99 protein-coding genes and 1 tRNA gene (1 of these 100 running past the window's edge) are annotated in these 115,343 nt (G+C 60.7%); 58 read left to right on the forward strand and 42 right to left on the reverse strand.

The genetic code is table 11. The annotated features are described in order from the left end of the window. Window positions 1-183: 183 nt before the first annotated feature. The 21 genes from NKI21_RS16975 (at window position 184) to NKI21_RS17075 (ending at window position 25,393) form a co-directional block, all read left to right on the forward strand. Window positions 184-1,014: a glycosyltransferase family 2 protein gene (locus NKI21_RS16975; RefSeq protein ID WP_164892844.1), complete on the forward strand. Its 831-nt coding sequence runs from the start codon at window positions 184-186 to the stop codon at window positions 1,012-1,014. Further along, entirely contained in the window at window positions 1,011-2,279 is a 1,269-nt protein-coding gene (locus tag NKI21_RS16980; protein WP_128302896.1) for a polysaccharide biosynthesis protein, read from the forward strand. Before NKI21_RS16975 ends, NKI21_RS16980 begins: the two co-directional genes overlap by 4 nt. Further along, the gene (locus NKI21_RS16985; protein ID WP_352441361.1) at window positions 2,272-3,048 is read left to right on the forward strand and encodes a class I SAM-dependent methyltransferase; all 777 of its coding nucleotides are present in this window, start codon (window positions 2,272-2,274) and stop codon (window positions 3,046-3,048) included. Before NKI21_RS16980 ends, NKI21_RS16985 begins: the two co-directional genes overlap by 8 nt. 5 nt (window positions 3,049-3,053) lie before the next feature. Further along, window positions 3,054-3,863, forward strand: coding sequence for a class I SAM-dependent methyltransferase (locus NKI21_RS16990; RefSeq protein ID WP_128302898.1), 810 nt, complete (start codon window positions 3,054-3,056; stop codon window positions 3,861-3,863). After that, window positions 3,841-4,998, forward strand: coding sequence for a glycosyltransferase (locus NKI21_RS16995; RefSeq protein ID WP_352441360.1), 1,158 nt, complete (start codon window positions 3,841-3,843; stop codon window positions 4,996-4,998). Before NKI21_RS16990 ends, NKI21_RS16995 begins: the two co-directional genes overlap by 23 nt. Then, the gene (locus NKI21_RS17000) at window positions 4,995-6,137 is read left to right on the forward strand and encodes a glycosyltransferase family 4 protein (protein ID WP_352441359.1); all 1,143 of its coding nucleotides are present in this window, start codon (window positions 4,995-4,997) and stop codon (window positions 6,135-6,137) included. The genes NKI21_RS16995 and NKI21_RS17000 overlap by 4 nt, the downstream gene beginning before the upstream one ends. A gap of 57 nt (window positions 6,138-6,194) precedes the next feature. Further along, window positions 6,195-6,629: a hypothetical protein gene (locus NKI21_RS17005; protein ID WP_127295725.1), complete on the forward strand. Its 435-nt coding sequence runs from the start codon at window positions 6,195-6,197 to the stop codon at window positions 6,627-6,629. A gap of 152 nt (window positions 6,630-6,781) precedes the next feature. Continuing rightward, window positions 6,782-7,840, forward strand: a complete 1,059-nt coding sequence (locus NKI21_RS17010; protein ID WP_352441358.1) for a Fic family protein — start codon at window positions 6,782-6,784, stop codon at window positions 7,838-7,840. A 656-nt stretch (window positions 7,841-8,496) separates the two neighbouring features. Then, window positions 8,497-8,823 (forward strand): hypothetical protein, encoded by a 327-nt coding sequence (locus NKI21_RS17015; protein WP_352441357.1) that lies wholly within the window; start codon window positions 8,497-8,499, stop codon window positions 8,821-8,823. Between the two features lie 333 nt (window positions 8,824-9,156). Continuing rightward, entirely contained in the window at window positions 9,157-9,477 is a 321-nt protein-coding gene (locus NKI21_RS17020; protein WP_352441356.1) for a hypothetical protein, read from the forward strand. Window positions 9,478-9,598: 121 nt separating this feature from the next. Continuing rightward, entirely contained in the window at window positions 9,599-10,408 is an 810-nt protein-coding gene (locus NKI21_RS17025) for a tyrosine-protein phosphatase (RefSeq protein ID WP_352441355.1), read from the forward strand. Next, window positions 10,408-11,190: a polysaccharide biosynthesis/export family protein gene (locus NKI21_RS17030; RefSeq protein ID WP_031212196.1), complete on the forward strand. Its 783-nt coding sequence runs from the start codon at window positions 10,408-10,410 to the stop codon at window positions 11,188-11,190. The genes NKI21_RS17025 and NKI21_RS17030 overlap by 1 nt, the downstream gene beginning before the upstream one ends. Before the next feature lie 29 nt (window positions 11,191-11,219). Beyond that, complete coding sequence (locus NKI21_RS17035; protein ID WP_352866461.1) at window positions 11,220-13,598, forward strand: GumC family protein; 2,379 nt, start codon at window positions 11,220-11,222, stop codon at window positions 13,596-13,598. Then, window positions 13,486-14,745 carry a tetratricopeptide repeat protein gene (locus tag NKI21_RS17040; RefSeq protein WP_352441353.1) on the forward strand — a complete coding sequence of 420 codons (1,260 nt, stop codon included), beginning with the start codon at window positions 13,486-13,488 and terminating at the stop codon, window positions 14,743-14,745. The genes NKI21_RS17035 and NKI21_RS17040 overlap by 113 nt, the downstream gene beginning before the upstream one ends. Further along, a complete protein-coding gene (locus tag NKI21_RS17045) occupies window positions 14,742-16,073 on the forward strand; it encodes an O-antigen ligase family protein (protein ID WP_352441352.1) in 1,332 nt (443 codons plus the stop codon). The genes NKI21_RS17040 and NKI21_RS17045 overlap by 4 nt, the downstream gene beginning before the upstream one ends. A 144-nt stretch (window positions 16,074-16,217) precedes the next feature. Continuing rightward, window positions 16,218-17,099 carry a glucose-1-phosphate thymidylyltransferase RfbA gene (gene rfbA / locus NKI21_RS17050; protein ID WP_023808535.1) on the forward strand — a complete coding sequence of 294 codons (882 nt, stop codon included), beginning with the start codon at window positions 16,218-16,220 and terminating at the stop codon, window positions 17,097-17,099. Between the two features lie 3 nt (window positions 17,100-17,102). Then, on the forward strand, window positions 17,103-17,654 hold the full coding sequence (rfbC, locus tag NKI21_RS17055) for a dTDP-4-dehydrorhamnose 3,5-epimerase (protein ID WP_023808534.1): 552 nt from the start codon (window positions 17,103-17,105) through the stop codon (window positions 17,652-17,654). A gap of 22 nt (window positions 17,655-17,676) precedes the next feature. After that, the gene (gene rfbB / locus NKI21_RS17060) at window positions 17,677-18,747 is read left to right on the forward strand and encodes a dTDP-glucose 4,6-dehydratase (protein WP_352441351.1); all 1,071 of its coding nucleotides are present in this window, start codon (window positions 17,677-17,679) and stop codon (window positions 18,745-18,747) included. Further along, on the forward strand, window positions 18,744-19,646 hold the full coding sequence (gene rfbD, locus NKI21_RS17065; RefSeq protein WP_352441350.1) for a dTDP-4-dehydrorhamnose reductase: 903 nt from the start codon (window positions 18,744-18,746) through the stop codon (window positions 19,644-19,646). Before rfbB ends, rfbD begins: the two co-directional genes overlap by 4 nt. After that, on the forward strand, window positions 19,643-24,226 hold the full coding sequence (locus NKI21_RS17070) for a glycoside hydrolase family 99-like domain-containing protein (RefSeq protein ID WP_352441349.1): 4,584 nt from the start codon (window positions 19,643-19,645) through the stop codon (window positions 24,224-24,226). The genes rfbD and NKI21_RS17070 overlap by 4 nt, the downstream gene beginning before the upstream one ends. Before the next feature lie 54 nt (window positions 24,227-24,280). Next, the gene (locus NKI21_RS17075; protein ID WP_352441348.1) at window positions 24,281-25,393 is read left to right on the forward strand and encodes a polysaccharide pyruvyl transferase family protein; all 1,113 of its coding nucleotides are present in this window, start codon (window positions 24,281-24,283) and stop codon (window positions 25,391-25,393) included. Between the two features lie 182 nt (window positions 25,394-25,575). Here the strand turns inward: NKI21_RS17075 and NKI21_RS17080 are convergent, their stop codons facing one another. The 9 genes from NKI21_RS17080 to NKI21_RS17120 form a co-directional block, all read right to left on the reverse strand. After that, the gene (locus tag NKI21_RS17080; RefSeq protein ID WP_352866465.1) at window positions 25,576-26,433 is read right to left on the reverse strand and encodes a class I SAM-dependent methyltransferase; all 858 of its coding nucleotides are present in this window, start codon (window positions 26,431-26,433) and stop codon (window positions 25,576-25,578) included. A 247-nt stretch (window positions 26,434-26,680) separates the two neighbouring features. Continuing rightward, a complete protein-coding gene (locus tag NKI21_RS17085) occupies window positions 26,681-27,823 on the reverse strand; it encodes an acyltransferase family protein (RefSeq protein WP_352441346.1) in 1,143 nt (380 codons plus the stop codon). Window positions 27,824-27,879: 56 nt separating this feature from the next. Further along, entirely contained in the window at window positions 27,880-29,391 is a 1,512-nt protein-coding gene (locus tag NKI21_RS17090) for a glucosyltransferase domain-containing protein (protein WP_352866467.1), read from the reverse strand. Further along, a complete protein-coding gene (locus tag NKI21_RS17095) occupies window positions 29,385-29,765 on the reverse strand; it encodes a GtrA family protein (protein ID WP_164748973.1) in 381 nt (126 codons plus the stop codon). The genes NKI21_RS17090 and NKI21_RS17095 overlap by 7 nt, the downstream gene beginning before the upstream one ends. Then, window positions 29,755-30,705 carry a WxcM-like domain-containing protein gene (locus NKI21_RS17100; protein WP_352441344.1) on the reverse strand — a complete coding sequence of 317 codons (951 nt, stop codon included), beginning with the start codon at window positions 30,703-30,705 and terminating at the stop codon, window positions 29,755-29,757. Before NKI21_RS17100 ends, NKI21_RS17095 begins: the two co-directional genes overlap by 11 nt. Then, the gene (locus NKI21_RS17105) at window positions 30,702-31,640 is read right to left on the reverse strand and encodes a glycosyltransferase family 2 protein (RefSeq protein ID WP_206517162.1); all 939 of its coding nucleotides are present in this window, start codon (window positions 31,638-31,640) and stop codon (window positions 30,702-30,704) included. The genes NKI21_RS17100 and NKI21_RS17105 overlap by 4 nt, the downstream gene beginning before the upstream one ends. Continuing rightward, window positions 31,637-32,737, reverse strand: coding sequence for a DegT/DnrJ/EryC1/StrS family aminotransferase (locus NKI21_RS17110; RefSeq protein WP_164748809.1), 1,101 nt, complete (start codon window positions 32,735-32,737; stop codon window positions 31,637-31,639). The genes NKI21_RS17105 and NKI21_RS17110 overlap by 4 nt, the downstream gene beginning before the upstream one ends. 157 nt (window positions 32,738-32,894) lie before the next feature. After that, window positions 32,895-33,635 carry an ABC transporter ATP-binding protein gene (locus NKI21_RS17115; protein WP_352441343.1) on the reverse strand — a complete coding sequence of 247 codons (741 nt, stop codon included), beginning with the start codon at window positions 33,633-33,635 and terminating at the stop codon, window positions 32,895-32,897. A gap of 7 nt (window positions 33,636-33,642) precedes the next feature. Beyond that, complete coding sequence (locus tag NKI21_RS17120; RefSeq protein WP_245273030.1) at window positions 33,643-34,530, reverse strand: ABC transporter permease; 888 nt, start codon at window positions 34,528-34,530, stop codon at window positions 33,643-33,645. A 357-nt stretch (window positions 34,531-34,887) separates the two neighbouring features. Between NKI21_RS17120 and NKI21_RS17125 the strand changes: the two genes are divergently transcribed. The 3 genes from NKI21_RS17125 (at window position 34,888) to NKI21_RS17135 (ending at window position 38,453) form a co-directional block, all read left to right on the forward strand. Continuing rightward, window positions 34,888-36,822, forward strand: coding sequence for an SDR family NAD(P)-dependent oxidoreductase (locus NKI21_RS17125; protein WP_352795232.1), 1,935 nt, complete (start codon window positions 34,888-34,890; stop codon window positions 36,820-36,822). A gap of 33 nt (window positions 36,823-36,855) precedes the next feature. Then, window positions 36,856-37,791 carry a glycosyltransferase family 2 protein gene (locus NKI21_RS17130; protein WP_352441341.1) on the forward strand — a complete coding sequence of 312 codons (936 nt, stop codon included), beginning with the start codon at window positions 36,856-36,858 and terminating at the stop codon, window positions 37,789-37,791. 122 nt (window positions 37,792-37,913) lie between these two features. Next, window positions 37,914-38,453 (forward strand): sugar transferase, encoded by a 540-nt coding sequence (locus NKI21_RS17135; protein WP_352441340.1) that lies wholly within the window; start codon window positions 37,914-37,916, stop codon window positions 38,451-38,453. A 49-nt stretch (window positions 38,454-38,502) separates the two neighbouring features. Here NKI21_RS17135 and NKI21_RS17140 read toward each other — a convergent pair whose 3' ends face one another. Both NKI21_RS17140 and NKI21_RS17145 read right to left on the reverse strand, forming a co-directional pair. Beyond that, the gene (locus NKI21_RS17140) at window positions 38,503-39,450 is read right to left on the reverse strand and encodes an NAD-dependent epimerase/dehydratase family protein (protein WP_352441339.1); all 948 of its coding nucleotides are present in this window, start codon (window positions 39,448-39,450) and stop codon (window positions 38,503-38,505) included. Further along, entirely contained in the window at window positions 39,447-40,763 is a 1,317-nt protein-coding gene (locus tag NKI21_RS17145) for an O-antigen ligase family protein (protein ID WP_352441338.1), read from the reverse strand. Before NKI21_RS17145 ends, NKI21_RS17140 begins: the two co-directional genes overlap by 4 nt. A 488-nt stretch (window positions 40,764-41,251) precedes the next feature. Here NKI21_RS17145 and cysD point away from each other — a divergent pair, with 488 nt between their 5' ends. From cysD to cysQ, 3 genes are read left to right on the forward strand one after another with little or no spacing between them, the layout of a single operon-like run. Continuing rightward, on the forward strand, window positions 41,252-42,157 hold the full coding sequence (gene cysD / locus NKI21_RS17150; RefSeq protein ID WP_023808519.1) for a sulfate adenylyltransferase subunit CysD: 906 nt from the start codon (window positions 41,252-41,254) through the stop codon (window positions 42,155-42,157). Between the two features lie 2 nt (window positions 42,158-42,159). Further along, window positions 42,160-44,097 carry a sulfate adenylyltransferase subunit CysN gene (gene cysN, locus NKI21_RS17155; protein ID WP_352441337.1) on the forward strand — a complete coding sequence of 646 codons (1,938 nt, stop codon included), beginning with the start codon at window positions 42,160-42,162 and terminating at the stop codon, window positions 44,095-44,097. A gap of 10 nt (window positions 44,098-44,107) precedes the next feature. After that, on the forward strand, window positions 44,108-44,896 hold the full coding sequence (gene cysQ / locus NKI21_RS17160; protein ID WP_352441367.1) for a 3'(2'),5'-bisphosphate nucleotidase CysQ: 789 nt from the start codon (window positions 44,108-44,110) through the stop codon (window positions 44,894-44,896). 15 nt (window positions 44,897-44,911) lie between these two features. Here cysQ and NKI21_RS17165 read toward each other — a convergent pair whose 3' ends face one another. The 4 genes from NKI21_RS17165 to NKI21_RS17180 all read right to left on the reverse strand — a co-directional run bounded on the left by NKI21_RS17165 (window position 44,912) and on the right by NKI21_RS17180 (window position 48,895). Continuing rightward, on the reverse strand, window positions 44,912-46,054 hold the full coding sequence (locus NKI21_RS17165; protein ID WP_352441336.1) for a DegT/DnrJ/EryC1/StrS family aminotransferase: 1,143 nt from the start codon (window positions 46,052-46,054) through the stop codon (window positions 44,912-44,914). Window positions 46,055-46,302: 248 nt separating this feature from the next. Beyond that, window positions 46,303-47,226, reverse strand: coding sequence for a carbohydrate kinase family protein (locus NKI21_RS17170; RefSeq protein WP_023808514.1), 924 nt, complete (start codon window positions 47,224-47,226; stop codon window positions 46,303-46,305). Next, window positions 47,223-47,669: an RbsD/FucU family protein gene (locus NKI21_RS17175; RefSeq protein ID WP_023808513.1), complete on the reverse strand. Its 447-nt coding sequence runs from the start codon at window positions 47,667-47,669 to the stop codon at window positions 47,223-47,225. Before NKI21_RS17175 ends, NKI21_RS17170 begins: the two co-directional genes overlap by 4 nt. Beyond that, entirely contained in the window at window positions 47,669-48,895 is a 1,227-nt protein-coding gene (locus tag NKI21_RS17180; protein WP_352441335.1) for an ROK family transcriptional regulator, read from the reverse strand. The genes NKI21_RS17175 and NKI21_RS17180 overlap by 1 nt, the downstream gene beginning before the upstream one ends. Window positions 48,896-49,161: 266 nt before the next feature. Between NKI21_RS17180 and NKI21_RS17185 the strand changes: the two genes are divergently transcribed. The 10 genes from NKI21_RS17185 to bglA all read left to right on the forward strand — a co-directional run bounded on the left by NKI21_RS17185 (window position 49,162) and on the right by bglA (window position 65,431). Continuing rightward, on the forward strand, window positions 49,162-50,139 hold the full coding sequence (locus NKI21_RS17185) for a sugar ABC transporter substrate-binding protein (protein WP_502895823.1): 978 nt from the start codon (window positions 49,162-49,164) through the stop codon (window positions 50,137-50,139). Window positions 50,140-50,298: 159 nt separating this feature from the next. Beyond that, window positions 50,299-51,360: an ABC transporter permease gene (locus tag NKI21_RS17190; RefSeq protein WP_127295669.1), complete on the forward strand. Its 1,062-nt coding sequence runs from the start codon at window positions 50,299-50,301 to the stop codon at window positions 51,358-51,360. Next, complete coding sequence (locus NKI21_RS17195) at window positions 51,336-52,145, forward strand: ATP-binding cassette domain-containing protein (protein WP_352866474.1); 810 nt, start codon at window positions 51,336-51,338, stop codon at window positions 52,143-52,145. Before NKI21_RS17190 ends, NKI21_RS17195 begins: the two co-directional genes overlap by 25 nt. 235 nt (window positions 52,146-52,380) lie before the next feature. Continuing rightward, complete coding sequence (locus tag NKI21_RS17200; protein WP_352609893.1) at window positions 52,381-54,849, forward strand: glycogen/starch/alpha-glucan phosphorylase; 2,469 nt, start codon at window positions 52,381-52,383, stop codon at window positions 54,847-54,849. A gap of 106 nt (window positions 54,850-54,955) precedes the next feature. Beyond that, window positions 54,956-57,169: a 1,4-alpha-glucan branching protein GlgB gene (gene glgB, locus NKI21_RS17205; protein WP_352441331.1), complete on the forward strand. Its 2,214-nt coding sequence runs from the start codon at window positions 54,956-54,958 to the stop codon at window positions 57,167-57,169. A gap of 35 nt (window positions 57,170-57,204) precedes the next feature. Continuing rightward, a complete protein-coding gene (glgC, locus tag NKI21_RS17210; protein WP_023808506.1) occupies window positions 57,205-58,470 on the forward strand; it encodes a glucose-1-phosphate adenylyltransferase in 1,266 nt (421 codons plus the stop codon). 3 nt (window positions 58,471-58,473) lie between these two features. After that, the gene (gene glgA / locus NKI21_RS17215; protein WP_352441330.1) at window positions 58,474-59,919 is read left to right on the forward strand and encodes a glycogen synthase GlgA; all 1,446 of its coding nucleotides are present in this window, start codon (window positions 58,474-58,476) and stop codon (window positions 59,917-59,919) included. A 3-nt stretch (window positions 59,920-59,922) separates the two neighbouring features. After that, the gene (locus tag NKI21_RS17220) at window positions 59,923-61,551 is read left to right on the forward strand and encodes an alpha-D-glucose phosphate-specific phosphoglucomutase (protein ID WP_352866477.1); all 1,629 of its coding nucleotides are present in this window, start codon (window positions 59,923-59,925) and stop codon (window positions 61,549-61,551) included. A gap of 255 nt (window positions 61,552-61,806) precedes the next feature. Further along, the gene (gene glgX / locus NKI21_RS17225) at window positions 61,807-63,822 is read left to right on the forward strand and encodes a glycogen debranching protein GlgX (RefSeq protein ID WP_352461321.1); all 2,016 of its coding nucleotides are present in this window, start codon (window positions 61,807-61,809) and stop codon (window positions 63,820-63,822) included. Beyond that, entirely contained in the window at window positions 63,809-65,431 is a 1,623-nt protein-coding gene (bglA, locus tag NKI21_RS17230; RefSeq protein ID WP_352441327.1) for a beta-galactosidase BglA, read from the forward strand. Before glgX ends, bglA begins: the two co-directional genes overlap by 14 nt. A gap of 11 nt (window positions 65,432-65,442) precedes the next feature. Here bglA and NKI21_RS17235 read toward each other — a convergent pair whose 3' ends face one another. Both NKI21_RS17235 and NKI21_RS17240 read right to left on the reverse strand, forming a co-directional pair. Then, window positions 65,443-67,224 (reverse strand): TadG family pilus assembly protein, encoded by a 1,782-nt coding sequence (locus NKI21_RS17235; protein WP_352441326.1) that lies wholly within the window; start codon window positions 67,222-67,224, stop codon window positions 65,443-65,445. After that, window positions 67,225-67,680 carry a TadE/TadG family type IV pilus assembly protein gene (locus NKI21_RS17240; protein ID WP_164780233.1) on the reverse strand — a complete coding sequence of 152 codons (456 nt, stop codon included), beginning with the start codon at window positions 67,678-67,680 and terminating at the stop codon, window positions 67,225-67,227. A 367-nt stretch (window positions 67,681-68,047) separates the two neighbouring features. Between NKI21_RS17240 and NKI21_RS17245 the strand changes: the two genes are divergently transcribed. From NKI21_RS17245 to NKI21_RS17260, 4 genes are all read left to right on the forward strand, one after another. Continuing rightward, complete coding sequence (locus NKI21_RS17245; protein WP_023808499.1) at window positions 68,048-69,640, forward strand: peptide ABC transporter substrate-binding protein; 1,593 nt, start codon at window positions 68,048-68,050, stop codon at window positions 69,638-69,640. A 164-nt stretch (window positions 69,641-69,804) separates the two neighbouring features. Further along, entirely contained in the window at window positions 69,805-70,728 is a 924-nt protein-coding gene (locus NKI21_RS17250) for an ABC transporter permease subunit (protein ID WP_027035849.1), read from the forward strand. Then, complete coding sequence (locus NKI21_RS17255) at window positions 70,721-71,845, forward strand: ABC transporter permease (RefSeq protein WP_352441325.1); 1,125 nt, start codon at window positions 70,721-70,723, stop codon at window positions 71,843-71,845. The genes NKI21_RS17250 and NKI21_RS17255 overlap by 8 nt, the downstream gene beginning before the upstream one ends. 16 nt (window positions 71,846-71,861) lie before the next feature. Further along, window positions 71,862-73,481, forward strand: a complete 1,620-nt coding sequence (locus tag NKI21_RS17260) for an ABC transporter ATP-binding protein (RefSeq protein ID WP_023808496.1) — start codon at window positions 71,862-71,864, stop codon at window positions 73,479-73,481. Window positions 73,482-73,514: 33 nt separating this feature from the next. Here the strand turns inward: NKI21_RS17260 and NKI21_RS17265 are convergent, their stop codons facing one another. The 3 genes from NKI21_RS17265 to NKI21_RS17275 form a co-directional block, all read right to left on the reverse strand. Beyond that, the gene (locus tag NKI21_RS17265) at window positions 73,515-73,859 is read right to left on the reverse strand and encodes a hypothetical protein (protein ID WP_023808495.1); all 345 of its coding nucleotides are present in this window, start codon (window positions 73,857-73,859) and stop codon (window positions 73,515-73,517) included. A 223-nt stretch (window positions 73,860-74,082) separates the two neighbouring features. Then, window positions 74,083-74,523: a hypothetical protein gene (locus tag NKI21_RS17270; protein ID WP_023808494.1), complete on the reverse strand. Its 441-nt coding sequence runs from the start codon at window positions 74,521-74,523 to the stop codon at window positions 74,083-74,085. Between the two features lie 6 nt (window positions 74,524-74,529). Next, window positions 74,530-74,745 carry a hypothetical protein gene (locus tag NKI21_RS17275; protein ID WP_127295641.1) on the reverse strand — a complete coding sequence of 72 codons (216 nt, stop codon included), beginning with the start codon at window positions 74,743-74,745 and terminating at the stop codon, window positions 74,530-74,532. 183 nt (window positions 74,746-74,928) lie between these two features. On the opposite strand from NKI21_RS17275, the gene NKI21_RS17280 reads away from it, so the two are divergent. Next, window positions 74,929-75,390, forward strand: coding sequence for a hypothetical protein (locus tag NKI21_RS17280; protein WP_352441324.1), 462 nt, complete (start codon window positions 74,929-74,931; stop codon window positions 75,388-75,390). Window positions 75,391-75,832: 442 nt separating this feature from the next. On the opposite strand, the gene NKI21_RS17285 is transcribed toward NKI21_RS17280, so the two are convergent. Then, window positions 75,833-75,909, reverse strand: a tRNA-Pro gene (locus NKI21_RS17285). A 200-nt stretch (window positions 75,910-76,109) separates the two neighbouring features. Here NKI21_RS17285 and NKI21_RS17290 point away from each other — a divergent pair. Beyond that, a complete protein-coding gene (locus NKI21_RS17290) occupies window positions 76,110-77,630 on the forward strand; it encodes a phosphomannomutase/phosphoglucomutase (protein WP_352441323.1) in 1,521 nt (506 codons plus the stop codon). An 11-nt stretch (window positions 77,631-77,641) separates the two neighbouring features. Then, window positions 77,642-79,879, forward strand: a complete 2,238-nt coding sequence (locus tag NKI21_RS17295) for a mannose-1-phosphate guanylyltransferase/mannose-6-phosphate isomerase (protein ID WP_352441322.1) — start codon at window positions 77,642-77,644, stop codon at window positions 79,877-79,879. A 23-nt stretch (window positions 79,880-79,902) separates the two neighbouring features. Here the strand turns inward: NKI21_RS17295 and betB are convergent, their stop codons facing one another. The 5 genes from betB to betI are packed head-to-tail and all read right to left on the reverse strand — an operon-like array spanning window position 79,903 to window position 86,170. Then, window positions 79,903-81,366, reverse strand: a complete 1,464-nt coding sequence (betB, locus tag NKI21_RS17300; RefSeq protein ID WP_352441321.1) for a betaine-aldehyde dehydrogenase — start codon at window positions 81,364-81,366, stop codon at window positions 79,903-79,905. A gap of 45 nt (window positions 81,367-81,411) precedes the next feature. Beyond that, entirely contained in the window at window positions 81,412-83,064 is a 1,653-nt protein-coding gene (gene betA / locus NKI21_RS17305) for a choline dehydrogenase (RefSeq protein ID WP_352441320.1), read from the reverse strand. Next, a complete protein-coding gene (locus NKI21_RS17310; RefSeq protein WP_352441319.1) occupies window positions 83,057-84,058 on the reverse strand; it encodes a threonine/serine dehydratase family protein in 1,002 nt (333 codons plus the stop codon). The genes betA and NKI21_RS17310 overlap by 8 nt, the downstream gene beginning before the upstream one ends. Beyond that, window positions 84,058-85,584, reverse strand: a complete 1,527-nt coding sequence (gene betC / locus NKI21_RS17315) for a choline-sulfatase (RefSeq protein WP_352441318.1) — start codon at window positions 85,582-85,584, stop codon at window positions 84,058-84,060. The genes NKI21_RS17310 and betC overlap by 1 nt, the downstream gene beginning before the upstream one ends. Continuing rightward, window positions 85,574-86,170 carry a choline-binding transcriptional repressor BetI gene (gene betI / locus NKI21_RS17320; protein ID WP_352441317.1) on the reverse strand — a complete coding sequence of 199 codons (597 nt, stop codon included), beginning with the start codon at window positions 86,168-86,170 and terminating at the stop codon, window positions 85,574-85,576. Before betI ends, betC begins: the two co-directional genes overlap by 11 nt. Window positions 86,171-86,370: 200 nt before the next feature. On the opposite strand from betI, the gene NKI21_RS17325 reads away from it, so the two are divergent. Then, the gene (locus tag NKI21_RS17325; RefSeq protein ID WP_127292472.1) at window positions 86,371-87,537 is read left to right on the forward strand and encodes an acetyl-CoA acetyltransferase; all 1,167 of its coding nucleotides are present in this window, start codon (window positions 86,371-86,373) and stop codon (window positions 87,535-87,537) included. Between the two features lie 25 nt (window positions 87,538-87,562). Then, window positions 87,563-88,567 carry an asparaginase gene (locus NKI21_RS17330; protein WP_352866486.1) on the forward strand — a complete coding sequence of 335 codons (1,005 nt, stop codon included), beginning with the start codon at window positions 87,563-87,565 and terminating at the stop codon, window positions 88,565-88,567. On the opposite strand, the gene NKI21_RS17335 is transcribed toward NKI21_RS17330, so the two are convergent. Further along, on the reverse strand, window positions 88,560-89,936 hold the full coding sequence (locus tag NKI21_RS17335) for a TIGR03808 family TAT-translocated repetitive protein (protein ID WP_352441315.1): 1,377 nt from the start codon (window positions 89,934-89,936) through the stop codon (window positions 88,560-88,562). The two genes, NKI21_RS17330 and NKI21_RS17335, sit on opposite strands and share 8 nt — an antisense overlap. A gap of 121 nt (window positions 89,937-90,057) precedes the next feature. Here NKI21_RS17335 and greA point away from each other — a divergent pair, with 121 nt between their 5' ends. Further along, window positions 90,058-90,531, forward strand: a complete 474-nt coding sequence (greA, locus tag NKI21_RS17340) for a transcription elongation factor GreA (protein ID WP_352441314.1) — start codon at window positions 90,058-90,060, stop codon at window positions 90,529-90,531. Here the strand turns inward: greA and NKI21_RS17345 are convergent. From NKI21_RS17345 to NKI21_RS17360, 4 genes are all read right to left on the reverse strand, one after another. After that, on the reverse strand, window positions 90,528-90,914 hold the full coding sequence (locus tag NKI21_RS17345) for a type II toxin-antitoxin system death-on-curing family toxin (protein WP_352441313.1): 387 nt from the start codon (window positions 90,912-90,914) through the stop codon (window positions 90,528-90,530). The genes greA and NKI21_RS17345 overlap by 4 nt on opposite strands. After that, a complete protein-coding gene (locus NKI21_RS17350; RefSeq protein WP_023760503.1) occupies window positions 90,911-91,141 on the reverse strand; it encodes an AbrB/MazE/SpoVT family DNA-binding domain-containing protein in 231 nt (76 codons plus the stop codon). The genes NKI21_RS17345 and NKI21_RS17350 overlap by 4 nt, the downstream gene beginning before the upstream one ends. Before the next feature lie 70 nt (window positions 91,142-91,211). Then, on the reverse strand, window positions 91,212-93,329 hold the full coding sequence (scpA, locus tag NKI21_RS17355; protein WP_352441312.1) for a methylmalonyl-CoA mutase: 2,118 nt from the start codon (window positions 93,327-93,329) through the stop codon (window positions 91,212-91,214). Beyond that, window positions 93,326-94,768 (reverse strand): methylmalonyl-CoA mutase subunit beta, encoded by a 1,443-nt coding sequence (locus NKI21_RS17360; RefSeq protein WP_352441311.1) that lies wholly within the window; start codon window positions 94,766-94,768, stop codon window positions 93,326-93,328. The genes scpA and NKI21_RS17360 overlap by 4 nt, the downstream gene beginning before the upstream one ends. 347 nt (window positions 94,769-95,115) lie before the next feature. Here NKI21_RS17360 and NKI21_RS17365 point away from each other — a divergent pair, with 347 nt between their 5' ends. Continuing rightward, a complete protein-coding gene (locus NKI21_RS17365) occupies window positions 95,116-96,663 on the forward strand; it encodes a helicase HerA-like C-terminal domain-containing protein (RefSeq protein ID WP_023812775.1) in 1,548 nt (515 codons plus the stop codon). Between the two features lie 142 nt (window positions 96,664-96,805). Here the strand turns inward: NKI21_RS17365 and NKI21_RS17370 are convergent, their stop codons facing one another. The 4 genes from NKI21_RS17370 to NKI21_RS17385 all read right to left on the reverse strand — a co-directional run bounded on the left by NKI21_RS17370 (window position 96,806) and on the right by NKI21_RS17385 (window position 100,876). After that, the gene (locus NKI21_RS17370; RefSeq protein WP_023812776.1) at window positions 96,806-97,855 is read right to left on the reverse strand and encodes a class I SAM-dependent methyltransferase; all 1,050 of its coding nucleotides are present in this window, start codon (window positions 97,853-97,855) and stop codon (window positions 96,806-96,808) included. Window positions 97,856-98,013: 158 nt separating this feature from the next. Then, window positions 98,014-99,096: an alpha/beta fold hydrolase gene (locus NKI21_RS17375; protein ID WP_352441365.1), complete on the reverse strand. Its 1,083-nt coding sequence runs from the start codon at window positions 99,094-99,096 to the stop codon at window positions 98,014-98,016. A gap of 121 nt (window positions 99,097-99,217) precedes the next feature. Beyond that, window positions 99,218-100,042 (reverse strand): L,D-transpeptidase, encoded by an 825-nt coding sequence (locus NKI21_RS17380; protein ID WP_023812778.1) that lies wholly within the window; start codon window positions 100,040-100,042, stop codon window positions 99,218-99,220. 171 nt (window positions 100,043-100,213) lie between these two features. Continuing rightward, complete coding sequence (locus tag NKI21_RS17385) at window positions 100,214-100,876, reverse strand: haloacid dehalogenase type II (RefSeq protein WP_023812779.1); 663 nt, start codon at window positions 100,874-100,876, stop codon at window positions 100,214-100,216. Between the two features lie 157 nt (window positions 100,877-101,033). Here NKI21_RS17385 and NKI21_RS17390 point away from each other — a divergent pair, with 157 nt between their 5' ends. From NKI21_RS17390 to NKI21_RS17405, 4 genes are all read left to right on the forward strand, one after another. Next, window positions 101,034-101,912, forward strand: coding sequence for a branched-chain amino acid aminotransferase (locus NKI21_RS17390; RefSeq protein ID WP_023812780.1), 879 nt, complete (start codon window positions 101,034-101,036; stop codon window positions 101,910-101,912). A 106-nt stretch (window positions 101,913-102,018) separates the two neighbouring features. Next, a complete protein-coding gene (locus NKI21_RS17395) occupies window positions 102,019-102,615 on the forward strand; it encodes a superoxide dismutase (protein ID WP_023812781.1) in 597 nt (198 codons plus the stop codon). 326 nt (window positions 102,616-102,941) lie between these two features. Further along, a complete protein-coding gene (locus tag NKI21_RS17400; RefSeq protein WP_023812782.1) occupies window positions 102,942-103,379 on the forward strand; it encodes a c-type cytochrome in 438 nt (145 codons plus the stop codon). Window positions 103,380-103,388: 9 nt separating this feature from the next. Beyond that, entirely contained in the window at window positions 103,389-104,339 is a 951-nt protein-coding gene (locus tag NKI21_RS17405) for a cytochrome c (protein WP_352441310.1), read from the forward strand. On the opposite strand, the gene NKI21_RS17410 is transcribed toward NKI21_RS17405, so the two are convergent. From NKI21_RS17410 to NKI21_RS17420, 3 genes are all read right to left on the reverse strand, one after another. After that, window positions 104,336-104,743 (reverse strand): SET domain-containing protein, encoded by a 408-nt coding sequence (locus tag NKI21_RS17410; RefSeq protein WP_023812784.1) that lies wholly within the window; start codon window positions 104,741-104,743, stop codon window positions 104,336-104,338. The two genes, NKI21_RS17405 and NKI21_RS17410, sit on opposite strands and share 4 nt — an antisense overlap. 156 nt (window positions 104,744-104,899) lie before the next feature. Next, entirely contained in the window at window positions 104,900-105,526 is a 627-nt protein-coding gene (locus tag NKI21_RS17415) for a LysE family translocator (RefSeq protein ID WP_352441309.1), read from the reverse strand. Continuing rightward, on the reverse strand, window positions 105,523-107,646 hold the full coding sequence (locus NKI21_RS17420; protein ID WP_352441308.1) for a S9 family peptidase: 2,124 nt from the start codon (window positions 107,644-107,646) through the stop codon (window positions 105,523-105,525). Before NKI21_RS17420 ends, NKI21_RS17415 begins: the two co-directional genes overlap by 4 nt. 164 nt (window positions 107,647-107,810) lie before the next feature. On the opposite strand from NKI21_RS17420, the gene NKI21_RS17425 reads away from it, so the two are divergent. After that, window positions 107,811-108,179: an SH3 domain-containing protein gene (locus NKI21_RS17425; protein ID WP_352441307.1), complete on the forward strand. Its 369-nt coding sequence runs from the start codon at window positions 107,811-107,813 to the stop codon at window positions 108,177-108,179. Between the two features lie 441 nt (window positions 108,180-108,620). Then, window positions 108,621-109,046 (forward strand): Ros/MucR family transcriptional regulator, encoded by a 426-nt coding sequence (locus tag NKI21_RS17430; RefSeq protein ID WP_013532660.1) that lies wholly within the window; start codon window positions 108,621-108,623, stop codon window positions 109,044-109,046. A gap of 141 nt (window positions 109,047-109,187) precedes the next feature. Here NKI21_RS17430 and NKI21_RS17435 read toward each other — a convergent pair whose 3' ends face one another. Both NKI21_RS17435 and NKI21_RS17440 read right to left on the reverse strand, forming a co-directional pair. Further along, window positions 109,188-109,616: a SufE family protein gene (locus NKI21_RS17435; RefSeq protein WP_127292519.1), complete on the reverse strand. Its 429-nt coding sequence runs from the start codon at window positions 109,614-109,616 to the stop codon at window positions 109,188-109,190. A gap of 100 nt (window positions 109,617-109,716) precedes the next feature. Next, complete coding sequence (locus NKI21_RS17440; protein WP_023812789.1) at window positions 109,717-110,070, reverse strand: DUF5330 domain-containing protein; 354 nt, start codon at window positions 110,068-110,070, stop codon at window positions 109,717-109,719. Between the two features lie 537 nt (window positions 110,071-110,607). Here NKI21_RS17440 and NKI21_RS17445 point away from each other — a divergent pair. The 3 genes from NKI21_RS17445 to NKI21_RS17455 all read left to right on the forward strand — a co-directional run bounded on the left by NKI21_RS17445 (window position 110,608) and on the right by NKI21_RS17455 (window position 113,686). Next, a complete protein-coding gene (locus NKI21_RS17445; RefSeq protein WP_352774664.1) occupies window positions 110,608-112,338 on the forward strand; it encodes an ATP-binding protein in 1,731 nt (576 codons plus the stop codon). Continuing rightward, entirely contained in the window at window positions 112,313-113,110 is a 798-nt protein-coding gene (locus NKI21_RS17450) for a peptidoglycan-binding domain-containing protein (RefSeq protein WP_023812791.1), read from the forward strand. The genes NKI21_RS17445 and NKI21_RS17450 overlap by 26 nt, the downstream gene beginning before the upstream one ends. Before the next feature lie 228 nt (window positions 113,111-113,338). Further along, on the forward strand, window positions 113,339-113,686 hold the full coding sequence (locus tag NKI21_RS17455) for a DUF1491 family protein (protein ID WP_352866493.1): 348 nt from the start codon (window positions 113,339-113,341) through the stop codon (window positions 113,684-113,686). Here the strand turns inward: NKI21_RS17455 and NKI21_RS17460 are convergent. Next, window positions 113,664-114,701 carry a hypothetical protein gene (locus tag NKI21_RS17460; protein WP_352866496.1) on the reverse strand — a complete coding sequence of 346 codons (1,038 nt, stop codon included), beginning with the start codon at window positions 114,699-114,701 and terminating at the stop codon, window positions 113,664-113,666. The two genes, NKI21_RS17455 and NKI21_RS17460, sit on opposite strands and share 23 nt — an antisense overlap. Before the next feature lie 188 nt (window positions 114,702-114,889). On the opposite strand from NKI21_RS17460, the gene NKI21_RS17465 reads away from it, so the two are divergent. After that, complete coding sequence (locus NKI21_RS17465; RefSeq protein ID WP_128302987.1) at window positions 114,890-115,078, forward strand: hypothetical protein; 189 nt, start codon at window positions 114,890-114,892, stop codon at window positions 115,076-115,078. Here the strand turns inward: NKI21_RS17465 and NKI21_RS17470 are convergent. After that, window positions 115,075-115,343, reverse strand: partial view of a DUF1254 domain-containing protein gene (locus NKI21_RS17470; RefSeq protein ID WP_128302988.1) — the 3' portion only. The gene runs 301 nt beyond the window's last position; 269 of the gene's 570 nt are visible here — the last part of the coding sequence; its start codon lies beyond the right edge, outside the window; the stop codon is at window positions 115,075-115,077. The two genes, NKI21_RS17465 and NKI21_RS17470, sit on opposite strands and share 4 nt — an antisense overlap.

Genomic DNA, 115,343 nt, shown 5'->3' on the forward strand with positions numbered 1-115,343 from the left:
CGGTCGGCTACCGCCCGACGACGACAGTGACCGAAGGGGTGGGGCGGTTCGTCGAGTGGTATCAGGCGTATTTCGGGCGGGGATAAGGCTCGGCGTTTCCCGGCTGATCCGCGCTGTTCCATGATCACGTAACCAGGAGCAGATGGAATCGATACGGCTCGCAAACAGGCAGTCTGCAATCCATTGCAGTCCCAGGCGCTATTGAGCGTCTGCATCCCCACGTTCAATCGGCGGGATCGCGTTGCGGCGCTGGTTCAGCAACTGTTGCGTACGGACTGCCCATTGCAGATATGCGTCCATGTCGACGGTTCGACCGACGGAACGAACGAAGCGCTTGCGGAAATCGCATCTCGCGATGCCAGTTTGGTGGTCACCACCGGCCCGAATGACGGCAGAGGCCGCGCGATGTTTTCGGCGATTGCTTCCGCCACTGGCGACTATTGCATGGTCTTCGATGATGACGACGATCTCTTCACCGATCGCTTGCCGGAAGTCTGTGAGCACCTCTCGCAGAGAAGTGTCGATGAGAAGATTGCGGGTTTTGTGTTCTCGATGGCTCTTGGCCACCCAGAGAGGGCAGCAGAGCCGTTTCCGTCGGAACGGACAAACCTGATAAAGATGCGGGCCGACGAACGGGTGGTCGGCGACAAGAAGGAGGTCATCAAAACTCCTTTGCTTAAACGGGTTGCCGTGCCCCCAGCGGGGCGGTTCCGCCGTGTTCCAACATCTCTTCTCTGGTCCAGATTGGCGATCGAATACGACGTTATCTGTGTCAATGTCGAGATTGGACGGAAACGATATTTGCCGGAGGGGATGACGGCAAGGATTCGGCTTCTTCAGCGGCAAAATGCATACCCGATGTTGTTGCTGAACTTGAACTACATCAAGGCGTTCTGGCTAGGACGATATCGGTCGGTTCGGTTCCTGGGCAAGGCGGTTCTTGCCTGTTTGAGCTTTGGTGCCTTGAGTTTCCCGTTCTTGCTCAAGAGGTCATTCGTGCGGGTGACTTCATGAAAGAAGCCAGCCTGTGGAAGTTGGTGGAAGCCATCGTAATACGAATTGTTCCTGGTCTTCTGAACATAGCGACGTTGCTGTACATCGGCAGCCATCTGGAGACTGGACAGTACGGTATTTTCAGCACGACGATTGCAACAGTTTCATTTATTTCGACACTTGTTTTTGGAGTCGCGACCTATTCGATAATGCCGGTTTCCGCAAAAATGCATGCCGCGGGAATGGGTAGAGAGTACGTATCGTCCATCTTGACCGTGCTGGCAGTTGTGGCGTTGTTTGTCGTCCTGTCTGGACTGGCACTGACGTGGCTGGGATTTGGCAATGCCGTTGCCGCGACCATCATCGTTTCTTTCGGCTTGCACACCGCACTTCAAGAGATTTTGAGGTCACAACTGCGCTTGTGGGCGTACGGTTGGTCGGCGATTGGCCAGGCCGTCGCATACCAGGCAGGAGCCATAGTCCTGCTTGTCGGAGATGCGAAAGTAGGCTCGGCTCTTGCAGCCTTTTCGCTCAGCTATTTCGTCGGAGCGCTGATTTCATTTGCCTTGCTGGGACCTAGGAATCTGAGACGGCCTGGCTTTTCCTATCTTGCCGGGTCTCTGGTCACTGGCTGGGGATTTGTGTTGAGCAATCTGGCCGAGAGCGGCGTGTTTGTCGGCATCCGATACATAGTTTTGTTGCTTGGCTCCGAGACCCATCTCGGTGTCTTCTCGTTTTGTGTCGATCTTTCACAACGGTCCGTCGGCTTCTTCATGAATGCGGCCAGCTTCGTTTTCGTGCCAAGGGCGTTTCTCAGCGCCGCAAATGGAAACGTCAGGGAGTTTCGGCGCGGACTGTTCGAGGGAGCGGCCATCGCACTCATTTTTGCGACCGCGGCGGCGGCCGGAATAGTTGGCCTGTTTTTCTCGGGCCATGCCTCCGGATGGCTGGGGAAGTCTTTTGACCCTGTGGTGTTCGGGATCGTTTCTTGTGCTGTTCTGGTCAACAGGACGAAAAAGGTGATCATCGATCCGTTTGCGCTTCGGTCGAGCAAAGCGATGACGTTGACCTATTCCTACGCGATAGGGGCGTTGGCTTGCTGTTGTCTGGCGGCATTGGGCCTTTGGTGGCGGGTGCCGCTTGGCAGTGAAATGGCGTTTTTGTTCGGATATGTCGTTGCCGCTGCCTGTTCCTTTTTCGCATTGAGGAATGTGATTGCAGACCAAGGGCCTGATGCGAAACAGCGCACTGTTTTGGTGGTCGGGCCGGATGCCAGAAATGAATGAGAAGAAAGCACTCTACGACGAGGAAAACAGGCGCATCGTCCATGTCGGCACGGTGGCTGATGACGACTATTGGGATTCTCACTGGGCCGAAGGGATTGTCTTGAGGCCGGATCGCTTTGTCGTTGAAACCACCAGGCGATACCTGACCGGATCGGCCAAGATCCTGGACGCTGGATGTGGCTTGGCCAATACGGTCCATGGCCTCCACCAGGCAGGCTTTTCCGCCTACGGGATCGACTTCGCGCAGAAGACCGTGGGGATGGTGAACCGTGCCGCGCCCCATTTGCAAGTGACCGTGGGGGATGTTCGAGCAACGGGCTTCGCGGACGAATTCTTCGATGGGGTGTGGTCTCTGGGGGTGATCGAGCACTTCTTCGACGGTTACGATGAGATCGCATTGGAGATGAGGCGCATCATCCGGTCAGGAGGAGTTGCCTTCGTGACAGTGCCGAGCATTTCTCCTCTCCGACGGCTGAAGATCAGAATGGGTCTCTATCCCAGGTTTTCAGGTGAACAGGCCGGATTTTACCAGTTCGTTCTTGAGCCGTCTTCGATTGTTTCCAGTTTCGAACAGCACGGCTTCAAGCTTCTGGGATCACAGCCAAGGGGAGGCTTCAAGGGGCTGAAGGACGAGACATTTTTCTCCAAGCCGATGCAGGCCTGGTACGACAGCAAGAATGGAATCCTGAGAGGTTTGCGTGCTGCCGCGGACCGGTTGCTCGGCCCATTTTCGCATCATACGCGGCTCTACGTCTTCCACAGGATATAGCGCGGATGTCAAATCCGAGTGGGCGCAGATCGCCAGACGAAACCGGTGGTGAAGCAGTGTCGATATTGCGAAAGTTTGTTCGCGCGAATGTGGCCATTTCCGAGCTCCTGGACAGTGCTCTGCCGCGGCGCCTTCGCATCGACGGCAACCGGACCTTTGCGACGGAGATAGCACCTCCCTTACTTACCTCAAACGCACGGGTTTACGATCTTGGCGGGGGTGCCAGGCCGTTCGTCAGTCTTTCGGAGAAGCGGCGCCTGGGGCTTTTTGTCGTTGGGCTCGACCTCGACGCGGAAGAGTTGTCGAAAGCGCCACGCGGAATATACGACGAGGAGATTGAAGCGGACCTTACCTCGTTTAGGGGGAGGGGCGATGCTGACGTCGTCATTTGCCAGGCAACGCTCGAGCACGTCCGTGATGGCGAGGGTGCCCTGCGCGGCATTGCCAGTTGCGTGAAGCCGGGAGGCATGGTTGCCATTTTCTCGCCCTCGCGCAACGCCGTTTTTGCCAGATTGAATCGGGTCCTGCCGGAGGGGATGAAGCGACGGCTGCTTTTTGCGATCTATCCTGAAAAGGGCATGGGTCATGACGGGTTTCCGGCCTTCTACGACAAGTGCTTGCCCAGTGACGTCGAGACAATCGCAAAACGGAACGACCTGGAACTTGTCGAGCGCCGTCTGTTCTGGAAAAGCTCCTACTTCTATTTTTTCGTGCCGGCCTTTCTTGCCTGGCGCATCTGGTTAGGCGTTTCGGCCCTGTTTCTCCGCAAGGATGCCGCGGAAACCTACGCCTATGTCTTTCGGCGAAAACAGTGAGTTCCCGCGGCTCATGAAAAGGAAGCTCGCGCTGATCGCCATTCCGCTCGACAGAAGAGGCGGTGCCGAAACCATCCTGAAACTTGTTGCGCGCGCACTCGCGAGGCGACCCGACTGGGACGTCGAAATCGGTTTCTTGGGTAGCCAGGCGGCGGGCGAGGCCGCTGGATCACACCAGGACGGAATTCGGTGCAGCTACGGCTTTGGCGGCGGCAAGGCCATGAGCGAGTTTTTGCTCGCCCCGCGGCTGCTCCGGCGTCGGTACGATTTGGTGTTCTCGAGTCACGCACGGGTAAACTCGTTTCTGGCTGCCGCCCGAAGCATTGGACTTCTCCGCAGCCATAGGCTGGTCGCCCGCGAGTCCACGGTACTTCTGGATCGCTTCAAGGGTCCTCGCGCGCTCGCTTACAAGGCGCTCTACGCTGCCTATGGCAGCCAAGACATGATAGTCGCGCAAACGAGCTATATGAATGAACGCCTGCGTGACGTATTGCCCCGGCGAGCAATCGCCAAGCTGTGTACTTTGCCCAACCCGGTCGACGAAGATCTCATCGTCAAAATGTCCATGCAGGCATTGTCCGGGCACGACGCCGAGATACTTTCCCGCCGTCCGCAGATAGTCTGGTGCGGCCGGCTGATCGATGTGAAGCGTCCGACGATCGCGGTTGATGTGCTGGCCGAAGTCAGACGAAGGACCGGCGAGGATTATGAGCTGACCATGGTTGGCTCTGGCCCCATGGAAGCGGAGTTGAGAGCCCGCGCCGGCAAGCTTGATCTGGCCTCGCGACTAAATCTGCTCGGCCAGAGAGACAACCCGTTTCCGCTGTTTCGCGCTGCGCGTGCCGGCTTGCTTACGTCGGCGACGGAGGGATTTCCCAACGTCCTTCTGGAAATGATGGCTTGCCGGATTCCCGGCATCGTCACCACCCCCTGTGCGGGAGATCTGGACATGCTGTCGGGCCTGGAGATTTCAGCCGGCTTTGGCGCGTCGGAAATTGCGGAAGCACTGCTGAAGGTCATTCAAGTCGGTGATCGGTCGGCCTTGTACGGAAAGACCTTGTCGGAAAGATCGCCGGATCGGTTTGCGGATATGCTGTTGAGAGCGCCGTCGTCATATCCGGGTGGGCAGAGATGACGGCCGTTGCTCGCAACAAGATAGTCGTCTCGATAAACACATCCTGGAATGTCGTCAATTTCCGCAAGGGACTGATCGAGGCGCTGCGGAGCCGTGGCTATGACGTGGTCGTCGTCGCGCCGAGAGACGAGTATTCTCCGCTGATTGGGGCCATGGGCTGCCGCTATGTCGAACTCGACATGGACAATTCCGGCACGTCACCGTTGCGGGATTTGGTCCTTCTGTGGCGCTACTGGCGTCTCTTGCGGCGCGAGAGACCGCTGGCGTTTGTCGGCTTCACGATCAAGCCCAATGTGTTCGGCTCCATCGCGGCCAATCTGAACGGCATTCCCGTCATCAACAACATTTCGGGATTGGGGACGGCGTTCGTCCGCGGTGGTCTGCTGCTCAGGATTGCCAAGGCCTTGTACCGGGTGGCATTGGCCCGTTCCAAAATGGTTTTCTTCCAGAATGACGATGACCGGATGCTGTTCGTCGACGAACGTCTGGTTCGCAAGGATCGAACCGCGCTTTTGCCTGGCTCCGGGATCGACCTCGTGCGTTTTGCCCCGTTGTCCGAAGCGCGCACCGGGTCTGGCGCCATCGTCTTTCTTCTCGTGGCCCGGCTTCTCTGGGACAAGGGTGTCGGCGAGTTCATCACGGCGGCCCGTCGGGTTTGCCGTGATGTGCCCGGAGTGCGTTTCCAGCTACTCGGCTTTCTTGATGTCGAAAACCGGACCGCGGTCAGCCGCGAGCACGTGGAAAAATGGGTTGGCGAGGGATTGGTCGAATATCTCGGCTCCACCGACGATGTGCGGCCTTTCATGCGTGCCGCCGATTGTGTCGTGCTGCCCTCTTACAGGGAGGGAACGCCGCGCTCGCTGCTCGAGGCGGCTGCGATGGGCAAGCCGCTGATCGCAACCGACGTGCCAGGATGCAGGGAAGTGGTGGACCACTCCGTCAATGGCTTCCTATGCAAGGTGAGGGACCCTGATGACCTTGCGAGCAAGATGGTCGAGTTTGCGCGGCTGGACGGCTCGTCCAGGGACAGGATGGGGGCACAGAGCAGAAACAAGGTCGAGCGGCAGTTTTCGGAAACGATCGTCATCGAGAAGTACATGCAGCAGATAGAAAGACTGAGCGCCCTTGCGACGAAATGAGCGGACCGGCCGCACAGGGTCGGATGGAGGATGGTTTTGTCAGTCAGGAGCATAGCGTTGCTTGCCGTCGTGGCTGTTTTGTTTGGTGTTGGCTTTCTGGGCATCATCGTGATGCAGAGGGGCGGCCCGTCCCCCGCGAAGCCGGTAGCCGAGCTCAAGCCGTTTGACGGCAAGCTCGCAATCCCATCGGTCGATGATCTACGCGTCGGCGGTCGCAAGATCCTGCTGTGCGGAGCGGCGTTTTCCAGGCCTCAGGCTATGCGCCTCCTGGTGACGGAAGCGGCGCGCCGAGACTACCAGGGGCTCGTCCTGGCCTGCAAACCTGTCGGTGCCGGAACACCTTGCGACGGCAAGATCGCCTCCAGGGTTGGCGATACCCTTGTTGTGCAGTGCTTGACGGCCGAGGGCGAAGATTTGGCCACCATACTTACGCAGGGCGGAATTCTCTGCGGCCAGCCGGTTCAGGCCGGCGCAACGTACAAACCTTGCTGAGCAGGTCGCCAGTAAAGACCGGAGCCTCTTGCGGCGAAGTGAGTGGGTCTTGTTCTCAAGCTGGCCGGCTGCCCGTATTTGGGTATTTATGGGTCCTTTCTTGGGTATGTCGGTTCTTGAATTTTCGGGTATTTGTGGGTATATTTGTGGGTATGACCCTGAAGATCGACTCTCTGCAAATTACCACCGAAATCCTTGCCCTGGTCTCGGAGATCGACGAATTCAAAGGGGCTTGGCGAGCGATGGGCGCGCTCGCTCCGGAGCGCCTATCGGCTCTGCGCCGCGTTGCGACCATCGAGAGCATCGGCTCTTCTACCCGTATCGAAGGAAGCAGGCTTACTGACGGCGAAGTGGAGCGGCTGCTCGCCAACCTCGACATCAAATTCTTTGAGTCCCGAGACGAGCAGGAAGTCGCCGGATATGCGCAGGTCATGGGAATGATCTTCGCACATTTCGATGCGATTGATCTGACCGAAAACCACCTGACACAATTACACCGTGACCTGCTGGCGTTCAGCAACAAGGATGAACGCCATCGCGGTGCATATAAGACACTTGCCAATAATGTCAGTGCGTTCGATGCCGACGGAAAAGAGATCGGCGTCATCTTCGAAACGGCGACGCCTTTTGATACGCCGAAGCGGATGAAAGAGCTCGTCGAGTGGACACGCGACACACTCAACGAGCAAAGCCTTCACCCTCTGCTCGTCGTCGCAATCTTCACGGTGGTGTTTCTGGAGATACACCCATTCCAGGACGGGAATGGACGGCTGTCGCGCGTTCTGACGACGCTCCTGCTGATGCGCAGCGGATATGCGTATGTGCCTTACTCTTCCCTCGAAAGCGTGATTGAGAACAGCAAGGAAGGCTACTATCTGGCGCTACGCCAGACCCAGAAGACGATCCGCAGCCCGAACCCCAATTGGCAGCCATGGGCTGTGTATTTCCTACGCGCTCTGCAGCAGCAAAAGCGGAGGTTGGAGAAAAAAATCGAGCGGGAGCGCCTTGTGCTCGGCACGTTGCCCGAACTCTCGCTGCAAATCGTTGAGGCCATCAATGAGCGTGGGCGCATAACCATCAGCGAGATCGTCAACTTGACAGGTGCAAACCGAAATACCGTCAAAAAACACTTGGCCATTCTGGTCGAAGCGAACCATCTGGCCCAACATGGAACCGGCAAGGGAACGTGGTACGGCCAAAATAGGCGGTAAAGGCTCCAAGTCTGAGGCACGTCGACTTGGTGAATTGGATCGAGGTGGGGGCATGGAGCCAGATCTCCATGGCCGAGAGATGAGGAATGGGTAGCCGAGCCGGCCGTCTACCCCCGTTGGCCGCGATTGGTATCGAGCCGATCTCGAATTACATGCTGTCAGCAGGAATATCTACACCGAAAATGTATCTATAATTCAATATATTAGCTTGGGTGTCGGAAGGTTTGGCGCGCTCAGCTTGGTCAAATCTTATCGAGCCAGTCACCACAGAAAGGAGACGTCAAATTTTTGCCCGATAATAAGAAACCTGTGAAAGTTAGTCGAAAACTATTAATGCGATTTGGCTAAAGTACTGTGCTCGGACAGACACGCATCAGCTTAAATCGCTTCGCGCGCGCGAAACAGGTTGGAATTGTGGCCAAAAACTGGTACGCGCTGATGCACTGCCTTTGACTGGGTGCGTCTGAAGTGGTGCAGCAAGAAGGGATCGAAGACTGATGAACCTTGTGGTTAAAACTGCGCTTGCCGTATTTGTCGTGTCAATCGGGTTTGGTCCAGCTTCATCGTTTGCCCAGGATGCTTCGTGCAGCTGCGCGACACCCTATCAAGGTTCGGCAAACCCGATCGGATCCATCCGTTCCGCCATCGGTGATGTGATGGTGTCGCAGACGGCGGGCTATGGCGCTGCCAAGGTTGGAAGCGCGCTCGATTTCGGCAGCCGTGTGGTGGTTGGCGCCAAGGGCGAGGCCTCCGTTCTGGTCGGCGGCTGCAATCTGGAGGTTTCGGCCAATTCGAGCCTCGACGTTTCCCGCCTTGGCGACAACATTTGCCTCAAGCTTGTCGGCTCGGAGCAGACGGCTGCTATTCAGCCCTCCGGGGGCGGCGCTGGGTTCGGTCCGCCGGAGGCGATTTTCGCCGGGGCGCTTCTGACGTCTGGCGTGCTCGCGGCGACGCAGGACGACGACAACGGCGTCAGCCGCTGACGAAGATATGGCGGCGTCGGCCGCTGTAGAGAAGGGTCTGGATAGGTTGGCGGGGCCGGCTGGTTTGTTGGGTTTGTTAACCATATTGTTCTATTGCTTGGAGCGGGGCGGGCTGTAATTCGTACCAACAGGGCGAGTTACAGGTTTTGGTGGGGTAAAATGATGAGTTGCCATCGGTTCGGGGCTGCTTTTGCTTTTGTTGCATTCGTCGCAGGGGGCGTCCTGTTCGCCGCTCCCGAGGCTGTAGCTCAGCAAACCTGTTCCTGTCTTGCGCCCGTGCCGGCGTCCGAAGACGCGATAGGTCGTCTTACGCAGGTCCGGGGTGATGTCCAGATGTCCCAGGCCAGCGGCTATGCAGGGGTGGATGCCGAGGCGCCGGTGTATGCGGGCGCGCGCATCATGACCGGGGCGCATGCGTCTGCTTCGCTGGCTATCGGAGCCAATTGCGCGCTCGATATTCCAGCCAATGCCACCGTCAAGGTCGACCCTATCGAAGGCGGCATGTGCGTTTCGCTTGAGACACCATCTGCGACGATCGTACCCGCCAGCTCAGAACCTGGCATGCTGCCGGTTCTCTTGGGCGGCGCCGCCGTCGGTGGTGCCGTCGCCCTTATTATCGGCCTGCAGGATGACGACGACGCGGTCAGCCAATAGGCGGGATACGACCCCCGTTGTTTTGCGTAAATTTGTCAAATGCGTCATTCGCCTTCATGCGGGTGACGCGTTTCTATTTTTGTCGAGGCGAAGCTTTGCCTCCTCTCAACCAGAAACGCCAATGATCGACCTGCATTCACATATCCTGCCCGGTCTCGATGACGGTTCTCCTGACTTGGCCATGTCGCTGGAGATGGCACGGCTGGCAGTCGCCGACGGTACAACGCATATGGCATGTACGCCGCATGTAATGCCTGGGGTTTATGAGAACGCCACGCCAAACATTGCCGAGGCTGTTCAGGCGTTGGAACTGGAGCTTCATCGCGCTGCCATACCGCTTACCCTATACGTTGGCGCTGATGTTCATCTCGCGCCTGATCTTCCCGATCGGTTGAGGCTTGGTACGGTGCCGACTCTGAACGGATCCCGCTATTTCCTGTTCGAACCGCCACATCACATTCTGCCTCCGCGGCTCGAAGATTTCGCCGCGCGTCTCATAGGCGCCGGCTTCGTGCCGATCCTCACTCATCCAGAGCGGTTGACCTGGATCAAGGCGAATTACGACGTCATCGAGAGGTTGAATACGCTAGGCTGCCTTATTCAGCTCACGGCTGATTCTGTGACGGGGGCCTTTGGACGTACGGCGCTCTACTACTCGGAGAAGCTGCTGGATGAGGGCAGGGTGGATATTGTCGCCTCCGACACGCACGGCGCCAGCCGGCGGCGGCCAGGGCTTTCGCAGGCGGTTGTCGCCATCGCGAACCGGTGTGGGGAAGATGAGGCTTACAACATGGCAGTGAAACGCCCGGACGCGATATTGCAAAATCGGCCGCTCGTGCCCATCGGAAAGCAAAGCGCGAGGAAATCGGGCGGCAGCAGTGCGGGGCGGTTTGGCGGATTGGGCCGGTTGTTCAAGAGCGGGGCTCTTTGATGGGCATTTTCGATCTTGCAAGAAGTCATGCGGGCACCGTGCCCGCTTTGCTCGCATCGCTAGCAATATCTGCTTGCGCAAGCACTTCGTCGACATCGACGTCCTCCACCAGTTCTGTCGATGCGCTGCAGCCGATGGCGTCTTCATCGGCGCTCTCAGGCGGTGGTACGCTGCAGGTGGTCAAGGATCTCCCGCCGCCGCAGAATACCCAGAACGGCAGCGAGCAGCCGCTGTCTGCCAACGATGTACTCGAGGTCAGTGTGTTTCAGGTCGATAATTTGAACAGAACAGTTCAGGTCGACGCGGGCGGGCAGATTTCGCTTCCGCTGATTGGAACCATGACCGCAGCCGGCAAGACCGTTCGTCAGCTCGAGAAGGAAATCGAGACTGCCTACGGTGAAAAGTACTTGCAGTCGCCTGACGTGACGATTTTCGTCAAGGAGTCGATTGGCCAGCGCATCACGGTCGATGGTGAAGTCAACAAGGCCGGCATTTATCCGGTGTCCAGCAGCGCTTCCTTGCTCGACGCGATCGCCCTTGCCGGAGGGTTCAATCCGGTCGGTGATGCCGGTAAGGTCTTCGTCTATCGCAATGTCGGCCAAAACAAGCTGGTCGCAAATTACAATGTCGAGGAAATCCGCGCCGGCAAGAACCGCAACCCGCGGATCTATGGCGGCGACGTGGTCGTCGTTTTTGCTTCGAAGTCGAAAATCGCGATGAACAATTTGAAGGATGCGCTGGGCCTCGCCTCCAGCGCTGCCCGCATTGCGGTCATTCCGTAGACACGGACAACCCCAGGATCACCTCGCGTATGCTCGATCGCAACAGGCAGCCCCAACTTGCCGGACCCGGACATGGCCAGGCCCTGTCCGCGGACTCCTATTACGACGTGCCGCAAAACTACGGTCCCTATGGTCGCGACTATGCGGGCCAGGATGAGGGGTTCAACCCGCTCAAGCTGCTTTTATACATCGTCCAGTATCGCTGGCTGATCGTCATGATGGCAGCGGCCGGGCTCGTTGCCGGCGTCATCGTGACGATGATGCAGACACCAAAATATCTGGCGACGACGCAGCTCGAAGTTCTGGTGCCTTCGGCGAAAGTGTTTCAGGACATTGAGGTTGTTTCCGAAAACAGCGACGTCCGGGCCTTCCTGACCGCTCGGGAGAAGCTGAAGAGCCGGGCATTGGCTCAGCGCGTGGTGTTCCAGCTTGGGCTTAGCGAAAAACCGGATTTTCTGTTTCCGACGCCGAGCTTTTCCCCGAGCAATATTGTCTACCGTGCGTTCGGGATGTCCAAGTCACCCTCCATTGAGGAGAAAACGCCCGAAGAGCGCGAGGCAATTGCGATCAAGCGCATCCAGGAAGATCTGACGGTCAATCTGGTCACCAATACAAGCCTGCTATCGATCACCTTCGTCGATCAAAAGCCGAAATATGCAAGCGACGTTGCCAATCAGGTTGCGCAGAGTTTTATCGATCAACGTCTCGATCAGACCAGCGAGACCTCTGACCTGGCACGGCAGTTCATGCAGGAACAGGTTTTGCAAGTGAAGCAAAAGCTGCAGACCTCCGAAGAGGAACTGGTCACCTATGCAAAAGATGCCGGCATCACGGTTACCGGCGATGACAAATCGCTGATCGGCTCCAACATCGAAGCCCTGAACACCGCCCTGGCCACGGCAATCCAGGAGCGTCTTGATGCGGGGCGGGTGGTCGATCAGATAGAAAAGGGCCGCGGGTCGAGCCTCGGTCCGGTTCTGGAAAGCGAAGGTTTGCAGAAGCTTAGCGATAAGCTGGCGGATCTGACCAGCCAGTATCAGCAGAAATTGGGCATCCTGAAGCCCGGTTTTCCGGAAATGCAGCAATTGCAATCGCAGATCAAGGAACTGCAGCGACTCTACAACAACGGCGTGCTGGCGATAACCGATTCGTTGCGGCTGAAATATCAGGAAGCGCAGAACAAGGAAACCGACCTCAAGTCCAAGCTCGCGGAGATGGAGAGGCAGCAGGTCGTCTTCAACGACAAGAATATCAAATACACGATCCTAAAACGCGAAGTCGACTCCAACCGATCGCAGTATGACAGCCTTATCGCCAAGCTGAATGAAGTCGGCGTTAGCTCGGAGCTCAAGACGCAAAGCGCTGCGATAGTCGATTTCGCTTCGCTGCCCACAGCCCCCTATTCTCCACGTCTGAGCATCAATCTTGCAGTCGCTCTCGCGCTTTTCATGGCCCTGGCTGCATCGATCATCTACATCATCGAGTTGCTGAACAACACTTTCACCAACCCGGAGCAGATCGAGAAAGAGCTGGGGCTGGCGATGCTCGGCATCCTGCCGCTTGTCGGTGACCGCGAACTCATAGCCAGCATCGCCGATCAAAAATCCGGGCTCTCCGAGGCCTATCGTTCGCTGCGAACATCGCTGCAGTTCTCCGGTGCGGAGGGCGCGCCGCGATCGCTGCTGGTGACCAGTTCGGAACCGTCGGAAGGCAAGTCGACCACGTCGTTCAAGCTTGGCCAGGATTTCGCGGCACTCGGCGCAAGGGTTCTGCTTGTCGACGGCGATCTCCGCAAACCCAACCTGCACCGGCTGTTCGGCCTCGACAATGCGATCGGGTTGAGCAACCTGCTGACAAATACCGTTCGCAAGGACGATCTGCCGAGCATTTTCAGACCGACGAAATACCCCAATGTCACCGTGCTGACGTCCGGAACGATTCCGCCGAATCCGGCCGACCTGCTCTCGTCGCCGAAGATGGCATTGATCTTGACCAATCTAGGCAAACGCTTCGATCTGGTCATCATCGACGCCCCGCCGGTCGTCGGTCTTTCCGACGCACCAATCCTCAGCCGGCTTGCCGAAGGCACATTGATGGTCGTTTCGACCAATCAGGTCACACGCAAGTCAGCCAAAACGGCACTCAAGCGTCTGCGCTCAGCCGGTGCGAACGTGATCGGAGCGGCGATGTCGAAATTTACGGTCAACAAGTTCGATTACAATTACGCCTATAAATACATGAACTATCAGTACTACGACTATGGCGCGAGTACCCCGAAAATTGAGGGCAAAGTCGATGACGGAGCAGGCCAGCCCGCTCACGCGAAATCTCCGGCGTTCAGGCGTTTGGTTCGTCGCCTCCGTTCTGGTGTTGGCGGTTTCGTCGATAGGGCTAAGTCGGCTTCTTGAGTCGGAAACGCCGGCCGTCTCGCTTGCGCTCGATCCCTTGAACACAGATGCCTTGATAGGCGAAATTGCCGGTCGGTTGAGCGAAACAGGCGACGGTGTTGATCTCGACGTCTTGGCGACAAAGGCGAAGGGCGCGCTTCGTTTCAATGTCGCGGATGCCCGGCTCTACAGCCTGATAGGCGAGATTGAGTATCGACAAGGTGAGAAAGACGAGGCTTTTGAACTCTTCGACCAGGCTCGAAAGCTGTCCAAGACTGAAATCCATTCGCTTCAGAGATCGATCGATCGCTCGATCGCAGTGGGCGATCTGTCAAAGGCCGTTGCCGAGATCGACACGTTGCTGCGTCGGTGGCCCGACAGATTTCCAGTCATTGCGGCGGGCATGCCGGCTATTCTTTCAAACCCGGACGGATATCAGGCTGTCCTGGCAGCCTTAAGGATCGAGGCACCGTGGAGGTCCAATCTTTTCTCCGCCCTTGGTAAGGATCCGCGGGGCCTGCGCGTCGCAAATCAACTGTTGCTGGACCTTGCCGGATCGAGCTCACAACCGACGTCGAAGGAGTTGTCTGCCGTAATCAACGGGTACATCCGGCAGAAGGAATACGAGGCGGCCTATCGGCTGTTCCTGTTCAGTCTGTCCGATCAGGAGCGGACACTGGCCGGATACATTTTCAACGGCGGCTTTGAGCATATCCTCAGCGACAAGCCATTCGACTGGCAGGTTCGCGACCCCTCCGGTCTGGAAATTACCTTTGCCGGGGCGCGCGATGTCGGCGAAAGCGATAGCGGAGCGACTGTTCGATTCCTGAATACGCCGGTGAAGAACGCCGCGCTCCAGCAATATGTCGAACTGCCTCCCGGCTCCTACAGGATTTCCCTGATCGCCTCCGCGAGAAACCTGAAGCTGCCCAAACAGTTGTTCTGGTCCATCAGATGCGCGGATCCGGCGGGCGAAATAGCGCGGTTCAACATTCCGGAAGGCACATTCAATCGGCGGCAGTTGAGCCTGGATTTCGCGATCGGACCAGGCGCGTGTCCCATGCAATTGTTGCGGCTGGAAACAGCTGCCATCGCTGAGAGCTGGCGATTTCGGTACGTTGGCACGCTGGTCATGCACAAATTGAGCATCGAAAGAGTTTCATCTTGAGAGAGCGGTCAACCCGGTCCACGGAATGGGAAAAATATCTGCTTGGGTCGGTTCTTTTCCTGTCAGTGCTGATTGGCGGCGGCACCGCGAGCGGTCTCTACACCGAAGCGCTGATCGAGGTGGCGGCGATTGCAGCGGCCGCGGCCGTCTTTTCAAGGCCGTCGGAGCACGGCATCCCTCGCTCGGCCCTGTGGTTGCTTGCTCTGGGCCTAGCCGTGTTCTGTTTTCAGATCGTGCCGCTGCCTGCCGCCCTGTTGAGCGGATTGCGGCCTGAGGTTTTACTTGCAAATCCATGGCTGAGCGGTGAAACCGGGCTGCGTTTCGTCAGTGTCGGCGTGGGACGTACGATCGAGTGTCTGTTGTACTTCGTGGCGATGGCTGCATTCTTTCTGAGCGTCACCCGCTTGCGCCTAGATCAGATCTACGGTCTTCTGCCCTTCTTTTTCATGGGTGTCATCTGTAACGGACTGGCTGCGGCGATCCAGTATTCGCTCTCCGACACGGTTGCCATACAGGGTTTGCTGCCGTTCACGATCAATGCGGGACTGTTTGCCAACCAGAACCATTTTTCAGCTTTGCTCTTCGTCTCCGTCCCCTTCGTCGTCTACTACGGCCTGTTTCGCGGGCACCTTCTGTCCGGGTCGCTCGGCTTGATAACGCTGCTGCTGTTGCTCCTGGCCGCCGGTTCGCGCGCCGGTATTCTGATAGGGCTGGCGATCACAATAATATCGGTTGTCTTTCTGTCCGCGCGCTCGAGGCTGGGCGGGTATGGAATACCCGCTGTCTTCATCGGGCTTTCGCTTTACACGATCGGGGCGTGGACGAAGATCGATGAGGAAGTGGTTGACCCGGCCTTTGGACGGGCCGAATTTGCCCGCACGACGATCGCGGGAATTGAAGAGAACTGGGCGACGGGCGTCGGCTTTGGCAGTTTTCCGAAAGTCTACCAGATTTACGAAAAGGGAGAGATGATCTTCAAGCCCTACGTCAATCACGCCCACAATGATTATCTGGAATTGGCACTTGAAGGTGGCGCGCCTGTTGTCTTTCTGGTCGCGGCCTACTCGGTATTGGTTTTTGCGTTTTCCCTTGCGGCACGGCGAGATCCGCTGCAGAAAATGGCATTTCTCTCAGTATCGTTTCTGCTCGTTCATTCCCTGGTCGATTATCCCATGCGAACGGCGGCGCTTGCGATGACTTTCGCCTATATGAATGGCATCATCTTTCACAAGGGATTCGCTGGGCGGTTAAGCCAGAGAGGCGAGTCGACCGAGGCCCATGATGACAATCTGCTTGTTCCCGTCAGGCCGGCCTTGGCAAGACGATAGCAATGCGTCGCCTGGAATTGGCCATGGATTGGCGCTGGACCGTGACCCGGTCGTTTGCCGAACGCCGAGATTGACAAGCCATTGCATGGAACCTAAGCACGGGCGGCTGGGGCCGGGGGGTTCAGGCATGTCAAGGAGAGCTTCTTGAAAGGAATTATCCTTGCTGGAGGCAGTGGAACGCGTCTTTATCCACTAACATTAGCAGTCTCTAAGCAAATTCTGCCGATATACGACAAGCCGATGATCTATTATCCGCTGAGCGTTCTGATGCTCGCGGGTATCCGTGAAATTCTGATCATTTCGACGCCGCGTGACCTGCCGATTTTTCGCGATCTGCTTGGCGATGGATCGGAGTTCGGCCTCGACCTGTCCTATGCCGAGCAACCGCAGCCCAACGGGCTGGCGGAGGCCTTCATCATCGGCCGCAATTTCATCGGCAAGGACAACGTGTCGATGATCCTCGGCGACAACATCTATTTCGGCGACGGGCTGTCGCAGCTTTGCCGCGACGCAGCCTCGCGCGAAAAGGGCGCTTCGGTGTTCGCCTATCATGTCGAGGATCCCCAGCGTTATGGCGTGGTTTCCTTCGACAAGGCCACAGGAACGGCGCTGACGATCGAGGAAAAGCCGCAGGTGCCGAAATCCAACTGGGCGGTCACCGGTCTCTACTTCTATGACAACGACGTCGTCGACATCGCCCCTGCCATCCGTCCCTCGGCGCGCGGCGAGCTCGAGATCACGGCGGTCAACAACGTCTACCTCGAGCGCGGCCAGTTGCATGTGCATCGGTTGGGGCGCGGCTTTGCCTGGCTCGACACCGGCACGCATGACAGCCTGCATGAGGCCTCGTCATTCGTGCGCACCATCGAGCACCGCCAGGGCATCAAGGTCGCCTGTCCCGAAGAGATCGCCTTTGAACAGGGTTGGCTGACAGTGGACCAGGTTCTGCGTCGCGCCGACCACCTGGGCAAGAATGAATATGCCGCCTATCTGCGCCGGCGTGTCGTCGACCTGTCGGAGGGCTAGGCGTTGGAGGTCAGGCCCCTTGGCATCGATGGCGTGCTGGAAATCGTTCCGAAGCGACATGGCGACGCGCGCGGCTTCTTCGTGGAAACCTACAATGCCGAGCGCTTTTCGCAGGCCGGCATAGACCTGGCCTTCGTGCAGGACAATCATTCCTATTCCGCCGCGGCGGGCGTCTTGCGAGGGCTTCATTATCAGCTTGCGCCGCGCGCGCAGGACAAGCTGCTGCGCGTCATCCGGGGCAGCATTCTCGATGTGGCGGTCGACATTCGCCGCGGTTCGAAAACCTTCGGAAAATGGGTCGCTCTCGAAGTATCGGCCGAGAAGGGCAACCAGATTCTGGTGCCGAAAGGCTTCGCGCACGGCTTCGTGACGCTCGTGCCCGACACCGAGGTCCTGTATAAGGTGACCGACACCTATTCGCAGGCGCATGATCGGTCGATCCGTTTCGACGATCCCGACATCGGCATCGAATGGCCGTCATTGACCGGCGGGTTCCAGCTCTCGGACAAGGACCTCAAGGCGCCGCTGCTGGCCGCCGCCGAGGTGTTCGCCTGATGGGTTACGTGAGGACAGCGGCATGAATTTTCTGGTGACGGGCGGTGCGGGCTTTATCGGTTCGGCGGTGTGCCGGCATCTGTGCGCCAACCCGGCCTATCGGGTGACCAATCTCGACAAGCTTACCTATGCGGGAAACCTGGCCTCGCTGCGGCCGATCGAGAACGCACACAATTATCGCTTCGCGCAGGCCGATATCTGCGACGAAAAGGCGGTGCTCGACATCCTCCGGCGCGACGATATCGACATCGTCATGAACCTTGCCGCCGAGAGCCATGTCGACCGCTCGATCGATGGGCCGGGCACCTTCATCGAAACCAACATCGTCGGCACCTACAAGATGCTCAATGCCGCGCTGGAATACTGGCGCGGCCTGCCCGAAGACAGGAAGAGCCATTTCCGCTTCCATCATGTCTCGACCGACGAGGTGTTCGGCGATCTTCCCTTCGACGGCGGCATGTTCGTCGAGGAAACGCCCTACGCCCCATCCTCGCCCTATTCCGCCTCGAAAGCGGCCTCGGACCATCTGGTGCGGGCCTGGCACGAAACCTATGGCCTGCCGGTCGTGCTTTCCAATTGCTCGAACAATTACGGGCCCTATCACTTTCCCGAAAAGCTGATCCCGCTGGTCATCCTCAATGCGCTCGATGAAAAGCCGCTGCCGGTCTATGGCGCCGGCGCCAATGTGCGCGACTGGCTGTTCGTCGAGGATCACGCGCGCGCGCTGGAACTTGTCGCGACCAGGGGACTGCCGGGCGAAAGCTACAATGTCGGCGGCAATTCCGAGCGGACGAACCTTGGCGTCGTCGAGACGATCTGCGATCTCCTCGACAGCAGGCGGCCGCGGGCAGGGGGCAAGAGCTATCGCGACCTGATTTCCTTCGTCACCGACCGCCCCGGTCACGATCGCCGCTATGCCATCGACGCCTCGAAGATAGGCCGGGACCTGGGCTGGGCGCCCAATGAGAATTTCGACAGCGGCCTCGCCAAGACCATCGACTGGTTTCTCGACAACACATGGTGGTGGGGACCGATCCGCGAGCAGCGCTATGCCGGTGAACGGCTGGGCGAAGCGCGCAAGGGGGCGGCGTGAGGCTGGTTGTCACAGGACGCGACGGGCAGGTCGCGGCAAGCCTCCTGGAGGCCGGCCAGGCGACCGCCGGCGTTGAGGTCATCGCCATTGGCCGTCCGCAACTCGACCTTTCAAGACCCGACACCGTGATCGAAGCCATCGCGGCCGCGAAGCCGGATATCGTCGTGTCGGCTGCCGCCTACACGGCGGTGGATCAGGCCGAGGATGAGCCCGATCTGGCATTCGCGGTGAACGCCATCGGCGCCGGCAAGGTGGCGGAAGCGGCGGCGCTGCTTGGCGTTCCCGTCATTCATCTTTCGACCGACTATGTCTTCGACGGCACCAAGGACGCGGCCTATGTCGAGACCGACGCGACCGCATCAGCCAGCGTCTATGGCGCCTCCAAGCTTGCCGGCGAGCAGGCGGTTGCATCGGCCAATCCGCGCCATCTGATCCTGCGCACGGCATGGGTCTACAGCCCGTTCGGCAAGAATTTCGTCAAGACCATGCTGCGGCTGGCCGCCGACCGCGACGAGATCGCGGTGGTGGCCGATCAATGGGGAAATCCGACATCTGCACTTGATATCGCAGACGCAATCCTGCATGCGGCGGCACAGCTGCACGAGGGCGCCGCCACATCCGGCATCTATCATCTGGCCGGAACCGGCGAGGCCAACTGGAGCGGCTTTGCCCGCCATATCCTCGACACAAGCCGCGTGTTGGGTGGTCCCTGGGCGCGGGTACGGGACATTGCTACGATGGACTACCCAACCAAGGCGCGCCGCCCCGCCAATTCCCGGCTGTCGAGCGCGAAATTCGCGGCGGCGTTCGCGTGGGATGCGCCGGACTGGCGGCAATCGACGGAGGCGGTGGTGCACCGACTCCTAGCCAGTGAGATGAAACAAGTATTGACGGCATGAACAAGCACCCGTCACCCGAGACCTTGCGCGATGCGATGCCTGCTGGCAAGGCACGCGCCAAAGCCAAAACGGCAAGGCCTGCAAAGCAGGCTCTTTCACTTCGTGACCTGTACGACGCGCATCGCGGCAAAGTGTCGGATAAATGGTCGATCTATCTCAGCACCTACGACGATATTTTTTCAGAGTATCGAGACAGGCCGGTTCGAATCCTGGAAATCGGAGTTCAGAATGGCGGATCCCTGGAGATATGGCAGAAATATTTCCCCAATGCTGAAATAATCGTTGGTTGTGACGTCAATCTGGCTTGCGGGAATCTCGTTTTCGACAGCCGGAAGATAAAGATCTCCGTAGGTGACGCCAATACTGATGAAACAGAGCGCGACATCATCTCGATGTCGGAAAAGTATGATATTATAATTGATGACGGATCGCACCTATCCTCGGATATAATACGCTCGTTCGCACGATATTTCCCCCATCTTTCCGAAGGGGGCATGTACATCGCCGAGGATTTGCATTGCAGTTACTGGCAGGAGTTCGAGGGCGGTCTCTACGATCCGCTTTCCTCAATCTCGTTTTTCAAACGCCTGCTTGATGTAGTCAACCATGAGCATTGGGGACTGGATCGTCGTCGGGTCGATGCCTTGGCGACTTTCGCCGACAGGCACAAAGTCACATTCGATGAGGCTTCTCTCGCGTCGGTTCATTCCGTCGAGTTCTTGAACTCGCTTTGCATTGTCACGAAGCTGCCTATTCCGGAAAACGTCCTGGGCGCGCGCAACGTGCACGGGCGGGTCGCGCTCGCCGACGGGAGCGTGGTTCTTCTCGACGAGACGAAGAGCAAGGCGATCGATCAAACCGGAAATCCATGGTCGTTGAAGGCAACAACGATGGAGGAGGAGATCGAAACCAACCGGAAATTGGTGGGGCATCATGGGGCGCGTATCGAGGCTTTCTCCAGCGAGATGGCTGAAATGCGAGAACAAATCCGGACCTACAAAGACGAGATCTCAAGCGCAAGGACACAAGTCAGCGCAAGAGACGACGAGATTGCTCAAGGGCGGACACAGATCATTGCGAGAGACAAGGAGATCGAGCTCCTGCAACAAAATTTGTCGATGGCGCACAGGGCGACGAGTGCGCTGCTTGCGGATCGCGACGAGGCGCGATCCGAGGAAATCCGGTTGCATGAGGTTCTCGATGCCGTTTATGCCAGCACATCCTGGCGAGTGACCAAGCCTCTGCGGGGGATTGGGAGCCGCGTCCGCGCTATCGGCGATGTTCGCATACGGGTCCGCCGCTTGGCGATTCGGGGTGCCTACGGTTGTTGGCACAATCTGCCGCTCTCCATCGACCTCAAGCGAAAATTGAAGAGAGCGGCGTTTTCGACCTTTCCTTCGCTGTTTGGCGTTACGAATGCCTACCGCGCCTGGAGAAGCATGGAGGCACCCCAAGCGCCTGTGGGCAGCAACGAGATGGTCTTGCGCGGGGCGCTGGTCAGTTCCGGCCCGATCTTCTCGCCCGAACCAGTCTATGTGCCGCTTCTCGATGCGCCGCCGTTGCTCCAGAAGCCGGTGCGCGTCATCGCGTTCTACCTGCCGCAATTCCACCCGATCCCCGAAAACGATGAATGGTGGGGACAGGACTTCACCGAATGGTCTAATGTCCGGCCCGCTGAGCCGCAATTTATCGGTCACCACCAGCCGCACGTGCCGGATACGCTCGGCTACTACGACTTGCGCGATACTGCTGTGCAGCATCGCCAGATCGAAATGGCAAGGCTCTATGGAGTGGAAGGCTTCTGCTTCTATTTTTATTGGTTCGGCGGCAAGAGGCTCCTGGAAAAGCCGCTCGAAAACTGGCTCGAGGATAAGCGCCTCGACATGCCATTCTGCGTCTGCTGGGCCAACGAGAATTGGTCGCGCCGCTGGGACGGAATGGACCAGGAGATCCTGATCGCTCAGGATCACTCCCCCCAGGATGATCTCGCGTTCATCGCCGAGGTCGCGCCCTATCTTCGTGACCCTCGCTACATCCGCATCAATGGCAAGCCGCTGTTGCTCGTCTATCGGCCAAGCCTGCTCCCGGCGGCGGCTGAGACAGCGCGGCGCTGGCGGACTTGGTGCCGGGAGAACGGCATCGGCGAGATTTTCCTGGCCTACACCCAGTCCTTCGAATCTGTGCCCCCCCATCGCTACGGGTTCGATGCCGCCGTGGAATTTCCGCCAAACAATTCCGCGCCGCCAAATGTCACGCATACAGTGACGCCGCTGCATGAGGATTTTGCCACGACCGTCTATGACTGGTCGGTATTCCCACAACGCAGCGAAACCTATTCATCCCGCAAATACAAGCTCTTCCGTTCGGTTTGCCCGGGCTGGGACAATACCGCACGCCGCAAGCGCGGCGGCACGGTGTTCATCAACAACACCCCCGAGCTGTATCGCAGATGGCTGGACAATGCCATTGAGGACACCTTGGCCCATATTAGCGAGCCATCCGAGCGGGTGGTTTTCGTCAATGCCTGGAACGAGTGGGCGGAAGGCGCTCACCTGGAGCCCGATAGCGTTAACGGCCACGCCTATCTGCAAGCGACCCGCGACGCTTTGGAGGCGGCGAAGGGGAAGTCCAAGGCCAGGATTGCAATCGTTTCCCACGACGCCCACCCGCATGGGGCGCAATTGCTGGCTCTCAATCTGGCCAAGGGATTCAAGCAGCTTGGTTTTGAGCCCGATCTCATCGTGCTGGGCGACGGGCCGCTGCTCGGCCGTTTCGCCCACGCCGCGACCGTGCACAGGATCGACTTGCCTGAACAAGGCGATGCCGATGTGTTGAAACGTCTGGCCACCATTAGAAACAACGGTGCCGAGGTCGCCGTCGTGAATACCACCGTATCCGGAAAGCTCATCCCGCTGCTGAAGCAGGCAGGGTTCCGCACCGTTTGCCTCGTCCATGAACTGCCCGGAATATTGGCGTCCTACGGTCTTGCTGACGCAGCCGCAGCCATTGTTGAGAACGCTGAAACGGTCGTTTTCCCAGCCGAGATCGTCAAAGCCGGATTCGAAGAGTTTGTTGGCCAACCGGTCAGCCAGTCGGTAGTCAGGCCGCAAGGACTCTATCTGCGTACGCCCTATCTCGCCGATGATCGCCGACAGGTCCGCGAGGCGGTTCGCGCAAGATTAGGGCTTTCGACAAACGCGAGCATCATCCTGTGCGCGGGCTATGCCGACCATCGCAAGGGCCTCGATCTTTTCCTTGATGCTTGCCTCAAGGTTGTGGCATCCAGGCCGGATGCGGTTGCAGTCTGGGTCGGTCATGTCGATACTGTCTTTCACGCCAAGCAAATGCGGCGGGTGAAGGAAGCGGGACTTGAGGGCAGCTTCGTCTTTGTCGGATTGGTGGAAAATCCGCAGGAATACTATTTCGCCGCTGATATCTACGCCTTGACCTCGCGTGAAGATCCATTCCCTTCGGTGGTGCTTGAGGCGCTGGATGCCACAGTGCCGGTCGTTGCCTTTGAGGGCGCTGGTGGCTTCCAGGATCTGCTGAAGCGGGATTGCGGAATCCTCGTGCAGGCATTCGACACCGATGCGATGGCCGAGGTCATTGGCAATCTGCTCGACAATCCAAGTGAAGCCCGGCGTCTCGCCAGCGTTGGCCGCGATATCGTCCGCCAGGAGTTCAGCTTCAGCCAATACCTGCATGATCTGCTGATTTACGCCGAAAAGCCATTGCCGCGGGTGTCGGTCATCGTGCCTAACTACAACTACGCCCGATACTTGGGCGCACGTCTAGGCTCCATTGTCGATCAGACGATAAAGCCCTACGAGTTGATCGTGCTTGACGATGCTTCGACCGATGATAGCGTCGAAGTCATCGAGAAATTTCTGGCCGGTTGCGACATTCCATACCGGCTGGTGGCCAATGCGCAGAATTCAGGATCGGTATTCCGCCAATGGATGCGGGGGGTCGAAATGGCGCGCGGCGATTATGTCTGGATCGCCGAAGCCGACGACCTCGCCGATCCCGATTTTCTGGCCGAGCTTCTGCCCGCCTTCGAACGCGAGGAGGTGGTGATGAGCTATTGCCAGTCGCGACAGATGGACGGCGCCGGCCGGGTCTTGTCCGAACACTATCTCGACTATGTGTCGGACATCGACCGGTCTCGCTGGACGAAACCCTACGTCGTGGACGGCCGCCGGGAAATCGCCGAGGCACTTTACCTCAAGAACACCATTCCGAACGTCAGCGGCGTCTTGTTTCGAAGGGAGGCGCTCAGGAATGCGATGGCCAAACACAGCGAAGAGATCATGTCGTTGCGCAACGCCGGGGATTGGGTGACATATTTGCGTCTGCTCGAAAATGGTTCGATCGCTTTTTCCCCGCGTTCGCTCAATTCACACCGCCGGCATCAGTCGAGCGTAACCATAGGAAATTTCGATCTCAGGCACCTACAGGAGATCAGGCAGGTACAGGCCGATACAATCCGCAGCCACGATCTTGGACCTGCCGCGCTCGAACGAGCGAGCATCTACAGCCGTGAACTCAGTGAACGATTTGGTATTCCAATTCAAGAATGACGACGCTGGTGACTGTGGGGAATTAGATGTCTACAGAGCGTCGAGGAGACTTTAGTGAGAGTTCTTTTTCTGGGAGCGTCAATAGCTCCGCATCCCGACCCGCAGATTGCCTTTGAAAAGAAATTCGAAGTCATTGGATATAACACCGGAAATCTTCTGATAGGACAGTCTCTGTTCGAGGAACTTCGCTTTGAAGAATTCGGGCAGGGGTTGGGCTATTCCCCGCAAGAGGCAAACGAACGTTTCGACATCATAGCTATCTCAGCGGCAAATTTCATTTTCAAGAATTTTGATTTGTCCTATTTGGCTGACTTCATAGAACCGACCAAGCTGCCATGCGTGGTCGCCGGCCTCGGTGCGCAAGCACCCGCCATCGGCAACAAAGTCACAGATATTCCCGAGGGCAGTAAACGCTTTCTTCATATAATATCCGAACGCAGCAAGACCGTGGGCGTGCGAGGTCATTTTACGGCCGAGGTCATGAATGACTTTGGGATAAAAAACGTCAGCGAGGTAGGATGTCCCAGTCTGTTTCGCAAATTGCGTCGTGACCTGAAAATAAAGCGGCCGGGAACAGACGCCAGCCTGAGGGTTTCGGTGAACGGATCACGAAACGTATTTTTGCATTCGGCCAATCCCGAAGCTGCCCGGCGCGTTGAAGCTGATCTTTTGAAATTATCTATCGATAGAAAGTATCCCTACGTCCTGCAGAACGAAGAACCAGAAATGGCAATGCTCCGTTCTGGAGAGGGGAATAAAACCGATTTAGAGAACGCTCAGGCAATTATCAACCAGCTGAATATGGGCATGGACCCGTCGCTCTATGTAAAGCATATCAAAGAGAACGCAAAAATGTTCTTCGACCTGGCGGAATGGGATAGTTACATATCAAGGTTTGATTACACTGTCGGGACACGCTTCCACGGAAACCTGATCGCGTTGACCAACGGCGTTCCCGCGACCATAATTTCCCATGACTCAAGAACCACGGAGATGGCGGAACTTATGAGCATCCCGCACGTCCCTGTCGGTAAAGTGGGACAATTGGACGTCCGCGAGCTCGTGCAGGCTGGCGACTATGATGCCTTTCAGCGCAAGTACACCGTTCTATATGATCGTTTTGCCCAGTTCCTTTCGAACAATGGAGCCAACCACAGGCTGGAATAGCACCATGAAGTGGTACTTTTTCGCGATGCGAACCGATCCGCGCGAGCACGCCAAGTGCGCCGCCGTCTCGGTTAAACGCGATCTCCCGCTATCCCTGCCGCGAAGTAGAAAAGGTGTGCCCATTTGGGAGAGTTGCCCCAAAGTGCGGCGACCCACCTTCGTTGCTTGCCAAAGCCCAGTCGCTAAACGGAGGGCTGCATCAGCACCGACACTTGGAACGGGTCAATGATCGATCGATCATGTCCCACTATATCCCAACCGTCACCGCCCAAAAAGTCGATCTCGCAAGAGATGTCCCCATAGGTTTCGCCTTCGACGCCACCGTGAGGAAGATAAGCAAATCCGTTAAGGCGATGGTTCGACTGCATTTTCGCAGCGACCGAAGTCTTTCGAATCCCATCGATAAAAGGCCAGAATTCAATTGGTCGAATAGTGGCCACGAACAATCCACCAGGCTTGATGTGTTTGCGAACTGCCATAAGGCAGGCTTTCGCGCTCGAAGGCGCCAGATGTGTGAATACCGAGAATGCGAAGATCAGATCGAACTTCTGGTCGTCGACTGGTAGCACGGAAGGAATCCGCTCCGATTGAGCGAACATGCCAGGCAATCTTGCCTCTCTACACAAGCTGAGAGACTTATCCCAGGCGTCAATACCCCATATGGACGATGGATCGCTGTAGTAGTACATCATGCGCAAGATGCGTCCGTAGCCACATCCAAAGTCGAGAATATCAGAGCCCGCCAGCGGCTTTTTGGTATGTCGGGTATAATTGTTTTCAAGTTGTCGGGCGAACGACGCGGTTTGCCGGTACAGATCGAGACCGGATGCCCCGGTCCAGGTCTTCTGGACTTCGTCACTGGCCATCGCGGGCAGAAGACGTGACAAACTGGGATAATCCTTGTTCGGCAAGGAAATCATGAAGAGGCCGAAGTCGTCCAGGCTCATTCGGCGAAGAAAAACGAGAGCCTCTTCAGTTGTGCACCCGTTGGCCGCCTCGCGTTCGGCGGCATTCAAATGTGGGAAGGCTGTTGAGAACATGCTAATATTCTTGCTCTTTCTGGCGCTGCCTGGGAACACATAGCCGTCTAACATGCGACGGATTGCGGTCAACGAATTAATAGTCAAAGAAATCACCACAGAATACTAGCCCAGCTGGACTCGCTGATCCACGATCCAAATGGTTGGACTAACAATCTCGAATCGAGGGTTCTCCGTACCCTAAATGTAACACGCTGCCGCAGCCGGGCGATATCGGCGACGCCAAGGTTCGAAAGCGAAAAGGCCATTAAGCTGGCCAGACTCGACCGAAGCGAGATCGTAAGGCCATGCCGGGCCTTTCTATATACCGATAACTCAGCAAGGATAGTGGTATCAACATCGCAAGAGTTGCTACCACTGAGGCAAGGAACGGCAAGGATGCTCCATCGAAGGATGCGTAAACCGTCCGGTACAGGCCCACCCGATCCAGGATGACGATAACGACCGGATGCCAGAGGTAAATGCTGAAACTGGCGTTGCCGAGCAGCTTCGCAGCCGGATTCACGAACCATCTTTGCGGATACAGGGAAACTCCCACGACAGCGCTCGCCAACGTCACCGCCCAAGCGGTTTTGACGCCGGAACCGCCGCTTGACCCAAGTATCGTTCCGAAGAGTACGGCAATCTGGCTCGTGAAACAGATCAGGCCAACGATTGTCAGAAGACTGGCAGCAAAGACTATTCGGCCAATCTGGGGGGAAGTGCGACAAACCCCCAGCCAGACATAATATCCCGCTATCCCTGCAGCAAAATAGAACAGTTGAGCCACTAGAGAAAAGTGGCCAAAGAGCGCTAACGCGCCCCCCGTTCCTTGGAATGCCAACGCCCAGTTGGCCGCCAAGAATACTGCTACCGCAAGAAACACCACAGAACGAGCTAGACCGGTGATGGCAAACACCAGCAGCGGCAGGATGGCATAGAACGCCATCTCGACACCGATGGACCATGACGCCATGACGAATCCGGTCACGTGGTTCGGCACAAAGTTGAAGATGAACAGTGCTGAACTGAGGAATTGGGAAAGAGGGACTGTCGTCTTCCATACTATCCAGCAGAACGGTATGTAGAACAGCATTATGAAATAGAATAGAGGCGCGATGCGCAGCAAACGCCGAAGGTAAAATTCTCGCAATTCCTGCCGCGTCTCGATCCTGCCACTATACCCGACAAAGAGACCGAATGCGCTGACTATGTAAAACAGCGGCACTCCGTTGCCGAAATGCGTCGGCACGAACCATAGGTAGCCGGGGATCTGCAGTTTTGGCAGCGCAATCAGATGAACAAGGACAATCGACAACGCCGCGTAGCAACGCATTGCCAGAAGTCCCGGGAGCTCAATTCGCGAATGCGCATCCTTTACTACGAATCTCCTATCGATCTCGACGTTCATTCTGCCCTCGACTATCTTGCAGCGACCTTAATAATTCCCACACTGCTTCACGACGCTCAACGGCTAGCTGCTCCCTCAAGAGCTTGCTGATTTGAGGAGCTGGGCGTCTCACCGAGCCGTATCAGTACGATGTCGTCTTTGATTTCCACGCTACCGGGAGCCGGCCAAACAGGCATGGTCGAAAGATTGACGATCGTTTGAAGTACCTGTTCTTGGTTAGAACCACTCAAATTTGAATAGCCAAGCAATTTCATATAGTAGGCGATCCGCCAGGAATTACCCCCATTCCATTCGAAGAAAGAATAACCGACCGTCGAGTCGGAAGGCTTCGGATAGTTGGTCACAAATGGCTGCGCGCCAAACACACTTAAAGCATAACTGCGCTTTGCGTCAAAACCGGGCGTGGCCGACAGCCTGTCGTATATGGCTCCCGCCAAGAGAGTATCGTGCTTGTCGACCAGATAATTGGATGCTTGGCGATAGTTCTGAACGACCTGAATCTGGAAAAGCGCCACCGCCAGCAAGATGGCCGAGGCTGCGCGGATTCTGGAGTTTCTGCTCGTCACCGCGACATAGGCAAACAGCCATACGGCAATCGGCACCCCGATGAGGCTCCTGACAGGCATGCTGCCCGCGGCAAGGAAGTGAAAGCCGAAGGGAACAAGCAATGAAACGAAGGCAACTGCCGTCAACAGCAATTTCGTGCGGGGCAATTCCTTCAAGAGCGCCCAGCCGCCCAGGAGCAACAAGAGCGGGATTGCCCACAATGCAACGCCGTATGTGCGCTGGTCCAGGCCATAGATCCCGCCTATCGCCTCAATCACGCGCCCGACAACGGTGATAGGATGTTGAAGCAGAAAGTTTGGCTGGGAAAGCGAGTCGAAATACTCGTTTCTGCCGGGGGCGAACGATCTGAAAATGATGTCGCCGATGACATAGAACAATATTGCGCCGGCCAGCAGAATACCGATCCGAAGCAGGTCTTTCGGCAACGATACGCTGCTGCCGGACCGTGCTTGCAGAATTGAGATCGCAATGCCCAGGACCAGAATTGCCGGTGCGAAACTCTGATAGATCGAGATTGCGAAGGCGCCGACTCCCACAGCTCCGAGAAAGCGAGGGCTGAGTGGGGAAACCTCCTCCTTTCGGATCAGCCAAAGCGCTAGAGCGGTCGCGAACAGGCCGACGCCGATAGCGGCAATGTTCGAATAAAATTCGACGATAAAAAACCAGGTCGGGAAAGCACAGAAAATCGCAAAACATGCGTACTCAGCGATGGAGAGCTCTTGCTTGTTGATGACATCCATGACGAGGAGGTAGGCGGCCACGCAACCGGCGCCAAAGACGGCCGGAGCCAGGAAAGGCATGACCGGATGAGGAATAAGGAATCTCTCGATCAGATACGCGCCCCAGCGTCCCTGAAGAATCCAGATCGACGCGTCCGTTCTGAAGGCGGTTACTTCGTCATCGATTGACAGCGGAAAGGAAGCCAATTCGGAAAAATACATCGCGACGAAAATCGCAAAGAGATTAATGGCTGGTCGTATTGTGCTCGGTCGCGTCAGCATGATCTGCGGAGTATCCATCGAGAAATCACGAAGTTGAGGATGGTCGTGATGGCAAGGGTGACAAAGAAGGCTGCTGCAGCATTTTGCAGAACGCTTTCAAGCGTTTTGAGGGCTGCTAGGCCGAGCACGAACACGACCGCAATCGACGCCCCGATTGCCAGTCGATCGGCGATGCCCGTGCGGCCGCCGGGAAAGACGCGATCGGGATAGAACACCATTACGAACACAAGTCCTGTCAGCCAAGCGAGCGCGTAAGACAAACTTGAGGGCAGGACGACAAGGCCGGCAAAATAGACAAGGCTGGTCAGGGCGGTATTCAGTCCGCCGGCGACAAGAAACCGGACGGCGTCTCCGCCAATGCGATCAGCGGTCATCCTGCCTGACCGTATCCAGGAAATCCGCATAGTCCCTGATGTAATCGCCAGCATCATAGTTGTGCGAAGCCATGACCAGCAATGCTGTATCGGGTTGGAATTTATACTGAATTCCCCAAATGCCGGGCGGAATGTAGAGGCCGATCGAGGGTTCGGTCAACGAAACCTCTTTTCTCTCATGGCCGTCGTCAACGACAACGGACAGGCGGCCATGGGCCGCGATCAGGAATTGATGGCACTCGCGATGCGCATGCTCACCCCTGACCTTGTCGGAGGGAACGCCATAAACCAGAAAGGACCGGGCCGGCTTAAACGGTAGGTTTGCACCGAATTCGAGCGGGGCGAGTTCGCCTCGCAGATCGCTAAAATGCGGCAGCCGCCAGAGCTCGGTACCACCGACCCCAAGCGACATTTTCTCGCCCACTGCGCCGGGGAGGGTTTGCGTCAAGGCTGGCACGATCTTCGGGCCGGTCTGGTAGCCGACGATGACTGCGGGATTTCCGACCACGACGGCATTGGCAGGGACGCTCTTGGTCACCACGGCGCCGGCGCCGACCATCGCCTGGCGGCCGACGACTATGCCCGGCAGGATTGTGGCATTGGCGCCGATGGAAGCGCCGTCCTCGATCATGGTCAGCAGAAACGCCTCGGGATATTCCTTGGAGCGTGGGAAGCGATCATTGGTGAAGGTCGCATTCGGGCCGACAAACACACGATTGCCCAGGCGCACCCCGTCCCACAGTTGGACGCCGCTCTTGACAGTCACGTCATCGCCGACGATCACGTCGTTCTCGATGAAGACGTGATCGCAGATGTTGCAGTTCGAGCCGAGCACGGCCCCAGGCAGCACGTGAGCGAAGGCCCAAATACGCGTTCCGTCGCCGACATGGGAGCTTTCGCAGATACCCCGTTCGTGCACGAAAAATGGCTTGGCGTTCATTTCGCTGTTCCGTCAACGACGCGGCTGATGATCCGAAGTGGGCGCGATTTGGTGTTTTCAACTGCCCGCCAGAGATAGCAACCAAGAATCCCTTGGACTAGAAGGCTGGCCGAACCGAAGCCCGTGATCAGCAGCACCAGTGTCGTATAGCCAGCGGGGTCTATATTGCCAAGCAGCCGTGCAATCACGGTAACGACTGCAAATAGGAGACTTAGCGCACAGCCGGCAAATCCTACCCAGAGGGTGAGCATTATCGGAAAATCAGAGAACGAGAAAATGCTGTCCATCATGTATCGGAACCGCCGTGCCATGCCCCAGGCGCTTGTTCCGTGCTTTCGTTCGCGCCGCCGATAAGGCACGAATTCCCGCCTGAAGCCGACCCAGAAAAGTTGTATGACAAGCGAGCTGTTCGGCTCCTCGATCGAGAGGATCGCTTCCAGAACCTGACGGTTGCAGGCGAAGATATCCACTCCGCCACTCGGCATGCTGGGCAGGACGAGCCTGCGGTAGGCCGACCAGAAAGCCCTCGACAGAAATTTGGTCAAGGGCGGATCGCTACGCCCGGTTCGCTGCCCAAACACGACGTCAGCCTCGTCCTTTTCCAGCTTCGAAAAGAATTCGACGATCAGTTCAGGCGGCTCCTGCAGGTCGGCGGCCATCGCAGCGACCTGGTCACCCGAAGCGTGTTCGAGCCCGGTTCGAATAGCAGTGAACGAACCAAAGTTCCGGCTATGGAAGATGATCTTGTAATCATAGCCCGAGCCTTTCAATTCCTTGATCAGCAGCGGGCCGGATTCGTCCGGCGACCCGTCGACGACGAAGACGAACTCGATGTCGCTATGATATCTGGAGTGGAAATCGGCGACTGCGCCCAGGAGGGAAGGGATGTTCGCCTGATTTCGATAGATCGGGAAAACGATCGAGCGTGTTGTCACATTGTCTCCCATTCGCGGAGGGCCAGGCAAACCCGCTCTACCTCGTCGTCCCTCATATCGGGATAGCAGGGGACCGAACAGAGACGGCTGACGCTGGCCCTCGAAACGGTGAGATTTTCGCTCCCCATCATCGGTAAGTCCGCCCAGCCGACTTGGTCGCAATCCAGCACAGGGTAGTGTATGTCAGTGTCGATGCCGCGCTCTTTCATGAACGCCCTGAAGGCGTCCCGGTCGTCGCAAAGCGCGACCGCGAGGTGCGCGACAGCGCCTTCGCCACCTTCCAGGAACTGGAATCGACGCCCGGCAACCGACTTGTACTGGTCTAGGATGCCACGCCGCTGCTGGTTGCGTCTATCCACATCGCCCAGCAAAACGTCCAGTATCGCGGCTTGAACTTCATCCATGCGGGAGTTGCGGCCGTTGGGCACGCCGACATGATATTTTGAACTCCAGCCATATTGTTGCAGTTGCCGTACATGCGCGGCGGTTGCCGTGTCGGAGGTAAGAACAGCGCCGCCGTCCCCCATGGCTCCGAGATTTTTGGTTGGGTAAAAGCTGAACGTGGAGATATCCCCCAGCGAGCCTGCAACGTCGCTTCCGATTCTCGCCCCGTGCGCCTGCGCGCAATCTTCCACGATTGGAATGTGCGAGAGGCCAGCCTGCTCAAGTCCGTCCCGGATGGCGCGGACATCAACGACGCCACCATAGAGGTGGGTGGCGACGATCGCAGCGGTGTCTGCGCTGGCTGCTTTCAGTACCGATTGAAGGGCTATGAGTTGGCTGGCTGGTTCGATATCGACGTAGTGCGGAACGAGATCATTCTGCCAGCAGGCACAACTGGCATAGCCCCCCGCATTGGCGGCGACGATCACCTCGCGCCCGTCGTAGCGCTTGGTCACTGCGGCCAATGCAAGTTCGAGCGCATCCGTCCCATTGGCCACGAGAACGCATTCCGAAACACCTATGAATCTGGAAAAATTTGCCGCAAATCTTTTGCCGATAGCGCCATTGAGCCACCATCCCGAACGTAGCGTGTTCACTACCTCACTCTCGATTTCGACCTGGTAGCGCTGATACAGGCGCTTCAGATCATTCATGGGAACAGATTCTTGTCTCGTCATCGGTAACTCAACGGCTCGAGCGCAATTCATTTTAGTAACGTCCGCAGGGCGCAACGCTGGCATACTCAACTACAGCAGGTGCGACGAATTGGGAATCTGAACTGCGAGCATATAGTATCCGGGAAGAGTACCTTTAAGACTTAGCTCGCGTTCCAGCCCTCTTTGCAGGTTTCGTCGTGAAGGCTTCGACCCTTCCGTTCTTAAGCGTCATTCTCTTCGTACATACGCTTTCGAGCAGGCTCTCATTGTGGGTCGCCAGGACGATGATGCCTGCCTTCTCTGCCAGTTCATCCATGCGTCGCTTGGCTTTTTCTTGAAATTGGGCGTCGCCGGCGCCGATCCACTCGTCCATCAGCAGAATTTCGGGGTCAAGGGCTGTAGCCGCTGAGAAAGCAAGGCGAGCGGCCATACCCTGGCTATAGGTTTTGAAGGGGACATCGATAAAGTCGCCAAGTTCGCTGAAGGCGATGATCTCCGGCATTTTTTCTTGGATCTCGGCCTCGGTCCACCCGCTGATCAAACCCCTCAGAACAATGTTTCGCCGCCCCGTCGCTTCGGGGCGAAATCCTATGTTGATGTTGAACAAAGCGTCGACTTTGCCTTCAATGGCTACTGTGCCGGCCGATGGCTGATAGATGCCGTACAACACCTTGAGCAGTGTCGTCTTGCCGGCCCCGTTTGGGCCGACCAAGCCCAAACGGTCGCCCGCTTTGAGTTCAAAGCTGACATCTTCCAGCGCCTGCACGACCTGCTTGCCGCCGGATCGTCCGATTTTGCCTCCAAGACCACCCAGGCGCCGGTCAGGCGCCGTAAGCGTCAATTTTTCGTAGAGGCGGTAGGCGAGGCTGACATTGTCCAGCTTGATGGAAATCATTTTGAGCTCAGATCAGGAAAACGACGCGCTTGCGATATCCGCCCAGCAGCAGCAACGCAACCGCCCAGAAAGCCAAGGAGATGTAGGCTGTCACAACAAAGGGATGCGTTGGGAATTCGCCGCTCGCGATTGGCGCACGCACCACTTCCAGGAAATATGTGAACGGATTCCAATGATAGGCATAGTTCTGTATACCGCCTTGCCCATGATAGGCCCAGAAGACTGGCGTAAGAAACGTGCCGACTCGCATGATGTTGCCGACGATGAACTGAGCATCGGGAAAGAATGCGCCCAGGAATGCGAAAACCATTACGATTGCAGGGGTCGCGAGCACAATCAGCAACAACCCCGGGATCGACAAAAGCCACTCAGCGCTGATTCCCAAACCGCTCAGCAGCAGGATGACGATGCAACCCGCGACCGAATAGCTCGCTCGGATGATACATTGCACCGTCAGCCGCATCACATACACGAAGAGTGGCAGCCTCGTACCTTGAATGAAACTGGCTTCGCGCGAGAACAGGGGCACGCTCAGGCTGATCATCTCCATAAGGTAGAACCAGACAACTAGGCCGATCGAGGCATAGGCCGTGTATCCGGCCGAATCCGTGTCCTTGGTCTTGAAAACGAAGATGAAAGTGCCGATGAATGCCAGATAATTGACCAGCATCCAAAGCGGGCCGAGCGTCGTGCGTCTGTGCTGGTCGCCGATGTCCTCATGGGCAAGCGCAATCCAGACCCGGTGTAATCTCATGGCCTTTGAGATGTCGTCAAAAGCGCCGTTTAGTGCCGCAATCATAGCTGGGAGTATCGCAATCCGTTGTTCTGGCGCATTATTCTTCGCTGGCCATAGCGAACCACCAAGCCCGTCTCTAATAGCCATTTCGATGGGCATATGGCAACGCATTGCGTCGTAACGCGGTGGGGAGCAGAGTCAACTGCGGCAAAACTGAACGCATGCTGATGCTGTGTGGCTTATTTAGCGTTTGGTAATGTTGACTTTGCGGCAATCGCCCGAGCAAGATCCATGTTCTCCACTGGACGCCTCTTCCCGAAAAAACCTCTGGCTATGCCCTCGCCCCCGCAGTATGCGATACAGGACGGCGGGGGCCGGGGATGGCACTTGAGTAAGGTGGTTGGTCGCGAAGTATCTTCGTGTTCGCACCTCGCAGGTGTCGATGCCTTTGATCCTGGAGTCTTCTGCCGTCCAATGAATTCTTATCTCGAATCAGTATTAGGGCTCAGGCCACAGATGCGGCGCGCCTTCATCATGGTCCAGGACGTGGTCATGGTCCTGGTCGCCGTGGCGCTCAGCCTCGTCCTTTCGCGGTCTAATCTTTCGTTCGAAGCGCTCTCCAAGGAGGGTCTGGCGACATGGGCGGGCATCGTCGTCATCAGCCATTTGCTGTTCCGCTACAGTGGCCTCTACACCACCGTCTGGCGCTTCGCCTCAACGCCCGACTTCTTCAACATCCTGAAGAGCTGCGCGATTTTGACGTTCACTCTTTACATGGCGTCGCTGCTGCTGCGTTTTTACCGGCCGGTGGCGGGGCTCAACGAGCGTCAGTTCATCGTCTTCTTCCTTGTCTCCTTCACCATCATCTCGGCACCCCGGCTGTTCTACCGCTTCCTGCGTGACGGCGCGAGCTGGGGGATTCTGAGCCGCAAGACCGACATCAGACAGGCCAAGCGCGCTCTGTTCGTCGGCCGGCTCGACGAGGCCGACCTGATCATTCGCTTCACGCGCACGGCGCAACCGGCGGACTATTCCATCGCAGGCATCATGGCGACCGAGCGCGGCGCACCGTTGGGCACGCGGATTCAAGGTGTTCCCGTGGTGGCGGCCATGCCGCGCCTGATCGATGTCCTGGAAGACTATGCGACCGGCACCAAAAGCCTGGACCTGCTGATTTTCGGCAGCGGCGCCGAGCACGAAATCGAGGACTATTCGGAACTCGTGCGCATTGCCCGGCACGGCGACATAAATGTGGTGCAGTTCTCAGGCCTTTCGGAGTTGGAACAGCACGGAAAGCTGGTTCTCGACACCGTTGAGATGGAAACGATCCTGCGCCGTCCGGCGGTCGCGTCCGACATCCAGCGCATCGGCGCCTTTGTCAGCGGCAAACGCGTTCTGGTGACCGGCGGCGCCGGTTCTATCGGCCAGACGCTGGTCAAGCGGTCGCTGGAACTGGGAGCCGAGGCGGTGCTGGTCGCCGACAACTCCGAGTTCGGCATTTTCCAGTTGAGCCAGTATGTTGACGAGAAGGACCATGACCGGCTCAAGGTCCGCATCGTCGATGTCTCGGACCGGCGCCAAATAACGCGTGTCGTCACGGAATTCCGGCCGGACATCATCTTTCACGCCGCGGCGCTCAAACATGTTCCGCTGCTCGAGGAGAACTGGGATTCAGCCATTCAAACCAACATTTTCGGAACGCTCGTCTGCGCCGAGGTTGCCGCCAAGTGCGGGGTTGCGCAATTTGTCCTGATATCGAGCGACAAGGCGGTGGATCCCTCATCAGTGCTCGGCATGACGAAGCGGGCCGCCGAACAGATCATCAGCGCCTTGCATGGCGAGACGGGCGGGCGTGACCCGGCCACCAAGTTCATTGCAGTGCGGTTCGGCAATGTCTTCGGCAGCAATGGTTCGGTGGCGACCATATTCCAGGCGCAAATCGAGGCTGGGGGGCCCGTCACCATCACCGACCGGCGCATGACGCGCTATTTCATGACCGTGGCCGAAGCCGTCGATCTCGTCATCATGTCGGCGGCCGATGCCGCGTCGCGGCAGAGCGGACACGATTATGCCGTCTATATGCTCGACATGGGCAAGCCGGTGCCGATCCTTGAAGTGGCCGAAACGATGATCCGCTTGTCCGGAAAGAGCCCATACAAGGACATCGCGATCCGGTTCACCGGCATCAGGCCGGGCGAAAAACTTCACGAAACGCTGCATGGCGAAGACGAGGAACTCGTCGAACTCGGCATCTCGAAGGTTTTCGGCCTCAGCACGGACGTCGTGGAATGGTCGGATGTCCAGGTCGCGCTCACGGCGCTGCAGCAGTCGGCGAAAAACCAGGACAAGGCTGCCGCGCTCGCCGCATTGGCAGGTCTCGACCGCGCCAAGAAGGCCCGGGAAAGCCCTCATCAGGGCGCGATCCCGAAAACGGCCGGGCAGGCGAGCTAGGCCCGGTTCAGAATTCAGAAAGCGATCTTGGTCGTGAGCAAAGCAGATCTGCGCGTCGCGGTCCTGATGGGCACGAAGGATGGCGCGGCCTTCATCGATGAACAGCTGCAGTCCCTGCTCGCGCAGTCGCACCCTCTGGTCGACCTGTGGATTTCAGACGATGGCTCCGTCGACGGCACGACCGCCATCATCGAGACATGGAAATCCCGCTGGCGGCCCAAAGGTCGGATGACGCTGGTAGAGGGGCCGCGGCAAGGCTTCGCCGCCAATTTCCGCTCCATGATCGTCGACCGACGCATCGAGGCGGACTGCTATGCCTTCTGCGACCAGGACGATATCTGGGAGACCGACAGGCTGGAGAGCGCCATCAGCTGGATGCGGACCCAGGATGCGAAAACCCCGCTGATGTTTTGTTCGCGAACCGCCACCATGACGGAAACAGGAAGTCTTGTCGGCCATTCGCCGCTGTTTGCCCGGCCGCCAACCTTTCGCAACGCGCTTGTGCAAAGCATCGCCGGCGGCAACACAATCCTGCTCAACGCTGCGGCACGCGACCTGCTGGCCAGGGCCTCCACGCGGACCGGGTTCGTCAGCCATGACTGGTGGGCCTATCTCATCGTGACCGCCGCCGGCGGCATCGTCCGCTACGATCCGCGGCCGCTGGTGCGCTACCGGCAGCACGCGGCGAACCTGGTCGGCGCCAACGTGTCCTGGAAGGCAAGGGTGTCCCGGCTTGGCCGCCTGTTCAAGGGGGAATTCGCCGGCTGGACAGACCTCAACCTCGACGGTCTCGCCCTCAATCGCGACCTCCTGACCGAGGACGCGACGGCATGCCTCGACCTTTTCACCCGCGGGCGTAACGGCGGTCTTTTCCGGCGCTTGGCGGGCTTGCGCCAAAGCGGCGTCTATCGGCAGACCGTTTCCGGAAACCTGGGGCTCTATCTCGCTTTCGTCCTGGGGCGCATCTGAACATTGGCACGAGTGCGTGGCACGCTTGGTCAAAAGATCGGCTCATGCTACTTCGACCGGATTGACGGCATTTGCCTGCGGCGTTGCCTCGGGACTTCGGCAGGGAGTACTATCGGCCGTTCATGAAGGCAGCCAAGCAAATCTTCGATATTGCCGGTGCGGCTCTGCTGCTGGTGGCCACATCTCCTGTCTTGGCGCTCACCGTCCTTGCCGTTCGGGCATCGTCGCCGGGCCCGGCTATTTTTTCACAGGTGCGGGTCGGCCGTGACGGTCGGCTTTTTCGCTGCCACAAGTTGCGCACGATGTATGTCGGGACGCCGTCACTGCCCTCGCATGAGGCGCCGGTGGATTCCGTGACATCGGTCGGGAAGGTCTTACGGAAGTTCAAGCTCGACGAGCTGCCACAATTCTGGAACGTCCTGAAGGGCGAAATGAGCCTGGTCGGGCCGCGCCCCTGCCTGCCGACCCAAACGGAGTTGATCGAGTGTCGCAGGCGGCTGGGGGTTTTGGCGGCGCTGCCGGGCATAACCGGCCTGGCCCAGATCAGGGGCATCGACATGTCGAACCCGGAGCTTTTGGCTGAAACGGATGCTGCCTATCTCGGGACGGCGTCGTTCTGGCTCGACCTTCGGATCCTGGCTGGGACGCTCTATCGAAGCTGAGCGGAGCATGATCCCAAAACTGGAAGCCGGTTTTTGGGAAAGGTCATGGTCAAACAGGAAGTCGAGATTTATTGAGCCGCGCTAGCTCGGCCAGCCGCTCCAGCGTGCCGGTTTCAGGCACCCATCCTTGCGATATCAGCAGGGCAGGATCGCATATCTGTGTCGCGGTCATGCTGTCCCAAAATGCCTGCTTGCCCAGCATGGCAGCGGCCGGCCGCATCAGGCCTGCCGGCACGGTCATCAGGCGCATCGGCCGTCCGAAACCCCTGCGAAAGGCGGCGATGATGGCGGTGACTGCGACCGGCGGTACATCGGCGCCGACATAGATCGGGCAAAGTGACCCCGAATGGCTCAGCAGGTGCGACACCGCTCGCACTGCGGCCCCGGCAGACATCAGCGAGCGGATTCCCGTCAAGGCGCCGGTCGGCAGCGGCAGTGCCGTATCGGCCAGGCGCATCAGCGTCGCCAGATTTCCCCTCATGCCGCTTCCATAAACCGGAGGCAGGCGCAACACGGCGGCGTCCGAGCGGCCGTGTAACGCGTAAGCGTCCAAAACCTTGATCTCGCCTTCGCGCTTCGAGCGTCCATAGGCGCATTGTGGGGCAGGAAGCGTGTCCTCGTAGATCGTTGCGCTGACGTGCGCGCCGATCACCGCTCGGATCGAGGAGAGATGGATGAAGCGTCCGCTGGCCTGTGCCGCCGCTGCATGCGCCAGCCGCGCGCTCAATTCCACATTGACCGCCCTGTAATCGGCTTCGGTTGCATTTCCCTGATCATTGTTGAGGCCGGCGCAATGGACCACGTCAGTCATATCCCGGGTCAGTTCCAGGAAGGCGGCGGCCGGCGCGTCGAAACCGGGCATCGGCACAGTCTCGTTTTCCGAACCCAGCCTCTCGGGATGGCGGGAGGCGAGGCGAAGCTCGGCACCGGCTTCGCGAAGGTGGCGCACGACAAGACGCCCGATGAAACCTGTCGCTCCCGTGACCAGAACCTTCATGGGCTTGCCCGAAACAGCTCTTTGCTGACTACTCGCTCTTCCATCACTGGCGCAGGTGCCTGCTCTTCCAACAACGGAACCTGGCGGCCGGAGGCGAGATATGTTCCGCTCACCAGGAAGACCATCAGCACCGAGTCCAGAATGTCATGGCCGATCAGGATGCCTGTCATTCCGGCCGTCAGATAGGTGATCACCACGACGACAATCATGGTCGCGCCGAACCGCTCGCTCGGATCGCTGCTGTTTCGCAAGACCCGGACGGCATTTCCAGCGGCAACGATAAAGATCGCCGCCAGCGTCACGGCGCCCAGAATTCCCGCTTGCACCAAGGCGGTCAGGAAGCCGTTGTGAAAATGGTTGAAGCCTGTGTCCATCGCGAACTGCTCATGAAAGCCCTGCTTGATCAGAAGCTGGGTTGCACCCACACCGTGCCCGAACAGTGGCATGTCATGGAATGCTTTGAGTCCGATCTCCCAAAGCGCAACACGTATTCCCAGCGAGGTGTCGTAGTTGCCGCTGGCTCCAAGCGCACCCCAATCGGAGCGCAAAAAGTCGACCCGCCCGGATATCGCCTGGAAGCTGGAAGCGGCGATCACGACGCCGACCGCCGCCAGCAGCAGCAGCAGGCGAACGGCATTCCTGCCTCTGAGCCTGTGCCGGTTGATCAGCATGACGGCGATACCGGTGATCAGCAGTGCCAGCCAGACGATACGCGAGCCGGAATAGATGACGGCGATCGTCCCGGCCAGTGCCGCGTAGAAGAGGGGTGTCCGGGCTTGCTCAATACCGGACAAGGCGCCAGCCACACACATGACCACGGCAAGGCAGACGACGGTTGCGAACACGATCGGATTTCCAGCTCCCCCCTCGGCCCTGACGCCAATCCAATATTGCTGGATGACGGCTATGAGCAGCGCGACAAAGCAGGCGGCCATGCTGGAAAGCACGATGATGCGGGCAAGCGTGGTTTTCTGCGTGATGCTCCAGGTCGAATAGGACACGGGGAAAAACAGGAAGGTCACCAGCGGGATAAGATGCGGCGCATCCCGGGCGAACGAATTGTTGACGATGGAAGCCAGGAGATTGGAGGCGCAGTAGGCATAGATCGCGACCGTCATCCAGATCATGGGCCGGTCGGCGTTGAAGCGCCTTTTCCGTAAAGCAATCAGCAGGACTGACGAAAGGCCTCCGCCATTGAATACGAAGCTGACCACCGATCCCAGAACCGGTGGAAAAAAGAAGCAAAGGATGGAGAAGTAGTTGTTGATCCGCGAAGGCGTGAATTGCTGTCTCAGGGATGAAAGCCGGGTCAATTTTCGGGCTCGCTGTCTTCGGCAAGTTTCATGCGGCGGATCTGTTTAGCGAAGTTGAATGCGCTCGCCTCGAAATTGCCCATGCCTCATGATGCACTTGCCCGCTTCCCGAGGCTGGTATAGCGGCTGCCCCCCATTTTCGATAGTGTATAGGGCAGATTGCCACCGAAAATCGGCGGCAGGCGCGGGCCGACCAGAGGAAGTCACTTGAAAGCCGCACACTGGTCCATTCAAGCAATATTTTCCCCGCGTTTTCTGGGCCGTTGAGCTTGCGGGCAGGAATTTCCGGGTTTGCCGGCATCTGTGGAAAATTCATTCTCGAACCATGTGCGGCCGGGCCAGTCTTGCATTGTTCTTGACAATGGCGATCTGCTAGAACGCCGGCACGAGAAAGATTGTCCGGAAACAAGGCTCGAACCGGGCGCGAAGAGCTCGATGATTTGAGGCAAGGTCTTCTGTTGGAAGATACGAAAGAACGCCCACGGCCCATGACAACAGCGCTTACGCATCTTCAGCGGCTTGAAGCCGAGTCCATCCATATATTCCGTGAGGTTGCGGCCGCTTTTGCCAAGCCGGTCATGCTCTATTCGGTCGGCAAGGATTCATCCGTGTTGATGCATCTGGCGATGAAGGCGTTTTATCCCGCCAAGCCGCCGTTCCCCTTTCTTCACGTCGACACGACGTGGAAGTTCCGCGAGATGATCGCCTTTCGCGATCAGATGGCGCAGAAACTCGGCTTCGATCTCCTGGTTCATGTCAACGAAGACGGCGTGCGCGACAACATCAATCCGTTCGACCATGGTTCGAACACCCACACCCATGTCATGAAGACCGTGGCGCTGCGCCAGGCGCTCGACAAATACGGTTTCGATGCGGCCTTTGGCGGCGCTCGTCGCGACGAGGAGAAATCGCGCGCCAAGGAGCGCATCTTTTCGTTCCGCAACGCTCAGCATGTGTGGGATCCGAAGAACCAGCGCCCCGAAATGTGGAAGATATTCAACACCCGCATCGCATCGGGTGAATCGATCCGCGTCTTTCCGCTGTCGAACTGGACCGAACTCGATATCTGGCAGTACATCCTGCAGGAAAGTATCCCGATCGTGCCGCTCTATTTCGCGAAGGAACGGCCGGTGGTGGAACGCGACGGCATGCTGATCCTGCGGGACGACGACCGCATGAAACTGCGCCCCGGCGAGACAGTGGAGAACAGGCTGGTGCGGTTCCGCACGCTGGGTTGCTATCCGCTGACCGGCGCCATCGAATCGGATGCCGACACGCTGGAAGCCATCGTCGGCGAAATGCTGACGGCACGCACGTCCGAACGGCAGGGTCGCCTGATCGACCGCGATGAAGCCGGCTCGATGGAAAAGAAGAAGCGCGAGGGGTACTTTTGACCATGCGCCACATCATGGCAAAGAGCCTCGCTCCCACCGACGACGTTCGCGACTATCTGGCTGCGCAGGAGAAAAAGTCGCTGCTGCGCTTCCTGACCTGCGGCTCGGTCGATGACGGCAAGTCGACGCTGATCGGGCGCCTGCTGTCCGACACCAAGCAGATTTTCGAGGATCAACTCGCCGCGCTCGAACGCGATTCGCGCAAGCATGGCACGACGGGCGACGACATCGATTTCGCGCTGCTGGTCGACGGTCTGGAGGCCGAGCGCGAGCAAGGCATCACCATCGACGTCGCTTACCGCTTCTTCGCCACACCGAAACGCAAATTCATCGTTGCCGACACACCTGGCCACGAGCAATACACCCGCAACATGGCCACCGGCGCCTCGACCGCCGACCTGGCAATCGTGCTGATCGATGCCCGGCAGGGGGTGCTTCGCCAGACAAGGCGGCATTCGATCATCGCCTCGCTGCTCGGCATCCGCCACGTCGTGCTGGCCGTCAACAAGATCGATCTTGTCGATTTCGATCAGGCGGTTTTCGACCGGATCGTCGAAGACTACGGGCAATTCTCACGCGATCTCGGCTTCCAGACCATTGTGCCGATCCCAATGTCGGCCCGTTATGGCGACAATGTCAGCCGCCGGTCGGAAAGCATGGAATGGTATTCCGGCCCGACGCTGATCGAGCATCTCGAAACCGTGTCGGTCGACGAAGCGATGGTCGAACTGCCGTTCCGTTTCCCGGTCCAGTATGTCAATCGTCCCAATCTCGACTTTCGCGGCTTTGCCGGCACGGTCGCCTCCGGCTCGGTTGCGCCCGGCGACGAGGTCGTTGTCGCCAAGTCCGGCAAATCCTCGCGCGTCAAGCGGATCGTCTCGTATGGCGGCGATCTCGCCCAGGCGGCCGTCGGCCAGGCCGTCACGCTCGTCCTCGATGACGAAGTCGAAATCTCGCGCGGCAACATGCTGGTTTCGCCTGCCGCACGGCCGCAAGTCGCCGACCAGTTCGCCGCCAACATCGTCTGGTTCGACGAGCATGCGTTGCTACCAGGCCGCTCTTACATCCTGCGCACCGAGACCGACCAGACCAGCGCCACCGTCACCGACCTGAAATATCGGATCAACGTCAATGACTTTGCCCATGAAGCGGCCAAGTCGCTCGAAATGAACGAAGTCGGCATCTGCAACATCTCGACGCGGACGCCGATCGCCTTCGATCCCTTCGCCGAAAACCGCACTACCGGCGCCTTCATCTTGATCGACCGCATCTCCAACGCCACGGTCGGCGCCGGCATGATCCTGCACTCGTTGCGCCGTGCCGAAAACATTCATTGGCAGTCGCTCGATGTGGGCAAGCGCGTGCGCGCCGACATGAAGAACCAGCGGCCCGCCGTGTTCTGGTTCACTGGGCTGTCGGGATCCGGCAAGTCGACCATCGCCAACCTGTTCGAAAAGAAGCTGTTCGCCACCGGCCGTCATACCTATATCCTGGACGGCGACAACGTCCGTCACGGTCTCAATCGCGATCTTGGCTTCACCGACGCCGATCGCGTTGAGAACATCCGCCGCGTTGCGGAAGTGGCGCGTTTGATGGCCGATGCCGGGTTGATCGTCATTGTTTCGTTCATTTCGCCGTTCAGCGCCGAGCGGCGCATGGCACGTGAATTGATGGCCGACGGAGAATTCGTCGAGGTGTTCGTCGATACGCCCTTCGAGGAATGCGCCAGGCGTGATCCGAAGGGCCTCTATGCGCGCGCGCTGAATGGCGAGATCAAGAATTTCACCGGCGTCGATTCCCCTTATGAAGCGCCGGAAACCCCGGAGATCCATCTGCGGACACTCGGCAAGTCGGCCGAAGAGATGGTCGACGCCCTGGAACACTGGCTGAACGAGCGCGACATTGCCGAAGACCAATACGATAGCGGCGGCGGCATCTGACGACAGGCTGATGCTCGAAATCTTCGAGCGCCTGGCTTTGTCGGCCGGGCGCGAGGTGATGCGCGTGTTCCACGCCGGCTGTGCGGTTGACCGCAAGTCCGACGCCTCGCCGGTGACCGAGGCGGACCGCGAGAGCGAAAAGATCATTCTCGCCGGACTGCGTGCCGCATTTCCCGATATCCCCTGCGTGGCCGAGGAAGAAGCTTCCGCCGGGATCGTGCCGCCCGACCTGGACGGGGCTTTTTTTCTGATCGATCCGCTCGATGGGACCAAGGAGTTCGTTAACCGCCGCACCGATTTCACCGTCAACATAGCGCTGGTTCGCGATGGAGTGCCGGAAGTCGGCGTCGTCTTTGCGCCCTGTACGGGGCGCTTCTTTTCCGGCCAGCCGGGCAGGGCGGAATCACTCGAAATCGACGGCGATTACCAGATCGTCGGCCGCCGGTCGATCGCGGCGAGAACGGCCGCGACGCCGCTGGCCGTCGTCGCCAGTCGGTCTCACAACACACCGGAAACCGAGGCCTATATTCGCGACCTGGGTGCCGCCGAAATCGTTTCGGTCGGTTCGTCCTTGAAATTCTGCCTTCTCGCCAGTGCCGAGGCCGATGTCTATCCGCGCTTCGGCCGCACCATGGAATGGGACACAGCGGCGGGCGACGCCATCCTGCGCGCCGCCGGCGGCATGACGCGCACGCTCGACGGCCAACCTCTGATTTATGGCAAGCGCAGGCAAAGCGACGACGAGGATTTTGCCAATCCGCATTTCATTGCCAGCGGCAGGGCGGCGGGCCCCGGCTGAGAAAGGCTCGGCAGCTTACTCCGCCGCGGCCTGCGCCGAATTCGAGCCGATATAGTTGCGGATCGTCTCGATGATGCGGTCCTGGTCGGCTTCGCTGAGATAAGGGTGCATCGGCAGACAGAGTATGCGCTTCGGCAGGTCTTCCGAAACGGCAAGGCCGCTCGGCGTGCGTGGGTAGTCGCGATAAGCGACCTGGGCATGCAGCGGCTTCACGTAGTAAATGACAGACGGAATGCCCTTTTCGCCGAGATGCGCCCTCAGCCCGTCGCGCTTGGCAGTCTCGATGGCGTATTGCGCCCAGGCCGAACGGCTGCCGTCCAGATTGCGGGCGGCGGTGACGATGTCGCCAAGCCCGTCGGCATAGCGCTTTGCCACCACCTGGCGCGCAACCATCTCGTCTTCGAGGATGGCCAGCTTCTCGATCAGGATCGCCGCCTGTATCGTGTCGAGCCGCGAATTGATGCCGACGCGGACATTGTCATATTGCGTTTCGCCCTTGCCGTGGAAGGCGAAGGATCTGAGCTGCTCGGCCAGCGCATCATCATTGGTGAACATCGCGCCGCCATCGCCGTAGCAGCCAAGCGGCTTGGCCGGATAGAAGCTGGTCGATCCGACATGGCCGAAAGCACCGCACATCTTGCCGTCGAGCGAACCGCCCATCGACTGGGCGGCATCCTCGATCACCATCAGCCCTTCGCGGTTGGCGATCGCCATGATCGCCTCGTAGTCGGCGGCAAGGCCGAACAGATCGACGGGAATGATTGCCTTCGGCTTCAGCCGGCCTTGCTTCTTGATCATGGCGATGGCCGCTTCGAGGCTGGCAATGTCGATGTTGTAGCTATGCGGGTCGACATCGACGAACACCGGCTCGGCCTTGGCCAGCGCCACCACTTCGGCGGTGGCGGCGAAAGTGAAGCTCGGCACGAACACCGCGTCACCCGGGCCGATGCCGGCCGCAAACAGCGGCAACAGCAGCGCGTCGGTGCCGTTGGCGCAGGCCACGACATGCTTGGTGCCGATATAGGCGGCAAGCTTATTCTCGAATTCGGTGACTTGCGGGCCAAGAATATAACGGCCTTCGTCGACGACACGGTCGATCGCGGCCTTCAGCCGGTCGCGGATTCGTTCGCGCTGCGCGCCAAGATCGATGAACTGCATGTCGGCCTCAAAACGGGTTAGCCAGATAATCGGCCGCTGGTACCAGAGTTGCGCTTGCCGAGAAAGCCGGGCAGGCGGAGCGCTAAATTGCCCAAGTGTCGCAGTCCGTTACCAGTATTTCCCGGCGAATGTCAGCCAGATGCCGGAAATCCGGGCTTCGTCGGGCGCCATCCCGCCCTCATAGCCCTGGAAAGAGCCCCTGCGAAACATAAAGTGATCGATTGGGCTCAGCTTATGTTGAGCGTTGCTCAGGCGATTTCATGTCGCCAGGGTGGATTGGCGCCGGCCCGCGACACGGTCACTGCCGCCGCCTTCGCGCCGAGCGCCAGCGCCTTGTGGATGGCGTCTTTCGACAAGCCGGAAATCGCCGCCTTGGTCAGCAGGCCCTGCTCATGCAAGGAGGCGAGGATGCCGGCGTTGAAGGTATCGCCGGCACCGACCGTGTCGACCACCTCGACCTTTTCCGGCATGACGGTGACGGCATGTTCCCTGGTATAGCCGACGGCGCCTTCGCTGCCATGGGTGACGACGATCAGCTTCGGGCCTCGATCCAGCCAGTTGCGGATGACATCCTCGTGCGAGCCGGCTTCGCCGAACCAGTTCAGATCTTCGTCCGACAGTTTCACGATGTCGGCCATCGCCATCATGGCGCGGATGCGCCTGAGGTGCTTGGCCTTGTCCGGGATGAAGTTCGGCCGGATGTTGGGATCGAGCATCATGACTCGACTTTCATGCTCGCGCCGCATGAATTCCTCATAGGCACTGCCGGCGGGCTCCGAAATCAGGCTGATGGCACCGAACAGCATGGCTTCGATCTCGCTGCCAAGCTGCGGTAGGTCGTCGACGGTCAGCATGCGGCCGGCGGTGTTCTCGTCATAGAAAGTGTAGGTCGCCTGGCCGTTGGTGAGCTTGACGAAGGCCAGCGTCGTTGGCCGTGGTGAGGTGTGCGCATAGGTGGAGCTGACCTTGCTTGCCCCCAGCGCATCCCGGAATTGGCCGCCGAACAGATCCGACGATAGGCCCGAAAAGAAGCCTGCCGGCGCGCCGAGCCGGCCAAGCGCGATCGCCGTGTTGAACACCGCGCCGCCGACATAAGGCGCGAAGGCCGGCTCACCCGCTGTCGTCGTGCGCGGCAGCATGTCGATCAGGGCTTCGCCGCAGCAGAGGATCATGGCTTCCTGGTCTCCGGCGGATGGATCACACCCTTGCGGATGATGATGTTGGCGTAGAGCCGCGGCTCGCTTGTCGCGACGATGGCGTGCGCCGATTTGACCCGTGCATAGAAGTCGGCGCCGGCCAGCGCAACCACCTTGCGGCCTGGCGCCCGTTTGGCGCAGATCGCCTCGATCTCATGATGGACGGGATCGGCAAGCGAGGGATCGCCCTTGACCGAGGCGCGAAACAGCGCCTCCGGCACGGCGTCATCGACAGGCAGGACACTCAATATCGCGTCGAGTACGGGGATAAGAGGGTGGCCATCGGCGCGCACCAGCCGGGTTGCCTGCTGTTCCGCCGGATAGTTTCCGTCGACAAGGGCGATTTCGTCGCCATGCCCCATGCCGCGCAGGATCGCCAGAAGCTCCGGACCGAGCAGCGCCGGAATTCCGATCAGCATCAGGCGCTCCTGGAAATCGTCGTCGAGCCGATCAGGAAGCGTTCGGAAAGTGGCAGGCTGGCGCCGCCGAGCGCCCGGGCATGGATGCCGACGGTTCCCTCGCGAATGGCGGGCAGCTTCAAGCCTTCGCCATCGATCGTGGCGATTGCCGCGATGATGGCGTCGACCAGCCGGCGACGCACCGCCTTCGGCATCCAGCCGTCGATCACCGCCGCTTCGAAATCGATGATCGAGGATGCGGCGACGATGGCGTAGGCGAGCGCTTGCGAGGCGCTGGCGATCCAGTCGTCGAGCTCGGGTCCGATCTCGCCCCAGTCTTCCGGCGAGGTCCACAGATGCGAAGCCTCGATGCCGCGCGCATTGAGCGCCTTTTCGAGCATGGCGATGGAAGCGACATCGATCAGTTGGGTCGGCTTGCCGTCCGGCCCGGGCACCGGCATGGAGCCGAGCGCTCCGGCATTGCCGGTCGGGCCGCCAAAAAGCCGGCCGTTCAGCACAATGCCGCCACCGGCAAAGGCACCGATATAAAAATAGACGAAGTCGCGCGCGGCGCCAGCCTGGCCGAAGACGAGTTCGGCGCCGCAGGCCGACGTGGCATCGTTCTGCAAATAGACCGGAAAATCGCATTGCGCCTGGATGTCGGCCCTGATGTCGCGGTGACGCCATTCGTCCATGACATCGCGCGGGGCGCCGGCGGTATCGGCCCAGTTCCACAATTCGAACGGCATGGCGATGCCGAGCCCGGCGATGCGCTTGTCTTGCGCGGGCGTCAGCTCGCCGCGCATCTGCCGCATGCCGTTGGCGACGAAGTCCACCGTCTCGCGCGGCGCCGGGTAGCGATAGGAATGCTGCAGCATCGAACGGACATGGCCAAGGAAATCTATCAATACCAGTTCAGCGCTGCGGCGGCCGATCTTCAGGCCAATGAAGAAAGCGCCTTCGGGATTGAGCGCCATCGGGATGGAGGGCTGGCCGATCTTGCCGCGCAACGGCGCCTGGCGCAGCAGAAGGCTTTCTTCCTCCAGCTCGCGCATGATGACCGAAACCGTCTGCGCCGAAAGCCCGGTCATGCGGGCGATGTCGGATTTCGCCAGACTGCCGTGCTGGCGCACCAGCGACAGCACCAACCGCTCGTTGTGGTCGCGCATGCCGCTCTGGTTGGTGCCGCGGTGAATGAGGCTGTCACTCACCTCGGGCGAACCGTGCCTCGCAATGGCGGTTTCCACCCTGTTCCTCCCGTCGTTTCCCCTCAATGCTTTTGGGCCAGAATGGGTGAATGAAGCAAGGCTGTCAATAATAAATAAGAGTGATTTAATTATTGACAGAGGCTTCGGCCTGGTGTCTGTTGAGACGGCGTCCACGCTGGGAGAATTTCGTTGGACGCGCTGCAGGTGCCGGTTGGCCGGCATCCGGATAGTTCCACTGGGAGGAAATCGTGACCAATACAAAACTGTTGAAATCGACCGTGTTTGCCGCCGCGGCTCTGGGGCTGATGGCGTCTGCGTCGTCCGCATCCGCGGCTGGTGTCGGTGCCTGCCTGATCACCAAGACTGACACCAATCCCTTCTTCGTCAAGATGAAGGAGGGCGCCACCGCGAAGGCCAAGGAACTCGGCGTCGACCTCAAGACCTATGCCGGCAAGATCGACGGCGACAGCGAGAGCCAGGTCGCGGCGATCGAGAGTTGCATCGCCGACGGCGCCAAGGGTATCCTGATCACTGCATCCGACACCAAGGGCATCGTGCCTACCGTGAAGAAGGCGCGCGATGCGGGCCTGCTGGTGATCGCGCTCGACACGCCGCTCGATCCGATCGACGCCGCCGACGCGACCTTTGCAACGGACAATCTCGAAGCCGGCAAGCTGATCGGTGCCTGGGCAGCCGCCACGCTCGGCGACAAGGCCAAGGACGCCAAGATCGGCTTCCTCGACCTGACGCCTTCGCAGCCGACCGTCGACGTGCTTCGCGACCAGGGCTTCATGATGGGCTACGGCATCGACGTGAAGGATCCCAACAAGATCGGCGATGAGGACGATGCGCGCATCGTCGGCCACGACGTCACCAACGGCAACGAAGAGGGCGGCCGCAAGGCGATGGAGAACCTCCTGCAGAAGGACAACACCATCAACGTCATCCACACCATCAACGAGCCTGCTGCTGTCGGCGCCTACCAGGCGCTCAAGGCTGTCGGCCTCGAAAGCCAGGTGCTGATCGTCTCCGTCGACGGCGGCTGCCCCGGCGTGAAGTCGGTGGCCGAAGGTGTCATCGGCGCCACGTCGCAGCAATATCCGCTGCAGATGGCAGCGCTCGGCATCGAGGCGATCGCCGCCTTCGCCAAGGACGGAACCAAGCCGAAGCCGACCGAAGGCAAGAACTTCTTCGACACCGGCGTCAACCTGGTGACCGACAAGCCGGCCACCGGCGTGAAGTCCATCGACACCAAGGAAGGCCTCGCCAAGTGCTGGGGCTGATCCCGGTCTGACAGGCATCCAGGGAACCTGAGCGGCCGGGGCTTGATCCCCGGCCGCTTCGGGTGGACGATGGCTCGCGTGACCGCGAACAATCCCGGCAGCAGACCGGAAAGGCGTGGACTGGCGTCGGCGTTTGGCTGAAGCCTACGGGGAGTAAACATGGCTCAAGCTCAGGAATTCGAGAAGGTTCTCTCGAGCAGCGATACAAGCGTTGCCGCTTTTGACGAGCACAAATCGGCCGTCAAGCGCATCCAGCATTTCCTGCATTCGACGCCGGCCGCGGTGCCGCTGATCGTGCTGGTTCTGGCGATCATCGTCTTCGGCATCACCATCGGAGGGCGGTTCTTTTCGTCCTACACACTGACGCTGATCCTGCAGCAGATCGCCATCATCGGCATTCTGGGTGCTGCGCAGACATTGGTCATCCTGACCGCCGGCATCGACCTGTCGATCGGCGTGATCATGGTAATTTCAGCGGTGATCATGGGCAATTGCGCTGTCAGCTACGGTATGCCGAGCGCGCTCGCAGTGGCGATCGGGCTTGCCGCCGGCGCGGCCTGCGGGCTGCTCAACGGGGTGCTTGTCGCCTACATGAAGCTGCCGCCCTTCATCGTGACGCTTGGCACCTGGAACATCGTCATGGCCACGAACTTCATCTATTCGGCCAACGAGACGATCCGCGACACCGATGTCGACACCCAGGCGCCGCTGCTGCATCTGTTTGCATTGAGCTTCAAGGTCGGCACGGCGGTGCTGACGCTCGGCGTCATTGCCACGGTCGTGCTCGTGATGATCCTCTGGTACGTGCTCAATCACACGGCATGGGGCCGCCATGTCTACGCCGTTGGCGATGATCAGGAGGCGGCGAAGCTGTCGGGCATCCAGACCAAGAAGGTGCTGATGACGGTCTACACCCTTGCCGGGCTGATCGCCGCTTTCGCTGCCTGGGTCTCCATCGGCCGCAACGGCTCGATCTCGCCGTCGGCCGCCGTCACCGACTACAATCTCCAGGCGATCACCGCGACGGTGATCGGCGGTATTTCCCTGTTCGGCGGACGCGGCTCGATCCTGGGCACGCTGTTCGGCGCGATGATCGTCGGCGTCGTTTCCATGGGCCTCAACATGCTGGGCGCCGATCCGCAATGGAAGGTGCTGCTCACCGGTGTGCTGATAATCGGCGCCGTGGCAGTCGACCAATGGATCAGAAAGGTTTCGGCATGACCACGACCCAGGAACCCATTCTCACCGCGCGTGGCCTGGTCAAGCGCTACGGCCGCGTCACCGCCCTCGACAACGCCGACTTCGACCTCTACCCCGGCGAAATCCTTGCGGTCATCGGTGACAATGGCGCCGGCAAATCGTCGCTCATCAAGGCGATTTCCGGCGCTGCCGTGCCCGATGAAGGCGAGATCCGGCTTGAAGGAAAACCCGTCTCCTTCAAATCGCCGATGGAGGCCCGCGAAGCCGGCATCGAGACCGTCTACCAGAACCTGGCGCTGTCGCCGGCGCTGTCGATCGCCGACAACATGTTCCTTGGCCGCGAAATCCGTAAACCGGGTTTTCTAGGCGATTGGCTTCGCATGCTCGATCGCCCGGCGATGGAAAAGCGCGCCCGCGACAAGCTTACCGAACTTGGCCTGATGACCATCCAGAACATCAGCCAGGCTGTGGAGACGCTCTCGGGCGGCCAAAGGCAGGGCGTTGCCGTGGCGCGTGCGGCCGCCTTCGGCAGTCGGGTGGTGGTCATGGACGAACCGACGGCCGCGCTTGGCGTCAAGGAAAGCCGCCGCGTGCTCGAGTTGATCCTCGACGTCAAGAAGCGCGGCCTGCCGATCGTGCTGATCTCGCACAACATGCCGCATGTCTTCGAAGTGGCCGATCGCATTCACATCCATCGGCTGGGCCGTCGCCTCGCCGTCATCGACCCCAAGCAATATACGATGTCCGATGCCGTCGCCTTCATGACAGGAGCCAAGGCCCCGCCGGAGGCGGCGCTGGCGGCTTGATACATGTCGCCCAAAGTGGCTGGTGCATGGCAACAGCGGCAAGCACGGAACAGGAATTTGAAGCGCGTCGCGCGGGCCGTCTTGACGCGTCACACTTCAGAATTGCCAAATTGCCGCAGGGGGCAAGCCGGATCGAACCTGTTTAAATCGATTGAATATATGGCGGTATCAGCTAGCATGGGCTGGGAGGAGCGATGAAAGCCGGTATGATCATGGCAACCGCACGAGAGGCATCATGACGAGCGCGATGACATCCGAACCCCTTCCGCCACTGCTCGAAAATCCTGATCCAAAGACACTCGCACGTGAAGTCTTGGTGGCCCTCAAATACAGGGTCGGCAAGGACACCACCGTTGCGACCCAGTACGACTGGCTGACCGCCTCGATCAAGGTCGTGCGCGACCGGATCGTCGATCACTGGATGCAGGCGACGAGAGAGGCTTACGACCAGAAGGAAAAGCGCGTCTATTATCTGTCGCTGGAATTCCTCATCGGCCGCCTGATGCGTGATGCCTTCTCCAATCTGGGCCTGATGGACAACATGCGCGAGGCGCTGTCGTCGCTGGGTGTCGACCTCGACTTGATTGCAGCACTCGAGCCCGATGCGGCGCTCGGCAATGGCGGCCTCGGCCGGCTCGCGGCCTGCTTCATGGAAAGCATGGCGACCGTCGACATTCCGGCGCATGGCTACGGCATCCGCTATGCCAATGGCATGTTCCGGCAGGAGATTCACGACGGCTGGCAGGTCGAACTGCCAGAGACCTGGCTTGATCACGGTAACCCGTGGGAATTCGAACGTCGCGAACGCTCCTTCGAGGTTGGTTTCGGCGGTTCGGTGGAATCGATCACCTCCAAGGACGGGCGCCTCGAACGCCATGTCTGGAAACCGACCGAGCATGTGCTGGCCGTCGCCTATGACACGCCCGTCGTCGGCTGGCGGGCCAACCGCGTCAACACGCTGCGGCTCTGGTCGGGGATGCCGGTCGATCCGATCCTGCTAGACAAATTCAATGCCGGTGACCACATCGGCGCGCTAGCCGAAAGCAACAAGGCCGATGCCTTGTCGCGCGTGCTCTATCCCGCCGATTCCCACAAGGCCGGGCAGGAACTGCGGCTTCGGCAGGAGTATTTCTTCTCCACCGCCTCGCTGCAGGACATCGTGCAGCGCCATCTGAGCCAATATGGCGACCTGAAGTCGCTGCCCGACAAGGCTGCGATCCACTTGAACGACACCCATCCCGCCATCGCCGTGCCGGAGTTGATGCGCCTGTTGATGGACGTCCACGGCATGGACTTCGACCAGGCCTGGGATATCACCCAGCGCACCTTCGGCTACACCAACCACACACTGCTGCCCGAGGCGCTGGAAAGCTGGCCGGTGCCGCTGTTCGAGCGGCTTTTGCCGCGCCACATGCAGATCGTCTATGCCATCAACGCTGAAGTGCTTCTGGAGGCGCGTGCTTCCAACCAGTTCTCGGACGAGCAGATTGGCCGCATCTCGCTGATCCAGGAAAATGGCGACCGCCGGGTGCGCATGGGCAATCTGGCCTTTGTCGGCTCGCATTCCATCAACGGCGTTTCGGCTCTTCACACCGACCTGATGAAGGAGACGGTGTTCGCCGACCTGCACAAGCTCTACCCCAATCGTATCAACAACAAGACCAACGGCATCACGCCGCGGCGCTGGCTGATCCAATGCAATCCCGGACTGACGTCGCTCGCCCGCGAGGCGATCGGCGACCGTTTTCTCGATGACATCGACGCCATTAAGGATCTCGACGGTTTCGCCGGCGATGCCGTCTTTCGCGACAAGTTCGCCGCCGTCAAGCGCGCCAACAAGGCGCGATTGGCCAACCTCGTCGCCGACCGGCTCGGCATCAAGGTCGATCCTTCGGCGCTTTTCGACATCCAGATCAAACGCATCCACGAATACAAGCGCCAGCTTCTGAACATCCTCGAGGCGATCGCCCTCTATGACCAGATCCGCTCGCACCCCGAGCGCGACTGGATGCCGCGCGTGAAATTCTTCGGCGGCAAAGCGGCGCCCAGCTACCACAATGCCAAGCTGATCATCAAACTCGCCAACGATGTCGCAAAAGTCATCAACCGCGATCCGGCCGTGCGCGGTCTGCTGAAGGTAGTGTTCGTGCCGAATTACAATGTCAGCCTTGCCGAGATCATGATGCCGGCCGCTGACTTGTCCGAGCAGATCTCGACCGCCGGCATGGAAGCGTCGGGCACCGGCAACATGAAGTTCGCACTGAACGGCGCGCTGACCATCGGCACGCTCGACGGCGCCAATGTCGAGATCAAGGAATGCGTCGGCGACGACAACATCTTCATCTTCGGCCTGACCACCGCCGAGGTCGCCGAGCGGCGCAACAACGGCTACGATCCGCGCGCCGTCATCGAAGGATCGCCCGAGCTGGCGCAAGCGGTCGCGGCTGTTTCGTCAGGCGTCTTCTCGCCGGACGATCCGGAGCGTTACCGCGACCTCGTCAACGGTCTCTACAACAGCGACTGGTTCATGGTCGCCGCCGATTTCGATGCCTATGCCACCGCCCAGCGCGAGGTCGATGCGGTCTGGCGCAACAGTCCCGACTGGTACGCCAGGGCAATCCGCAATGTGGCGCGTGTCGGCTGGTTCTCCTCCGATCGCACGATCCGCCAATATGCGAAAGAAATCTGGAACGTGCCTGCCTGATGTGATTGCATGAGGCCGCAAACAATGTGGTCCCGGTGGTGTGAACTTGAAAGTCGGATCACACCACTAGAAACAAACACTCGGTGCCGGGGAGGGACACTGCCTGATGAAGAAGCTGCGCGCGACCGCTGCGACAAGCGGGCCGGACGGACTGGCGGCAGCCAGCGATGTTGCGGCGATTGTTGCCGGCACGCATGGCGATCCGTTTGCCGTTCTCGGTGTTCAGGAGGCTGGGAAGGGTTTTGTGGCCCGCTGCTTTGTTCCGAATGCCGAATTCGTCACCGCTTATACGCTGACCGGCACCATCGCGGGTGAATTGTCCAGGCGCGACGATGGCGGCTTTTTCGAAGGCAAGCTCTCGATCAAGAAGCGGCAACCGCTTCGCTATCACGCGCGCAACGCCGGCGGCGACTGGTGGCTGACCGATCCCTATTCGTTCGGTCCGGTGCTCGGGCCGATGGACGACTACTACATCGCCGAGGGATCGCATCTCAGGCTGTTCGACAAGCTCGGCGCCCATGTCATCGAGCACGAAGGCGCCACGGGCGTGCATTTCGCCGTCTGGGCTCCCAATGCGCGGCGTGTCTCTGTGGTCGGCGATTTCAACGAATGGGACGGCCGCCGGCACTCGATGCGCGACCGCCGCGACACCGGCATCTGGGAGGTGTTCATTCCCGATATCGGTGCTGGCCGGCCCTACAAATACGAGATCATCGGCCCCGACGGCGTCAGGCTGCCGCTGAAGGCCGATCCGTTCGCCTTCAAATCCGAACTGCGTCCGGCCACCGCTTCGGTCGTTGCTGTGCCGCCGGCGCATGAGTGGGGCGATGAGGCGCATCGCAATTTCTGGCGCAATGCCGATCACCGGCGCGAAGCCATTTCGATCTACGAGGTTCATGCCGGCTCCTGGCAGCTTCGCGACGACGGTACGTTCCTGTCATGGGACGAACTGGCCGACCGGCTCATCCCCTATGTGGTCGAGACCGGCTTCACCCATATCGAATTCATGCCGATCTCTGAACATCCCTATGACCCGTCCTGGGGCTACCAGACGACCGGGCTCTACGCGCCATCGGCCCGCTTTGGCGATCCGGACGGCTTTGCCCGCTTCGTCGACGGCGCCCACCGTGCCGGCGTCGGCGTTATTCTCGACTGGGTGCCGGCGCATTTCCCGGTCGATGAGCACGGCCTGGCCAATTTCGATGGCACCGCGCTCTATGAACATGCCGATCCGCGCAAGGGGTTTCATCCCGACTGGAACACCGCGATCTACAATTTCGGCCGCCGCGAGGTGGTGTCGTTCCTGGTCAACAATGCGTTGTTCTGGGCCGAGAAATACCATGTCGACGGACTTCGCGTCGATGCGGTCGCCTCGATGCTGTACCTCGACTATTCGCGCAAGGCCGGCGAATGGATCCCCAACGAGAAAGGCGGCCGCGAGAACCTTGAGGCGGTCAGCTTCCTGCAGAAGATGAACAAGGAGGTCTACGGCCACCATCCGGGCGTGATGACCATCGCCGAGGAATCGACCTCTTGGCCGAAGGTCTCGGCACCGGTGCATGAAGGCGGGCTGGGCTTCGGCTTCAAGTGGAATATGGGCTTCATGCACGACACGCTGGAGTATTTCTCCAAGGAACCGATCTTCCGAAAGCACCACCACAACGACCTCACCTTCGGCCTGACCTACGCCTTCTCCGAGAATTTCGTGCTGCCGCTCTCGCATGACGAGGTCGTGCACGGCAAAGGCACGTTGCTTGGCAAGATGGCCGGCGACGATTGGCAGAAGTTTGCGACGCTGCGCGCCTACTACGCTTTCATGTGGGGCTATCCCGGCAAGAAGCTGCTTTTCATGGGGCAGGAGTTCGCGCAGCGCCGCGAATGGAGCGAGGCGCGCGCGCTCGACTGGAACCTGCTTGAATTCCGGCCGCATCGCGGCGTCTGGCAGACGGTGCGCGATCTCAACTATCTCTACCGTTCGCGCCCGGCACTGCATGGCCGTGATTGTGAGCCGGAAGGGTTTTCCTGGCTGATCGTCGATGACAGCCAGAATTCGGTTTTTGCCTGGCTGCGCAGTGCACCGGGCGGCAGCCCGGTGGCCGTCATTTCCAATTTCACGCCGGTGCCGCGTGACAATTATCGCGTGCCGTTGCCGATATCAGGCAAATGGCGCGAAATCATCAACACCGACGCTTCCGAATATGGCGGGTCCGGCAAGGGCAATGGCGGCATGGTCGAGGCACGGGCGGAGGGAGGAAGCATCTCCGCGACGATGCTTTTGCCGCCGCTGTCGACGATCATGCTTGAACTCGTTGCCGACTGAGCCATGTCGATATCGAGTAACTTGGGAGGGTAGAAATGGCAGACTTGAAACGGACCCAGCCGCTGGCGCGCGATGCCATGGCCTATGTATTGGCCGGCGGCCGTGGGAGCCGCCTCAGGGAACTGACCGACCGGCGTGCCAAGCCGGCCGTATATTTCGGCGGCAAGACGCGCATTATCGACTTCGCGCTCTCCAATGCTCTGAATTCCGGCATTCGCCGCCTTGGCGTTGCCACCCAGTACAAGGCGCATTCGCTGATCCGTCATCTGCAGCGCGGCTGGAACTTCCTGCGGCCCGAGCGAAACGAGAGTTTCGACATCCTGCCGGCCAGCCAGCGCGTCTCGGAAACGCAGTGGTATGAAGGCACCGCCGACGCCGTTTATCAGAACATCGACATCATCGAGGCCTACGGGCCCGAATACATGGTGATCTTGGCCGGCGACCACATCTACAAGATGGACTACGAGATGATGCTTCGCCAGCACGTCGACGCCAATGCCGATGTCACCGTCGGCTGCCTCGAAGTGCCGCGCATGGAAGCCACCGGCTTCGGCGTCATGCATGTCGATGCCAAGGACAACATCATCGCCTTCGTCGAAAAACCCGCCGATCCGCCCGGCATTCCCGATAAGCCGGAATTCGCGCTGGCTTCGATGGGCATCTACGTGTTCAAGACCAAATTCCTGATGGAGCAATTGCGCCGCGATGCGGCCGAGCCGGGCTCAAGTCGCGACTTCGGCAAGGACATCATCCCCTATATCGTCCAGCACGGTAAGGCGATCGCGCATCGCTTCGCCAAATCCTGCGTCCGCTCGACCGCCGAGAACGAGGCCTACTGGCGCGACGTCGGAACGGTCGATGCCTATTGGGAAGCCAATATCGACCTGACCGACATCACGCCTGAACTCGACCTCTACGACCGCGACTGGCCGATCTGGACCTATGCCGAATTGAAGCCGCCGGCAAAGTTCGTGCATGACGAGGATGGCCGCCGCGGTTCGGCCGTGTCCTCGCTTGTCTCGGGCGACTGCATCGTCTCGGGTGCGTCGCTCAAAAGAAGCCTGATCTTCACCGGCGCGCGCATCAATTCCTTTTCGACGCTGGAAGAAGTCGTCATGCTGCCCGACGTTCATGTCGGCCGGAACGCAAAGTTGAAGCGCGTGGTCATCGACCATGGTGTTAGGATACCGGAAGGCCTGGTGGTCGGCGAAGATCCCGTCCTCGATGCCAAGCGCTTTCGGGTCTCGGAGAAAGGCATCTGCCTGGTCACCCAGGACATGATCGACAAGCTGGGGCTCTAACGCATGCAGGTTCTGTCGGTCACGCCCGAGATCTTTCCGCTGATCAAGACCGGAGGGCTTGCCGACGTGACCGGCGCGCTGCCCATCGCGCTTGCCGCCAAGGGCGTGACCGTGCGCACGCTCATCCCAGGGTTTCCGACCGTCATGGCCGCCTTCAAGAAGAAGCGGGCGGTTCTGCAATATCCCTTGCTGCAGGGCGGCAAGGCCTCCGTCCATTCAGTCCAACTCGCCGGGCTCGAACTGTTCGTGCTCGATGCGCCGCATTTGTTCGACCGTCCCGGCGGTCCCTACGGCAACGCCACCGGCGTGGACTGGCCAGACAATTGGCGGCGTTTCGCGGCGTTGAGCCAGGTCGGCGGCGACATTGCCGGTGGCGCCATCTCGGGCTACCAGCCCGACATCGTCCACGCCCATGACTGGCAGTCGGCGATGACGCTGGCCTATATGCGCTACGGCAAGGCGGTCGGCGTGCCATCGATGATGACTGTCCACAACCTCGCTTTCCAGGGCCAGTTCGGCGCCGCCATCTTTGGCGAACTCGGCCTGCCGGCAGCGGCGATGGCGCTCGACGGCGTCGAATATTATGGCGGTGTCGGCTTCCTCAAGGCCGGCCTGCAGGCCGCCTGGGCGATCACCACGGTCAGTCCGACCTACGCGCAGGAGATCCGCTCGGCGGAATTCGGCATGGGCCTCGACGGCCTCATCAACATGCGCTCCAGCGATCTCTATGGCATAGTCAACGGCATCGACACCGACATCTGGGATCCGGAAACCGACAAGCACCTGGTGTCCACCTATACGGCTAGCACGCTGAAGGCGCGCGCGCCCAACAGGGTTGCCGTGGAAGACCGCTTCAGCCTTGAGCGCGACGACAGCCCGATCGTCTGCGTCGTCAGCCGCCTGACCTGGCAAAAGGGCATGGATACCTTGGCGACAGCGGTCGACGGCATTGTTGCGACCGGCGCGCGCCTGGCCATCCTCGGCTCGGGCGATGCCGGCCTCGAAGGCGCGCTGCTCGCCGCCGCCGCCCGGCATCGCGGCCGCATTGGGGTCGTTGTCGGCTACGACGAGGGGCTGTCGCACATCATGCAAGGCGGCTGCGACGCCATCGTCATTCCCTCGCGCTTCGAACCGTGCGGGCTGACGCAGCTTTACGGCCTGCGCTATGGCTGCGTACCCGTGGTTGCCCGCACCGGCGGCCTTGCCGACACGGTAATCGACGCCAATGAGGCTGCCGTTTCGGCCGGCGTCGCCACCGGCTTCCAGTTCGCGCCCAACAATGGCGGTGCCTTGCTGCACGCCATCCGCCGCCTCGTCGACGCACATGCCAGTCCGGCGGTCTGGGAATCGTTGCAGCGCCAGGGCCTGAAGGCCGATGTGTCATGGGACAAGAGCGCGGAAAAATATGTCGAACTCTATCGCTCTCTGCTTTCGAAAAGGGTTGCCTGAAGCATGATACGCACCGTCCCCACCAAGCCTTATTCCGACCAGAAGCCCGGCACGTCGGGCCTGCGCAAGAAGGTGCCTGTCTTTCAGCAGGAGCACTATGCCGAGAATTTCATCCAGTCGATCTTCGACGCGCTCGACGGTTTCAAGGGCAAGACCCTGGTGATCGGCGGCGATGGCCGCTTCTACAACCGCGAGGTCATCCAGAAGGCCATCGCCATGGCAGCCGCCAACGGCTTCGGCAAGGTGATGGTCGGGCAGGGCGGTATCCTGTCGACGCCGGCCGCCTCGCATGTCATCCGCAAATACAAGACCTTTGGCGGCATCATCCTGTCGGCCAGCCACAATCCGGGCGGTCCGCATGAGGATTTCGGCATCAAGTACAATGCCGGCAATGGCGGCCCGGCGCCGGAAAAGCTGACCGACGTGATCTTCGAAAAGACCAGGGCGATTTCGAGCTTCAAGATCGCCGACATCGATCCGATCGACATCGACACAACAGGCACGGTCAAGGCCGCCGGCATGACGGTCGAGATCATCGACCCGGTCGCCGACTATGCCGAACTGATGGAAAGCCTGTTCGATTTCGATGCCTTGCGCAAACTGTTCAAATCCGGCTTCCGCATGCGCTTCGACGCCATGCACGCGGTGACCGGCCCCTACGCCAAGGAGATCCTGGAAAACCGGCTCGGCGCGCCCATCGGCACCTGCCGCAATTTCAAGCCGCTGCCGGATTTCGGCGGCCATCACCCGGACCCGAACCTCGTCCATGCCAAGCACCTCTATGACGAGATGATGGGACCAGACGCGCCGGATTTCGGCGCTGCCTCGGATGGCGACGGCGACCGCAATCTGATCATCGGCAAGGGCATTTTCGTCACCCCGTCGGACTCGGTTGCCATGCTTGCCGCCAACGCCCGCCTGGCGCCCGGCTACAAGGGCGGGCTGAAGGGCATCGCCCGCTCGATGCCGACCAGTGGCGCTGCCGACCGCGTCGCCGAAAAACTCGGCATCGCCCTCTATGAGACGCCGACAGGCTGGAAGTTCTTCGGCAATCTGCTCGACGCCGACATGGCGACGATCTGCGGCGAGGAAAGTGCCGGCACCGGTTCCAACCACGTCCGCGAAAAGGACGGCCTTTGGGCGGTGCTTTTGTGGCTCAACATCCTTGCCGCGCGGGGCGAAAGCTGCAAGCAGATCGTCGCCGAGCACTGGGCGACCTACGGTCGCAACTACTATTCGCGGCACGATTATGAAGAGGTTGAGAGCGGCCGCGCCACCGCATTGGTCGACGAACTGCGCGCCAAGCTCGGCGCGCTGCCGGGTGCCAGCGTGCGCGGCATGACAATCGCCAGCGCCGAGGACTTTGCCTATCACGATCCCGTCGACGGTTCGATCAGCGAGCATCAGGGCATCAGGGTGCTGTTTGAAGGTGGTTCGCGGGTGGTCTTTCGGCTGTCCGGCACCGGCACGTCAGGTGCCACGCTGCGCGTCTATATCGAGCGCTACGAGTCGGACAAGTCGAGGCACGACCTCGACACCCAGGCCGCCCTTGCCGATCTGATAGCCGCGGCCGATGATATTGCCGGGATTCACAGCCATACCGGCCGCGCCGAGCCAAGTGTGATTACTTGAGGATGGCGCTGCACGCGCCCATAGCTCTCGCAGAGCGCCAGGTTAGATAATGACGGGCGTATGGCACTGCACCCCCCTCTGGCCTGCCGGCCATCTCCCCCTCAAGGGGGGAGATCGGCAGTTTCAGCGCCTCGTTCCTCATGCTGCGTTGGCCGTTGGCGAAAGCGATGCGACGGTCCGATCTCCCCCCTTGAGGGGGAGATGCCCGGCAGGGCAGAGGGGGGTGCCTCGCGCTAACCTTGGCGGTATTTTCCAGTGACCCAGCTCGGCGCCACCGTCACCCGCGAAGGCATCCGCTTTGCCGCTTGGTCGCAGGCCGCCCGTCGGCTCTGGCTCTCGATCTTCGACGAGCAGGGCAATCGGGAAATCGAACGGCTCGAACTGCAGCCGGAAGGTGAGGGCGTCCATGCGCTGTTCGTTGCGGGCCTTGGCCAGGGCATCCGCTACGGCTTTCGCGCCGATGGCGACTACGCGCCGGAGCGCGGGCTGTGGTTCGACCCTGCCAAGCTCCTGACCGATCCTTACGCCGTCGAGATCGACAGGTCCTATGTCTATGACTGGCGGCTGGCCCAGCGCCGGGGCGAGGGCGCCGATACCGCACCGCTGATGCCGAAGGCGATTGCCGCTGCGCTGCCGAAGCCGGTGCAGGCTGCCCCGCCGCTATTCCAGCCGGGCGGCCTTATTTACGAAGTGCCGGTGCGCGCCTTCACCATGCTGCATCCGGACATTCCCGAAAAATTGCGCGGAACAGTCGCCGCACTTGCTCACCCGGCGGTTATCGAGCATCTGAAAAAACTCGGGGTTGGCGCGGTCGAACTGATGCCGGTGACCGCGTCGATCGATGAGCGACATTTGCCGCCGCTCGGGCTGCGCAATGCCTGGGGCTACAATCCCGTGACTTTCATGGCCCTCGATCCGCGTTTGGCGCCGGGCGGCATCATGGAGTTGCGAAACACGGTCGCCGTGCTGCGCGAGGCTGGCATCGGCGTCATCCTCGACCTCGTCTTCAACCACACCGGCGAGAGCGACTGGCTTGGCCCGACGTTGTCGCTGCGCGGTCTGGACAACCAGGCCTACTACCGGCACTCATCAGACGGCGGGCTGGCCAACGATACCGGCACCGGCAACACGGTCGCTTGCGACCATCCTGTCGTCCAGGAGATGGTCCTCGACACGCTTCGCCATTTCGTCAGGGATGCCGGCGTCGACGGCTTCCGCTTCGACCTGGCGCCCATTTTGGGCAGGGTCGAAGGAACATTCGATGCCGAGGCGTCGTTGCTGAGAGCGATGCGCGACGACCCGCTGCTGGCCGATCGGGTGTTGATCGCCGAGCCGTGGGACATCGGTTCCGACGGCTATCAGCTCGGTAATTTCCCGCCGCCCTTCCTCGAATGGAACGACAAGTATCGCGACGATGTCAGACGCTTCTGGCGCGGCGACGCCGGCATGGTCGGTGCGCTGGCGACCCGGCTTGCCGGTTCGTCCGATGTGTTCGCAACGAACAGGCAAAACGCCAGTCGGACCGTCAATTTCATCGCCGCCCATGACGGCATGACGCTCGCCGATATCGTGCGCTACGAGCGCAAGCACAACGAAGCCAATGGCGAGCAGAACCGCGACGGCCACAATGAAAACCTGTCCTGGAACAACGGCGCCGAAGGGGATGCGGACGATCCGGCCGTACCAACTGCTCGCCTGAACGATCAGCGCGCGCTGCTCGCCACGCTGTTTGCCTCACGCGGCACCATCATGCTGACCGCGGGCGACGAATTCGGCCGCACCCAGCAAGGCAACAACAACGCCTATGCGCAGGACAACGAGATCACCTGGCTCGTCTGGGCCGGCCGTGACCAGGCGCTGGAGCGCTACACGGTGGAACTCTCGAGGCTGCGCCGGTCGATGCCGGCGCTCTTCGATACAAGCTTCCTAACTGGCCAGCCGCAGGCAGGTTCGGGGACGCCGGACGTCGCATGGCTGACCGAAACGGGCACGCCGCTCGATGGACAAAGCTGGCAAGATCCGCAGCGGCACCGTCTTGTCATGATCCTGGGTGGCGCCAGCGACGACGAGCGCCGTCTCGCGGTGCTCGTCAACGGCGATCGTAGGGCCTGCATGTTCACCTTGCCTGAGCGTGAAGGATTTTGCTGGGTGCCAGCCCTCGAAACCGCCGAGCCAGCGGACAGCTCGCGACCGATATCGGGACGGGCGGTGATCTTCATGATCGAACGAGCGCAGGCCGGCACAGGGGAGAAGCGCAATGGCGGCAGGTGACAAGACCGGATGGTGGCGCGGTTGCGTCATCTACCAGATCTATCCGCGCTCCTTCCAGGACACGACCAGCGACGGCAGCGGCGATCTCGCCGGCATTACGTCGAGGCTCGCTCATGTCGCTTCGCTTGGTGTCGACGCAGTCTGGCTGTCGCCTTTCTTCAAGTCGCCGATGGCCGATATGGGCTACGACGTGTCGGATTACTGCGATGTCGATCCGATGTTCGGCACGCTCGAGGACTTCGATGCGCTGGTCGCCGAGGCGCATCGTCTCGGCCTGAAGATCGTCATCGACCAGGTGCTGTCGCATTCGTCCGACAAGCACGACTGGTTTGTCGAAAGCCGCGCCAGCCGCGATAACCCCAAGGCCGACTGGTACATCTGGGCCGATACCAAGCCCGATGGCGGCGCGCCCAACAACTGGCTCTCCGTCTTCGGTGGCCCGGCCTGGGAATGGGATTCGACCCGCCGGCAGTATTACATGCACAATTTCCTTGCCTCGCAGCCCGACCTGAATTTCCACAACCCGGAGGTCCAGGACGCGCTTCTCGACACGGTGCGGTTCTGGCTGGAGCGCGGCGTCGACGGCTTCCGGCTCGATACGGTCAATTACTATGTCCACGACCGCTGGCTGCGCAGCAATCCGCCGCTGGCGTCGAGCGTCGCCGGCACCAACGGCGAGACCAACACCTACCTCTACCAGGAGCATCTGTTCGACAAGACGCAGCCGGAAAACCTGGCGTTCCTGCGCCGCTTGAGGGCGCTGCTCAACGAATACGACAACCGCGCCGCGGTCGGCGAAATCGGCGATGAAGGCCGTTCGCTGCAGACGCTCGCCGCCTACACCTCCGGCGGCGACAAGCTGCATATGTGTTACACCTTCGACCTGCTCGGTCCGCAGTTCTCGGCCGCGCATGTGCGTGGCTGCGTCGCAGCCTTCGAGGCGGCCGTCTCCGACGGCTGGGTCTGCTGGGCATTCTCCAACCATGACGTCGTGCGCCATGTCAGCCGCTGGACAAGGCCGGATAGCGATCCCGACGCGGTCGCAAGATTCTCGATCATGCTGCTCGCCTGCCTGCGCGGCTCGATCTGCCTCTATGAGGGCGAGGAACTGGGCCTGGAGGAGGCGGAACTGGCCTATGAGGATCTGCGCGATCCCGTCGGCATCCGCTTCTGGCCAGGCGTCAAGGGCAGGGATGGGTGTCGCACGCCGATGGTCTGGGAGGCCGGCGCCGACAATGCAGGCTTCTCCACGGCCAAGCCGTGGCTGCCGATACCGGCCAGCCATCGCACCCACGCGGTCGACGTCCAGAATGCCGACACGGCCTCGGTGCTGAAGTCCTATCGGACCACGCTGGCCTTGCGCGGAGAGCATGAGGCGCTGGTATCAGGCTCGATCCGCTTTCTCGACGCCGAGGGTGACGTGCTCGCTTTCATTCGCGAGGGCGGCGGCGAAAGACTGCTCTGTGTCTTTAATTTCGCCGAGGGATCGGCCAATTGGCAGTTGCGGGGGGACATCGGAGCGGTTGTACAGCTGGATGGCAATGCCGCGGTCGTCGAGACCGAGCTTTTGCTGCCAGCGCTCGGAGCCTTTGTTGGCAGGCTCGACTGATACCCGGACCGTTACTGCACCAGCACCGCACGTCCGCATGTCGCGCCGGTGACCCGGACATCGGCTTCGCCGAGATGCACGCCGAGCGTATCGAGCAGATTGTAAAGCAATGTGTCGACTGGTGCGGTCACGGTTTTCAAGAGCGTCGTCACCGCAGGTTTCACTGCGCCGAGCAGGGCGGTTACGTCAAGCCCGAGGATACCCAGCGCGTTGACGGAGAGTGACAACTTGTCGACCAGTGATGTTGTCAGCGTCTGAGTCAGGTCCCGTGTCGGCGTCGTCTTGATGGTTTTGGCGGCGATCTCGGTTTTGTTGAAGACCAGGTTGGTCGGGCTGACGTTGGTGATATCGGCACCCGCCGACCCCTTCACCAGTATTAGCGGGATTTTTAGCAGCAACAGATTGAGGCTGACATTCGCTATGTTGGCGTCGGAGAACGACTGCGGGTTGCTGAAATCGGCGAAAGCGGTGGGGCTGTTATCGGCGTCGCTGGCGGCAAGGTTCACCGCGGCGACGCCGGGCTTCGCGGCAATGGTAACCTTCAGGCTGTCGGGGCCGGTCGGGCAGCTGATGTCGGTCAGCTTGGCCTCGGCGTAGGCCACTTCGACATTCAGCGGCAGCTTGACCGACAGCAGGCTGATGCCGCCGCCCAGGTTTGGATTGCCGACGCCGACCGTGACCAGCAGCTTGATGCGCGTTTGCGCGGTGCGCACCACGGTGCCGGCTTCTCCAACCGCCAGCCATGGCGAGGATTGCGGCGGTTCGCCGATGGCGATGGCGAGCGTGGTCGACAGCACCCCGGGAATGGTGGCGCCGAGGGCGACGTCGACCTGCTTCGAACCGTTTGCCAGTCCGGCAGCGGCCGTCAGCATTCCCAAGGCGCTGGCATCGACGCCGAGGCCGGCGGGCCTTTGCCCGAGGCCCAATTTGCCGACGGAGCCGAGATCGACCAGATGACTGAGCGGGATCTTGACCGTGCTGGTCGACTTGGACGCGATCGTCTGCAGGGCGACCTTGGCCGTGTTGCCAAGCCCGGGCACATTGGCCATGGCCGTGGCGATCTGGCCGACGGTCGCCTTCGATGCCAGCACATCCGAATACGACACGCCGGTCAGGTTCAGCTGTGTGGCAACGCCGTCGACGAAGGAGAGCACGCTCACATCCGCCGAGATCAGCGCGTTGTAGTCCATGACGCTGAGCGAGATGTTGCTGCCGAGAAGTCCGCCGAGAAGCGCGTTGAGGATGCCGCCATTGAGGCTGGCGAGCCTCGATCCGACCGAGAACGTCGCCTGCGGCGTCATGCTGGCGGTGGCTTGGGTGCCGATGACGGGAGTGGGGATCAGCGAACTCGCGAAATAGCGGGCAGGGATCTTCTTCAGGGTGACGCGGACGGCATTGTAGGGTGTTACGCTGGCCTGGAAACGCTGGCCCACATTGGCGCCGGATGCCACATATCGCCCGGGTGTGACCGTCACGACGGTTTTGCCGGCCGCCGGCTCGATCGTCTGTCCCGAGCTTTGAACGACAACCCCTGGCATGCCGTTGTCGGTCAGCGTGGTGACAACCGCTGTGTTGACTTTGGTCATGTTCGAGGCGGCGGTGATCGCCGCCAGATCCACCATTGCCTGTGCTTCGCGGCGCTCGGTGTAGATCGAGGCTTCGTCGATGGCCACCGCGGCCAGCGCCAGCGCCACCGGCGCGCTCAATGCCGCCATGACGGTGAAGTTCGCTTTCCTGTCACTCAGCATCAACCGGGCAAGCCGACCGATCCCATTGCACGCATGCAGCAGCATTTAAATGCCCCCGACCCTAATCGTTGACTGGCGCTTGATGGTGGTCCCGGGCATGGCTATGCCCGGGAAAAGGTTCCAGATCGGCAGGTTGCGGGCATCGTACTGGATGGCCACCACGAACTGGCTTCCATCGGCCGCGCTGTCGTTGGCCTGGTAGGTCAACTTGCTGACATCCACGAAGGGATATCCGCCGGCATTGTTGGTGACGAAGCTGGCCACGAGCGTCTGGCGCTCGGTCTGGTTCAGCCCGGCAATGGCCGTGCGGGCCGCATCCGCCGCTATCTGCTGGATCGAGTTGGCGGCGCCGAAATATATACCGTATGCAACCATTCCGAGTAGAAGAAGAATGAAGATCGGCGAGAGTAAGGCAAATTCAACCGCAGAAGTTCCACGTTCCTCTTGAAATTTTCGTACCAATTGAAAGACCTTGGGCAATTTACTTGCTCCGTTGCTCATAGCCGCCACGCGTCTGAGATCGAACTGTATAGAAGGCAATCATAATGTAACCTGTGGTTGCTTAAGAACGCATTAAGACATTCCGGCAAACTGGCATGGCTCCGATTCGCGGTGAAAAATGGCGTCGAGGTGAAGAAACCAAGTCAAGCTTCTGGTTTCGACTGGTGTTTCAGCGGCCACGCCATAGCTTTCGTCCGCCTTACTTTGGGTGACCCAGAGAGTCTGTTGAAATAAAAATTCTCCGCGTTAGTGTCTGGGCACGAGCCGCAGGACGGGAACCAGCGGCGCGCTCAAGGGGTCAGATATCGGCTCCAGGGCGTCAACACTTAATAGGCGCGCCAACGGCAGCGCCGACAGGGAGAACTTCATGCTGAAAAACATGCTGAAGGCGACGGTGCTCGCCACGACCATGGCGCTGGCCGCCGGCACGTTCTACACGCCGGCTTTCGCCGAGACCGTCTATAACAGAGGCAGCGCCGCCGAAGCGGAGACGGTCGATCCGCACAAGACCTCGACAGTCTACGAAGCCGATATCATACGCGACCTGTTCCAGGGCCTGGTCATGCATGACCAGAAGACGAACCTCATTCCGGGCGCGGCCGAAAGCTGGACAGTGTCCGACGACGGCACTGTCTACACCTTCAAGCTGCGCAAGGATGGCCTCTGGTCGGATGGCAGCCCGGTGACGGCGGACGACTTCGTCTATTCGTTTCGTCGGCTGGAAGACCCGGCCACCGCTGCCGAATACGCCTCGATGCTGTACCCGGTGAAGGGTGCGGAGGACGTCAACACCAAGAAGGGCAAGCCGGAGGATATGGGTGTCAAAGCGATTGATGCAAATACCCTCGAAGTCACGCTGAAGGCGCCGACGCCTTACTTCCTGGAGATGCTGACCCATCAGGCCACCTATCCGGTCAACAAGGCTTCGATCGACAAGCTCGGCGCCGACTGGATCAAGGCGGGTAATCTCGTTTCGAACGGCGCCTATACGCTGGCCGAGTGGATTCCCAACGACCACATGAAGCTGGTCAAGAATCCGAAATTCTGGGACGCCGCGACCGTCAAGATGGACGTCGTCAACTATATCCCGACCGAAGACCGCTCATCGGCGATGAAGCGCTTCGAGGCCGGCGAACTCGACAGCTACGGCGACCTGCCGACCGAACAGCTCGCTGACCTCAAGACCAAGTTCGGCGACCAGGTCCGCGTCGGACCTTATCTCGGCACCTATTATTATGCGATCAAGACCGACAAGGCGCCGTGGGACAATGTCGAACTGCGCAACGCCATCTCGATGGCGATCGACCGCGACTTCCTCGCCGAGAAGGTCTGGCAGAACTCGATGCTGCCTGGCTATTCGATGGTGCCTCCGGGCATCGCGGGCTACTCGCCGGCAACGGCCAAATACGCCGACATGTCGCAGATCGACCGCGAGGACGCTGCCAAGAAGACCCTCGAGAAACTCGGCTATACGCCCGAGCATCCCTTGAAGATGGAGATCCGCTACAACACGTCGGAAAACCACAAGAACACGGCCGTCGCCATCCAGGAACAGTTGAAGCCGCTCGGCGTCGACGTCTCGCTCGTCAACACCGACACCAAGACCCACTACTCCTTCCTCGAGCAGAAGGGCGACTACGACGTGGCGCGTGCCGCCTGGATCGCCGACTACAAGGATCCGGAGACCTTCCTCGGCATCACCCGCAAGGCCAGCGGTAACAACTATTCGAGCTATGTCAGCCCGGCATATGAAGCGGCCATGGACAAGGCGGCGGCTGCCGGCGGTAAGCCGGAAGAGCGCATGAAGGACCTCGCTGAGGCCGAGCGCATCCTTGTCGATGACGTCGGTAACATTCCGCTTCTCTACTACAGCTTCCACGACATCGTTTCCTCGAAGCTGCATGGCTTCGACGACAATGTGATGGATATCCATCCGTCCCGCTTCATCAGTAAGGACTGATCCTTAGCCGGGCCGCCGCGCAACTCAATGCGCGGCGGTGCTGGTTGGCCATCGCATCGGTCCGGAAACCGGAATCGATTTTCGGTATGTCGGTGCGAAGATTTGAAGGCTAGAGCGCAACCGTCCGGCTGGACGCGCGTTGCTCTGGATCAAGCGGGGCACCGATGCTGCGATACGTATTACGGCGGCTTCTGACCGCCATCCCGACGCTGTTCGTCATCGTGACCATGGCGTTTTTCCTGATGCGCGTCGCGCCGGGCGGCCCATTCAACCAAGAGCGGGGGCTGAGCCCCGAGATCAAGGCCAATCTCGAAGCCCAGTTCGGCCTCAACGACCCGCTCTGGCTGCAATTCGTCCATTATCTCGGCAATCTGCTGCGCGGCAATTTCGGCCCGAGCTACAACATGCCGGACTTCACCGTCACCGAACTCTTCGCCAAGGGCCTGCCTATATCGGTTCAGCTCGGCGCCTCGGCGCTCGTCCTGGCGCTGCTGCTCGGTTGTGTGCTCGGCACCATTGCGGCGCTTAACCAGAACAAGCTTGGCGACTATACGGTGATCGCGCTGGCGACGGCCGGCAGCACCATCCCAACCTTCGTCATCGCGCCGGTGATCCAACTCCTGTTCGGGCTGACCTGGAGGCTGCTGCCGATCGGTGGGTGGGGCGATGGCGCTTTCATCAACAAGGTCGGTCCGGTGTTGACGCTCGCTCTGCCGCAGATCGCCATCGTCGCCCGGCTGATGCGTGGCTCGATGATCGAATCCTTGCGGTCCCATCACATCCGCACGGCGCGCGCGCTCGGCCTGTCCGATTGGTCGGTGGTGGTCAAGCACGCGCTGCGCGGCGCCATCCTGCCGATCGTCTCCTTCACCGGTCCGGCGGCGGCGGCATTGCTGACCGGCTCGGTCATTGTCGAGACGATCTTCTCCATTCCAGGCGTTGGCCGCTATTTCGTCGATGCCGCGCTCAATCGTGACTACACGCTGGTGATGGGAACGGTGGTGGTGATCGCCATCTTTACCATTGTCTTCAACCTGATCGTCGACGTCATGTACGCGGTCGTCGATCCGAGGGTGCGCTATGACTGACATCGCAGCCACAGCCGCCCCCGCCGTCATCGGCCGTTCACTCTGGGGGGATGCCTGGGCGCGTCTCAAGGCCAATCGCGCCGCCATGTTCAGCCTGTACTACCTTGCCCTGATCGGTGTCGTCAGCGTATTCGGGCCGTGGTTCGTGCCACATCAATACACTACCATCTATGCCGACTATGTGCGCATGCCGCCAAGCCTGTCAGCCTATCCGAAGGCCGACATGGTCGAGACGGCGCTTACCGAAGCGATCAAGCGCATGCGGGTCGAGATCAAGGAGTGGCGGCAGGAAGGCAACCAGGTCTTCGTCACCGTCAAGTCGACCAGGCCGATCGACGATCGCAACATCCGTTATCTCGACCGTTCCGATGCCTTTGACGGCACCAAGATCGAGAGCAAGTCGCCCGACGGTCTTGAAGCGACGATGAGCGCCTCGATCAAGCAGCAATATTTCCTGTTCGGCACCGACAACACCGGCCGGGACCTATTGTCGCGCACGCTGATGGCCGGGCGCATATCGCTGGCCATCGGCCTGCTCGCGGGTGTCGTGGCGGTGGTCATCGGCGTGGTCTACGGGGCCGCTGCCGGCTTTGCCGGCGGCAAAATCGACGAGGTGATGATGCGCATCGTCGACGTGCTCTATTCCTTGCCCTTCATCTTCTTCGTCATCATGCTGGTGGTGTTCTTCGGCCGCAACTTCGTGCTGATGTTCCTGGCGGTCGGCGCCGTGCTGTGGCTCGACATGGCGCGGATCGTGCGCGGCCAGGCGCTGTCGATCCGCCGGCAGGAGTATGTCCAGGCGGCGGAAGCCATGGGTGTCGGCCAGCGCGGTATCCTGCTGCGCCACGTCATTCCCAATCTGCTCGGCCCGGTGGTCATCTACATGACGCTGCTGGTGCCGCAGGTCATCATCCTGGAGAGTTTCCTGTCATTCCTGGGGCTCGGCGTGCAGGAGCCGATGACCAGCTGGGGCGTGCTGATCTCGGTCGGCGCCAAGAACATCGGCACCGCCAACTGGCTGCTCCTGTTCCCCGCCTTCTTCCTCGTCTCGACGCTGTTCGCGCTGAATTTCGTCGGCGACGGCCTGCGCGACGCACTTGACCCAAGGGATCGCTAAGATGGGGATCGCCGAGATGGCTGCTTCCGAAACGATCCTCAGCGTCAAGGATCTGCGTGTCCGCTTCCGCACGCTTGACGGCGCCGTCGAAGCAGTCAAGGGCATCAACATCCATGTCAAATCTGGCGAGACCGTTGCCGTGGTTGGCGAATCCGGGTCCGGCAAAAGCCAGACGATGATGGCGGCGATGAGCCTGCTGGCATCGAATGGGGAAGCGACAGGCAGCGTCGATTATCGCGGCCGCAATCTTCTGACGCTTAGCAAATCCGAGCTCAACCAGGTTCGTGGCCGCAAGATCAGCATGATCTTTCAGGAGCCGATGACTTCGCTCGATCCGCTCTATTCGATTGGCAATCAGTTGATCGAGCCGATCCGCCGGCACCGGGGCCTGAATGCCCCCGACGCGCGGGAAGAGGCGCTCAAGCTGCTGCGGCTGGTGCATATTCCCGATCCCGAGCGGCGGATGAAATCCTATCCGCATGAAATGTCCGGTGGCCAGCGCCAGCGTGTGATGATCGCGATGGCGCTCGCCAACGACCCTGACATATTGATCGCCGACGAGCCGACGACGGCGCTCGACGTGACCATCCAGGCGCAGATCCTGATGCTTCTGGCCGAATTGCAGCGCAAGCTCGGCATGGCGATCGTCTTCATCACCCACGATCTTGGCATCGTCCGCCGCTTTGCCGACCGGGTCTATGTCATGCGCCAGGGCGAGGTTGTCGAGGAGGGGGAGGCGGAGGCCATCTTCGTCAATCCCCAGCATGCCTACACGAAAATGCTGCTGGCGTCCGAGCCGACCGGCAGCAAGGCGCCGCCGCCCGCCAATGCTCCGGTGCTGCTTGAAGGCAGAAATGTCGAAGTGACGTTCAGGATTGGCGGCGGGTTTCTTGCTGGTGAACCGCTGATGCTGCGTGCCGTCGATCACATCTCGATCCGGCTGCAGCGCAACCAGACCATCGGCATCGTTGGTGAATCCGGCTCGGGCAAGTCGACGCTCGGCCGCGCCTTGCTGCGGCTGTTGCCGAGCGACGGGCTTATCCGTTTCGGCGATCGCGACATTTCCCAAGCCGACAGGCAGGCGATGCGGCCGCTGCGGCGCCAGATGCAGCTTGTCTTCCAGGACCCGTTCGGCTCGCTGTCGCCGCGCATGACCGTCGGCCAGGTCATCACCGAAGGACTTCTGGTGCATGAGCCTGATCTCTCGGGCAAGCAGCGTGATCAACGCGCGGTCGACGCCTTGCGCGAGGTCGGCCTCGACCCCAACGCACGCAATCGCTACCCGCACGAATTCTCCGGCGGCCAGCGGCAGCGCATCGCCATTGCTCGCGCCATGATCCTGAAGCCCAGGCTGGTGGTATTGGATGAGCCGACCTCGGCGCTCGATCGCTCTGTGCAGAAACAGATCGTCGAACTGTTGCGCAAGCTGCAGGCGGACCACGAATTGTCCTATCTCTTCATCAGCCACGATCTGTCGGTCGTGCGCGCCATGGCCGACTACATCATCGTCATGAAACAGGGCAAGATCGTCGAGGAGGGGCCGACCGAGGCGATCTTCAGCGATCCGCGGCACGCTTACACACAGACGCTGATGGCCGCCGCGATCGACATGACGCGATTTCGCCTGAGCGCCTGAACCAGGCTTCGCACCGATACACTGGCTGTCCGCTCAATTTGTGGAGCTCGGGCACTTGCGTGCTCGCACAGCGGCAATGGCATCCTGTTGCTGCTTGAGCCGGTCGATCCTGGCTGTTTCACGGTTGGCCACCGCGGTCTTCACGCGTGAGCCGCCGAGCAGCCAGCGTGGAACATTGGTGTTGGCGACCTTGCCGCGCGTGATTGCCGTTTGCGAGATGTCACGGGCGACGTCTCCCATCGCCCTGTTGAGGTCGGTGCACGTCATCGAATCGTATTTCGCTGGATCGACGGTTCTGCCGAGCGATGAACAGCCAGCGACGAGAACCAGCGTCATCACGAGAATCAAGGGCGAGGCTGTGGTTGAATTCAAATTCATGTCGCACTCGGCCCGCCGTTCACTGACTCCATCAAGTTCACGACCCTAAGACCGACAGACCTTTTCGTCAAAATATGTGGCCTCGAAGAAACCTCCCACTGGGCCCGGCCTTTGCGGCCGACGCAGGAACATCTCAGTCACTGGAATTGCTATCTGCCGAGTGTTGGGCTCAATCGCTGGCAAACGGAGAGTACCGGTTCCGGCGACGTCGGGGCGGCCTTTCCTACGCTGCCTCGGCCACGAACCTCGACGGGGGGCAACCGCCGAGCACTGTCTGAGCGATGTCGGCGTCATTTTCATCGACATGCGCCGTCACCAGAACGACCCCTTCGGCAACCTCCTGATCATCCGCCTTTATGGCGGCCGTGGCGAATGTTCCAAACAGACCGGCAACGCCGCCACAGACCGCGCCAGCCACCGCTGTTGGCAATACGCCCGCAGCAACAGGATTGATGCCATAGGCCGCAACGGCACTCAGGCAGACCAACCCGCCGGCGGCAGCGCCAAATAACGATCCCAAAGCGGAAACCCGAAGAGATCCCGCCTCGTCATTGTAAGGCCCGATGATCGCGATCTGTACGCGAGGAATTCCGGCTGCCACCAAGTCGCTGGCGACCCGCGCCGCATCGACGGGGGAATCAAAAAGTCTGCAAATCGTCGGCATGGTCGCTTAACGCTTCTGGCTGTTCAGCGTCGTCTCGGTGAGGAATGACGCGGCAATCAGATCGTCAACCTCGATTGGGCCCTCGCCGCCCTCCATGATGGCTGCGACCTTCTGGAAGGTCTTCATCTCGTCTTCGGTAATCTGGGCTTCCTGCATCCTGGCTTTGATCTCTGTCATGCGCATGCTCAGGGCATAGGATTTCTTGGTCTCACGGTTCGACATGCTGCTGCTCATAGTTCATTGATCATTTTTTGCCCGCCACTCGAATTTGGGGCAAGGGGCAAACGTTTCCAACCCTGGACTTCGGTCGGGGAGGGTCGGACCTAAGTCTGGTCGTGGGCCGCAATGGTCTTGCCGACGGCGCCGCCAAAGCATGACCCAGGAATGCGTGCCAAAAGGCCTTTCGTGGCCCGACTCATCAAGAATCGGGCCGGAGATCTGCGATCAGTACCCGTCGTTTTCGATCACAACGGGATGGTGCCGATGGTGGTGACGATGGGTGGAGACGGAACCTGTCACGACAACAGTATCGCGGTGATGATGCCGGCGCCCATGGTCATAGAACGCTACGGTACCATGGCGGCGGTGGTGCAAGCGCTGACCGTCTTCGTTGATGATCTTGACGCTTTCGTGATGTCGATGATGGGTTCTAACAACCACATCGGCTTCGGCTGCCGAAGCCACAACGGGCAGTCCAAGGGAAAGCGCCAACGCGCACATGATCATTGTTTTCATTGCAGTTTCTCCATTTTCTTAATTAGCCCTTCATTGGATAAACTGCCCCTGATCGCTTTGGTTCCGGTCGTCCGGCATCGACCCGAACGTTCACTGGTCATCGCTGGATCTCGTCAAACGGCGGAACATTAGGCGTGCCTGATGGTTTATTTCCCGCAGCCGGGATCACGATTTGGTGTCTGCTGCGGATCAGTCGGCAAAGGCTGGTCGGCCCGCGTTCTCTGCCAGAGGCGCGGGCTTCCCAGGCAACAGGAGAGAGATAATGAACAATATCATTTGGCTCGTTGGAGCTGTGGTCATCGTGATAGCGATCTTGAGCTTTTTTGGCCTCCGCTGAGGGGGACGCGCATACCAGTCGGGATGTTTACCCGAAACTGTCCGCGAGCGCACGCATGAAGGCATCAGGCGGCCGGTTGACTGGTTACTGTCCAGTGCAACGGGCATCGCTGTCGGCCGGGTCACAGAGGCACGGCGAATAGAAATTCGCCCATCCGACTGGCGGGGGACGCGAGTAATCTCGCTTGAGGGGCAGGCGGAGCGCCGAAGTCGGGATGCGCTAACTCTTTGTTTTCTCTGGTCGGAGTGGCAGGATTTGAACCTGCGACCCCCTCGTCCCGAACGAGGTGCGCTACCAGGCTGCGCTACACTCCGTGACCAGACCGCGGGCTTATAGCCGCCACACTTGGTTCCTGCAAGCGGCACGGCGGCACTTCTGTCGCATTTCGTCGGCTTTCGTCGAGCATTGCCCGAAAGGCCCGGATTCCCTTCCGGAATAAACATGGCTTAAAGCCTTGTGTGCTAAGCCGCAGCCCTCGACAATTCGTAATTTCGGCCATTCGGAGTTTCCAGTCTTGTCCTTCAGCATCGTTGGCGACGCCCGGCCCAACAGTTTCGAATTCGAAACCACAGCGCTGATCAAGCCATCCGGCTTTCGCGAATATGATGCGCGCTGGTGGTTCGGCCATCCCGGCTCCGCGCAACGACCGGAACTCAATCTGATCGGCGTCCAGGCGCTCGGCATGGGGCTTGGTACGCTGATCCGCCGTCTCGGCGCCGGTCCCGATATCATTACCGGGCATGATTTCCGCTCCTATTCGCTGTCGATCAAACTGGCCCTGGTGTCCGGTTTGATGGCTGCAGGCGCACGGGTGAGGGACATCGGACTGGCGTTGTCGCCGATGGCGTATTTCGCTCAGTTCGCTTTGGATACGCCCTCGGTCGCCATGGTCACCGCTTCGCACAACGAAAATGGCTGGACCGGCGTCAAGATGGGTGCGGCGCGGCCGCTGACCTTCGGCCCGGGTGAGATGAGCGCGCTGAAAGCAATCGTGCTGTCCGGCGATTTTGACCTTATCGGCGGCGGCTCCTACGATTTCATCCGTGACTTTCGCGCGACCTATCTCGACGATCTGACCCGCGACAAGCGCATCGCCCGAAAACTGAAAGTGGTCGCAGCCTGCGGCAATGGCACCGCCGGCGCCTTCGCGCCGCAAGCGTTGCAGCGCATCGGCTGCGAGGTCATCGCGCTCGACGTCGAGCTCGACCATACATTTCCGCGCTACAATCCCAATCCCGAGGACATGCGGATGCTGCATGCCATCCGGGACAAGGTGCTGGCATCAGGCGCCGACATGGGCCTTGGCTTCGACGGCGATGGCGACCGCTGCGGTGTCGTCGACAATGAAGGCAATGAAATTTTTGCCGACAAGGTCGGTGTGATGCTGGCAAGGGATATTTCCAGCCAGCATCCCAACTCGACCTTCGTCGTCGACGTCAAATCGACCGGCCTGTTCCATACCGACGCAATGCTGCGCGCCAATGGCGCCGTCACTGACTATTGGAAAACCGGCCATTCCTACATCAAGCGCCGCGTCGCCGAACTCGGTGCTGTCGCCGGTTTCGAAAAGTCGGGTCATTTCTTTTTCAATCCGCCGATCGGGCGCGGATATGACGACGGCCTGGTCACCGCCATCGCCATCTGCCAGATGCTGGATCGCAGCCCGGGCAGTTCGATGGCCGATCTTTATCGCGCGCTGCCGCTGACCTTTGGCACGCCGACCATGTCGCCGCACTGCGCGGACGAGGTGAAGTATGGTGTGGTCGAACGGGTGGTTGCCGACTTTCAGGCCATGAAGCGGGATGGAAGGGTTTTCGCTGGGCAGAAGATCGCAGACCTCATCACCGTCAACGGCGTGCGCGTCGTCGCCGATGACGGCACCTGGGGGCTGGTGCGCGCCTCGTCGAACAAACCGGAACTGGTCGTGGTGGTCGAAAGCCCGGTGTCGTCGCAGCGTCGACGGGAGATGTTCGAGGCTGTCGACGCCGTGCTGCGCCGCAGCTCCGAGGTGGGCGCCTACAACCAGACCTTTTGAATGGTAGTTGAATGACCGAGCGGATCGTCAGTTTTGTCATGAGCGGTGGCGTCGGCTCGCGGCTGTGGCCGCTGTCGCGCGAGGACAACCCCAAGCAGTTCCACGATCTGTCCGGCGACGGCTCGATGCTGGCCAAGACCTTGCGTCGGCTGACCGCCCGGCTGGAAGGCGGAACGCCGATCTTCCTGATCGCCGCGGAGCGCCATGCTGATCGCGTTCACGCCGATCTTGCTGGTCTCGACCTCGCCGGCGGCGGTCCGCTGTTCGAGCCGACCGGGCGCAACACAGCCGCCGCCGTCGCACTGGCGACGCTGCGCACACTGTCCGAGTTCGGCGACAGCCTGGTGCTGGTGGTGCCGTCTGACCATGAGATATCGACCCCGCGCCAGTTTTGGCAGAGCGTCGAAGCCGGCACCGAGGCTGCGCGCGTCGGCAGGCTGGTGGTGTTCGGCATCAAGCCGACGCAACCAGAGACCGGCTATGGCTATATCGAGGTCGCGGCCGAAAGCGGCGGCACCTTCGACGTGTCGCGCTTCGTCGAAAAGCCGGATATTGCGACTGCGCAGAGCTATCTCAAGGCCGGAAATTTCTACTGGAACACCGGCATCTTCCTGTTTCGCGCCAGCACCATGCGTGACGCCTTCATAGCGTTCCAGCCGGATATCTGGCAGGCCACCGAAGCAGCCTACAAGGCGGCGACATCGGATCTGTCGGGCCTTTACATGCCGCTGGAACTCTACGCCGCCATTCCGTCGAACTCGATCGACTACGCCATCATGGAGCGGGCAAAAGACATCGCCATGGTGCCGGCGGGCTTCCGCTGGAACGATCTCGGCTCGTGGCAGTCGCTGCTCGATGTCGGCCCCGCAGACGACCGGGGCAATGTCATCATCGGCGATGTCGTCGCCATCGATTGCGAGAATTCCTACATTCGCAGCGACGGCCGCCTGCTGTCGGCGATCGGCATGAAGGATATCGCCATCGTTTCGACATCGGATGCCACCTTCGTCGCCCCGGTCAGCCACAGCCAACACGTCAAGAAGATCGTCGAGCAGCTCGAAAAATCGGGTCGCCTGGAAACCAGGTTCACGCCGGCGCATGACCGCGTCATCGAAAGCGGCGCCTGGCGCCGGCGCGTGCATCACTGGCTGTTTCAGGAGACCTTGCCGCTGTGGTCGACATCGGGGGTCGACGAACGCCATGGCGGCTTTCACGAAGCGCTCGGCCTGGACGCCTCGCCGTTGATGAAGCCCAAGCGCATGCGCACCATGGCAAGACAGGTCTATGCTTTCGCCGTCGCCCGGGCGCGCGGCTGGGACGGCCCGGCCGATCGGTTGATCAGCCACGGCATCGCCTTCATGGCCGGCAAGGGCCGCACCGACAAAGGCGGCTGGGTTCGCACGCTGAATGTCGACGGTTCGGTCGCCGACGCCACCGAGGATGCCTACGATCATTCCTGCGTGCTCCTGGCACTGGCGCATGCGCATATGTCAGGCAATCCCGACGCCTTGCGCCTCGGCGAGGAAACCTTCGCCTTTCTCGATGCGCATCTCGAAGACAGCCGCATGACCGGCTTTCTTGAGACATCGGACGGCAAAGGCGAGCGCCGCTCCAACCCGCATATGCACCTGCTCGAGGCCTTTCTCGCCTGGCACCAGGCGACCGGCGAGCGCGCCCATCTGCGGCGCGCGGCACGTATCATCGACCTCTTCCGCAGTCATTTCTTCGATCCGGAAAGCTGGACGCTTGGCGAGTATTTCGATGCCGAATGGAAACCCTCCACCGGCGAGAAAGGGTCATGGACCGAGCCCGGCCACCATTTCGAATGGGCCTCTTTGCTGGTAGATTTCGCCGGGCGTAGCGGCCAGGCCGAGTTGAGCGGCTTTGCCCGAAAACTTTACGCGTCGGCCACTGCCAATGGCCTCAACCGCGCCACCGGGCTTGCCTATGGCGCCGTCTCCAGGCAAGGCCTGCCGCTCGACCTGATATCCCGCAGTTGGCCGCAGGCCGAAGCCGTGAAGGCGGCGATCGCGCTGGATGGCTCTGGCGGCCCCGATCTCAAGCCGGAAATCGAAGCGCGCGTCGGCCGGCTGTTCCGCTGGCACATCGACCCGGCGCCGCTCGGCCTGTGGATCGATCGCATCGACGAGCGCGGCCGCTCGCTGGCATCGGACGTTCCTGCCAGCATCTTCTATCATCTGGTCTGCGCGCTGACGCAGTATCTTGATGGGACGGTGGAGAAGGGATGAGCCCGTATTGAGAGGCCGGCCTCTCAATACGGGCTCGCTACATCCCCAGTCTCGACATACACCGACTTCAGCTGCGAATAGAGTGCCAGTGCCGCCAGTGAATTCTCACGTCCGATGCCTGACTGCTTGAAGCCGCCGAACGGGATTTCCACCGGCGTCAGATTGTAGGCGTTGATCCAGCAGGTGCCAGCCTGCAACTCGGCGATGACGCGGTGGGCGCGCGGCAGGTCGCGCGTGAAGACGCCGGCGGCAAGGCCGAATTCGGTGTCGTTGGCGCGGTCGATCACCTCGTCCTCATCGTCGAACTTCAGCACGCTCATGACAGGCCCGAAAATCTCTTCGCGGGCGATGCGCATTGTGTCGGCGACGCCGGTGAACACCGTCGGCTCGACAAAGAATCCGCCTTGGAAACCCTGCAGCGACGGCACGTTGCCGCCGCAGGCAAGCGTTGCTCCGTCCTGCTTGCCGATTTCGATATAGCCGACCACCTTGTCATGCTGCGCCTTGGAGACCAGCGGACCCATCTGGGTTTCGGGGTCGAGCGGGTCGCCGATGCGGATTTTTTTGGTCCGCTCGACAAGGCGTTCGACGAAGCGGTCGTGAATGCCGTTTTGCACGAAGACCCGCGTGCCGTTGGAGCAGATCTGGCCGGTCGAATAGAAATTGCCGAGCATGGCGCCGCCAATGGCGTTCTCGATGTCGGCATCGTCGAACACGATCAGCGGCGACTTGCCGCCGAGCTCCATCGTCGCGTGCTTCATTTTTGAGCCGGCCAGCGACAGCACCTTGCGGCCGGTCAGCACCGAACCGGTCACCGACACCTTGGCGACGACATCGTGGCCGACAAGCCCGGCGCCGACATCGCCATAGCCCTGCACGACGTTGAACAAGCCGTCGGGCAGCCCGGCCTCGCTGTAGATCTCCGCCAGTGCGAGTGCTGAAAGCGGCGTGTTTTCCGATGGCTTGAACACCATGGCATTGCCCATGGCGAGTGCCGGTGCCGATTTCCAGCCGGCGATCTGGATCGGATAGTTCCAGGCGCCGATGCCGACACAGACGCCGAGCGCTTCGCGCCTTGTGTAGGCGAAGGGTCCGCCGAGATCGACCGACTCGCCATTGTAGGCGGCGACGGCGCCGCCGAAATATTCAAGGCAGTCCGCGGCGGAAGGCGCGTCCGCCACCAGCGTTTCCTGGATCGCCTTGCCGGTGTCCAACGTCTCGATGCGGGCGAGGTCGGCATTTCGGGCGCGCAATATGTCGGCGGCGCGGCGCAGGATGCGCCCGCGCTCGACCGGTTTCAGCCGCGCCCAAGCGGGCTGCGCCGCCCGCGCTGCCTCGACGGCGAGCTCCAGCACGTTCGGCGTCGCCGAACGTAGCATGGCGATGGTCTCACCGGTTGCCGGATAGATGACCGGCAGCGGCGCGCCGCCTTCGTCCTCGATGTAGCGTCCATTGACATAGTGCGATGCCGTGGGCTGGGCGCGCATGGTTTTCTCCAGATGTATTCGCTACCAAGTCCGTTCGACAATGCCCTATCGATCCGCGACCTGCCAGCGCGGATTGATCCATGGTTCCTGGTTGGACGGCGCCAGCGGCGTGCGGCCAAGGATGTGGTCGGAAGCCTTTTCGCCGGTCATGATCGAGGGTGCATTGAGATTGCCGTTGGTGACGCGCGGGAAGATCGAGGAATCGGCGACCCGCAATCCTTCGACGCCGATGACCCGGCACTCCGGATCGACGACACTCATCATGTCGTCGGCGCGGCCCATCTTGCAGGTGCCGCAAGGATGGTAGGCGCTCTCTGCGTGATCCCTGATGAAGATGTCGAGATCGTCGTCCGACTGCACGTGGCTGCCAGGCGATATTTCCTTGCCCCGATAGGGGTCGAACGCCGACTGGCCGAAGATCTCGCGCGTCAGCCGGATGCAGTGGCGGAACTCCGCCCAGTCGTCGGGATGCGACATGTAGTTGAAGTGGATCACCGGCTTCGATTTCGGGTCCGGCGAGCGCAGCGTCACAGAGCCGCGCGACTTCGAGCGCATCGGCCCGACATGCGCCTGGAAGCCGTGCGACTTGGCCGCCGCCTTGCCGTCATAACGGACAGCCGCAGGGATGAAATGGTACTGGATATCGGGGTAGTCGACGCCGGCGCGCGAGCGCACGAAGGCCGCCGCTTCGAAATGGTTGGTGGCGCCAAGCCCGGTCTTGAGGAACAGCCACTGCGCGCCGATGAGCGCTTTCGAGAACGGATTCAGCACCGAATTGAGCGTGATCGGCAGCAATGATTCCTGCTGGATGTAGAGCTCCATATGGTCCTGCAGGTTGCGGCCGACGCCGGGTCTGTCGGCCACCACGGCAATGCCGTTTTCGCGCAAATGCTCGGCCGGGCCGATGCCGGACAGCATCAGGATCTTGGGCGAATTGATCGACGAGGCGGCGACGATCACCTCACGTCGCGCCTTAACGACCTGAATCTTTTTGTGAGCTTCGATCTCGACGCCGATGGCGCGTTGATTCTCGATGATCACCCGCCGCGCAAAGCCCTTGACCAGACTCACATTTTTGCGCTTCAGCGCCGGCTTCAGATAGGCTGATGCCGCCGACCAGCGGCGGCCGCCGCTGATGGTCTGCTCCATCGGCCCAAACCCTTCCTGCTTGGAACCATTGTAGTCGTCGGTCAGCTCGAACCCGGCCTGGCGTCCGGCCTCGACGAAGGCGCCGTAGAGCGGATTGCGGCGCGAGCCGCGCTGCACATGCAGCGGACCGCCGTGACCCCGCCAGCCATCCTCGCCGCCATCCGAGTCCTCCATGCGCTTGAAATAGGGGAGCACGTCGGCGAAGCTCCAGCCGGCCGCACCCTCTTCGGCCCAATGGTCGAAGTCGCGGGCATGGCCGCGCACATAGACCATGCCGTTGATCGAAGACGAGCCGCCGATGACCTTGCCGCGCGGCGTCGCCAGCACGCGGCCGCCGAGATGCGGCTCCGGCTCGCTGGCAAAGCCCCAGTCGTAGAGGCTCATGTTGAGCGGGATCGACAGTGCCGACGGCATCTGGATCAGCGGCCCGATATCGGTCCCGCCGAATTCGATGACGATGACCGAATGCTTGCCGTCCTCCGACAGGCGGTAGGCCATGGCCGAGCCGGCCGAGCCGGAGCCGATGATGACGAAATCCGCTTCAAGCATGGTTCATATGCGCCATAAAATCGGCGAGCGAGACATTGCCGCCGGTAGCCACAACCAGGACGGTTTTGCCCGCCACATCCACCTCGCCGCCGAGCAGTGCCGCCAGCGAGGCGGCGCCGGACGGTTCGAGCACCAGCTTCATGCGCTCGAACGCGATCCGCATCGCCCGGCGGACAGACGCGTCGTCGACGGTGATGCCGCGAACACCCGCGGTCTTGACCGCGGCAAACGGCGCGTCGCCTGGCCGTCGCGACATCAGTCCGTCGCAGATCGATTTCGGCCCGATTGGCATCGTCTCGATGGCGCCATGCGCCAGCGACGAGCCCATGCCGTTGAAACCTTCCGGTTCGACGCCGATGATCTCAGTGGCGGGCGACAGATAGTGGAAGGCAAGCGAAACGCCGCCGATCAGTCCGCCGCCGCCGACCGAGCAGAACAAAAGATCAGCGCTGGCACCTTTGGCTTCGAGTTGGTCGAGCGCTTCGAGGCCGGCGCCCGCCTGGCCGGCGACGATCTCCGGATCGTCGAATGGATGCAGCAGCGCCAGCCCCTCGGTCTCGGCGATCTCGCGTGCCTTGGCGGCCGCGACTTCCTCACGTGCGCGCTCGCCGTGGTCGGTCAGCACGACACGAGCGCCATAGCCTGCCGTGGCGTCGCGCTTGGCGGCCGGTGCGTCGATCGGCATGACGATGGTGACCGGAATGGCAAGCGCTTGGCCGGCGGCCGCCAGCCCTTGCGCGAAATTGCCGGAGGAGTAGGCGACGACGCCCTTCTTCGCTTCGTCAGCTGAAAGCTGCTTCAGCCGCCAATAGGCACCGCGCACCTTGAACGAGCCGGCCCATTGCAGCGATTCCGGCTTGATGAAGACGCGGGCCGCACCCGTCTCGCGGGCCAGTGCCGTCGATTCCAGCAGCGGCGTGATCTGCGTCGCCCGGGATGTGACGGCATAGGCCTGCTTGAGATGGTCGAGGGAGGGGACGAGAAGGTCTGACATCATTCGCCTCGCGGATACCTTTTGCTCTCTTCGAGATTGTCTAGGTTCATGTGATTGCGCATGTAACGCTCGGACGCTTTTTGCAGCGGCTGGAAATCCCAGGGGTAATAGGCGCCGTTGCGCAGCGCCGGATAGACGACCCAGCGGCGCGCCTGGCTTTCGCGGACAGCGGCGTCGAAGCCGGCCATGTCCCAGCGCGCCTGGACCTTGTCCATGAATACCGCCACTAGGTCCGCATTGGCCGCGTCGTCGGCCAGATTGTCCCGTTCGAGCGGATCGGCTTCGAGATCGAACAGTTGCGGCGGATCGAGTTCGCAATGGACGAATTTGTATCTGCCGTCGCGGATCGCCACCAAAGGCGCGTTGGACCCTTCGGCGGCATACTCCATCAACACCGGCGCGGTGCGCTCAATGCCCTCGGTGAGCGGCAGCAGCGACTGGCCGTCGGTCCACGGCGCGATCGCGGCGATGTCGATGCCGGCGAGGTCGCAAAGCGTCGGTGCCACGTCGAGATTGGAAACCGGCGTTTCGATCAGCCCGGCCGGCACACCCTTGCCCGCAATCATCAGCGGCACCCGCGCCGAGCCCTCGAAGAAGCTCATCTTGAACCACAGGCCGCGCTCGCCGAGCATGTCGCCGTGGTCCGAGCAGAACAGGATGATTGTGTCGTCGGCCATGCGGGTGCGCTCGAGAACATCCAGGATCTCGCCCAGCTTGTCGTCGACATAGGAGATGTTGGCGAAATAGCCCTGCCGCGAACGACGCACCTGTTCCGGCGTGATCTCGAAAGAAGGATAGTCGCTGGCGTGGTACAGCCGCTGCGAATGCGCATCCTGCTCGTCATGCGCGATGAACCCGGTTTCCGGATCCAGCGCCTGGCAATACTCATAGAGATCCCAATATTGCTTGCGCGCGACATAGGGATCGTGCGGGTGCGACAGCGAGACGGTGAGGCACCAGGGCCGATGGCTCGCATCGTCCTGTTCGCGCGAAAGCTGATAGAGCTTCTGTGTGGCCAGGAACACGACCTCGTCGTCATACTCCATCTGGTTGGTGATCTCGGCAACGCCGGCGCCGGTCACCGAGCCCAGATTGTGATACCACCAGTCGATACGCTCGCCGGGCTTGCGGTAGTCCGGCGTCCAGCCGAAATCGGCAGGGTAGATGTCGGTCGTCAGCCGCTCCTCGAAACCGTGCAACTGGTCCGGCCCGACGAAATGCATTTTGCCCGACAGGCAGGTGTAGTAGCCGGCGGCGCGCAGATGATGGGCAAAGGTGGGGATCGATGAGGCGAATTCGGCCGCATTGTCATAGACGCCGGTGCGCGACGGCAACTGTCCGCTCATGAACGAAGCACGCCCTGGCGCGCAGAGCGGCGAGGCCGTGTAGTTGTTGGCAAAGCGCGCCGAACGCGCGGCCAACGCTTTCAGATGCGGTGTGTGCAGAAACTCCGCCGGGCCGTCCGGAAACAGGGTTCCGTTGAGCTGGTCGACCATGACGATCAGAAAATTTCGCTTAATTGTCACTTTTGCGCCGCTCGCCGAGTTTTGTTTCGAGATAGTCCTCGACCAGCGCGATCGCGGTCGCGGCATCGGGCACGCCGTCTTTCAGCGCCCGCCTGATGTAGAGCCCGTCGATCATCGCCGCTGTCGCTTCGGCGGCGCGGTCGGCTTCGGCTCTGGGCAAGATGCCGACAAGCCCGCTCATCAGGTTCGAATGCAGTCGCCGCGCATAGACCCTGAGCAGTCGGCGCAACGCCGATGATTTCTGCGCCTCGACATAGAAGGCGAGCCAGGCGGCGATGGTTTCCGGCTGGAACTGGATGTCGGAGAAGTTGACGGCGACCACCGCCGAGACGCGCTCGCGCGCGGTATTGGCCGAACCAAGGGCGCGCAACGTGTCGGCGGTCAGTTCGGCCAGGATGTGGCGCATCGTTGCCAGCAGCAGCTCGTCCTTGGCGCCGAAATAGTGATGGGCAAGGGCCGACGAAACCCCTGCGCGCCCGGCGATTTCGGACATGGTCACGTCGAGCGAGCCGCGCTCGCCGATCGCCGAGATCGTCGCGTCGATAAGCGCCTTGCGGCGCAGCGGTTCCATTCCGATTTTCGGCATCTTGCAATGATCCCTTTCGAGTAGGATTATTTTTTATTGACGGGTCAATCAACAAAAAAATCAGCACTGGCGTCGCCTGTACCAAGCGATTGTCTGCTCCCAGCCCTTCACGAGGCGAGCAGGATTGTTTATATTTGAACAATAGAGGCGAAATGCGCCGTGGCCCACATGCTAGGCTGGCGCCAAGGATGGAGACCGCCATGACCGCATGCATCGTTGGCTGGGCGCATTCGCGCTTCGGCAAGCTCGAGGGCGAAACGCTCGAGAACCTCATCGTCAAGGTCGCTACGGACGCGCTCGACCATGCCGGCATCGGTCCCGACGAGGTCGACGAGATCGTGCTCGGCCACTTCAATGCCGGCTTTTCGGCACAGGATTTTACCGCCAGCCTGGTGCTGCAGGCCGACGACCGGCTGCGCTTCAAGCCGGCGACGCGCGTCGAGAACGCTTGCGCCACCGGATCGGCGGCGGTCCGCCAGGGCATCCGTGCCATCGACGCGAATGCCGCTCGCATCGTGCTGGTGGTCGGCGCGGAGCAGATGACGACAACGCCGGGGCCGGAGATCGGCAAAAACCTGCTCAAGGCGTCCTATCTGCCCGAGGACGGCGAGACACCGGCGGGTTTCGCTGGCGTCTTCGGCAAGATCGCGCAGGCCTATTTTCAGCGCTACGGCGACCAGTCGGATGCGCTGGCCATGATTGCCGCCAAGAACCACAAGAACGGCGTCGATAATCCCTATGCGCAGATGCGCAAGGATTTCGGCTATGAGTTCTGCCGCCAGGAGAGCGAGAAGAACCCGTTCGTTGCCGGCCCGCTGAAGCGCACCGATTGCTCGCTGGTCTCCGATGGCGCTGCCGCCCTTATCCTCGCCGACACCGCGACGGCACTGAAGATGCGCCGTGCCGTTGCCTTCCGCGCCAACGAGCATGTGCAGGATTTCCTGCCGATGTCGAAGCGCGACATCCTGACCTTCGAAGGCTGCGAACAGGCCTGGACCCGGGCGCTCAAGAACGCCGGCGTGACGCTCGACGATCTCTCCTTCGTCGAAACGCATGACTGCTTCACCATTGCCGAACTGATTGAATATGAGGCGATGGGCCTTGCCAAGCCGGGAGAGGGGGCCAAGCTGGCGCTGGACGGCACAACGGCTAGGGATGGTCGCCTGCCGGTCAATCCATCCGGCGGGCTGAAGGCCAAGGGCCATCCGATCGGCGCCACGGGCGTGTCCATGCATGTCTTGACCGCCATGCAGCTTGTCGGCGAGGCCGGCGGCATCCAGGTGCCGGGCGCAAAACTTGGCGGCATCTTCAACATGGGCGGTGCGGCGGTGGCCAACTACGTTTCCATTCTCGACCGGATCAGATAAACCGCCCGCATTTACGGGAGGGTTCATGACAAATCCGGTTCTGATCGAAGTGTTGCGCGGCGCGGTCGTCGAGAGCGCGCATCGCGGCTCAGTCGCGGTCTTCGATGGCGACGGCAAGCCTGTCTGGGAGATCGGCGACACGGCCAAGCCGGTGTTTCCGCGCTCGGCGGTCAAGGCGATCCAGGCATTGCCGCTGGTCGAAAGCGGGGCGGCCGATGCCTATGGTTTCGGCAACCGCGAACTGGCGCTTGCCTGTGCGTCCCATTCGGGCGAGCCGGCCCATGTCGAACTGGCGCGATCCATGCTGGCCAAGGCCGGGCTGGACGGTTCGGCTCTCGAATGCGGCACGCATTGGCCGTCCAATCATGATGCTGAGATTGCACTCGCCCGCGGCGGCGGCTCGCCGAACGCATTGCACAACAATTGTTCCGGCAAGCATTCCGGCTTCCTCTGCAGCTGCGTCCACGCCGGCATTGCACATCGCGGCTATGTCAAGCCGGGACACGGCCTGCAGGAGATGGTGCGCGATGCCATGCAGTCGGTCACGGGCGCTGTCCATGGTGAGGACCAGCGAGCCATCGATGGCTGTTCGATCCCAACCTATGCGGTGCCGCTCAGGAGCTTCGCGCTCGGCTTTGCCCGCATGGCCACGACATCAGGTTTTGGCCCAGAGCGAGCCAAGGCTGCAAAGCGGCTGCTTTCCGCCTGCATGGCCGAGCCCTTCTTGGTTGCCGGCAGCGGCCGCGAAGACGTCGCGCTGATGCAGGCCGCACCAGGGCGGATTTTCACCAAAGGCGGCGCCGAGGGCGTCCATTGTGCCGCAATTCCGGAGCTCGGTCTCGGCATCGCGCTCAAATGCGACGATGGCGCCGGCCGCGCCGGTGAAGCCATGGCTGCCGCCGTCCTTGCCAAACTGTTGCGCGCCGACGAGGCCTTGGCGTTCAAGCTGAGCGAATTGGCAAACACGCCCATCGAAAACCGCAACGGTGCCAAGGTCGGGGCGCTGAGGCCGACAGCAGCCCTCAACTGACGTGATTGCGCTCGACGGTCAGATGCGCATAGCCGGTATTGTCCGATGACGTGAGATCGCCAGTCGCCGGTTCGGCCCAGCGCTGGCCGACAATGGCGCCGTTCAGCGCACCGTCGATGACATTGTCTGAAATGATGGCCGTACCGGCGCCCTCGACCACGGATACGACGATCCCGGTTCCGGCCTTGCGAATGATGTTGCCGGTGGCGACGACATTGCGCAGGTACGGGCCCCAGCCGATCTGCATGCCATAGAGCGGCGTGTTCTCGATGACGTTGTTGGAAACGGTTGTGTCGGCTTCGACGCCGATGCCAACGCCAAACCCTGGCGAGTCGGCGGGGTAGGGGCCGCTGGTCGACAGATTGCGCACAATGTTGCCCGAGCAGACGCCCATGCGGCCGCCTTCGTTGAAATTGACGATCGAGATGCCGTTGGCGGCACCGTCGACGATGTTGTTGCTGATGATGGCGCCTTCGAACGAGAATTCGGAATAGACCGCCGTTTCGCCCGAGCGCGAGCAGGTGTTGCCCGATATCTGCAGGTTGCTGGCGCTGTTGGCCCGGATCGCCGAGAAGGCGCAGTCCGAGACGATGTTGCCCGAGATGACGACATTGCCGGCGCGAAAGGCATTGATGCCGTTGCCGTTCTGCCCGGTTCCGCCGCCGCGTGCCTGGATCCGTTGGACGCGGTTGCCGGTGACCATGGTGCCGTCTTCCGCCGCCTGCCAGCGGTGCACGAGGATGCCGCCATTGGCGCAATCGGAGACGGTGTTGCCCGTGATAGACAGCCCGCCAGCCTCGACCGAGTAAATGCCGGCATCGGCGGCACCCGATATCTCGCTGCGCTCGACCCCGCCCGCCGCATGTTCCAGCGCCAGTCCGTTCTTGCCGCTGCCGGTGATCTGGCAATTGTCGATGGCGAGGTGCGCGATACGGCGCAGATCGAGCAGCCCTTGCGTGTAATCGCCCATCGTGCGGTTCGAACCATCGAAGACCAGACCGCTAAGTTCGATATGGTCGGCCTGTTCGGCCATGAACAGGTGGCCGTCACCGCCGTAAACGATGCGCGTCGCGCCCGGCACGCCGGAAAGACGCACGCGGCCGGGCAGCGAAAGATTGGAGACGACATAGGTGCCGGGCGGCAGGAATATCGGCATGTCGCGGCTGTTTGCGTCACGCAGGAGTTTGGCGAAGGCCTTGCTCTGATCGTCTGATGTGCCGGGCTGCACGCCGAGGTCGGTGGCATTGATCGAGCCGCGGATCGAGGCTTTCTCGATGCCAGTCAGGTTTGCGGCCACCGCCTTGCCAAGCGCAAGCCCCATGACGGCAAAGCCGGCGGTCCCGGTCAGCAGCGTTCGTCTGTTCAACATCGGCACAGAATCCCAGCGTTCAAGCCTGCTTATCGCAGGAATCGTGCCAGCCGTTCTGTCTCTCCTGCCGAGCGCGCGACAATGGCTTGTCGAGCAGCCTCTGCGGGCCTAAGTTCAGGAAATGAGCAGAGCTTTCACCCGCGAGGAAGACAGCGAAAATGCCATTGCCGGTGTAGGTGAACGGCCAGTCAGCCACCATCGCAATCTGGTGACGGAACGCGGCCTGGCGATGATCGACGAGAATCTTGCCGATCTGCGCGACATACTGGCGAAGGCCGAGCGCAAAGCCGACCGCGAGCGCATCGCGGTCGTGTCGCGCGACCTGCGCTATTGGACCGCCCGGCGTGAAAGCGCCGAACTCTCCGCACCGGAGCCGGGCAGCGACGTGGTGCGCTTCGGCATGGGCGTCACGATCGAAGGCGACGACGGCAGGAAGGTGCACTGGAAAATTGTCGGCGAGGACGAAGCCGATCCGGCCAAGGGTAGCATTTCGCATGTTTCGCCGATGGCCATGGCCCTGTTCGGCAAGAAGGTCGGCGACTTGGCCAGCGTCAACGGCAAGGAATGGGAAATCGTCAAGCTGTCCGAGAGCTAATCCTCGAGCTTGACGACATGGTCGCGGAAGAAAGCCGCGGCTCCAGTTTCATCGATCTCGCCAGCAGCGACCATCAAGACCAGTTGAATGACGTCCTGCTGGTCGGCCTCGACGCTCAATCCGTTGAAATAAAGAAACAGATCGGCCGCTGCAAAGGCAGTACGTTTGTTGCCGTCAACGAACGGATGATTTTTGGCGATGCCGAACAGGTATGCCGCCGCCAGTTCGCAAAGATCCGGATCGCCATAAATCTCTCGCTGCTGTGGACGGGAGAGCGCCGACTCCAGCATGCCTTCATCACGTATGCCTGCCGCCCCGCCGTGCAGGCGCAACTGCTCAGCGTGAAGCGACTCCACGAACTCCCTCAAATGATGCTCGGTCATTTCGCGAGCGCACGGTAGGCAACCTCGTACTTTTTCATCCGCTCGCGTGCGATCTTCATCTTACGCTCGAATTCCTCGGCGCTGTCTTCGGTGCGACGCAAACGAAGCTCTTCACCTTCCTGAACGATGACGATGCTGTCGCCTGCCTTCATGTTCAGACGATCGAGCAACTCCTTGGGCAGGATCACACCCTCGGAATTGCCGATCTTGCGAATGGTCGTGTTCATGACAGATATCCTGTTGCAACGCAGATTATAACTCGACCGGCGAGAAGTTGCAACAGATATTATAACAAGTCTAGGCCAGCAGCCGGTCCAGCAGGCGATCCGCTGCTTCCGGTATGACCGTGCCCGGCGGGAAGATCTCGGCAGCTCCCGCCTGCCGCACCGCGTCGTAGTCCTGCGGCGGGATGACGCCGCCGGCGACGATCAGCATGTCGCCGCGGCCGAGCTTTTTCAGCGCGTCGCGCAGTTCGGGGATCAGCGTCAGATGTCCCGCCGCCAGCGACGAGGCGCCGACGATGTGGACGTCCTGTGCGACCGCCAGCCTGGCGATCTCATCGGGTGTCTGGAACATCGCGCCGACGGTGACGTCGAAGCCGAGATCGGCGAAGGCCGTGGCGATGACCTTCTGGCCACGGTCGTGGCCGTCCTGACCCATCTTGGCGACCAGGATGCGCGGCTTGCCGCCGGTCTTCTTCTCGAAGGCGTCAAGCTTGTCCTGCAGACCCTCGACCACGGGATGATCGCCAAGCGCCTTGCGATAGACCCCCGAAATGGTCTGCACCGTGGCGACGTGGCGCCCAAAGGCTCTTTCCAACGCGAATGAAATCTCACCGACCGTGGCATTGGCGCGCGCGGCTAGGATGGCGAACTCCAGCAGGTTTTCGTTGCCCTGCGCAGCGCGGGTCAGCGCATCGAGCGCGCTTTCGACGGCGGCGACGTCGCGCGTGCCCTTCAGCCGTTGCAGCTTCGACAATTGCCGCGCCCTGACTTCGGCATTGTCGATCTTCAGCACGTCGACCTCGATGTCGGTCTCGGGCCGATGGGCATTGACGCCGACCAGCATCTGCTCGCCGGAATCGATGCGCGCCTGCGTGCGTGCGGCGGCTTCCTCGATGCGCAGCTTGGGTATGCCCTGTTCGGTCGCCGCGGCCATGCCGCCGAGCGCCTCGACCTCCTCGATATGGGCAAGGGCGCGCGCCGCCAGATCATGCGTCAGCCGTTCGAGATAGGCCGAACCGCCCCACGGGTCGATGATGCGCGTGGTGCCGGATTCCTTTTGCAGGATGAGCTGCGTGTTGCGGGCGATCCGCGCCGAATGGTCGGTCGGCAGCGCCATCGCCTCGTCGAAGGAATTGGTGTGCAGCGACTGGGTATGGCCCTGCGTTGCAGCCATCGCCTCGATCATGGTGCGGATGATGTTGTTGTAGGGATCCTGCGCCGTCAGCGACCAGCCAGAAGTCTGGCAATGGGTGCGCAGCGACAGCGAGCGCTCGTCCTTGGGCGAAAAATTCTTCTGCATCAGGGTCGCCCACAACAGGCGCGCAGCCCGCAGCTTGGCGACTTCCATGAAGAAATTCATGCCGATGGCCCAGAAGAAGGACAGGCGAGGCGCAAAGCGGTCGATGTCGAGGCCCGCCGCGACGCCGGCGCGGGCATACTCGATGCCATCGGCGATCGTGTAGGCGAGCTCAAGGTCGGCCGTCGCGCCGGCCTCCTGCATGTGATAGCCGGAGATCGATATCGAATTGAACTTCGGCATGTTCTTCGATGTGTATGAGAAGATGTCCGACACGATCCGCATCGAAGGTTTCGGCGGATAGATGTAGGTGTTGCGGACCATGAATTCCTTCAAAATGTCGTTCTGAATGGTCCCGGCGAGATCCTTCTGCGCAACGCCTTGTTCTTCCGCAGCGACGATGTAAAGCGCCATGATCGGCAGCACCGCGCCGTTCATCGTCATCGATACCGTCATCTCGTCGAGCGGAATGCCGTCGAAGAGCTGCCGCATGTCGAGGATGGAATCGATGGCGACGCCCGCCATGCCGACATCGCCGGCAACGCGCGGATGATCGCTGTCATAGCCGCGATGCGTGGCGAGATCGAAGGCGACCGACAGCCCTTTCTGGCCGGCGGCAAGGTTGCGTCGGTAAAAAGCGTTGGAATCTTCGGCCGTCGAGAAACCGGCATATTGCCGGATCGTCCAGGGCTGCTGGACATACATGGTCGGGTAGGGGCCGCGCACGAAGGGCGGCAGGCCGGGATAGGTGTCGAGATGCGGCAGCCCCTTGAGATCGCTTTGATTGTACAGATGCTTGGCAATGAGCCCTTCCGGCGTGGTCCGCTGGCCTTTGACCTCGACAGGCGTGCGGCGTGGCGGGATCCAGCCGATCTGGCCGAAGTCCGGGATCAAGAGCCGGCTCCGATCGATTGGTCGATGCGGACTGGAAACAGCGGCTCGCAGACGGCAACGCCTTCGGTGAAGGCCGGTCGCCGTTCCGCCGCCAGCGTCTCGACCGGGCGTTCGTCTTTTGATGGATAGAGCGTGGTGCCGATGATGGCCCGTTCACCTGTGCGGTAGGCTGCATTGCGCTGCTCCGCCGCTGCGTGGACGCGCTTCTGGATGTGTCCGTCCTGAAGGCTGGACAGGACACCGCCCTCGGCTTCGATCGTCTGCAATTCCGCCCAGGCCAGCTCGCACAATTCCATGGTCAGCGCCTCGACAGCGCCGGAACCATAGGCGGGATCGGCGACATGATCGATATGGCTTTCATTGGCCATGATCAGCTGCGTGTTGCGGGCAACACGACGTGCAAAACCCGCCGGCAGACCATGCGCGATCGTGTGCGGCAGGATGGAGATCGAATCGGCGCCGCCGCACGCCGCAGCAAAGCATGCAATGGTGGTGCGCAGGATGTTGGTCTCCGGGTCCATCGCCGTCATCATGCGAAACGAGGTCTCGGCATGGATACTGGCCGTGGATGTCGGGATCGAACAAGCCTCCTGCACCCGCGCCCAGAGCCTGCGCAGCGCCCGCATCTTGGCTATCGACAGCAACTGGTCCTGGTCGACGCTGAGTGCAAAACCGATATGAGGTGCGGCATAGACAAGCGGCTGCCGCGCCGTCTCGAACATTCTGAGGTAGGAGACAGCCGAAGCCAGCATGATGCCAAGCTCCTGCGCTTCCGTGGCGCCGGCATTGTGGAACACGCGCCCGTCAGCTTCCAGCAGCACGCCCGGAACGCCCATCGCGAAGAAATGCGCCAGCGACTGCGGCATGGAGGCCTGCAGCGCCTCGATCGACATGCGCAGCCGACCGGTTCCCGCGAAGATCGCCGCTGGATCGATGCCGAAGGAGAGGTTGAGCTTTGCCGGGTCCGACCGCCGCTTGCTCAGGAAAGCGACCAGCCAGTCGGCCACGGCGCGGCTCCAGGGATGGGCGTCGATGCGAACCTGGATGCGGTTGAGCGGTATGCCGTCCAGCACCGCCTCCAACGCCTCCGCCGTTCTCGGCAAGCCGTATCCGAACGCGTTCGGCGCCCCCTCGAAGACCAGCGACAATCCCGTGGCACCCTGTGCCACATCCTCCAGCGCTTGGCTTCTGGCGCGGTTGGTGTCGGGATCGTCGATTCGCTGGCTGACGATCCATGGCGATTTCGGGTTTGCGCGCACGATCGGTTCCGCCGCGGTGCTGCGGTCGTAGAGCGGTTCGATACGGATGTTGTCGTCGCTGTGCGAGACCAGCCTTTCCTCGAAGGAAGCGCCTGCCAAAGCCTTTTCCGCCAAGGCGAGCCATCGCTGGCGCTCGATGTTTTCGGGTTCCACGTCCTGGATCAAGGCTCCGGCGCCCATCCGTCCTCCTCGTTTCATGCGGCCGCACCGGCCGGGAGCGGTCCAGTCTACGGTCCCCGGTCCGATATCGCAATGCAATGCGCTTCCAGAGACCGGATTCGATCCATCAGATATAGGTCAGTCCGCGAGGACGACGATTGCCAAACAGCGGCAAAATCCGCAAGCTCCAAAAACCCGATTTGAAAGAATGGGGTGATTTGGACGAATGGCCCGGATTTGGACGAATGGCCCCGATTTGGACGAATGGCCCCGATTTGGACGAATGGCATTGTCGCTGTCCAATGGCCTCACTATACCTGCGGCAAGGCCACTGGCTTTAGACACATCAGTTTGCGGAGACCGTGCATATGGCTGACGACAGCAGTATTTTCATCGGCGCCAGCCGCAAGCCCGACGACAGCTATCAGCGTGCCGAGCAGCTGTTGCTGCAATATGGGAATCGTCATGGCCTGGTGACGGGCGCCACCGGTACCGGCAAGACAGTCACCTTGCAGATCCTGGCCGAAGGATTTTCCAACGCCGGCGTGCCTGTGTTCTGCGCCGACATCAAGGGGGATCTGTCGGGCATCGCGATGATGGGCACGGCACAGGATTTCCTCGTCAAGCGGGCCGAACAGGTCAAGCTCGATCCTTATGACTTCCAGGAATTCCCCGTCATCTTCTGGGACTTGTTCGGCGAACAGGGTCATCCGATCCGCGCCACGGTCTCGGAAATGGGGCCGTTGTTGCTATCGCGCCTGATGAACCTGACCGAGGCGCAGGAAGGCATCATGAACATCGCCTTCCGCCTGGCTGACGAGGAAGGCCTGCTGCTGCTCGACATGAAGGACCTGCAGGCGCTCTTGGCCAACATCGCCGAGCGTGCCGACGAGATCGGCTCACGCTACGGCAACGTGACGAAGCCATCGGTCGGGGCGATCCAGCGCACGCTGCTCGTCCTGGAGCAGCAGGGCGCGGCGAACTTCTTCGGCGAACCGGCACTGCGTATCGCCGATATCATGCGCACCACCCGCGACGGACGCGGGGCCATCAGCGTGCTTGCCGCCGACAAGCTGATGATGAATCCGCGGCTCTACGCGACCTTCCTGCTATGGCTGATGTCGGAACTGTTCGAGGTGCTGCCGGAAGTCGGCGACCCCGACAAGCCGAAGCTGGTGTTCTTTTTCGACGAGGCGCATCTTCTGTTCGACGAAGCACCCAAGGTGCTGATCGATCGCGTCGAACAAGTGGTCCGACTGATCCGCTCGAAAGGCGTCGGCGTCTATTTCGTCACGCAGAACCCTTTGGATATCCCTGAAAAAGTCCTGGCCCAGCTCGGCAATCGCGTCCAGCACGCGCTGCGCGCCTATACGCCGCGTGAGCAGCAGGCAGTCCGGACGGCAGCCGAGACGTTCCGGCCAAATCCCGATTTTGACTGCATGACCGCCATTACCCAGCTTGCCACAGGCGAAGCGCTGGTCTCGACGCTGGAGGCCAAGGGTGTTCCGTCCATGGTGCAGCGGACGCTTATCCGCCCGCCATCCTCGCGGCTTGGACCCATAACTGCCGCTGAGCGGCAAAAGCTGATCCAGGAAAGCCCGGTCGCCGGCCAGTACGATCAGGCCGTCGACCGCGAATCGGCTTTCGAAATGCTGCAAAAAAAGGCCAAGGACGCGCAGGATGCCGAAGAGCAGGCCCAGCAGGCCGGCAGCGGCGGCTCGCGCTGGACCATTCCGGGCTTCGGCAATGACGATCCCGCGCCGCAATCGGGTGGCAGGCGCACATCTGCACCGCGCCCGTCCAACCGCCAGACGGTGGCCGAGGCGGCGATCAAGTCGGTGGTGCGCTCGGTCGGCTCGTCGGTCGGAAGGGCAATCGTGCGCGGGATATTGGGCAGTCTTTCCAGGGGGCGGTGAGCTTCGGATCTGAGGCAGAGGCATCCGCTTTGGCGAAATGCCCGTGGCTTGAAGCCGCATCGGATAGGCGGCATTGAGCCGGTTTTGGCGGACAGACGTTGGTTGGCCGGTTCGAGGAGGGCCCGAACCGACCTTTTCTGCGTCAGGTCGCTTCGAGCACCATGTTGAGTGGGGTCTGGGCAGCCCGCCGGACACGAGAGAACCCACCCGACCGGATCACTTCCGTCAGCCGGTTCTCTCCTGCTTGAGCTCCGAGCGCGAGGCCCGTCTCCTGTGCCAGTGATGTGGGAACGCAGATCATCGTCGAGGCCGAGTAGTACAGCCGTCCGACCGGATTGATATTTTCCTCCAGAGTATCTCCCGCCATGGGTTCGACGATCATCCAGGTGCCGCCCTCTTTTAGCGATTTGCGAATATGCACCGCCGCGGCCTTTGGGTCGCCCATATCGTGCAGGCAGTCGAAGCAGGTGATCAGATCGAAGCCACGCCCGCCAAAATCTTGCGCCCGGCCGACCTCGAAATTCAGGTTCGTCAGTCCGTACGACCGGGCATGCGCGGTCGCGGCGGCAATCGAGGCCGGATGGAAGTCGTAACCTATGAAGCGGGAGGCGGGGAAGGCCTGCGCCATCAGGATCGTCGACAGACCGTGCCCACACCCAACGTCGGCCACCGATGCCCCTGCCTTCAACGTGGCGACGACACCGTCAAGCGCCGGCAGCCAGTCCTTCACCAGGGCATTGACATAACCCGGCCGAAACAGACGTGACACGGCGCAAAACAGACACCCTGCCTGATCGCCCCAGGCAACGCCTCGCCCGGTCCTGAAAGCCGATTCCACTTTTGGCTGGTTCTCGACCATAGCAGCCGCGGTGTCGAAACCGCCAATCAGATGGACCGGGCTGTCGGGTTCGGCAAATACGAATGACTGCTCGGGCGTCAGCGAAAACCGTCCATGTTCATAGTGCACGTAGCCGGACGCCGCCTGCGCCGACAGCCATTCGCGAACGTAGCGACGCGCGCATCCTGCAGCATCGGCAAGTTCGTTGGCCTTCGCAGGGCCGATTTCCTTGAGCGTTTTGTAGAGACCCAGCGCATCTCCGATCCGAACCAACGGCACGCTGACCGCACCACCAAGGTCGCCCAGAACGCGGCCTACCAATTCATTGAGCCTGGTTTCATTGAGTTGCGTCATGTCGGGTTCCTCCTGATCTTCGGACGACGGCTTGTCGCTCCGCCGATTCCGAGGATGAGACCCCCTCTGATGATGGGCATGATGCAGCAGTCCCGTGGGGGAAGTGAAAGCGAATGCAAATAGGGACAGAAGTCCCTTATTTGTGGTCTGCGAGGAACTCAATCGGGCTGGGGCGCTCGCTCTCTGTCGGACAGCGTCATCACGATTGCCTGCGATCGGCTGTGGACGCCGAGCTTGCTGAAAATCATCGACAGTTGATTGCGCACGGTCTTCACGCTCTTGCTCAAGCGCTGCGCGATCGCGCGGTTGTCCAGCCCCTGTTTGACCAGATCCAGAAGCGCCGCCTCGGCAGGTGTCAGGCCGGCCTCTCGGATTGCGCGCGGCTGCCTGGGCCGCTCATGTCCGAGGAAGGCATCGAGTTCATCCTGGAACACCTTCCAGGCTGGCTCGGTCGGCAGGAGAACATGATTCTTGCTTTCAAGCGGCAGGAAGCGCGCTCCAGGGATCGCTGCGGCAAGCTTGCAGCCTTCATCGAACGGCACGCGCATGTCCCCGCGGCTGTGCGCGATCAACGTCGGGACGCGGAGTTTCACCGCGAGGTCGAGGACGTCGATCCCCTGCATCTGCCAGAGCAGGCGGGCGGCTACGTCGGCGCTTGCCGTCACGCGCTCAAGATCGCCCCACCAGCGGTGCTGTTCTTGTGTCCCGTTGGGAATGAAAAGGTTGGTGAAGAACTGGCAGAACGCAGGATTTTCGCGTCCCCAGCCAATGCGCACGAAATTGACGAGTGTTTCGGCTTCCAACCGCTCGGCCTCGGTCTGCGCTCGAACTCTCGCACCCTGGCCGTAGGCATTCAGCAGCACCAGATGCGACACCCGCTCAGGATGCCGCAGCGCATAGGCGATGCTGAGAGCGCCGCCTTGCGAAAGACCGAGCAGAACGAAACTTGGCTGCTCGATGGTCGCCGTCACGGCGTCCAGGTCTGCGTGCCACGCTTCGATCGAGAGGTCGGCGACATGGCGATCCGACAGACCGCAACCGCGTGGATCGTAGCGCACAAACTGGTTGTGGGCCGAAAGGGCCTGGAGCCATGGCCGCCAAACCGGGCTTTCGAGATCATAATCGACATGGCTCAGCCAGTGCGCCGCCCGAACGATCACCTTGCCTTCCCCGCATGATGCGACAGCGATGCGGGTACCGTCCTCGGACGTGCAGAACCGTATGCTCTGGCTGAGTTTCATCACCACAGAATATCGCAGTGGGCCGCCACGCGACAGACCGGTCTCCGCCGATGCAGAATCGGTTCCGTTTCAGAGAGACAATCCGGTGAAGGAGCGTCGTAACCGCCGCCCCTTCGCCTGCTCAGAAGATCGAATTGGTAATCGCCTTGACCGGTCCAAGTAGCACCGAACCGTCCGGCACTCCGGCGTCGATCGGGATCGCCTGTCGGTTGGCCGTCGCCACCATGGGTTGGCTGGCGTCGCTGGTCACGACGACCGGCGTCTTCGAGGGCACGCGATCATAGAGGTCGATAATGTCCTGGTTCATCAGACGCACGCAGCCTGACGATACCGACTTGCCGATCGACCGCCATTCAGGCGAGCCGTGCAGACGATAGAGCGTGTCGACATTGCCCTGGAACAGATAGAGCGCGCGTGCGCCGAGCGGGTTCTTCAGGCCGCCGGGCATGCCGCCATTGTCGGCGCTGTAGGGCTTCAATTCCGGCTGGCGGGCTATCATTTCGTCCGGCGGCGTCCACTTTGGCCATTTCTGCTTCCACTGAACGACGGCGTCGCCGGACCATTCGAAACCGGCGCGGCCAAGGCCGACGCCGTAGCGTATCGCCTGACCGCCTGGACGAACCAGATAAAGGAAGTGGCCGGTGGTATCGACGACTATGGTTCCCGGCTTCTGTCCCGTCGGGTCGGGAACGATCTGACGCAGGAACTGCGGATCGATCTTGTCGACGGGGATGGCCGGCAAATCGAAGCCGCCGTCGCTGACTGCCGCGTACATCGTCACATAATCGGTCAGGGGCGGTTCGACATAGGCTGGCGGCGGCGGCTCGACCGGGCCCGGCCCGGTAGTGGCGCATGCGGAAACCGCGATCGAAGCGGCGCCCAGGGCTGCGGCGTTGAGAAAGCCGCGACGGCTCAGGCGAAAAGATTCGATTTCGGTTATGGACATGGTTGCCTTCTTTAAGTCTCAAATCGCAACAAAGCGTGAATTCGCCGACAGTTCCGCGGGGTGCCTGACAACACCTGGGGCGATAGGCGGTTCCGATTCTGGCCCGAACGTGGGCAAACAAAGGCGAAGCTGTGACCGAGCCGCTACTGTGGCGCCAGAGACACAGGTCTCCTAGCTGCCGGGCACAAGGGCTTCGAGCGACGGCAGGATAAGGGCCGGTGGGAAATCCTGGTATTCTTCGGGCTGGTTGGAACGGTTGATCCACACCGTGCGAAAGCCGAATTTGGTGGCGCCTGCAATGTCCCAGCGGTTGGAGGACTGGAAGGAAACCGCGCCGGGGTAGAGGCGCCAGCCGGTGGCGACCATATCGTAGACAGCCGGATCGGTCTTGAAGCGCCGCACCCTGTCGACGGAATAGATGTCATCCAGAACCTGGTCGAGCGCGGCGGATTTGACCGCTGCCTGCAGCATTTCGGGCGAACCGTTTGACAGAATCGCCAGCCTCGCTCCCGAAGCCTTGAGCGCCTTGAGCACGGCCGGCACTTCCGGATAGCAATCCAGCCGCCAGTAGGCATCCAGCAATATCGCCTTGAGACCGGGGTCGGCCGAGGGAACCTTGCGCAAGGCGAAATCGAGCGCCTGTTCGGTCAGTTGCCAGAAATCGGCATAGGCGCCCATCAGCGTGCGCACCCAGGAATATTCGAGCTGCTTGGCGCGCCAGATCTCGGACAACAATTGGCCGTCCGGCCCGATCCGGTCTGCATGACGGCGCACGGCGGCATGCACGTCGAACAGCGTGCCATAGGCGTCGAAGACATAGGCGGCGTATTGCATGACAACAGTTTTGAGGGCAGGTGCGACAAGGTGCAAGCTTTGATTGCATTGCGCCCCGGCACTGGCCTCAACAAAACTCCATGATGCCGGTTGACGGCGCCCGCCAAAGCATCTTCCAATGGCCGTCACACGAGACCGATTGAGGCGGGACGACACGATGACACTGGCGGCTGCGGCGCAATCCGCGACATGGACTTTCGTCGATGGTGATTGGCACGAGGGCAACGTCGCCATTCTGGGGCCGCGCAGCCACGCCATGTGGCTCGGCACTAGCGTGTTCGACGGTGGCCGCTGGTTCGAAGGCGTGGCGCCGGATCTCGACCTCCATGCCGCCAGGGTGAATTCCTCGGCGATCGCGCTCGGCCTGAAGCCGAACATGAGCGCCGACAAGATCGTCGGGCTGACATGGGATGGGTTGAAGAAGTTCGACGGCAAGACGGCGGTCTATATCAGGCCGATGTACTGGGCCGAGCATGGCGGCTATATGGGCGTGCCGGCCGATCCCGCCTCGACCCGCTTCTGCCTTTGCCTCTATGAATCACCGATGATTCCGGCGACTGGCTTTTCGGTGACCGTGTCGCCGTTCCGGCGTCCGACCATCGAAACCATGCCGACCAACGCCAAGGCCGGCTGCCTTTACCCCAACAACGGTCGGGCCATTCTCGAAGCCAAGATGCGCGGCTTCGACAACGCAATGGTGCTCGACATGCTGGGCAACGTCGCCGAGACCGGAACCTCGAACATCTTCCTGGTCAAGGACGGTCACGTCTTTACGCCTGCGCCGAACGGCACCTTCCTGTCCGGCATCACCCGCTCGCGCACGATAACGCTGCTCGGCGAATATGGCTTCAGGACCACGGAAAAGACGCTGTCGGTGCGAGATTTCCTCGAAGCGGACGAAATTTTTTCGACCGGGAACCATTCCAAGGTGGTGCCGGTCACGCGTATCGAGGATCGCAATCTGCAACCCGGGCCGGTGGCCAAAAAGGCGCGCGAACTCTATTGGGCTTGGGCGCATTCGACTTCCCCTGCTTGAGCGGATAAAAAGGCGACCGACGCTTCATCCGGAGTTGTCCCAATCCATTCCAGACCTATCTTACTCCGGTATCGACACCGGATTTTTCCACGAGGGAGTACTATCCATGGCCTTTGAATTGCCCGCTCTGCCTTACGACTATGAGGCCTTGCAGCCTTACATGTCGAAAGAGACGCTGGAATATCACCACGACAAGCACCACAAGGCGTATGTCGATAACGGAAACAAGCTCGCCGCCGAGGCCGGCTTGGGTGATCTGTCGGTCGAAGAGGTGGTCAAGCAGTCGTTCGGCAAGAATGCCGGCCTCTTCAACAATGCTGCCCAGCACTACAACCATATCCATTTCTGGAAGTGGATGAAGAAAGGCGGCGGCGGCAACAAGCTGCCGGGCGCCTTGCAGAAGGCAGTCGATAGCGATCTTGGTGGCTATGACAAGTTCAAGGCCGACTTCATTGCCGCCGGCACGACTCAGTTCGGTTCCGGCTGGGCCTGGGTCTCGGTCAAGGATGGCAAGCTGGCGATCTCGAAGACGCCGAACGGCGAGAACCCGCTCGTTCATGGCGCGTCGCCGATCCTTGGCGTCGATGTCTGGGAGCACTCCTATTACATCGACTATCGCAACGCCCGGCCGAAATATCTCGAGGCGTTCGTCGATAGCCTGATCAACTGGGACCATGTCCTCGAATTGTACGAAAAGGCCTGATGCATGTTGCCCAAAAGTGCGCAGCGGTTTTGGGATAACGACATGCACGAAAACAAAGACTCAAACCGCGTCGTTCGAGTCCGCTTGAACACAGCGCGTTTGATGTCCTGATCGATCGTAGAGAAGCCCCGCGCGATGAACTGCTCCCCCGAAGGTTGATGCCCAACTTTCGGGGGGCAGTTCATCGAGCGGGGCTTTTCTTTTTCTGCGTCGAGATTCCCGTAACAACAAAGGTCTGGCAAAAATCATCAGGGGGAAGGGAATTTTCCCCCTGATGCATCCGTTAACGTCCTGTCCCGAAATGCCTTCATCATGGAGCCAATTGAATGAGAAAGCTTGTTATCGCCATCTCTATGCTCGCACTCGCGGCCTCGGCGGCTTTTGCCGACCCGATCCTCGATCGGCAGGCACTGATGAAGGAACGCGGAAAGATCGTCGGCGGCCTGTCGAAAGTGGTCAAGGGCGAGGAACCCTTTGATGCGGCGGCTGTGTTGACGCAACTTCAGGCGCTGCAGGCGAATGCCGACAAATTCGATGCCGATGCGCTGTTCCCGGCCGGCAGCGACACCGGCGACACCACGGCCTCGCCGAAGATCTGGGAAGACATGGCTGGCTTCAAGGCAGCGGAGGACAAATATCTCGCCGACGTCAAGGCTGCGGTCGCTGCGGCTCCCGCCGATGCCGACGCGCTGAAGGCGCAAGTCGGCGCTATCGGCTCGGATTGCGGCACCTGCCATCAAGGCTACAGAATCAAGAAGGGCTGATCACCAGCCATGGCATGGCTGAAGAAACTTGTCGGCGCCGTCGTCATTCTGGGCGGCGTCGGTGCAGTTGCCGGGTGGGTCCTGTCGGCGCCGGTGAGGCTCGACAGGGAAACCTTGGCCAAGCTCGGTCCTGGCGACGCAGCCAGGGGCAAGCGCATCTTTTATGCCGGCGGTTGCACATCCTGCCATGCAAAGCCGGGCTCACAGGGCGACACGCGGCTTCAGCTCGTTGGGGGCCTCGAACTCAAGACGCCCTTCGGAACCTTCGTGCCGCCCAACATTTCGCAAGATCCCAAGGACGGTATCGGCGCATGGTCTGTCGAGGACCTCGCCAATGCCATGCTGAAGGGCGTGTCGCCTTCTGGTGAGCATTTTTATCCGGCGTTTCCCTATGCATCCTACGCGCGCATGAATCCGGCCGACATTGGCGATCTCTATGCCTTCTTGAAGACGTTGCCGGCCGTCGCCGGCAAGGCGCCGGGCAATTCGCTCGATTTCCCCTTCGATATCCGCCGCGGCATCGGCCTGTGGAAATTGCTCTACCTCAGCGACCAGCCGGTTGTTGCCTTCCCCGAAGGCACGCCTGATCCGGTGATATCAGGCCGCTATCTGGTCGAAGGGCCAGGCCATTGCGGCGAATGCCACACGCCGCGCGATCTTGCGGGCGGCACGAAGAAGAACGAATGGCTGGCGGGCGCCGTGGCCGCGGAAGGCAGTGGCGTCGTGCCGAACATCACATCAGGCGAGGGCGGTCTCGCCGAATGGTCGGAGGCAGATATCGCCAACTATCTCGAAACCGGCTTCACGCCCGATTTCGATTCGGTCGGCGGCGCCATGGTCGACGTCCAGCGGAACATGGCCGAACTGACGCCGCAGGACCGTGCGGCCATCGCCGCCTATCTGAAGGCGATCCCGGCGCATCCAAACGGCTATCCGGCCCGCAAGAAGACGGCGAACTAGACCGGGTCTGCGGATAACAGGTGGCGGTCGCCGAGAAAATCGAAGCCCGTTTCGAAGAAATGGTTGTAGTTGCAGGTCAGCTCTTCGCCAGGCGCGATGTCGCGCAGCGCAAAGCTCTCCTCGGGTGAGGAGACGTCGCAGTTCGGCTCGTCGGCATGGTTCATATAGCGCGCGTCGTCGGCTTCGAAGACGATGTAGTTCGGATCGCGGCGGTCGGGATAGGAGTAGCGATCGAGATAGCTCTTCACCGGGCCGGCCACGCGCTCATAAGTCTCGACCTCGATGAGCCGATCGAACCTTGGGTCCAGCTTCCAGATCAGAGTGCCGCGAGGAATGTGGTTCTTGGCAAAGACGCCGATTCCCTGGATAGGCGATTTGTCGAGATAGACGTCGACGAGCAGCATAATGGACCTTTACGCGATTGGAGGCTGTCAGGCCGGGAAAAGCCGCGCACTGGGTAGCGCGCGGTCACCGCAATTGCGAGTGAAAATGAGCAACGGGAACTTAAAAAGTCCTGATTACGCAGCCTCTTCGGAAGGCGCGTCGATCATCGTCTGGAGTCAGCGTTGCTGCAGCGCCAGACGGACGCCCAAAGCGCAGTAGATGCCGCCGACAACTTTGCCCTGCCATCGTAACACCGACGGATTTCGGCGCAGGAACGTGCCGAGCCGGCCAGCGCTCACGGCAAAGACGACCGTGCTGAAAAGGCCCAGTACGACGAAGATGACCCCCAACACGGTCATCTGAAGCATTACCGTCCCGTTTTCAGGCCGCACGAACTGAGGCAGGAAAGCGAGGAAGAACAGAGCGGTCTTGGGGTTGAGCACTTCGGTCAGGACAGCCTGCCGAAACGCCTTGCCGGCAGAGATCGCAAGCGCGCCGGCAGCCGGGACGGCTGATGTTTTCTCCATGATCGCGCGAATGCCGAGATAAATCAGGTAGGCCGCGCCGATGTACTTTATCACGCTGAACAGCGTCGCCGACGCGGCGATGATCGCCGATATGCCGATCATGGCCATGACGGTGTGAAAGACGTCGCCGGCAGCGATCCCGCCGCCCGTCGCGATGCCGACCTTGGTTCCGGAACTCGTTGCCCGGGCGATCGTCAGCAGGGTGGCGGGGCCTGGAATGAAGACGAAGCCGAGCACAACCGCGATGTAGGCGATCAGGGTGGTGAGGTCGATCATTTGTTGGTTGCTCCCGTAAGCTGCGCCTTGCCCATCACTTTCAGCGCGAAGGAATAGGTGTAGGCGATCTCTTCCAGCCGCGAAAACCGGCCGGAAGCACCGGCATGGCCGGAATCCATGTTGATCTTGAACAGAACCGGATTGTCCCCGCTCTTGCGGTCGCGCAGCCGGGCCACCCATTTGGCCGGTTCCCAATAGGTGACGCGCGGATCGGTGAGACCGGCCAGCGCCAGGATCGGCGGATAGTCGTGATCAGCGACATTGTCATAGGGCGAGTAGGCGGCAATGGTCCGGTAGTCGTCGGCGGACGCGATCGGGTTGCCCCATTCGGGCCATTCCGGCGGCGTCAGTGGCAGGGTCGCATCGAGCATGGTGGTGAGCACATCGACGAAGGGAACCTCGGCGACGATGCCGCCAAAACAATCCGGCGCCATGTTGGCGACGGCACCCATCAGCATGCCGCCGGCCGAACCGCCCTGCGCGACGACACGGTCATGCGCCGTGTAACGCTCCGTGACCAGATGGCGCGCGACGGCGATGAAATCGGTGAACGTGTTCATCTTGTTCTCCCGCTTGCCGTCATCGTACCAGCCATAGCCCTTGTCCTTGCCGCCGCGAACGTGAGCGATGGCGAAGACAAAGCCACGGTCGACCAGCGAGAACCAGTTGGTGTTGAAGGCGGCCGGCACGGTGATGCCATAGGAGCCGTAGCCGTAAAGCAGGCAAGGCGCGGATCCGTCCAGCGGCGTGTCGCGATGATGCAAAAGCGAGATCGGCACCAGTTCGCCGTCGCTGGCCGGCGCCATCAGGCGCCGCGTGACATAGTGGTCCGCATCATGGCCGGACGGCACTTCCTGGGTCTTCAGCAGCACCCGCTCGCGGGTGCGCATATTGTAGTCGAACACCTGGGCCGGCGTCGTCATCGACGAGTAGGAAAAGCGCATGATCTCGGTGTCGTATTCATAGGAACCCGACAGTCCGAGCGAGAAGGCCTCCTCGTCGAGGGACAGAAGATGCTCCTCGCCGCTGATCCGGTCGCGCACGACGATGCGCGGCAGGCCTTCCTTGCGTTCGAGCCGGACCATGTGGTCCCTGAAGCCGATCACCGACAGGATCAGCCGACCGGGCTCATGCGGCACCAGTTCCTGCCAGTTGGCGCGCACGGGATCGCCCGCCGGTGCCGTCATGATCTTGAAGTCCTTGGCGCCGTCGGCATTGGTCAGGATGAAGAAGATATCGCCGCCTTCTTCCAACTCGTACTGAAGGCCAATCTCGCGCGGCGACACCAGTTTCGGCTCGGCAAACGGATCGTCGGCGCGCATCAGGCGGTATTCCGAGGTCTCGTGATCGTTGATGCCGATCATGATCCACTCGTTGTTGCGGGTGCCGTCGACATTCATGAAGAAGCCGGGATCGGTTTCCTCATAGATCAGCCGGTCGCTTTGCGGGCTGTCGCCAAGCGCATGGAACAGCACCTTCGACGGGCGGTGGTTGGGATCGAGACGTGTATAGAAGAAGCCGTCATTGCCAGCGTTCCAGACACCTGAACCGCCGGTGTCGGGGATCTGGTCCGCAAGCTCCCTGCCGTCGGCAAGGTCACGCACGCGAAGCGTGTAGAATTCGGAGCCCTTGTCGTCGAATGCCCAAAGCAGCCTTGCGTGGTCGGCCGAATGGTCGACGCCGCCAAGACGGAAATAGGCCTTGCCCGCGGCCTCCGCGTCGCCATCGAGCAGGATATGCTCGGCGCCGCCGTCGCGTGGCATGCGGAAATAGCGCGGCTGCTCGCCACCAAGCTTGAAGGACGAGCCATAGGCATAGGGTCCGTCCTTCATCGGCACGGAAGAATCGTCTTCCTTGATACGGCCCTTCATCTCCTTGAAAAGCTGCTTCTGCAGTTCGACCGTGTCGGCCATCAGCTTCGACTGGTACGCGTTCTCCGCCTCGAGTTCTACGCGGATTCCCGCATCGAGCAATGACGGGTCGCGGAACATCTCCTGCCAGTTGCCGGCCCGCAGCCAGGCATAGTCGTCGGTTCGCGTGATGCCGTGATGCGTGTCGGAAACCGGCCGCTTCTCGGGCGTAGGCGGGCTGACGATCGGAAATATGGATGTCTTGGTCATTGCGTCTCGCTTTGCCAGTATCTTGAATGGGCCAGTATCTTGAATGGACCATCTCAAATGGAGAAATATCTTGAACGGCGAATGAACACGCCGCTCAGGGCAGGTTCAAGAGCCACAGCGTATGGGTTGTGTCGGCTCCAGGAGATGAGCCGGGAGGAGAGATGATGACTATTTGGTCTCGGACTGCTGCGGCTTTCGCCGTTGCTTCACTAACTCTGGCCTTTGCCGGCCAGTCTCATGCGACCGTATTCGCGGCTTGGCAAGTGGCCAATGTGCCGTTCGGCGATACGCTCAATCTACGCAAATACCCTTCGGGCACATCCCAGAAGCAGGCGGGATATCCGAACGGGACCGTTCTGCAGATGACCGGGCGATGCACCGGCGGAATAAACCTGCTCGACATCGCCAACCAGCCGGCATGGAAGCAGGAACAGAAGATTCGCTATCGCTGGTGCGAAGTCTGGCATGATCCGGCCCAGAACGGCAATTTCATCACCGGCTGGGCCTATGGCAAATACATCACCCCGCAATGATTGACGCGGCAGCAATCAGCCGATCGGTTGGATGACAGGCATGCATGATTGCTTACGTATGACCACGGCAACCTATGGTTTTGTGGATAAATGTGAACAACCAATATTGCTCGGGCGATAGCCAAGCAAGATCAAACATTAAAACCCGTTTCGTGAGTTGCCACGAATGTAACGGCGATCTGACGTTACGTCAGCCGCCGCCGGCGGGAGCGCGAAATATCGATAAATTACACAATGCACGAAAGATTGAAGCTGATCGTGGAATAATTGATCAATATCGTTCAATATAGCGTAAGGGCCGAATTGACTTACTTGGTCTCCGCGCTCATTGATGTGCCCGCGACACGAATCGTAGAAACTCTACCTGCACAAAATTCGTGCGATGCCCTGCTTGTAAAAAAGGGCGCAGATCGATGTAACTCTTGTTGGGGCCCGAAGACCATGGATATTGTCGAAACACCTTCCAGAAACAGCGATGCGCTGATCGAATTGACCGCCGATGTGGTGGCCGCCTATGTCAGCAACAATCCCGTGCCGGTCGGCGAATTGCCGAACCTGATATCCGATGTCCATGCTGCGCTCGGGCGTGTGGGCGGAACCGCCGAACAGCCGCCTGCCGACAAGCAGAAGCCGGCGGTCAACCCGAAGCGGTCGGTTCATGACGACTACATCGTCTGCCTTGAAGACGGCAAGAAGTTCAAGTCGCTGAAGCGTCATTTGATGACCCACTATGACCTGACACCGGATCAGTATCGCGAAAAGTGGAACCTTGACCCGACCTATCCGATGGTTGCACCCAACTATGCGGCTGCCCGGTCACAGCTTGCCAAGAAGATGGGCCTCGGCCGCAAGCGCAAAGCGCGGTAATCGCTGCCAGAGCAATTCCAGCGCATAGAGCTTTCCCTTGGGAATTGCGTTAAAATAAGCCAGATCGGATCGACATCAACGGCGCCTTCGGGCGCCGTTTGATTTTTGCGCGCCGCGACGCGCGGATCGGGTGTGGAGGTGTCAGGCGGTCTGCTTGAGCGCTGCCTCGGCGTCGCGCTTGATGCGCTTGACCATCGAGCGAAGGCCGTTGGCGCGCTGCGGCGACAGATGTTCGTCGAGGCCGAGTTCTTTCAATGTCGCTTCCGCATCGGTCTGCTGGATTTCGCTGGCGGTCCTGCCGGAAAACAGCGCCAGCATGATCGCAACCAGCCCACGCACGATATGAGCGTCCGAATCGCCGGTGAAGGTGATGACTGGGTCGGCTCCAGCTCCGCGTTCGGTGGTCAGCCAGACCTGGCTCACGCATCCCGGCACCTTGTTGGCGGCGCTGCGCTGCTCGTCGGGAAATGGCGGCAGCGCCTCGCCGAGTTCGATGACATAGCGATAGCGGTCTTCCCATTCCTCGAGGAACGAAAAATCGTCGCGGATCGTCTGGATCGTGGTGGTCATGGCCCGGATATAGTCACGCGGCGGCGCCGCGTCACGGAAAAAACAAGGACACCGCGGGCGTCGAGAGGGCAGACAGCCCGCGGTGCGCCGTCGAAACGGCTTAATTCTGAGGCGGCAGGTTGACGGTCTCGGGCAAGACGATTTCTTCGGGCAGGCTGCCGGTCATCGTGGATGTGTCGGGGCTGGCGGCGGACTTGTCGTCCATTATCGCTGCCGCGATCTTGGCGGTCTCCTTGGCGCGGGCGGTGATGGTGTGCATTGCCGACTTGCCGGTCTCGCAGACATCGGGCTTGCGTTCGCAAATGCCGGCGATATCGCCAACCGCTTCGCGTGCCGCAAACAAGGCCTGGATCGGCCCGACGCTTTCGCGGCCCGATTCATCGGGGCCGACAGTCAGCGGCAGCGCCAGCAGCACCAGCGAAAACCAGAAAGCCATTCTTATGAGGAAGACCATGCCCTTGCCCTCTCGTCGTGACCGGATCATGCATCCATATGGCATGACCTCTTTTGTAGGCAGGATCTTGGCACACAGGCGCAAAGGACGGCTTGCAGGCAAAGAGAGAATTTTCCTCAAATTTTAGGCAAATTCGAGACGAAGCGTTCTGCAATCGTTTTGTCTCAATTGCCAGTGATTTTCCTTAACAACAAATAACCATATATCCCCATGATTTTCCTGTATTTTTCTTGGAATGTGGAAGTCCGAGTGCCGTGTGCGCTCTGTCCGATAGGTGCCGTCGCCGGATAACTCTCCGTTTACTATGGCTGCATTTGCCCGTGCTTTCGGCGGCCGGCATCCCGATATTTGCCGCAGGCCAGGGCCTTGGTCGGCCCTGCCTTATCCATTCCTTAAACGCTGGATGCGAGTTTCAAAGCCAACCAGAACCATCTGCAAAGCAGAGCTGTCCACGACAAGTGCGAGTGCGTTGAGTTGAGTTCAATCAAGGCCAGATACGTTGAATTGCCTGGCGCGATTTCTGCCGGTTGCGAACGTATGGTCCATCCGTCCATCCTTGGGCGGAGCGACCGCGAGCGCCAGCGCCGTTTCATCGGCGTCATGCTCGCCGCTCCTTTCTTTGCCGCCGGCGCCGCGGTCACGCTGGTCACTTCAGGCATGGGCGTTGCCGTCACCATGGCCGCCATCTTCGCCGCCTTTGGCCTGTGCTGGTTCGTCGCCTTGCTGGTGGCAGCGACCGGCAAGATGGCGATGGCGAGTCGGGTCGCCCTGGTGCTGGCCGGCATTTCGCTCGGCAGTCTCATTGCCGCCGCGGGCGGGTTGGGTTCGCCTGTCGCCATGCTTGTCTTGGCGCTGCCTTTCGAAGCCTGGTGGATCGGCGGCTCGCGACGTGCAGCACTGTGGGGAGCCGTGTCGGCCGCTGTCGCCATCCTGGCTCAGCCTTTGGCTGGAACCGTATTTCCTTTCGCAGGAGCGCAGATCGCGGCGTGGCACTGGCTGGTGCCGTTGGTGTGGGCGCTGACACTGATGCCGCGTGCATCGGCGTTTCAAAACACCGCCGACGCGGCTGTGGTCGACACTGCCGACCGGCTCGAAGACATCATCGATGCGGTGGTCTTGCGCGTTGCCCGTCATGGCGAGGTACTGGACGCGTCGCCAAAGGCCCGCACGCTTTTGAAACTGCCGCCCGAACTGCTGTCCGGAAACGGCCTCTTCGATCGCGTCCATCTGTCGGATCGCGTTTCCTATCTCAGCGCGATGGCCGACATGCGCGACGGTGCGCTGTCGCGCCGGCTCGAATTGCGCATCCGGCTGCCTCAGAACGGCAATAGCCTGACGGCCGACAATTACCGGCCGTTCTCGCTTGATCTGGTGCGTGGTGAGGAACAGGGTGGCGTCTTTACGCTCGTCCTGCGCGAGAATGACGAGATCAGCCGGTTGCGCGAGGATCTCGCGGCGGCCAATGAGGCGGCCGCATCCGCCGAGGTGGCGAAGGGGCGCTTCCTGGCGGTGGTCAGCCACGAACTGCGCACGCCGTTGAATGCCATCATCGGCTTCTCGGATATGCTGCTGCACGAGATGTTCGGCGCCTTCAAGGATCCGCGCCAGAAGGAATATGTCGGCTTGGTACGGGATTCGGGCCAGCATCTGCTCGCCGTCGTAACCTCGATACTCGACGTGTCCAGGATTGAATCGGGCGTTTACGCGACCGAACCCGAGCCGTTCCGGTTCGCGGAAGCGGTCGACATGTGCCAGTCGATGATGCAACTGCAGGCGCAGGCCAAGAACATCGATCTGCGGGCGCAGATCGCGCCGGACGCCGGCGACATCAATGCCGATCAGCGCGCCGTGCAGCAGATGCTCATCAACCTGGTCTCCAACGCGATCAAGTTCACCCCCGACGGCGGCGACGTCGTCGTCGGTGCCAAGCGGATCGGTTCGCGCCTGCATTTCTGGGTCAGGGACACCGGCATCGGCATCGCCGAGGAGGATTTCGCCAATCTCGGCAAGCCCTTCATGCAGATCCAGAACGACTATACCCGCCGTTTCGAGGGGACTGGTCTTGGCCTTTCACTTGTCAAGGGTCTGGTGGCGCTCCACGAAGGCACGATGTCCATCGAAAGCATGCCGGGCGAGGGCACCACGGTGACCATCAGCCTGCCGGTGAACGGACCGAAGGGACATCAGGCGGAGAAGGCCGGCGTGCTGACCATGCCTGTAGCGATGGCGAAAGGGGACAGAAATGGCTCGCTCCGCAAAACAGGCTAAGGCGGTCAAGCGCCGCAGCAACGCCTTTCAGGACGGCGCTGTCGCCGTCGGCGGCATGATCTCGCGCAACCCTGTCCTGGTGGGCGGCTCGACGGCATTCCTGGTGACGCTGTTCTACGTCTCCGCAAATGCCTTGTGGTACCAGCCTTTCCCGCATGCCGGCGCATTCTTCGCGACCCGCAGCATTGCGGGTTTTCCGCACGCGGCGCCCGACGAGCCGGAAACGACGTTCAACATCGTGCGGCCATCCGGCGCGCCGGCACCGATCAAGGGCGATCCGGTTGTCGAGCAGGTGCAAGGCATATTGAAGGATCTCGATTTCTATTCGGGAACGGTCGACGGCATTTCCGGACCCAACACCCGCAAGGCTATCCAGGACTATCAGCAGAAGGTTGGGCTCAACACGTCCGGCGAGATCGACGCGCTTCTGCTCGATCAACTGGGCGCGACGCCGAAAACCGCTTCCGTGGTACCCAGGCCGCAGCCGCGTCCGGATACGCCGGCCGCCGTTCCGGTGTCTTTGCAGACAGGTTCGGGACAGACAAATTCCGGACAGGCGAATGCCGCGACGCAAGCGCCCGATGCCCGCATCGTCAAGATCCAGGCCGGGCTCAAGGCGTTCGGCAATGACGACATGCAGCTGGATGGTGTCGTCGGCGCGCGCACCAAGGCAGCGATCAAGGAATTCCAGTCGCTGTTCGGGCTGCCGCAGACCGGCGAGCCCGATGAGATCGTCTACGTCAAGATGCGCGAGATCGGCCTGACCAACTGACGGCTGAACGACGGCTCGCCCAGCGGCGGAAATATCGACAAAGCAATTCCAGGAAAAGTGTGAAACGGTTTTCCGTCCGGAATCGCGTCAAACAAGGGCTAAAGTAGTTTGCCGTTTCCTTGAAACGGCAAACTACTTTAGAGAACCCGCCTGCCTTGTTCTCATGCATGCCGTTGTTCCAAAACCGGAACCCACCTTTTGGGCGACATGCATTCGCGGAGTTTTCTCATGCGTGTCACATCGGATCTGTGGGTCTCGGCCCTGTTGCGCCGGGTTTTCGGCGCCGGCGGATTTGCCGCCGTGGTCAAGCGCGGCGCGACCGAGGCCGGCGCTGTCTTCGTCCTGGCGCGGGGCAGGCTGGGCGAGGTTGCCCTCTTCGGGCCGGCGCCGCAGACAAGCTATGATTCGGCCAAGCCCGACGACCGGTTTTTCACTCTGCTCGGAGCCGGCGAGGATGCCTCCGTGCTCGACGCCAGGCTGGAAAGGGAGAAAAAGTTCGATCCCGACATTTGGGTGGTCGAGATCGAGGCCGGCACCGTGCCTGTCGAGGAGCTTATTTCCGTGAAGACGCCCTGAGGCCGGAGGTATCAGCCGCATCGTCGCTGTTCGAGGCGGTGCGTGTATCGCTGTTGGCAGGTGCTGCGCCGCGAACCGCCCTTGAAAGGGTTTCCGCCCGCCACGACCGCATCTTGTCCTGGGCCGCTTCGCGATGCAGCAGCCGGTAACGGTCGAGGAAAGTCCGGATAGCCTGCGGATGCGGGAACTGGCTGGGATAGACGGCAACCGCGATCAGGAAGGCCCTGTCCTCGCTGAGGTCGAGCGAGCGTAAGGCGGCAAGCAGTGAGGCATAATTCTGGTTGGCGGTGAGCGATCGCGCGATCTCGAAATCGATATCGAGTGCATCGGCGAGCGCGGTTTGGAAGAACGCGGCGTTTCCCGTCAGAGCTGTCTCGCGCAATTTCACATAGGTGTCGGCGCCCTTGAAAGGATCGGCGCCCGTCGCTGCCGCCTCGTCGCCGGTGCGCATCATCGAGCGCAGCCTGCGCCGTGCATTCTCAGCCGCGATGCCGAGTGCCTGTTCCCGGGCCAGCTCGCCGGAGGCGCTTTCCGCGCTCGCTGGCGCGATCTTGTCTGCTGCAGCGGCGTTCGCATCCGGGTCCGGCGCACGCACCAGGGTTGGCCTCTCGAGGGCCCTGATCAGATCAGCAATGGTCGGGTTCAAGCTCTTGCGGCGCGCGATGGCACGCGCATGCGGCAGGCCATGTCGCCCGATCAGGGCGATGAGATCGATGTCGCTGACGGCGCGTGAGCGGATGAGCAGCGGCGCGGCAATGTCGACCGGTTCCTCGCAAAGGCGGCGCACCAGGGCGGCGGGGGCGTATTCGCATTCGGAAAGGGCGGCCGCCACGTAACGGCGAGATTCGACGGACACATTGTCGAACAGCGGCAGCGTCAGGTCTTCGAGTTGGCCAATCTCACGGCGTGAAGGGCGGGTGAGCGAGCAAAACGCCGACACTGCGGCGCGGAACAGCCTTTCGGCCTTTCCCGAGTCTTTTCGCACCGCGATTTGCCTGAAGTCCGAAGATGACACGAAGGATACGCCCGTACTCGACACAAGCTTGGCCGCGCTCGACCGGGACTGTGCCGGTTTCGCGAGCGCCAAGAACAAAGATCAAGTTAGCGGCGATCCGTTAGCGTTCCGTTAACCCTCTGCCGGCCTTAATGACATTTGGAGGCGTTGCGTTGTGCTCCGGGGAAACCGAGAGGAATGCGCGAACCATGGGCATGGTACTGTCTTTCGTGCCGCGTACGGCACCAAACACCAGAGTAAAGCAAACCGTCGAAATGCCGGCGGCGGTGATCATCTTTCCCGGCATCCGCTACGAGCGGCCGTGTGCCGGCGAAGTGCGGCCGGTCGATCCCGACAAGCCGGGCTCGCCAGGGACGAAGCCGGTCCCGCATCACTAGAAGTCCTGCAACTCGCAGGAACTCTGTTCGAAGAAGTGCGACACGATTGGCTTCCAGCTGCTGTCGGGCACGAAGGCGCGGATGACGAAGATGCCTTCCTCGATCGGCGCTTCGACGAAGATCGCCCCCTGAAGATCCTCGGGAAGGTCCTTGCGCACGTCGATCATTTGCGCCGGCGTCAGCACGACGGCATCCAGAACGCCGCCGGTCGCTGTGTGGTCGTTGAAGGAATAGATGTTGTGGCCGCTGCGGTCATAGACCGAGA

Origin of the sequence: Mesorhizobium sp. M0715 (assembly GCF_040320355.1) — a bacterium.
Taxonomy (GTDB): Bacteria; Pseudomonadota; Alphaproteobacteria; order Rhizobiales; family Rhizobiaceae; genus Mesorhizobium.

Coding starts and splice junctions, on each gene's coding strand:
- NKI21_RS16980 (WP_128302896.1), top strand. CDS start 1,011: ATGAAAGAAGCCAGCCTGTGGAAGTTGGTGGAAGCCATCGTAATACGA.
- NKI21_RS16985 (WP_352441361.1), top strand. CDS start 2,272: ATGAATGAGAAGAAAGCACTCTACGACGAGGAAAACAGGCGCATCGTC.
- NKI21_RS16990 (WP_128302898.1), top strand. CDS start 3,054: ATGTCAAATCCGAGTGGGCGCAGATCGCCAGACGAAACCGGTGGTGAA.
- NKI21_RS16995 (WP_352441360.1), top strand. CDS start 3,841: ATGTCTTTCGGCGAAAACAGTGAGTTCCCGCGGCTCATGAAAAGGAAG.
- NKI21_RS17000 (WP_352441359.1), top strand. CDS start 4,995: ATGACGGCCGTTGCTCGCAACAAGATAGTCGTCTCGATAAACACATCC.
- NKI21_RS17010 (WP_352441358.1), top strand. CDS start 6,782: ATGACCCTGAAGATCGACTCTCTGCAAATTACCACCGAAATCCTTGCC.
- NKI21_RS17015 (WP_352441357.1), top strand. CDS start 8,497: ATGGTGTCGCAGACGGCGGGCTATGGCGCTGCCAAGGTTGGAAGCGCG.
- NKI21_RS17020 (WP_352441356.1), top strand. CDS start 9,157: ATGTCCCAGGCCAGCGGCTATGCAGGGGTGGATGCCGAGGCGCCGGTG.
- NKI21_RS17025 (WP_352441355.1), top strand. CDS start 9,599: ATGATCGACCTGCATTCACATATCCTGCCCGGTCTCGATGACGGTTCT.
- NKI21_RS17030 (WP_031212196.1), top strand. CDS start 10,408: ATGGGCATTTTCGATCTTGCAAGAAGTCATGCGGGCACCGTGCCCGCT.
- NKI21_RS17035 (WP_352866461.1), top strand. CDS start 11,220: ATGCTCGATCGCAACAGGCAGCCCCAACTTGCCGGACCCGGACATGGC.
- NKI21_RS17040 (WP_352441353.1), top strand. CDS start 13,486: ATGACGGAGCAGGCCAGCCCGCTCACGCGAAATCTCCGGCGTTCAGGC.
- rfbB (WP_352441351.1), top strand. CDS start 17,677: ATGAATTTTCTGGTGACGGGCGGTGCGGGCTTTATCGGTTCGGCGGTG.
- NKI21_RS17070 (WP_352441349.1), top strand. CDS start 19,643: ATGAACAAGCACCCGTCACCCGAGACCTTGCGCGATGCGATGCCTGCT.
- NKI21_RS17080 (WP_352866465.1), bottom strand. CDS start 26,433: ATGTTCTCAACAGCCTTCCCACATTTGAATGCCGCCGAACGCGAGGCG.
- NKI21_RS17085 (WP_352441346.1), bottom strand. CDS start 27,823: ATGAACGTCGAGATCGATAGGAGATTCGTAGTAAAGGATGCGCATTCG.
- NKI21_RS17090 (WP_352866467.1), bottom strand. CDS start 29,391: ATGCTGACGCGACCGAGCACAATACGACCAGCCATTAATCTCTTTGCG.
- NKI21_RS17095 (WP_164748973.1), bottom strand. CDS start 29,765: ATGACCGCTGATCGCATTGGCGGAGACGCCGTCCGGTTTCTTGTCGCC.
- NKI21_RS17100 (WP_352441344.1), bottom strand. CDS start 30,705: ATGAACGCCAAGCCATTTTTCGTGCACGAACGGGGTATCTGCGAAAGC.
- NKI21_RS17110 (WP_164748809.1), bottom strand. CDS start 32,737: ATGAATGATCTGAAGCGCCTGTATCAGCGCTACCAGGTCGAAATCGAG.
- NKI21_RS17115 (WP_352441343.1), bottom strand. CDS start 33,635: ATGATTTCCATCAAGCTGGACAATGTCAGCCTCGCCTACCGCCTCTAC.
- NKI21_RS17120 (WP_245273030.1), bottom strand. CDS start 34,530: ATGCCCATCGAAATGGCTATTAGAGACGGGCTTGGTGGTTCGCTATGG.
- NKI21_RS17125 (WP_352795232.1), top strand. CDS start 34,888: ATGCGGCGCGCCTTCATCATGGTCCAGGACGTGGTCATGGTCCTGGTC.
- NKI21_RS17135 (WP_352441340.1), top strand. CDS start 37,914: ATGAAGGCAGCCAAGCAAATCTTCGATATTGCCGGTGCGGCTCTGCTG.
- NKI21_RS17140 (WP_352441339.1), bottom strand. CDS start 39,450: ATGAAGGTTCTGGTCACGGGAGCGACAGGTTTCATCGGGCGTCTTGTC.
- cysD (WP_023808519.1), top strand. CDS start 41,252: ATGACAACAGCGCTTACGCATCTTCAGCGGCTTGAAGCCGAGTCCATC.
- cysN (WP_352441337.1), top strand. CDS start 42,160: ATGCGCCACATCATGGCAAAGAGCCTCGCTCCCACCGACGACGTTCGC.
- cysQ (WP_352441367.1), top strand. CDS start 44,108: ATGCTCGAAATCTTCGAGCGCCTGGCTTTGTCGGCCGGGCGCGAGGTG.
- NKI21_RS17165 (WP_352441336.1), bottom strand. CDS start 46,054: ATGCAGTTCATCGATCTTGGCGCGCAGCGCGAACGAATCCGCGACCGG.
- NKI21_RS17170 (WP_023808514.1), bottom strand. CDS start 47,226: ATGATCCTCTGCTGCGGCGAAGCCCTGATCGACATGCTGCCGCGCACG.
- NKI21_RS17175 (WP_023808513.1), bottom strand. CDS start 47,669: ATGCTGATCGGAATTCCGGCGCTGCTCGGTCCGGAGCTTCTGGCGATC.
- NKI21_RS17185 (WP_502895823.1), top strand. CDS start 49,162: ATGGCGTCTGCGTCGTCCGCATCCGCGGCTGGTGTCGGTGCCTGCCTG.
- NKI21_RS17190 (WP_127295669.1), top strand. CDS start 50,299: ATGGCTCAAGCTCAGGAATTCGAGAAGGTTCTCTCGAGCAGCGATACA.
- NKI21_RS17195 (WP_352866474.1), top strand. CDS start 51,336: ATGGATCAGAAAGGTTTCGGCATGACCACGACCCAGGAACCCATTCTC.
- NKI21_RS17200 (WP_352609893.1), top strand. CDS start 52,381: ATGACGAGCGCGATGACATCCGAACCCCTTCCGCCACTGCTCGAAAAT.
- glgB (WP_352441331.1), top strand. CDS start 54,956: ATGAAGAAGCTGCGCGCGACCGCTGCGACAAGCGGGCCGGACGGACTG.
- glgC (WP_023808506.1), top strand. CDS start 57,205: ATGGCAGACTTGAAACGGACCCAGCCGCTGGCGCGCGATGCCATGGCC.
- glgA (WP_352441330.1), top strand. CDS start 58,474: ATGCAGGTTCTGTCGGTCACGCCCGAGATCTTTCCGCTGATCAAGACC.
- NKI21_RS17220 (WP_352866477.1), top strand. CDS start 59,923: ATGATACGCACCGTCCCCACCAAGCCTTATTCCGACCAGAAGCCCGGC.
- bglA (WP_352441327.1), top strand. CDS start 63,809: ATGGCGGCAGGTGACAAGACCGGATGGTGGCGCGGTTGCGTCATCTAC.
- NKI21_RS17235 (WP_352441326.1), bottom strand. CDS start 67,224: ATGCTGCTGCATGCGTGCAATGGGATCGGTCGGCTTGCCCGGTTGATG.
- NKI21_RS17240 (WP_164780233.1), bottom strand. CDS start 67,680: ATGAGCAACGGAGCAAGTAAATTGCCCAAGGTCTTTCAATTGGTACGA.
- NKI21_RS17245 (WP_023808499.1), top strand. CDS start 68,048: ATGCTGAAAAACATGCTGAAGGCGACGGTGCTCGCCACGACCATGGCG.
- NKI21_RS17250 (WP_027035849.1), top strand. CDS start 69,805: ATGCTGCGATACGTATTACGGCGGCTTCTGACCGCCATCCCGACGCTG.
- NKI21_RS17255 (WP_352441325.1), top strand. CDS start 70,721: ATGACTGACATCGCAGCCACAGCCGCCCCCGCCGTCATCGGCCGTTCA.
- NKI21_RS17260 (WP_023808496.1), top strand. CDS start 71,862: ATGGCTGCTTCCGAAACGATCCTCAGCGTCAAGGATCTGCGTGTCCGC.
- NKI21_RS17265 (WP_023808495.1), bottom strand. CDS start 73,859: ATGAATTTGAATTCAACCACAGCCTCGCCCTTGATTCTCGTGATGACG.
- NKI21_RS17270 (WP_023808494.1), bottom strand. CDS start 74,523: ATGCCGACGATTTGCAGACTTTTTGATTCCCCCGTCGATGCGGCGCGG.
- NKI21_RS17275 (WP_127295641.1), bottom strand. CDS start 74,745: ATGTCGAACCGTGAGACCAAGAAATCCTATGCCCTGAGCATGCGCATG.
- NKI21_RS17295 (WP_352441322.1), top strand. CDS start 77,642: ATGACCGAGCGGATCGTCAGTTTTGTCATGAGCGGTGGCGTCGGCTCG.
- betB (WP_352441321.1), bottom strand. CDS start 81,366: ATGCGCGCCCAGCCCACGGCATCGCACTATGTCAATGGACGCTACATC.
- betA (WP_352441320.1), bottom strand. CDS start 83,064: ATGCTTGAAGCGGATTTCGTCATCATCGGCTCCGGCTCGGCCGGCTCG.
- NKI21_RS17310 (WP_352441319.1), bottom strand. CDS start 84,058: ATGTCAGACCTTCTCGTCCCCTCCCTCGACCATCTCAAGCAGGCCTAT.
- betI (WP_352441317.1), bottom strand. CDS start 86,170: ATGCCGAAAATCGGAATGGAACCGCTGCGCCGCAAGGCGCTTATCGAC.
- NKI21_RS17325 (WP_127292472.1), top strand. CDS start 86,371: ATGACCGCATGCATCGTTGGCTGGGCGCATTCGCGCTTCGGCAAGCTC.
- NKI21_RS17330 (WP_352866486.1), top strand. CDS start 87,563: ATGACAAATCCGGTTCTGATCGAAGTGTTGCGCGGCGCGGTCGTCGAG.
- NKI21_RS17335 (WP_352441315.1), bottom strand. CDS start 89,936: ATGTTGAACAGACGAACGCTGCTGACCGGGACCGCCGGCTTTGCCGTC.
- greA (WP_352441314.1), top strand. CDS start 90,058: ATGAGCAGAGCTTTCACCCGCGAGGAAGACAGCGAAAATGCCATTGCC.
- NKI21_RS17345 (WP_352441313.1), bottom strand. CDS start 90,914: ATGACCGAGCATCATTTGAGGGAGTTCGTGGAGTCGCTTCACGCTGAG.
- NKI21_RS17350 (WP_023760503.1), bottom strand. CDS start 91,141: ATGAACACGACCATTCGCAAGATCGGCAATTCCGAGGGTGTGATCCTG.
- NKI21_RS17360 (WP_352441311.1), bottom strand. CDS start 94,768: ATGGGCGCCGGAGCCTTGATCCAGGACGTGGAACCCGAAAACATCGAG.
- NKI21_RS17365 (WP_023812775.1), top strand. CDS start 95,116: ATGGCTGACGACAGCAGTATTTTCATCGGCGCCAGCCGCAAGCCCGAC.
- NKI21_RS17370 (WP_023812776.1), bottom strand. CDS start 97,855: ATGACGCAACTCAATGAAACCAGGCTCAATGAATTGGTAGGCCGCGTT.
- NKI21_RS17375 (WP_352441365.1), bottom strand. CDS start 99,096: ATGAAACTCAGCCAGAGCATACGGTTCTGCACGTCCGAGGACGGTACC.
- NKI21_RS17380 (WP_023812778.1), bottom strand. CDS start 100,042: ATGTCCATAACCGAAATCGAATCTTTTCGCCTGAGCCGTCGCGGCTTT.
- NKI21_RS17385 (WP_023812779.1), bottom strand. CDS start 100,876: ATGCAATACGCCGCCTATGTCTTCGACGCCTATGGCACGCTGTTCGAC.
- NKI21_RS17390 (WP_023812780.1), top strand. CDS start 101,034: ATGACACTGGCGGCTGCGGCGCAATCCGCGACATGGACTTTCGTCGAT.
- NKI21_RS17395 (WP_023812781.1), top strand. CDS start 102,019: ATGGCCTTTGAATTGCCCGCTCTGCCTTACGACTATGAGGCCTTGCAG.
- NKI21_RS17400 (WP_023812782.1), top strand. CDS start 102,942: ATGAGAAAGCTTGTTATCGCCATCTCTATGCTCGCACTCGCGGCCTCG.
- NKI21_RS17405 (WP_352441310.1), top strand. CDS start 103,389: ATGGCATGGCTGAAGAAACTTGTCGGCGCCGTCGTCATTCTGGGCGGC.
- NKI21_RS17410 (WP_023812784.1), bottom strand. CDS start 104,743: ATGCTGCTCGTCGACGTCTATCTCGACAAATCGCCTATCCAGGGAATC.
- NKI21_RS17415 (WP_352441309.1), bottom strand. CDS start 105,526: ATGATCGACCTCACCACCCTGATCGCCTACATCGCGGTTGTGCTCGGC.
- NKI21_RS17420 (WP_352441308.1), bottom strand. CDS start 107,646: ATGACCAAGACATCCATATTTCCGATCGTCAGCCCGCCTACGCCCGAG.
- NKI21_RS17425 (WP_352441307.1), top strand. CDS start 107,811: ATGACTATTTGGTCTCGGACTGCTGCGGCTTTCGCCGTTGCTTCACTA.
- NKI21_RS17430 (WP_013532660.1), top strand. CDS start 108,621: ATGGATATTGTCGAAACACCTTCCAGAAACAGCGATGCGCTGATCGAA.
- NKI21_RS17435 (WP_127292519.1), bottom strand. CDS start 109,616: ATGACCACCACGATCCAGACGATCCGCGACGATTTTTCGTTCCTCGAG.
- NKI21_RS17440 (WP_023812789.1), bottom strand. CDS start 110,070: ATGGTCTTCCTCATAAGAATGGCTTTCTGGTTTTCGCTGGTGCTGCTG.
- NKI21_RS17445 (WP_352774664.1), top strand. CDS start 110,608: ATGGTCCATCCGTCCATCCTTGGGCGGAGCGACCGCGAGCGCCAGCGC.
- NKI21_RS17450 (WP_023812791.1), top strand. CDS start 112,313: ATGGCTCGCTCCGCAAAACAGGCTAAGGCGGTCAAGCGCCGCAGCAAC.
- NKI21_RS17455 (WP_352866493.1), top strand. CDS start 113,339: ATGCGTGTCACATCGGATCTGTGGGTCTCGGCCCTGTTGCGCCGGGTT.
- NKI21_RS17465 (WP_128302987.1), top strand. CDS start 114,890: ATGGGCATGGTACTGTCTTTCGTGCCGCGTACGGCACCAAACACCAGA.